This is a genomic window from Streptomyces sp. NPDC052064, assembly GCF_055585925.1.
This window is the reverse complement of the sequence record NZ_JBVJJE010000002.1, coordinates 1-112,395: the sequence shown is the minus strand read 5'-3', so window position 1 is coordinate 112,395 and position 112,395 is coordinate 1. Positions and strand designations below refer to the sequence as shown.

At 71.3% G+C, this 112,395-nt stretch carries 106 protein-coding genes, 1 tRNA gene and 2 pseudogenes (1 of these 109 only partly in view); 69 read left to right on the top strand and 40 right to left on the bottom strand.

What is annotated here, in order from left to right:
- The 4 genes from ACZ6TU_RS05115 to ACZ6TU_RS05100 all read left to right on the top strand — a co-directional run.
- Nucleotides 1-1,598, top strand: partial view of an alpha/beta hydrolase gene (locus ACZ6TU_RS05115; protein WP_467674998.1) — the 3' portion only. It extends 37 nt beyond the left edge of the window; the window shows 1,598 of its 1,635 coding nt (coding positions 38-1,635); its start codon lies beyond the left edge, outside the window; it ends in the stop codon at nt 1,596-1,598.
- A 108-nt stretch (nt 1,599-1,706) separates the two neighbouring features.
- Nucleotides 1,707-1,780, top strand: a tRNA-Thr gene (locus tag ACZ6TU_RS05110).
- A gap of 116 nt (nt 1,781-1,896) precedes the next feature.
- Nucleotides 1,897-3,546, top strand: coding sequence for a PucR family transcriptional regulator (locus ACZ6TU_RS05105; protein WP_467675000.1), 1,650 nt, complete (start codon nt 1,897-1,899; stop codon nt 3,544-3,546).
- A gap of 293 nt (nt 3,547-3,839) precedes the next feature.
- Nucleotides 3,840-5,303 (top strand): amino acid permease, encoded by a 1,464-nt coding sequence (locus ACZ6TU_RS05100; RefSeq protein ID WP_467675002.1) that lies wholly within the window; start codon nt 3,840-3,842, stop codon nt 5,301-5,303.
- Nucleotides 5,304-5,386: 83 nt separating this feature from the next.
- On the opposite strand, the gene ACZ6TU_RS05095 is transcribed toward ACZ6TU_RS05100, so the two are convergent.
- A complete protein-coding gene (locus tag ACZ6TU_RS05095) occupies nt 5,387-6,280 on the bottom strand; it encodes an AraC family transcriptional regulator (RefSeq protein WP_467675004.1) in 894 nt (297 codons plus the stop codon).
- A gap of 208 nt (nt 6,281-6,488) precedes the next feature.
- On the opposite strand from ACZ6TU_RS05095, the gene ACZ6TU_RS05090 reads away from it, so the two are divergent.
- Nucleotides 6,489-7,382 (top strand): glycosyltransferase family 2 protein, encoded by an 894-nt coding sequence (locus tag ACZ6TU_RS05090; RefSeq protein WP_467675006.1) that lies wholly within the window; start codon nt 6,489-6,491, stop codon nt 7,380-7,382.
- A 415-nt stretch (nt 7,383-7,797) separates the two neighbouring features.
- Complete coding sequence (locus ACZ6TU_RS05085; protein ID WP_467675007.1) at nt 7,798-11,073, top strand: AfsR/SARP family transcriptional regulator; 3,276 nt, start codon at nt 7,798-7,800, stop codon at nt 11,071-11,073.
- Nucleotides 11,074-11,079: 6 nt separating this feature from the next.
- On the opposite strand, the gene ACZ6TU_RS05080 is transcribed toward ACZ6TU_RS05085, so the two are convergent.
- From ACZ6TU_RS05080 to ACZ6TU_RS05070, 3 genes are all read right to left on the bottom strand, one after another.
- Nucleotides 11,080-12,780: a bifunctional 3'-5' exonuclease/DNA polymerase gene (locus ACZ6TU_RS05080; RefSeq protein ID WP_467675009.1), complete on the bottom strand. Its 1,701-nt coding sequence runs from the start codon at nt 12,778-12,780 to the stop codon at nt 11,080-11,082.
- Between the two features lie 105 nt (nt 12,781-12,885).
- Nucleotides 12,886-13,629, bottom strand: coding sequence for a Clp protease N-terminal domain-containing protein (locus tag ACZ6TU_RS05075; protein ID WP_467675011.1), 744 nt, complete (start codon nt 13,627-13,629; stop codon nt 12,886-12,888).
- A gap of 63 nt (nt 13,630-13,692) precedes the next feature.
- Nucleotides 13,693-14,325 (bottom strand): LysE family translocator, encoded by a 633-nt coding sequence (locus ACZ6TU_RS05070; protein WP_467675013.1) that lies wholly within the window; start codon nt 14,323-14,325, stop codon nt 13,693-13,695.
- Between the two features lie 109 nt (nt 14,326-14,434).
- Between ACZ6TU_RS05070 and ACZ6TU_RS05065 the strand changes: the two genes are divergently transcribed.
- On the top strand, nt 14,435-15,535 hold the full coding sequence (locus ACZ6TU_RS05065; protein WP_467675015.1) for a DUF2786 domain-containing protein: 1,101 nt from the start codon (nt 14,435-14,437) through the stop codon (nt 15,533-15,535).
- Between the two features lie 123 nt (nt 15,536-15,658).
- Here ACZ6TU_RS05065 and ACZ6TU_RS05060 read toward each other — a convergent pair whose 3' ends face one another.
- The 4 genes from ACZ6TU_RS05060 to rpmB form a co-directional block, all read right to left on the bottom strand.
- On the bottom strand, nt 15,659-16,204 hold the full coding sequence (locus tag ACZ6TU_RS05060) for a DUF4232 domain-containing protein (protein ID WP_467675017.1): 546 nt from the start codon (nt 16,202-16,204) through the stop codon (nt 15,659-15,661).
- A 136-nt stretch (nt 16,205-16,340) separates the two neighbouring features.
- Entirely contained in the window at nt 16,341-16,832 is a 492-nt protein-coding gene (locus ACZ6TU_RS05055) for a hypothetical protein (RefSeq protein ID WP_467675019.1), read from the bottom strand.
- 217 nt (nt 16,833-17,049) lie between these two features.
- Entirely contained in the window at nt 17,050-17,355 is a 306-nt protein-coding gene (rpsN, locus tag ACZ6TU_RS05050; RefSeq protein WP_030235946.1) for a 30S ribosomal protein S14, read from the bottom strand.
- Nucleotides 17,355-17,591 (bottom strand): 50S ribosomal protein L28, encoded by a 237-nt coding sequence (gene rpmB, locus ACZ6TU_RS05045; RefSeq protein ID WP_467675022.1) that lies wholly within the window; start codon nt 17,589-17,591, stop codon nt 17,355-17,357. The genes rpsN and rpmB overlap by 1 nt, the downstream gene beginning before the upstream one ends.
- A gap of 63 nt (nt 17,592-17,654) precedes the next feature.
- On the opposite strand from rpmB, the gene rpmG reads away from it, so the two are divergent.
- The 5 genes from rpmG (at nt 17,655) to ACZ6TU_RS05020 (ending at nt 20,425) form a co-directional block, all read left to right on the top strand.
- Nucleotides 17,655-17,819, top strand: coding sequence for a 50S ribosomal protein L33 (gene rpmG / locus ACZ6TU_RS05040; RefSeq protein ID WP_010044249.1), 165 nt, complete (start codon nt 17,655-17,657; stop codon nt 17,817-17,819).
- Nucleotides 17,820-17,821: 2 nt separating this feature from the next.
- Entirely contained in the window at nt 17,822-18,070 is a 249-nt protein-coding gene (locus ACZ6TU_RS05035) for a type B 50S ribosomal protein L31 (RefSeq protein WP_467675024.1), read from the top strand.
- Between the two features lie 5 nt (nt 18,071-18,075).
- Nucleotides 18,076-19,305 carry a CobW family GTP-binding protein gene (locus ACZ6TU_RS05030; RefSeq protein ID WP_467675026.1) on the top strand — a complete coding sequence of 410 codons (1,230 nt, stop codon included), beginning with the start codon at nt 18,076-18,078 and terminating at the stop codon, nt 19,303-19,305.
- A 6-nt stretch (nt 19,306-19,311) separates the two neighbouring features.
- Entirely contained in the window at nt 19,312-19,545 is a 234-nt protein-coding gene (gene rpsR / locus ACZ6TU_RS05025) for a 30S ribosomal protein S18 (RefSeq protein WP_059419099.1), read from the top strand.
- A 661-nt stretch (nt 19,546-20,206) separates the two neighbouring features.
- Nucleotides 20,207-20,425, top strand: coding sequence for a DUF397 domain-containing protein (locus ACZ6TU_RS05020; RefSeq protein ID WP_045296613.1), 219 nt, complete (start codon nt 20,207-20,209; stop codon nt 20,423-20,425).
- Between the two features lie 93 nt (nt 20,426-20,518).
- On the opposite strand, the gene ACZ6TU_RS05015 is transcribed toward ACZ6TU_RS05020, so the two are convergent.
- A complete protein-coding gene (locus ACZ6TU_RS05015; RefSeq protein WP_467675028.1) occupies nt 20,519-21,034 on the bottom strand; it encodes an ATP-binding protein in 516 nt (171 codons plus the stop codon).
- 354 nt (nt 21,035-21,388) lie between these two features.
- On the opposite strand from ACZ6TU_RS05015, the gene ACZ6TU_RS05010 reads away from it, so the two are divergent.
- The 6 genes from ACZ6TU_RS05010 to ACZ6TU_RS04985 all read left to right on the top strand — a co-directional run bounded on the left by ACZ6TU_RS05010 (nt 21,389) and on the right by ACZ6TU_RS04985 (nt 26,837).
- Entirely contained in the window at nt 21,389-22,213 is an 825-nt protein-coding gene (locus tag ACZ6TU_RS05010; RefSeq protein WP_467675185.1) for a helix-turn-helix domain-containing protein, read from the top strand.
- Nucleotides 22,214-22,283: 70 nt separating this feature from the next.
- Nucleotides 22,284-23,747 (top strand): aldehyde dehydrogenase family protein, encoded by a 1,464-nt coding sequence (locus tag ACZ6TU_RS05005; protein WP_467675030.1) that lies wholly within the window; start codon nt 22,284-22,286, stop codon nt 23,745-23,747.
- A 105-nt stretch (nt 23,748-23,852) separates the two neighbouring features.
- Complete coding sequence (locus ACZ6TU_RS05000) at nt 23,853-24,404, top strand: DinB family protein (protein ID WP_469546740.1); 552 nt, start codon at nt 23,853-23,855, stop codon at nt 24,402-24,404.
- Between the two features lie 10 nt (nt 24,405-24,414).
- Nucleotides 24,415-25,056, top strand: coding sequence for a PadR family transcriptional regulator (locus ACZ6TU_RS04995; protein WP_469546738.1), 642 nt, complete (start codon nt 24,415-24,417; stop codon nt 25,054-25,056).
- 72 nt (nt 25,057-25,128) lie between these two features.
- On the top strand, nt 25,129-26,079 hold the full coding sequence (locus ACZ6TU_RS04990; RefSeq protein WP_467675036.1) for an ATP-binding cassette domain-containing protein: 951 nt from the start codon (nt 25,129-25,131) through the stop codon (nt 26,077-26,079).
- The gene (locus ACZ6TU_RS04985) at nt 26,076-26,837 is read left to right on the top strand and encodes an ABC transporter permease (protein WP_467675038.1); all 762 of its coding nucleotides are present in this window, start codon (nt 26,076-26,078) and stop codon (nt 26,835-26,837) included. The genes ACZ6TU_RS04990 and ACZ6TU_RS04985 overlap by 4 nt, the downstream gene beginning before the upstream one ends.
- On the opposite strand, the gene ACZ6TU_RS04980 is transcribed toward ACZ6TU_RS04985, so the two are convergent.
- Together ACZ6TU_RS04980 and ACZ6TU_RS04975 are read right to left on the bottom strand one after the other, a co-directional pair.
- Nucleotides 26,834-28,240: a glutamate decarboxylase gene (locus tag ACZ6TU_RS04980; RefSeq protein ID WP_467675039.1), complete on the bottom strand. Its 1,407-nt coding sequence runs from the start codon at nt 28,238-28,240 to the stop codon at nt 26,834-26,836. The two genes, ACZ6TU_RS04985 and ACZ6TU_RS04980, sit on opposite strands and share 4 nt — an antisense overlap.
- Before the next feature lie 36 nt (nt 28,241-28,276).
- Nucleotides 28,277-29,563, bottom strand: a complete 1,287-nt coding sequence (locus tag ACZ6TU_RS04975; RefSeq protein ID WP_467675041.1) for an ion channel protein — start codon at nt 29,561-29,563, stop codon at nt 28,277-28,279.
- 102 nt (nt 29,564-29,665) lie between these two features.
- Between ACZ6TU_RS04975 and ACZ6TU_RS04970 the strand changes: the two genes are divergently transcribed.
- The 9 genes from ACZ6TU_RS04970 (at nt 29,666) to ACZ6TU_RS04930 (ending at nt 38,593) form a co-directional block, all read left to right on the top strand.
- Nucleotides 29,666-30,427, top strand: a complete 762-nt coding sequence (locus ACZ6TU_RS04970) for a MerR family transcriptional regulator (protein ID WP_467675043.1) — start codon at nt 29,666-29,668, stop codon at nt 30,425-30,427.
- A 275-nt stretch (nt 30,428-30,702) separates the two neighbouring features.
- The gene (locus ACZ6TU_RS04965) at nt 30,703-32,637 is read left to right on the top strand and encodes an ABC transporter ATP-binding protein (protein WP_469547361.1); all 1,935 of its coding nucleotides are present in this window, start codon (nt 30,703-30,705) and stop codon (nt 32,635-32,637) included.
- The gene (locus ACZ6TU_RS04960; RefSeq protein ID WP_467675045.1) at nt 32,634-34,121 is read left to right on the top strand and encodes a phytoene desaturase family protein; all 1,488 of its coding nucleotides are present in this window, start codon (nt 32,634-32,636) and stop codon (nt 34,119-34,121) included. The genes ACZ6TU_RS04965 and ACZ6TU_RS04960 overlap by 4 nt, the downstream gene beginning before the upstream one ends.
- 295 nt (nt 34,122-34,416) lie before the next feature.
- Nucleotides 34,417-35,175, top strand: a complete 759-nt coding sequence (locus ACZ6TU_RS04955; RefSeq protein ID WP_467675047.1) for a class I SAM-dependent methyltransferase — start codon at nt 34,417-34,419, stop codon at nt 35,173-35,175.
- A 43-nt stretch (nt 35,176-35,218) separates the two neighbouring features.
- Nucleotides 35,219-35,566: a transposase gene (locus tag ACZ6TU_RS04950; protein ID WP_392033627.1), complete on the top strand. Its 348-nt coding sequence runs from the start codon at nt 35,219-35,221 to the stop codon at nt 35,564-35,566.
- Nucleotides 35,567-35,753: 187 nt separating this feature from the next.
- Nucleotides 35,754-36,659, top strand: coding sequence for an alpha/beta fold hydrolase (locus ACZ6TU_RS04945; RefSeq protein WP_469546724.1), 906 nt, complete (start codon nt 35,754-35,756; stop codon nt 36,657-36,659).
- Between the two features lie 2 nt (nt 36,660-36,661).
- Nucleotides 36,662-37,243, top strand: coding sequence for a hypothetical protein (locus tag ACZ6TU_RS04940; RefSeq protein WP_467675191.1), 582 nt, complete (start codon nt 36,662-36,664; stop codon nt 37,241-37,243).
- A 129-nt stretch (nt 37,244-37,372) separates the two neighbouring features.
- Entirely contained in the window at nt 37,373-37,555 is a 183-nt protein-coding gene (locus ACZ6TU_RS04935) for a linaridin family RiPP (protein ID WP_467675051.1), read from the top strand.
- Between the two features lie 144 nt (nt 37,556-37,699).
- Nucleotides 37,700-38,593 (top strand): hypothetical protein, encoded by an 894-nt coding sequence (locus ACZ6TU_RS04930; RefSeq protein ID WP_467675053.1) that lies wholly within the window; start codon nt 37,700-37,702, stop codon nt 38,591-38,593.
- 87 nt (nt 38,594-38,680) lie between these two features.
- On the opposite strand, the gene ACZ6TU_RS04925 is transcribed toward ACZ6TU_RS04930, so the two are convergent.
- Complete coding sequence (locus ACZ6TU_RS04925; protein ID WP_467675054.1) at nt 38,681-39,055, bottom strand: YbjQ family protein; 375 nt, start codon at nt 39,053-39,055, stop codon at nt 38,681-38,683.
- Nucleotides 39,056-39,189: 134 nt separating this feature from the next.
- On the opposite strand from ACZ6TU_RS04925, the gene ACZ6TU_RS04920 reads away from it, so the two are divergent.
- Nucleotides 39,190-40,074 (top strand): DedA family protein, encoded by an 885-nt coding sequence (locus ACZ6TU_RS04920; RefSeq protein ID WP_467675055.1) that lies wholly within the window; start codon nt 39,190-39,192, stop codon nt 40,072-40,074.
- An 8-nt stretch (nt 40,075-40,082) separates the two neighbouring features.
- Here ACZ6TU_RS04920 and ACZ6TU_RS04915 read toward each other — a convergent pair whose 3' ends face one another.
- Entirely contained in the window at nt 40,083-41,780 is a 1,698-nt protein-coding gene (locus ACZ6TU_RS04915) for a threonine/serine exporter family protein (protein WP_469547359.1), read from the bottom strand.
- A gap of 128 nt (nt 41,781-41,908) precedes the next feature.
- Entirely contained in the window at nt 41,909-42,400 is a 492-nt protein-coding gene (locus tag ACZ6TU_RS04910; protein WP_003991985.1) for an inorganic diphosphatase, read from the bottom strand.
- Between the two features lie 79 nt (nt 42,401-42,479).
- Between ACZ6TU_RS04910 and dacB the strand changes: the two genes are divergently transcribed.
- The 6 genes from dacB (at nt 42,480) to folE (ending at nt 50,133) form a co-directional block, all read left to right on the top strand.
- Nucleotides 42,480-44,060, top strand: a complete 1,581-nt coding sequence (gene dacB, locus ACZ6TU_RS04905; RefSeq protein ID WP_467675059.1) for a D-alanyl-D-alanine carboxypeptidase/D-alanyl-D-alanine endopeptidase — start codon at nt 42,480-42,482, stop codon at nt 44,058-44,060.
- Nucleotides 44,061-44,177: 117 nt separating this feature from the next.
- On the top strand, nt 44,178-45,320 hold the full coding sequence (locus ACZ6TU_RS04900) for a zinc-dependent metalloprotease (protein ID WP_467675061.1): 1,143 nt from the start codon (nt 44,178-44,180) through the stop codon (nt 45,318-45,320).
- 195 nt (nt 45,321-45,515) lie between these two features.
- The gene (gene tilS, locus ACZ6TU_RS04895; protein ID WP_467675063.1) at nt 45,516-46,553 is read left to right on the top strand and encodes a tRNA lysidine(34) synthetase TilS; all 1,038 of its coding nucleotides are present in this window, start codon (nt 45,516-45,518) and stop codon (nt 46,551-46,553) included.
- 59 nt (nt 46,554-46,612) lie between these two features.
- Nucleotides 46,613-47,173, top strand: coding sequence for a hypoxanthine phosphoribosyltransferase (gene hpt, locus ACZ6TU_RS04890; RefSeq protein WP_020270244.1), 561 nt, complete (start codon nt 46,613-46,615; stop codon nt 47,171-47,173).
- Between the two features lie 185 nt (nt 47,174-47,358).
- On the top strand, nt 47,359-49,401 hold the full coding sequence (gene ftsH, locus ACZ6TU_RS04885) for an ATP-dependent zinc metalloprotease FtsH (protein ID WP_467675065.1): 2,043 nt from the start codon (nt 47,359-47,361) through the stop codon (nt 49,399-49,401).
- Nucleotides 49,402-49,527: 126 nt separating this feature from the next.
- Nucleotides 49,528-50,133, top strand: a complete 606-nt coding sequence (gene folE / locus ACZ6TU_RS04880; protein ID WP_356033768.1) for a GTP cyclohydrolase I FolE — start codon at nt 49,528-49,530, stop codon at nt 50,131-50,133.
- A 51-nt stretch (nt 50,134-50,184) separates the two neighbouring features.
- Here folE and ACZ6TU_RS04875 read toward each other — a convergent pair whose 3' ends face one another.
- The 6 genes from ACZ6TU_RS04875 to ACZ6TU_RS04850 all read right to left on the bottom strand — a co-directional run bounded on the left by ACZ6TU_RS04875 (nt 50,185) and on the right by ACZ6TU_RS04850 (nt 55,228).
- Nucleotides 50,185-50,673, bottom strand: a complete 489-nt coding sequence (locus tag ACZ6TU_RS04875; RefSeq protein ID WP_467675067.1) for a DUF3180 domain-containing protein — start codon at nt 50,671-50,673, stop codon at nt 50,185-50,187.
- A 59-nt stretch (nt 50,674-50,732) separates the two neighbouring features.
- Complete coding sequence (gene folK, locus ACZ6TU_RS04870; protein ID WP_469546704.1) at nt 50,733-51,344, bottom strand: 2-amino-4-hydroxy-6-hydroxymethyldihydropteridine diphosphokinase; 612 nt, start codon at nt 51,342-51,344, stop codon at nt 50,733-50,735.
- On the bottom strand, nt 51,341-51,700 hold the full coding sequence (gene folB / locus ACZ6TU_RS04865; RefSeq protein ID WP_467675071.1) for a dihydroneopterin aldolase: 360 nt from the start codon (nt 51,698-51,700) through the stop codon (nt 51,341-51,343). Before folB ends, folK begins: the two co-directional genes overlap by 4 nt.
- A 238-nt stretch (nt 51,701-51,938) precedes the next feature.
- On the bottom strand, nt 51,939-52,442 hold the full coding sequence (locus tag ACZ6TU_RS04860) for a nuclear transport factor 2 family protein (protein ID WP_467675073.1): 504 nt from the start codon (nt 52,440-52,442) through the stop codon (nt 51,939-51,941).
- Entirely contained in the window at nt 52,439-53,320 is an 882-nt protein-coding gene (gene folP, locus ACZ6TU_RS04855) for a dihydropteroate synthase (protein WP_469546701.1), read from the bottom strand. The genes ACZ6TU_RS04860 and folP overlap by 4 nt, the downstream gene beginning before the upstream one ends.
- A gap of 63 nt (nt 53,321-53,383) precedes the next feature.
- Nucleotides 53,384-55,228 carry a phosphatidylglycerol lysyltransferase domain-containing protein gene (locus ACZ6TU_RS04850; protein ID WP_469546699.1) on the bottom strand — a complete coding sequence of 615 codons (1,845 nt, stop codon included), beginning with the start codon at nt 55,226-55,228 and terminating at the stop codon, nt 53,384-53,386.
- Between the two features lie 240 nt (nt 55,229-55,468).
- Between ACZ6TU_RS04850 and ACZ6TU_RS04845 the strand changes: the two genes are divergently transcribed.
- A complete protein-coding gene (locus ACZ6TU_RS04845; protein ID WP_469547357.1) occupies nt 55,469-56,587 on the top strand; it encodes an alpha/beta hydrolase in 1,119 nt (372 codons plus the stop codon).
- Between the two features lie 135 nt (nt 56,588-56,722).
- Nucleotides 56,723-57,913: a hypothetical protein gene (locus ACZ6TU_RS04840; protein WP_467675079.1), complete on the top strand. Its 1,191-nt coding sequence runs from the start codon at nt 56,723-56,725 to the stop codon at nt 57,911-57,913.
- Nucleotides 57,914-57,973: 60 nt separating this feature from the next.
- Here ACZ6TU_RS04840 and ACZ6TU_RS04835 read toward each other — a convergent pair whose 3' ends face one another.
- Both ACZ6TU_RS04835 and ACZ6TU_RS04830 read right to left on the bottom strand, forming a co-directional pair.
- Nucleotides 57,974-59,263 carry a PH domain-containing protein gene (locus ACZ6TU_RS04835; RefSeq protein ID WP_467675195.1) on the bottom strand — a complete coding sequence of 430 codons (1,290 nt, stop codon included), beginning with the start codon at nt 59,261-59,263 and terminating at the stop codon, nt 57,974-57,976.
- Between the two features lie 77 nt (nt 59,264-59,340).
- Nucleotides 59,341-59,889, bottom strand: coding sequence for a PH domain-containing protein (locus ACZ6TU_RS04830; RefSeq protein ID WP_467675081.1), 549 nt, complete (start codon nt 59,887-59,889; stop codon nt 59,341-59,343).
- Between the two features lie 31 nt (nt 59,890-59,920).
- Here ACZ6TU_RS04830 and ACZ6TU_RS04825 point away from each other — a divergent pair, with 31 nt between their 5' ends.
- The gene (locus ACZ6TU_RS04825; protein ID WP_467675083.1) at nt 59,921-61,072 is read left to right on the top strand and encodes an NADH-quinone oxidoreductase subunit D; all 1,152 of its coding nucleotides are present in this window, start codon (nt 59,921-59,923) and stop codon (nt 61,070-61,072) included.
- A 26-nt stretch (nt 61,073-61,098) separates the two neighbouring features.
- Here the strand turns inward: ACZ6TU_RS04825 and ACZ6TU_RS04820 are convergent, their stop codons facing one another.
- Nucleotides 61,099-62,103: an SAM-dependent methyltransferase gene (locus ACZ6TU_RS04820; RefSeq protein ID WP_469546693.1), complete on the bottom strand. Its 1,005-nt coding sequence runs from the start codon at nt 62,101-62,103 to the stop codon at nt 61,099-61,101.
- Between the two features lie 118 nt (nt 62,104-62,221).
- Here ACZ6TU_RS04820 and ACZ6TU_RS04815 point away from each other — a divergent pair, with 118 nt between their 5' ends.
- Nucleotides 62,222-63,412 (top strand): sensor histidine kinase, encoded by a 1,191-nt coding sequence (locus tag ACZ6TU_RS04815; protein ID WP_467675087.1) that lies wholly within the window; start codon nt 62,222-62,224, stop codon nt 63,410-63,412.
- Nucleotides 63,413-63,466: 54 nt separating this feature from the next.
- Nucleotides 63,467-64,135 (top strand): response regulator, encoded by a 669-nt coding sequence (locus ACZ6TU_RS04810; protein ID WP_467675089.1) that lies wholly within the window; start codon nt 63,467-63,469, stop codon nt 64,133-64,135.
- Nucleotides 64,136-64,153: 18 nt separating this feature from the next.
- On the opposite strand, the gene ACZ6TU_RS04805 is transcribed toward ACZ6TU_RS04810, so the two are convergent.
- The gene (locus ACZ6TU_RS04805) at nt 64,154-65,260 is read right to left on the bottom strand and encodes a DUF5937 family protein (RefSeq protein WP_469546689.1); all 1,107 of its coding nucleotides are present in this window, start codon (nt 65,258-65,260) and stop codon (nt 64,154-64,156) included.
- Nucleotides 65,261-65,419: 159 nt separating this feature from the next.
- Between ACZ6TU_RS04805 and ACZ6TU_RS04800 the strand changes: the two genes are divergently transcribed.
- The gene (locus tag ACZ6TU_RS04800) at nt 65,420-65,641 is read left to right on the top strand and encodes a hypothetical protein (protein WP_467675093.1); all 222 of its coding nucleotides are present in this window, start codon (nt 65,420-65,422) and stop codon (nt 65,639-65,641) included.
- On the opposite strand, the gene ACZ6TU_RS04795 is transcribed toward ACZ6TU_RS04800, so the two are convergent.
- Nucleotides 65,631-66,827 (bottom strand): threonine aldolase family protein, encoded by a 1,197-nt coding sequence (locus ACZ6TU_RS04795; RefSeq protein WP_469546686.1) that lies wholly within the window; start codon nt 66,825-66,827, stop codon nt 65,631-65,633. The two genes, ACZ6TU_RS04800 and ACZ6TU_RS04795, sit on opposite strands and share 11 nt — an antisense overlap.
- Nucleotides 66,828-67,025: 198 nt before the next feature.
- Here ACZ6TU_RS04795 and ACZ6TU_RS04790 point away from each other — a divergent pair, with 198 nt between their 5' ends.
- The 10 genes from ACZ6TU_RS04790 to ACZ6TU_RS04745 all read left to right on the top strand — a co-directional run bounded on the left by ACZ6TU_RS04790 (nt 67,026) and on the right by ACZ6TU_RS04745 (nt 75,418).
- On the top strand, nt 67,026-67,955 hold the full coding sequence (locus ACZ6TU_RS04790) for a Rossmann-like and DUF2520 domain-containing protein (protein ID WP_467675097.1): 930 nt from the start codon (nt 67,026-67,028) through the stop codon (nt 67,953-67,955).
- Entirely contained in the window at nt 67,952-68,944 is a 993-nt protein-coding gene (panC, locus tag ACZ6TU_RS04785) for a pantoate--beta-alanine ligase (RefSeq protein WP_469546683.1), read from the top strand. The genes ACZ6TU_RS04790 and panC overlap by 4 nt, the downstream gene beginning before the upstream one ends.
- A complete protein-coding gene (locus tag ACZ6TU_RS04780; RefSeq protein ID WP_469546680.1) occupies nt 68,941-70,662 on the top strand; it encodes an L-aspartate oxidase in 1,722 nt (573 codons plus the stop codon). Before panC ends, ACZ6TU_RS04780 begins: the two co-directional genes overlap by 4 nt.
- Before the next feature lie 5 nt (nt 70,663-70,667).
- On the top strand, nt 70,668-71,642 hold the full coding sequence (gene nadC, locus ACZ6TU_RS04775; protein ID WP_467675103.1) for a carboxylating nicotinate-nucleotide diphosphorylase: 975 nt from the start codon (nt 70,668-70,670) through the stop codon (nt 71,640-71,642).
- A gap of 16 nt (nt 71,643-71,658) precedes the next feature.
- Nucleotides 71,659-72,456, top strand: a complete 798-nt coding sequence (locus tag ACZ6TU_RS04770) for a type III pantothenate kinase (RefSeq protein ID WP_467675105.1) — start codon at nt 71,659-71,661, stop codon at nt 72,454-72,456.
- A gap of 280 nt (nt 72,457-72,736) precedes the next feature.
- A complete protein-coding gene (locus tag ACZ6TU_RS04765; protein ID WP_469547354.1) occupies nt 72,737-73,408 on the top strand; it encodes a hypothetical protein in 672 nt (223 codons plus the stop codon).
- Nucleotides 73,409-73,426: 18 nt separating this feature from the next.
- Nucleotides 73,427-73,615 (top strand): hypothetical protein, encoded by a 189-nt coding sequence (locus tag ACZ6TU_RS04760; protein ID WP_467675107.1) that lies wholly within the window; start codon nt 73,427-73,429, stop codon nt 73,613-73,615.
- A 206-nt stretch (nt 73,616-73,821) separates the two neighbouring features.
- On the top strand, nt 73,822-74,256 hold the full coding sequence (locus ACZ6TU_RS04755; protein ID WP_467675108.1) for a BlaI/MecI/CopY family transcriptional regulator: 435 nt from the start codon (nt 73,822-73,824) through the stop codon (nt 74,254-74,256).
- Nucleotides 74,257-74,266: 10 nt separating this feature from the next.
- The gene (locus ACZ6TU_RS04750; RefSeq protein ID WP_338782109.1) at nt 74,267-74,800 is read left to right on the top strand and encodes an amino-acid N-acetyltransferase; all 534 of its coding nucleotides are present in this window, start codon (nt 74,267-74,269) and stop codon (nt 74,798-74,800) included.
- Nucleotides 74,801-75,082: 282 nt separating this feature from the next.
- A complete protein-coding gene (locus ACZ6TU_RS04745; protein WP_010048839.1) occupies nt 75,083-75,418 on the top strand; it encodes a histone-like nucleoid-structuring protein Lsr2 in 336 nt (111 codons plus the stop codon).
- Between the two features lie 9 nt (nt 75,419-75,427).
- Here the strand turns inward: ACZ6TU_RS04745 and ACZ6TU_RS04740 are convergent.
- Both ACZ6TU_RS04740 and ACZ6TU_RS04735 read right to left on the bottom strand, forming a co-directional pair.
- Nucleotides 75,428-75,658: pseudogene (locus ACZ6TU_RS04740) on the bottom strand (SCO3374 family protein); the annotation flags it as partial.
- A gap of 429 nt (nt 75,659-76,087) precedes the next feature.
- Nucleotides 76,088-76,447 (bottom strand): annotated as a pseudogene (locus ACZ6TU_RS04735) (SCO3374 family protein); the annotation flags it as partial.
- Between the two features lie 430 nt (nt 76,448-76,877).
- Here ACZ6TU_RS04735 and ACZ6TU_RS04730 point away from each other — a divergent pair.
- A complete protein-coding gene (locus ACZ6TU_RS04730; RefSeq protein WP_467675110.1) occupies nt 76,878-79,403 on the top strand; it encodes an ATP-dependent Clp protease ATP-binding subunit in 2,526 nt (841 codons plus the stop codon).
- A 93-nt stretch (nt 79,404-79,496) separates the two neighbouring features.
- On the opposite strand, the gene ACZ6TU_RS04725 is transcribed toward ACZ6TU_RS04730, so the two are convergent.
- Nucleotides 79,497-80,129, bottom strand: coding sequence for an HAD family acid phosphatase (locus tag ACZ6TU_RS04725; RefSeq protein ID WP_469546672.1), 633 nt, complete (start codon nt 80,127-80,129; stop codon nt 79,497-79,499).
- 442 nt (nt 80,130-80,571) lie between these two features.
- Here ACZ6TU_RS04725 and ACZ6TU_RS04720 point away from each other — a divergent pair, with 442 nt between their 5' ends.
- The gene (locus tag ACZ6TU_RS04720; protein ID WP_467675114.1) at nt 80,572-81,285 is read left to right on the top strand and encodes a M23 family metallopeptidase; all 714 of its coding nucleotides are present in this window, start codon (nt 80,572-80,574) and stop codon (nt 81,283-81,285) included.
- Between the two features lie 23 nt (nt 81,286-81,308).
- On the opposite strand, the gene ACZ6TU_RS04715 is transcribed toward ACZ6TU_RS04720, so the two are convergent.
- A complete protein-coding gene (locus ACZ6TU_RS04715) occupies nt 81,309-81,905 on the bottom strand; it encodes a TetR/AcrR family transcriptional regulator (RefSeq protein ID WP_467675116.1) in 597 nt (198 codons plus the stop codon).
- Nucleotides 81,906-82,029: 124 nt separating this feature from the next.
- Between ACZ6TU_RS04715 and ACZ6TU_RS04710 the strand changes: the two genes are divergently transcribed.
- From ACZ6TU_RS04710 to ACZ6TU_RS04700, 3 genes are all read left to right on the top strand, one after another.
- Nucleotides 82,030-83,619 carry an MDR family MFS transporter gene (locus ACZ6TU_RS04710; protein ID WP_467675118.1) on the top strand — a complete coding sequence of 530 codons (1,590 nt, stop codon included), beginning with the start codon at nt 82,030-82,032 and terminating at the stop codon, nt 83,617-83,619.
- Nucleotides 83,620-83,792: 173 nt separating this feature from the next.
- Nucleotides 83,793-84,227, top strand: a complete 435-nt coding sequence (locus tag ACZ6TU_RS04705; RefSeq protein ID WP_469546669.1) for a helix-turn-helix transcriptional regulator — start codon at nt 83,793-83,795, stop codon at nt 84,225-84,227.
- A gap of 63 nt (nt 84,228-84,290) precedes the next feature.
- Nucleotides 84,291-84,737 (top strand): VOC family protein, encoded by a 447-nt coding sequence (locus ACZ6TU_RS04700; protein WP_467675122.1) that lies wholly within the window; start codon nt 84,291-84,293, stop codon nt 84,735-84,737.
- A 13-nt stretch (nt 84,738-84,750) separates the two neighbouring features.
- On the opposite strand, the gene cseC is transcribed toward ACZ6TU_RS04700, so the two are convergent.
- From cseC to ACZ6TU_RS04675, 5 genes are all read right to left on the bottom strand, one after another.
- Nucleotides 84,751-86,094 carry a two-component system sensor histidine kinase CseC gene (cseC, locus tag ACZ6TU_RS04695; protein ID WP_467675124.1) on the bottom strand — a complete coding sequence of 448 codons (1,344 nt, stop codon included), beginning with the start codon at nt 86,092-86,094 and terminating at the stop codon, nt 84,751-84,753.
- A gap of 9 nt (nt 86,095-86,103) precedes the next feature.
- Complete coding sequence (gene cseB, locus ACZ6TU_RS04690; protein WP_467675126.1) at nt 86,104-86,805, bottom strand: two-component system response regulator CseB; 702 nt, start codon at nt 86,803-86,805, stop codon at nt 86,104-86,106.
- Nucleotides 86,806-86,942: 137 nt separating this feature from the next.
- The gene (locus ACZ6TU_RS04685) at nt 86,943-87,599 is read right to left on the bottom strand and encodes a hypothetical protein (protein WP_467675128.1); all 657 of its coding nucleotides are present in this window, start codon (nt 87,597-87,599) and stop codon (nt 86,943-86,945) included.
- Nucleotides 87,587-88,126 carry a SigE family RNA polymerase sigma factor gene (locus tag ACZ6TU_RS04680; RefSeq protein WP_059423502.1) on the bottom strand — a complete coding sequence of 180 codons (540 nt, stop codon included), beginning with the start codon at nt 88,124-88,126 and terminating at the stop codon, nt 87,587-87,589. The genes ACZ6TU_RS04685 and ACZ6TU_RS04680 overlap by 13 nt, the downstream gene beginning before the upstream one ends.
- A 288-nt stretch (nt 88,127-88,414) precedes the next feature.
- Entirely contained in the window at nt 88,415-89,350 is a 936-nt protein-coding gene (locus tag ACZ6TU_RS04675) for an HhH-GPD family protein (protein WP_469546662.1), read from the bottom strand.
- A 119-nt stretch (nt 89,351-89,469) separates the two neighbouring features.
- On the opposite strand from ACZ6TU_RS04675, the gene ACZ6TU_RS04670 reads away from it, so the two are divergent.
- Together ACZ6TU_RS04670 and ACZ6TU_RS04665 are read left to right on the top strand one after the other, a co-directional pair.
- Nucleotides 89,470-91,044 carry a sensor histidine kinase gene (locus tag ACZ6TU_RS04670; RefSeq protein WP_469546659.1) on the top strand — a complete coding sequence of 525 codons (1,575 nt, stop codon included), beginning with the start codon at nt 89,470-89,472 and terminating at the stop codon, nt 91,042-91,044.
- A 5-nt stretch (nt 91,045-91,049) separates the two neighbouring features.
- A complete protein-coding gene (locus ACZ6TU_RS04665) occupies nt 91,050-91,742 on the top strand; it encodes a response regulator (RefSeq protein ID WP_469547352.1) in 693 nt (230 codons plus the stop codon).
- Between the two features lie 61 nt (nt 91,743-91,803).
- On the opposite strand, the gene ACZ6TU_RS04660 is transcribed toward ACZ6TU_RS04665, so the two are convergent.
- Nucleotides 91,804-92,445: a phosphatase PAP2 family protein gene (locus ACZ6TU_RS04660; RefSeq protein WP_467675136.1), complete on the bottom strand. Its 642-nt coding sequence runs from the start codon at nt 92,443-92,445 to the stop codon at nt 91,804-91,806.
- 175 nt (nt 92,446-92,620) lie between these two features.
- On the opposite strand from ACZ6TU_RS04660, the gene ACZ6TU_RS04655 reads away from it, so the two are divergent.
- Complete coding sequence (locus ACZ6TU_RS04655; RefSeq protein ID WP_467675138.1) at nt 92,621-93,484, top strand: hypothetical protein; 864 nt, start codon at nt 92,621-92,623, stop codon at nt 93,482-93,484.
- Nucleotides 93,485-93,565: 81 nt separating this feature from the next.
- On the opposite strand, the gene disA is transcribed toward ACZ6TU_RS04655, so the two are convergent.
- A complete protein-coding gene (gene disA / locus ACZ6TU_RS04650) occupies nt 93,566-94,690 on the bottom strand; it encodes a DNA integrity scanning diadenylate cyclase DisA (RefSeq protein ID WP_086564615.1) in 1,125 nt (374 codons plus the stop codon).
- Nucleotides 94,691-94,770: 80 nt separating this feature from the next.
- Complete coding sequence (gene radA / locus ACZ6TU_RS04645; RefSeq protein ID WP_086564614.1) at nt 94,771-96,180, bottom strand: DNA repair protein RadA; 1,410 nt, start codon at nt 96,178-96,180, stop codon at nt 94,771-94,773.
- A gap of 196 nt (nt 96,181-96,376) precedes the next feature.
- Between radA and ACZ6TU_RS04640 the strand changes: the two genes are divergently transcribed.
- Nucleotides 96,377-98,098 carry a BACON domain-containing protein gene (locus tag ACZ6TU_RS04640; RefSeq protein ID WP_469546652.1) on the top strand — a complete coding sequence of 574 codons (1,722 nt, stop codon included), beginning with the start codon at nt 96,377-96,379 and terminating at the stop codon, nt 98,096-98,098.
- Nucleotides 98,099-98,164: 66 nt separating this feature from the next.
- On the opposite strand, the gene ACZ6TU_RS04635 is transcribed toward ACZ6TU_RS04640, so the two are convergent.
- On the bottom strand, nt 98,165-98,965 hold the full coding sequence (locus tag ACZ6TU_RS04635) for a DUF3109 family protein (protein WP_467675142.1): 801 nt from the start codon (nt 98,963-98,965) through the stop codon (nt 98,165-98,167).
- Between the two features lie 71 nt (nt 98,966-99,036).
- On the opposite strand from ACZ6TU_RS04635, the gene ACZ6TU_RS04630 reads away from it, so the two are divergent.
- From ACZ6TU_RS04630 to ilvD, 4 genes are all read left to right on the top strand, one after another.
- A complete protein-coding gene (locus tag ACZ6TU_RS04630) occupies nt 99,037-99,969 on the top strand; it encodes a Ppx/GppA family phosphatase (RefSeq protein WP_467675143.1) in 933 nt (310 codons plus the stop codon).
- Between the two features lie 124 nt (nt 99,970-100,093).
- The gene (locus tag ACZ6TU_RS04625) at nt 100,094-100,918 is read left to right on the top strand and encodes a sugar phosphate isomerase/epimerase family protein (protein ID WP_467675145.1); all 825 of its coding nucleotides are present in this window, start codon (nt 100,094-100,096) and stop codon (nt 100,916-100,918) included.
- A 37-nt stretch (nt 100,919-100,955) separates the two neighbouring features.
- Nucleotides 100,956-101,666: a TetR/AcrR family transcriptional regulator gene (locus ACZ6TU_RS04620; RefSeq protein WP_469546647.1), complete on the top strand. Its 711-nt coding sequence runs from the start codon at nt 100,956-100,958 to the stop codon at nt 101,664-101,666.
- Nucleotides 101,667-101,804: 138 nt separating this feature from the next.
- The gene (ilvD, locus tag ACZ6TU_RS04615) at nt 101,805-103,658 is read left to right on the top strand and encodes a dihydroxy-acid dehydratase (RefSeq protein ID WP_469546644.1); all 1,854 of its coding nucleotides are present in this window, start codon (nt 101,805-101,807) and stop codon (nt 103,656-103,658) included.
- Between the two features lie 69 nt (nt 103,659-103,727).
- Here the strand turns inward: ilvD and ACZ6TU_RS04610 are convergent, their stop codons facing one another.
- Entirely contained in the window at nt 103,728-105,878 is a 2,151-nt protein-coding gene (locus ACZ6TU_RS04610) for a serine/threonine-protein kinase (RefSeq protein ID WP_469546641.1), read from the bottom strand.
- A 181-nt stretch (nt 105,879-106,059) separates the two neighbouring features.
- Between ACZ6TU_RS04610 and ACZ6TU_RS04605 the strand changes: the two genes are divergently transcribed.
- From ACZ6TU_RS04605 to proC, 6 genes are all read left to right on the top strand, one after another.
- On the top strand, nt 106,060-106,389 hold the full coding sequence (locus tag ACZ6TU_RS04605) for an SH3 domain-containing protein (RefSeq protein WP_467675153.1): 330 nt from the start codon (nt 106,060-106,062) through the stop codon (nt 106,387-106,389).
- A 407-nt stretch (nt 106,390-106,796) separates the two neighbouring features.
- Nucleotides 106,797-107,303 (top strand): EamA/RhaT family transporter, encoded by a 507-nt coding sequence (locus ACZ6TU_RS04600; RefSeq protein ID WP_467675155.1) that lies wholly within the window; start codon nt 106,797-106,799, stop codon nt 107,301-107,303.
- A 62-nt stretch (nt 107,304-107,365) separates the two neighbouring features.
- Nucleotides 107,366-108,199, top strand: coding sequence for a class I SAM-dependent methyltransferase (locus tag ACZ6TU_RS04595; protein WP_467675157.1), 834 nt, complete (start codon nt 107,366-107,368; stop codon nt 108,197-108,199).
- A gap of 32 nt (nt 108,200-108,231) precedes the next feature.
- The gene (locus ACZ6TU_RS04590; protein WP_469546635.1) at nt 108,232-109,068 is read left to right on the top strand and encodes an ABC transporter ATP-binding protein; all 837 of its coding nucleotides are present in this window, start codon (nt 108,232-108,234) and stop codon (nt 109,066-109,068) included.
- Nucleotides 109,065-109,838 (top strand): ABC transporter permease, encoded by a 774-nt coding sequence (locus ACZ6TU_RS04585; RefSeq protein WP_467675161.1) that lies wholly within the window; start codon nt 109,065-109,067, stop codon nt 109,836-109,838. Before ACZ6TU_RS04590 ends, ACZ6TU_RS04585 begins: the two co-directional genes overlap by 4 nt.
- A 120-nt stretch (nt 109,839-109,958) precedes the next feature.
- A complete protein-coding gene (proC, locus tag ACZ6TU_RS04580) occupies nt 109,959-110,771 on the top strand; it encodes a pyrroline-5-carboxylate reductase (RefSeq protein WP_467675163.1) in 813 nt (270 codons plus the stop codon).
- A gap of 49 nt (nt 110,772-110,820) precedes the next feature.
- Here proC and trpS read toward each other — a convergent pair whose 3' ends face one another.
- The gene (trpS, locus tag ACZ6TU_RS04575) at nt 110,821-111,864 is read right to left on the bottom strand and encodes a tryptophan--tRNA ligase (RefSeq protein ID WP_467675165.1); all 1,044 of its coding nucleotides are present in this window, start codon (nt 111,862-111,864) and stop codon (nt 110,821-110,823) included.
- Nucleotides 111,865-112,395: the final 531 nt, after the last annotated feature.

Here is a 112,395-nt window from a genome sequence, read left to right as displayed (position 1 = left end):
CTGTCTCCCGCTCCGGCGGCCTGTACCGCCTGACCCGCGGCGGAGCCAGGACCGCGACCGGCCTCCTCGCCACGGCCGCGCTGCTGGTCTCCGCGTGCTCCTCCGGGAGCTCGACGACGTCCGCCACGGCTGCGGCAAAGGCGGCGGCGCTGGTCGCGCTGCCGCGGTCCACCCCCGCGGCACTCACGCCGTACTACGACCAGAGGCCGGCCTGGCGCGGTTGCGGCGTCCCGGGCTTCGAGTGCGCCACGATCAAGGCGCCACTCGACTACGGCGAGCCGACCACCGGAGACGTCCGGCTCGCCGTCGCCCGCAAGAAGGCCATGGGCCCGGGAAAGCGGCTGGGCTCACTGCTCGTGAACCCCGGCGGGCCGGGCGGCTCGGCGATCGGTTACGTCCAGACATATGCCGGCATCGGTTACCCGGCCGAGGTCCGTGCCCGCTACGACATGGTGGCGGTCGACCCGCGTGGCGTGGCCCGCAGTGAGCCCGTGGAGTGTCTGGACGGGCCGGAGATGGACACGTACACGCAGACGGACACCACGCCCGACGACGCCAAGGAGGCCGACGGGCTGGTCGAGGCGTACCGGACGTTCGCCGAGGGCTGTGGCGCGGACTCGCCCCGGCTGCTGCGCCATGTGTCCACCGTGGAGGCGGCCCGGGACATGGACATCGTGCGGGCGGCGCTCGGCGACGAGAAGCTGAACTACGTCGGCGCCTCCTACGGCACCTTCCTCGGTGCGACGTACGCCGGGCTCTTCCCGGACCGGACGGGCCGACTGGTGCTGGACGGCGCGATGGACCCGTCGCTGCCCGCGCGGCGGCTGAACCTCGAACAGACGGCGGGCTTCGAGACGGCGTTCCGGTCGTTCGCGCGGGACTGCGTACGGCACGCCGACTGCCCGCTCGGCGGGGCGGGCACCTCGCCCGAGCAGGTCGGCAAGAACCTGAAGGCGTTCTTCGAGAAGCTGGACGCGCGACCGGCCGCCGCCGGCGACCCCGACGGCCGTCGCCTCACCGAGTCGCTCGCCACCACCGGCGTGATCGCGGCCATGTACGACGAGGGCGCCTGGCAGCAGCTGCGCGAGGCGCTGACGTCCGCGATGAAGGAGAACGACGGCTCGGGGCTCCTGGTCCTCTCCGACAGCTACTACGAGCGGGACGCCGACGGCGGCTACAGCAACCTGATGTTCGCCAACGCGGCCGTGAACTGCCTCGACCTGCCGCCCGCCTTCGACACCCCCGACGAGGCGCGCAGGGCGCTCCCCGAGTTCGAGAAGGCGTCCCCGGTCTTCGGCGAGGGCCTCGCGTGGGCCGCCCTGAACTGCGCGTACTGGCCGGTCCACGCCACGGGCGAGCCGCACCGTATCGAGGCGAAGGGTGCCGCCCCCATCGTCGTGGTCGGCACCACCCGCGACCCCGCGACCCCGTACCGCTGGGCGCAGGCCCTGGCCGGCCAGCTCTCCTCGGCCCGCCTCCTCACCTACGAGGGCGACGGCCACACGGCGTACGGCCGCGGCAGCTCCTGCATCGACCGCACGATCAACGCCTACCTCCTCCGCGGCACCCCTCCCACGGACGGGAAGCGCTGCTCATAACCACCGCTCCCAGCCCCGGAGTGCCCGCCTCCGGGGCTGGTACGGAGCACCCTCGGAAACTGTGTAGACTTACCGTCGTTGTTGATCGCACCATGGTGCGGACAGCGCGCCGCCTTAGCTCAGATGGCCAGAGCAACGCACTCGTAATGCGTAGGTCTCGGGTTCGAATCCCGAAGGCGGCTCTCTTCAAGGCCAGGTCAGATTCTATCTGACCTGGCCTTTTGTGCTCCTGAAGGTCCCCGTCGCCCCAACGGATAGCATCAGGGCTCCGGCATGGCTCCCAGCAGAGGCGACGATCATGGATCCGGCCGCAGCGTCTCCCACCGCAGCGCGCATCAGCCTGCGTCAGTTGCTGATGGTGCTGGGTGACTCGTTGGTGGAGGTGCAGGCGGCTCCCGCCGGGCTGGACGTCGAGATCAGTGAGGTTTCGCTGCTCGATCCCGAGGATCCGCCGACCGCACGGCCGGGCGAGCTGGTACTCGTGATCGGTGCCCGTGGCCGGGCCGCTTTTCCCGCGCTGCGGGCCGCCGGGCGGGACGGGGCCGCCGCCGTCGTGGTCAAGCTGGACGGGCCCGGCCAGGCCGCGGCGCTCAGCGAGGCCGCTGCCGAGGCCGGGGTCGCCCTGCTCTCGCTGCGCAGCGAAGCACGCTGGGAGCAGGTGCACGCGCTGGCCCGCGCCGCCCTCGACGACGCACCGCCGGGCGGGCCAGGCATGGGGGCCGAGGAGGGCGACCTGTTCTCGCTCGCCCAGACCACTGCCATCCTCACCAGCGGCATCGTCAGCATCGAGGACGCCGCCAACCGGGTGCTGGCCTACTCCCGCACCACCGACTCCGACGAGGCGGACGACCTGCGCCGGCGCTCCATCCTCGGCTGGCAGGGACCGGAAGGGTATCTGGCGAAGCTGCGGGAGTGGGGTGTGTTCCAGCATCTCCACTCCAGCGACGAGGTGATCGGTATCGACAGTCACCCCGAGCTGGGCATCCGCCGACGGCTCGCGGTGGCCATCCGGTCCGGGGACCGGCAGCTGGGCACCATCTGGGTGCAGGAGGGCTCGATCCCGCTGTCCGAACGCTCGCGCCAGGCACTGCTGGGCGCCGCCCGGGTCGCGGCGCTCCATCTCGTACGCCGTCGCCGGGAGCTCTCGGACGATGTGACGCTCACCCGGACCCTGCTGGCCGGACTCCTGGACGGCAGCACCGGACCGCAGCCGCTCGCCACTCACCTGGGGTTCGACGCCACCCGCCCGGCCGCCGTGCTGGGGTTCTCGTACGGGACCACGGAGGCGTACGAGACCGCGGAGGGCGCCGCCGCACCGGAACTGACCCACTCCGAGGTCACCAACCTGGTCTCCGTGCACATCGCCGCCCGGCACCGCAGCGCCCTGGTCACCCAGGTCGATCCCCGTATCTACGTGCTTCTGCCCCAGCTGCCCCGCGGCATCGACACGGACACGCTGCGCGGCTGGACCCAGGAGATCACCGACGCCGCACGCCGCCACCTGGGCCTGCCGCTGAGCGGCTCGGTCGGTTGCCTGGTGCCGGAGCTCGGGGACGTCCCCGAGTCGCGCCGGGAGGCCGACCGCATACTCGACGCCATGGCGGGCGCCGGAGTGACCGTCGCGGTCGCCGCGCTGCCGGACATCCAGGCGGAGGTGCTGGTCAGCGAGATTCTGACGTTGCTCTCCGCCCGCCCCGAGATACGCGATCCCCGCCTGACCGCCCTGCTGTCGCACGACAGCCGGCACCAGGGCCGGCTCGCCGAGACCCTCCTGACGTACCTGAACTCCTTCGGTGACATCCGCGCGGCGGCCGCACAGCTCCATGTGCACCCCAACACGCTGCGGTACCGCCTTCGCCGGGCCGAGCAGCTGACCGGCCTCGATCTCAGCCGTCCCGACCAGCGTCTGCTGGCCATGCTCCAGCTGCGGCTGCCGACCACCGGCTGAACCGGTTCCGCATTGGCCGGTCGTACAGCCATCGAGGTCGAGTTTGTTCAGCCTTCACAAACATTTGGCCCCATGACCCCCCATACGCTTGCGCAAATCCATTTCCGCAAGTGATGCGGCCCACCTCCCACGAGGAGACGGAGCGAAGCGCGGACGTGCGGTGACGACCCCATCACCAGCACGGCATCCGGAATCCGCGAACCGCACCGTGAACGCTTCCGGGAATCGTCAGTGCCCCGACCGTCCCTCCTGACGCACATCACGGCACTCCCAACGACCCCATGGATGTCGACATGACTACACGTCCCCCCGATTCACTGGCCCCTGATGCCGCTCAACCCACCAGTGGTCAGCCTCCGGAGCAGCAGGCAGGTCTGCAGGCCGGTCTCAAGAATCGCCATCTGTCCATGATCGCCATCGGCGGTGTGATCGGTGCCGGTCTCTTCGTGGGTTCCGCCTCCGGTATCGCCGCCGCCGGGCCCGGCATCCTGGTGTCCTACGCACTGGTCGGCGCCCTCGTCGTCTTCGTGATGCGGATGCTCGGCGAGATGGCCGCGGCCAACCCGACCTCCGGGTCCTTCTCGGCCTACGCGGACCGGGCGCTCGGCCGCTGGGCCGGGTTCTCGATCGGCTGGCTGTACTGGTTCTTCTGGGTCGTCGTGCTCGCCGTGGAGGCGACCGCGGGCGCCGTCATCCTGGAAGGGTGGGTGCCGGCCGTACCGCAGTGGGCCTGGGCCCTGATCGTGATGACGGTCCTCACCGCCACGAACCTGGCCTCGGTCGGCTCCTTCGGCGAGTTCGAGTTCTGGTTCGCCGGCATCAAGGTCGTCGCCATCACGGGCTTCATCGTTCTCGGCGGACTGGCCATCTTCGGCGTGCTGCCCGGCTCCGACCACGCCGCGACCGGATTCGGAAACCTCACCGAGCACGGCGGCTTCCTGCCGAACGGGCCGGGCGCGATCCTCACCGGCATCCTGCTGGTCGTCTTCTCCTTCATGGGCAGCGAGATCGTCACCCTCGCCGCCGGTGAGTCCTCGGACGCGCAACGGGCGGTGGCCAAGGCCACCAGGAGCGTGATCTGGCGGGTCGGTGTCTTCTACGTCGGCTCGATCCTCGTCGTGGTCGCCCTGCTGCCGTGGAACGACCCCGCGATCGAGAAGAAGGGCTCGTACGTAGCGGCCCTCGACTCGATCGGCATCCCGCACGCCGGCGAGATCATGAACTTCATCGTGCTGACCGCCGTGCTGTCCTGTCTCAACTCCGGCCTCTACACCGCCTCCCGGATGGCCTTCTCCCTCGGGCAGCGCGGCGACGCCCCGCGGTCCTTCGTACGGACGAACACGCGAGGTGTCCCGCAGGCCGCGATCCTGGCCTCCGTGGTCTTCGGCTTCGTGGCGGTCGCCTTCAACTACCTGTGGCCGGACACGGTCTTCCAGTTCCTGCTGAACTCCTCGGGCGCCGTCGCGCTCTTCGTGTGGCTGGTCATCTGCTTCTCGCAGCTGCGGATGCGGGGCATCATCCTGCGCGAGAGCCCGGAGAAGCTCGTCGTCCGGATGTGGCTGTTCCCCTATCTGACGTGGGCGACGATCGCGATGATCGGGTTCGTGCTCGTCTACATGCTCACCGACGAGAAGGAGGGCGGCGGCCGCAGCCAGGTGCTGCTCTCGGTGCTCGTCGCCGCGGTGGTGATCGCGATCTCGCTGGTCCGGGAGCGGTCCCGCCGGAAGGACACCGGGGAGCCGGTCGCGCCGCGGTAGCCGCCGCGGACTGCCGTGGGCGGCCCGCCCGCGATCTGCTGGAACCCCAGGCCGGAATCGATCCGGCCTGGGGTTCTCGGCGTTCAGCGGGTGGACTCCCGCTCCACCGGCAGCCACAGCTCGGCGTCCGCCTTCGTGCCGTCCGCCGAGAGGTCGGTCCGCAGGATCTCCGGGCCGGGGCGGCTGCGGTACGGGTTGGACGGGAACCACTCGGTGAACACGTCGCGCCACAGTTCCTGGATGGCCTGCGGTGCCGGGCCGGTCGTGGTGAAGACCGCCCAGGTGCCGGACGGGACGGGCAGGGTGGTGACGCCCGCGGGGACGTCCGATGGGCCGTCCGACGGGGTGGACGCCGCGGTGATCACCGCCTGGTAGTAGTCGAGCTCGGTGCCCTCGGCACGGCTCGGGTCCAGGTCGTCGCAGACCGCGACGATGCCGTGCGGCTCCTGGTCCGAGAGCTTTCCGAGCTGCTCCAGGGCCTGTTTGTCGAGACCCCGGACGAAGTCGATGATCGCCTGGTTCGGGCCCGAGTGCACGAGCGGTACCCGGGTCTTGAAGCCGGCGACGGTGAAGGCCGGGCGGTCCACTACTCGGTAGTGCATGCTGCTGCTCCCTTCGATGGTGAGGCGGAAGGTCAGCCGGGGCTGGGAGACGAGCGCGGCACCGGTGCGCCGGGCCTCGCCCGGGCCCACGCCGTGCATCGCTCGGAACGCCCGTGCGAACGCTTCGCCCGAGCCGTAGCCGTAGCGCACCGCGATCTCCAGCAGCGTCTCGCCGCCCGCGAGCACCTCCGCGCCCGCGACCGTCAGCCGCCGGCGGCGGATGTACTCCGACAGGGGCATGTCTGCCAGCGCGGAGAACATCCGGCGCAGGTGGTACTCCGACGTGGTCGCGATCCGCGCCAGTTCGGCGCCGTCCACGGACCCGTCGAGGTGCCGCTCGATGTGCTCCATCGCCTGGTTGAGCCGCTCCAGCACGCCCGGTTCCTTCCTCTTTCGTGATCACCACGCTAGGCAGCGCGCACCCTGCCGCACCCGACATCCTGTGCCCGATCCGGTCGGGTGCCGCCTCCGCCGAACGGCGTAGGCGCATCGCCGTCCGGCAGGCGTACTTAAGGGGGCTTTACCGTGAACGGCTAGCATCGCCCGGCAACCCGTCAGCTGCCGACCGGGACGAGGTGAGGACATGGGGGCGCCCAGGATCGCCGTCGCCGTGGTGACCATGGGCAACCGGCCCGAGGAGGTCGACGCGCTGCTGAGGTCCGTGGCCAAGCAGGACGTGCCGCCCGAGCGGATCGTGATCGTCGGCAACGGCTGCCCACTGCCCGAGTTCGCCCGGCGGCTGTCGCTGCCCGGCGAGGTCACCCCGATCGAGCTCGACGAGAACCTCGGCTGCCCCGGCGGACGGAACGCGGCCCTCGCGCGGCTGCGGGAGTTCGGCGACATCGACGTCGTCGTGGAGCTGGACGACGACGGGCTGCTCGTCGACGCCGACGTGCTGCGCCGCGTGCAGGAGCTGTACGCCGCCGACGAACGGCTCGGCATCGTCGGCTTCCGCATCGCCGACGAGCTGGGGGAGACGCAGCAGCGGCACGTGCCCCGGATCGGCAACTCGGACCCCATGCGGGGCGGGTACGTCACCGGGTTCCTCGGGGGCGGGCACGCGCTGCGGATGGCCATGCTCGACGAGGTCGGCGACTGGCCCGCCGAGTTCTTCTTCGCGCACGAGGAGACCGACCTGGCCTGGCGCGCGGCCGACGCGGGCTGGCGCATCCTGTACGCGCCCGAACTGCTGCTCCAGCACCCGAAGACCTCGCCCGCCCGGCACGCCATCTACTACCGCGTGAACGCCCGCAACCGGGTCTGGCTGGCCCGCCGCCGGCTGCCGTTCGCGCTCGTGCCCGTCCATCTGGGCGTCTGGGTGCTGCTCACCCTCGTACGGAACCGGTCGCGTGCGGGGCTGCGGGCATGGTTCGGCGGGTTCGTGGAAGGCGTACGGGAACCGGCGGGTGAGCGGCGGCCCATGCGCTGGCGGACGGTGTGGCGGCTTACGCGGCTGGGGCGGCCACCGGTCATCTGACGACGAGGGGTGTCCGCCGGGGTGGCCACGAGCTCGGTGGCCGGAAGCTTGGTGGGGCCCCGGCCGTTCACCTCCGCCGACCGGGACCCGGACCCGGCCGCGGCGGCGACACTCCCCCGAGTTGCGCGTCCAGACGCGCGCGCCGCCGGGCCAGATCCGACGTAGAGATCACATCAGGTTTTGCCAACGGATGGCTAACATGTGGCCAACGGTTCTCCATTGCGTCGTCTGCCGATTGGCGTGAAGTCGCTGAACCATGACGGGTGGCGGCCTGTGTGAGGGCTGTTCCGGCGGAGAACGTGAGGACGAAGGTGGCGGAAAACCGCTGCCCCGGGGGCGGGAACTCAGCAAGGGTGGAATCTCGGCAAGGGCAAGGGCAAGGGCAAGAGCGGTGGCGCGGGGAGACGGGGGCGCGATGGGGGGATCTGCCTGCTCGGGCAGCGTGGACGGTTCCGATGAGCGGAGCAGGCTGCGGTTCGGATTGCTCGGGCCGCCGGTGCTGTACCACGACGTCAGCGGGGGCGGCCGAGTCGAAGCCCGGGGTGTCGCAAGCCCCAAGTCCCGTGTGCTGCTCGCTGCGTTGCTGCTCGACGCCGGACGGGTCGTCTCCGTCGAGTCGCTCAAGGACACGCTGTGGGGCGGGGCGCCGCCCGTTTCCGCCCAGGCCTCGCTGCACAACCACGTAGCCCGGTTGCGGCGGTTGCTCGACGATCCCGAGCGGCTGCGGACCGTGCCGTCCGGGTATGTGCTGCGGGTCGACGAGGGCGAGCTGGATGTCCATGTGCTCGACGCCCGTGTCGCCGCGGCGCGTGTCGCGCACGCCGGGCAGGAGTGGGAGCGTGTCGTGCGGGAGTGCGACGCCGCGCTCGCACTGTGGCGGGGCGCACCGCTCGCCGGACTGCCGTCCGAGGTGGGCGGGTACGCCTTCGCGCGGCGGTTGCGCGAGGCACGGCTGCTGCTTCTGGAGTGGCGCTACGACGCCGAGTTGGCGCTGCGCGGCCCGCGTCTCGACGAGCTCGTACCGGAGCTGGCGGCGTTGACCGCCGAGTATCCGCTGCGAGAGGTGTACCACCGCCAGCTCATGCTCGCCCTGCACCGCACCGGTCGCCAGGCCGAGGCCCTGGCCGTACACCGTGATCTGCGCACCCGACTGGTCGACAAGCTCGGCATCGAGCCGGGGCCCGGGGTGCGGGCGGCGCATGTGGAGGTGTTGCGGGGGGCGGCCGTGGGGAGCGGTGGTTCGGGAGGTGATTTCGGCTTCGGTGACGAGGGTGCCGCTTCTTCCGCTTCTTCCGCACACGTCGTCACGCCGTCCGTCGCCGCGGCGCTCTCGTCCGCTCAACCGCCGCCTGCTCAACTTCCCCCGCCGCCCGCACATTTCACGGGTCGCGCCGCCGTACGCGACTCCCTGAGCCGCACCCTCACGACACCCGGAGCGCCCTCAGCCGCCCCAGCCACCCCCACCATCCCCGCCACCGCCGTCATCAGCGGCATGCCCGGCGTCGGCAAGAGCGCACTCGCGCTGCATGTCGCACACGAGTTGGCGGAACGTTTCCCCGATGGGCAGCTCTACCTCGACCTGCATGGTGCGACCCCGGGCATGGCCCCTCTCACCCCTGGTCAAGCGCTCACCACCCTGCTGCGTGACGTCGGTGTCGAGCCAAACCGCATCCCCGAACTCCCCGGCGCGGCATCCGCCCTGCTGCGCTCGCTGCTCGCGCCGACCCGCACGCTCCTGGTGCTGGACGATGCCGCGAGCGCCGCGCAGGTACGGTCGCTGCTGCCGGGCGGTTCGGGCTGCGCGGTGATCGTCACCAGCCGTTCGCCGCTTACCGCCCTCGACGGCGTCGCCCGCTTTCCGCTCGGCCCGTTGTCGGACGAGGAGAGCGCGGCCCTCCTGGTCGCGGCCTCGGGCCGTGCCGGGCTGGACGGTTCGGACGCCGCCCGTCGCCTCGTCGAACTCACCGGCCGCCTGCCCCTGGCCTTGCGTGTCGTCGGCGCGCGGCTCGCCGCCCGGCAGGCCCTCACACCGGACGTCCTCGCCGGGCAACTGGCCGAGACGGAGGGTCGGTTGCGGCACCTCGAGTACGACGACCTGAGCGTGCGCCGCTCCCTGGCCGTCGCGCACGACGCACTCGCCGGCTCCGAGCGCGAGGCCGACCGGGACGCGGCCCTCACCCTCCGCCGTATCGGGGCGCTCGATCTGCCAACGTACGGCGCATCCCTGCTGGCCCGCCTCACCGGCACGAGCGAACGCCGCACCGAGGCCGCCCTGGACCGCCTCGTCGACGTGGCCCTGCTCCAGGAGCCGGCATATGGCCGCTACGCGCCCCACGACCTCGTCCGCGACTTCGCCCGCGAACTGGCCGGGGAGCGGGGCATAGGCGACACCCCCGCCTCCGAAACCGCCCGCGACCTGGCCGGATTACGGGACTCCGACGGCTCCCGCGCCTCCGGCACCGCCCGCGAACCGGCCGGATTACGGGACGCCAACAACACCGGTTCCTCCGAAATCTCCTGCGACCTGGCCGGATTACGGGACCCCCACGGCACCCGCGCCTGCGACACCGCCCTCCGCTGGTACGCCGCCGTCGCCGAGCGGGTCTTCATCGCGATCGTCGAGCCCGGCCCCGACCAGGACGACCGTCGCCGCCCCACCGCGGCCCCGCCACCCGGTCATGCGGCGCACGTCGACACCGTCGCCCCCTTCGGCAGTCCGGAGGAGGCCTTCGCCTGGGGCGACAGGGAGCTGGCGAACGTCGTCACCCTGGTCGAGCGGCACGCGGACGACCCGTGCCGGCAGCGCGCGGGCCTCGTCTCCACCCTCGTGCGGCTGATCCTCCCCTATGCACACCGCAGGGGCCGCGTCGCCGAGATGGAGGTGCTCGGCGGGGCCGGCCTCCGGGTGGCGCGGCGGCTCGGGGACGAGGCAGCCGAGGCGTACGCGCTCGTCGACCTCGCCGGACTGCACTTCCTGACCGGCCGCCAGAACGACGCCCTCGACCTCAACGACCGCGCGCTGGCCATCTGGCGTCGGCTCGACGACCCGTCCTGCATCCGCCGCTGCCTCAACAACCGCGGCCTGCTGCTCGACGGGCTCGGCCGGTACGCCGAGGCAGGGGAGGCTCTGACCCGGAGCCTGGAGTACGCACGGCAACTGAACGACCCGTACGGCGAGGCCGTCACCCACAGCCACCTCGGCAACCTCTACGAGCGCACCGATCCGCGGGCCGCCATCGAGCAGCACCGGCGTTCGCTCGCCCTCGGGGACGAGATCGGCGCCGTGATCGTGCGGCACTCCGCGCACTGCAACATCGGATACGCCCACCTGCGGCTCGGCGAACCGGCCGCCGCCCTCCGGCACTTCGAGGAGAGCCTGCGCATCCTGGGCGGACACGGCGACTGGCACGGCGAGTCCCAGACCCGGCTCGGCCTGGTCCGCGCGCTGCGTCTGCTGGGCCGCACCGGGCGGGCCGCCCGCGAGTGTGCCGAGCTGCTGGACCGGGCCGACGCCCGTGCCGACCGCTACACCGGCGGGCTCGCCCGCCACCAGCACGGGCTGCTGCTGAGCGAGCGGGGGCGCGTCGGCGAGGCACACGAGGTGTGGCGCTCGGCTCTCGCGGCGCTGGAGGGGACGGACGAGCACGCGGTGGTCACGGAACTCCGCGAGCTGCTCGCTCCCGCCGACTGACACTGGCTATTTGGCATCCGCATAACACCCCACCACCGCCGTCGTGAACGGAAACCGCACCGGCGTCTCTCCGAAGGTCAGCCGTCCGGCCAGGGCCGCCGCCTCGCGGATCGCCGTCACGACCGCGGCCGCCTCCTCCTCGGGGCAGTGCACGATCACCTCGTCGTGCTGGAAGAAGACCAGCTCGGCCGCCATGCCCGCGCAAGCCTTCCGCAGCGCGGCGAGCAGGAGCAGGGCCCAGTCGGCGGCGCTGCCCTGGACGACGAAGTTGCGGGCGAAGCGGCCGCGGGCGCGGGCGTTGCTGGAGGCGTAGCCGGGGCCCCACTGTCCGCTGTCGGACCTGTCGTCCTCCGGAACGACCGACGCGGCCGGGATGCCGGCCTCCTCGGTCGCGTCGTCCGTCCCCCGGGCCGCCGGCGGGCAGGTCCGGCCGAGCCACGTCCGTACGAGGCGGCCTTCCTCGCCGGCTCGGGCCGCATCGTCGACGTACGCCACCGCACGCGGGAAGCGGCGTCTGAGCGCGGCGAGGTTCTTCAGGCCGTCGCCGGAGGTCTGGCCGTAGACCGCGCCGAGCACGGCGAGTTTGGCCTGGGCGCGGTCGCCGGAGAAGGCGCGGTCGGAGACGGACTGATACAGGTCGGTCTCCCGGCCGGCCACCTCCATCAGGCCGGGGTCGCGGGAGATCGCGGCGAGGACGCGCGGCTCCATCTGGTCGGCGTCGGCGACGACGAGCCGCCAGCCGGGGTCGGCGACCACGGCCCGCCGGATCACCTTGGGGATCTGAAGCCCGCCCCCGCCGTTGGTGACCCAGCGCCCGGTCACCGTGCCGCCCGCGAGGAACTCGGGCCGGAACCGCCCGTCGCGCACCCAGTCCTGGAGCCAGGACCAGCCGTGGGCCACCCAGATGCGATACAGCTTCTTGTACTCGATCAGGGGCTTCACGGCCGGGTGGTCGACGGACTCGATCTCCCAGCGGCGGGTCGAGGAGACCTTGATGCCGGCCTGGGCGAAGGCCTTGACCACGTCGGCCGGCAGGTCGGGGCGGACGCGGCGGCCGAACGCCGTGGACACCTCGTCGGCCAGCTCGGCCAGGCGGCGCGGTTCGCCGCCGCCCGCGTACCGCTCGCCCAGCAGGTCGTGCAGCACCGCGCGATGGACCTCGGCGCGCCAGGGCAGGCCGGCGCGGTTCATCTCGGCGGCCACCAGCATGCCCGCGGACTCGGCGGCCGTCAGCAGACGCATCCGGTCGGGGTGCTCGGCCCGCTCGTGCCGCCGCTGCTGCTCGGCGTAGACCGCGAGGAGGTCGGGCAGGGGCAGGTGGACGCCCTGCGGTTCGAACAGTGAGGACTGGGAGCCCGGTTCGGCGGAGCGCTGCGGCGGATCGGGCGGCACGGGGCCGCCGCGCAGCCGGGCCAGGGCGGCCGCGGCCGAGCGTGGTTCCCCGTACCGCCCCTCGTGGCCGAGGAGGAGCGTCTCGGTGGCCTCGATGTCGTAGCACCGCTCGACTCGCACCCCCGTGGCGAGCAGGCGCGGGTAGACCTCGGCGGTGGACCGCCACACCCACCGCGTGACACCGGGACGGCTCCGCACGGCCTCGGCGGGATCCGCCTCCCGCCGCACCGGCCCGGCGGGCAGCCCGTCCGGACCGAGGGGGGCGACGTCCACGCCACCGTCCTCGGCCGGAGCGAGTGCCCACCGGTCGGCCATGCTGCGAGTGTGACAGGGGGGTCTGACAACGCCCCCCGGATCGCCGTCCCGGTCACTGTCGCCGTCCCGTTCCCGGTCGCCGTCCCGGTCACCGCCCGGGCGGTGTCAGGCCTCGGCCGGCGTGTCCTTCTGCGCCCGCACGATCTTCTCCAGCACCTCGGCCACGTACCGCTCGGTCCGCTCCTTGCCGATGCCGAGGCCGCTGAGGACACCCTCGCCGTTCTCGTGCTCCAGCAGGGCGAGCAGGATGTGCTCGGTGCCGATGTAGTTGTGGCCGAGGCGCAGGGCCTCGCGGAAGGTGAGCTCCAGGACCTTCTTGGCGGCCTGGCCGTATGGCACGAGCTCCGGGGCCTCCTCGACGGCCGGCGGCAGTGCGGCGGTCGCCGCCTCGCGGACCGCGTCGAGGGAGACGCCCTGCTCGACGAGCGCCTTCGCGGCGAGACCGTCGGGCTCGGCCAGCAGACCGAGGACGAGGTGCTCGGGCACGCCCTCGGCGTTGCGCGCGGACTTGGCCTCGTTGTGCGCTGCCATCACCGTGTTGCGGGCGCGGGGCGTGTAGCGGTTGAAGCCCTGGCTCGGATCGAGGTCGGCCGACTCCTTCGGTACGAAGCGCTTCTGCGCGGCCTGCCGGGTGACCCCCATGCTCCTGCCGATGTCCGTCCAGGAGGCGCCCGAACGCCGGGCCTGGTCCACGAAGTGGCCGATCAGGTGGTCGGCCACCTCGCCGAGGTGATCGGCGGCGAGCACCGCGTCCTGGAGCTGTTCGAGGGGTTCCTGGTGCACCGTCTTGATGGCCGCGATGAGGTCGTCGAGGCGCACGGATGACGTGATGTCGGGGTTCGTCGTCATGGTGTCAACCGTAGGTTGCGCCCCCATGGCTGTCAACCGTGAGTTGACACCCGGATGGGTGCCTTACTTCGGAGAGGTCACCACCAACCGCACCGCCAGCCCCGTGAACACCGTCCCGGAGACGATGTTCAGCCAGCGGTTCACCCGCGCACTGCGCCTGAGGAAGGACGACAGCCGCCCCGCGAGCAGGCCGACGCTGCCGTCCCACAGGAAGCCCATCACGACGAGCGTGACCCCGAGCAGCAGCAACTGGCCCTGGACGTGGCCGAGCGACGGGTCCACGAACTGCGGCAGGAACGCCACGTTGAAGAGGATCACCTTGGGGTTGAGCAGGTTGGTGATCGCGCCCTGCCAGAACGCCCGCCTCATCCCCGACCTCACGGCGCCCGATCCCTCCTCGCCCGGCACCGAACGGTCGCGGAACGCCTTCACCGCCAGATAGAGCAGATAGGCCGCGCCCGCCCAGCGCAGCACGTGGTACAGCGTCGGCAACGCCGTGAACAGGGCCGACAGGCCGAGCGCCGCCGCGACCGCGTGCACGAGCATCGCGCACGCCACCCCGAACGCCGCCATCACCCCGGCGGTGGGCCCGCCCCGTCCGCCCATCGCCACGATGAACATCATGTCCGGGCCGGGGGTGATGCAGAGCGCGAAGGCGGCGACGAGGAACGCCGCGTACAGAGACATGTCCACCATGCGGGCCATGTTCGAGGCCCTGCCGCGCGCGGACGAGTCAATTCCGGGGAGTGAGACGTACGAGGCCGCGCATGCGGAGCCGTCCGCGACGGCGTGGCACCATCGGCCCGTGAGTACGCCCACCACCGTCGACCGCGCGTTCGAGGCCGCCCTGTACGACAGCAGCGAGACGGCCCTCGACACCGGCGCGTCCCTGCTCGCCTCCGACCCTGCGGCGGACGCCGAACTCGCCCGGCGCGGTGAGGAGTTCGTGGCGGCGGCCTGGCGTCGCGGCTGGCAGCCGGCCGACGCCGTACGGACCGTCCGGCGCGAGCTGGACGACATCCACGTACGCCTGGTGGCGACGCTGATCCGGGCGCAGGCGCCGCACGACCGCCCGCGCGGCCGCCGCTGGAGCGCGCAGCTCGCGGAGCTCCCCGCCGACGGCCCGCCCCGCACCGACCGCTTCTCGTACGCCACCGCCGTGCTGGAGCTGTACCGCCTGCTGCTGCGGCTGCCCGCGCTCGAGTCCCTCGACGAGTCGCCCGGGCCGCCGAAGACCGAGTCCCGGATGCTCGGCCGCATCCGCGCCCTGCTCGCCAAGGCGGAGGCCACCGGGTTCCCGGAGGAGGCGGAGGCGCTCAGTGCCAAGGCGCAGGAGCTGATGGCACGGCACAGTGTCGACGAGGCGCTGCTCGCGGTCCGGGCGTCCTCGCCCGAGACGCCCGGGGCCTGCCGGATCGGTGTCGAACCGCCGTACGAGCAGGCCAAGGCTGTGCTGCTGGACGCCGTCGCCACCGCCAACCACTGCCGGGCGGTGTGGAACGAGCCCCTCGGCTTCTCCACCGTCGTCGGTTTCGAAACCGACCTGGAAGCGGTCGAACTCCTCTACACCTCACTCCTCGTGCAGGCCACGACGGCGATGACGAAGGCGGAGGCCGCCCAGCGTGCGGGTGGCCGCAAGCGCACCAAGGCGTTTCGGCAGTCCTTCCTCGCGGCCTACGCCCACCGCATCGGCACCCGCCTGGCAGCAGCCGCCGAGACTCAGGTGACGGAGGACCTGCTCCCCGTCCTCGCCTCCCGCGACGTGGCGGTCACCGGCCGGATGGACCGGATGTTCCCGGAGACGACCACGACCCGCCTGCGCGGTGTGCGCGACGCGGCGGGCTGGACGGAAGGCGCGCAGGCGGCGGACCGCGCCCAGGTCGACCGCCGGCCGCCGTTGCGCTGAGCTCCTGCCGGTCGCCGGTCGCCGGTCGCCGGTCGCCGGTCGCCGGTCGCCGGTCGCCGATCGCCGATCGACGGCCGTTGGGCTGAGCGCCTGCCGGTCGCCCGCCGTTGGGCTGAGCGCTCGTCAGTCGCCCGCCGTCCGGAAGGCGCTCACCGTGGCCTCCGGCTCGCCCGCCTCGCCCTTCAGGGCGACCTCGCCGTACGACCACGTGAGGTCGTGCGTGGCGGTGGCGCCGGGCAGGCCGAAGGACGCCTTCCGCACGGGGAGGCTCTGCGTGCCGCCCGCCTCGCCGCGGACGTAGGTGATCGTGAAGGAGGCGGTGGCGTCCTTGGCGAGCGGGAGCGACCGGGCCTCGTCCGGCTGGGCCGCCTGGTCCGCGGGCACGGAGGCCGTGCTGTCGTCGGCCACGAGGTCGACGGCGGGGAAGCCCTTCAGGGTGCACGGGGCGCCGTTGTTGGTGAGGGTGACGCTGACGTTGCCGGTGTCTCCGGCCGCCGGGGCGGCACCGGCCCCGACCTCCACGCCCAAGTCGCCGATCGCACAGGCTGAACCCCCCGGCCGGTCCGCGTTCTTGGCATCGCCGCCACCGGTCTTGGCATCGTCGCAGGCGGTCAGCAGGAGTGTCGCTGCGAGGGCGGCGGCAAGGGCGAGGGGAGGAAGGGTGCGCATGGGGTCCTCTGGTGCGTGATGGCGATGAGCGGTTCGGACGCCTGGATCATCTCGGACGCAGGGACCGTCACGCACCCGGGCAGGCCGCCCGCCGGGTCGGCCTCCAGAACCTCCGCCCCGTAGAACCCCCGCGCTCCTACCCGAGACCCCCCGTCGGCAGCCCGGTCGGCAGCTTCCCGCCCTCGGCCCTGGTGTACGTCTCCGCGCCGAGGCCGCCCTCCCAGGTGACCTTGAGGCTCTTGCCGTTCACGGAGTCGACCGTGCCGGTCGCCCGGTCCTTGCTGCCGTCCTTGCACTTCAGGCGGATCATCCGCGTCCCGGACTCCTCGCCCGCGGTGCCGGTGCACATGCTGCCGCCGGTGGCGAAGATCGCGGCCTGCTTGCCGGTGATCACCAGGGCCACGGCCTTGCCGCCGGTCGTCGCGAGCCAACTGCCGTCGAGCCCGCCGGCGTCCGACCCGTCGGAACCGGACCCGGAGGCCGAACCGGAGTCGCCGCCCGTCCCGGCGGACGCCGCGGCGGACGGGGCCGGGCTGGACGCCGAGTCGTCCCCGGAGCCGCCGTCACCGCTGCACGCGGACAGCACGAGCACGCCCGCCAGGCCCGCGGCAGCCGCCGCGAACCGCACACACCGACGCGTTCCCGGGTGACGCGCTCCCGGTCGACGCGAGAAGATCACCGAAGACACTGCAAGCCCCCAAGCTGTAGTCGGCCGACCGGCCCCGGCGGAGCCCGCCGACTCGTGCCGGAACGACCGCTGCAAGCTATCAGGGCCGGTCAAGAGCCCCCGGGGCGAACCCCCGGGGGCTTCTCGCCGGCCCGCCGGCGCCGGGAAGAGGCCCGGCTCACCAGGACGACTTGCGCACCCCCGGCAGATACCCCGCGTGCGCCTGCCCCCGCAGACTCACCCGGGACAGCCCGAACGCCCGGAAGTAACCGCGCGGACGTCCGTCCACCTGGTCCCGGTTGCGCACCCGCGTGGCGCTGGCGTCGCGCGGCTGCCTGCGCAGTTCCGCCTGCGCGGCGAGCCGTTCGGCGTCCGTCGACGACGGCCGCCGGATGATCTCCTTCAGCTCGGCCCGCCGGGCGGCGTACCGCGCGACGATCTCCTGCCGCCTGTCGTTCTTCGCGATCTTGCTCTTCTTCGCCATCAGACCTTCACTCCCCGGGCGCGGATCCGGGCGACGGCCGCCTCGACTCCGATCGTGTCGACTGTCTTGATCGCCCTGGCGCTCAGCCTCAGGCGTACGTGCCGGCCCTCGCTCGGCAGCCAGTAGCGCTTGGTCTGGATGTTGGGGTCGAACCGGCGTGACGTGCGCCGGTGGGAGTGCGAGATGCGGTTGCCGAAGCCGGGCTGGGTGCCGGTCAGCATGCAGTGCGCGGACATGTGGTGACGTACCTCTCTGACTCAGGAGATGTAAATGGAATTCATTTTCAGTAGCATAGCGGCATGGCACGCAACGAACTCCGGCCGGTCATCAAGCTCCGGTCCACGGCCGGGACCGGCTACACCTACGTGACCCGCAAGAACCGTCGCAACGACCCGGACCGACTGACCCTGCGCAAGTTCGATCCGGTCGTCGGCCGCCACGTCGACTTCCGAGAGGAGCGCTGACCATGCGCAAGGGAATGCACCCGGACTACGGTCCCGTCGTCTTCCGCGACCGTGCCGCGAACTACGCCTTCCTCACCCGCTCGACGATGACGAGCGAGAAGACGGTCGAGTGGGAGGACGGCAACACCTACCCGGTCGTGGACGTCGAGATCTCCGACGTCAGCCACCCCTTCTACACCGGCACCGCCCGCGTCCTGGACACCGCGGGGCGCGTGGAGCGCTTCGAGCGCCGGTACGGGAAGAAGGGCTGACCACCGTGGCTGTCCCTTCTGGGCTCCCCATCGTGATCGTCGGCGGACTGCACGCCGACGCCCGCAAGGCGGCCGTGGCCCGGCTGCTCGCCGACGTGCCCGGCGGCGTCGCGCTCCACCACGACCTGGCGACGGCCGCGGCCGGCACGGTCGTACGGACCGTCCGGGACGCCACCGGCGTCCTGGACGCGGGGGAGGCGCCGCTCGTCAACGACTGTGCCTGCTGCGCCCTGCGCGAGGACCTGGTCCCGGAGCTGGAGCGGCTCGCGGAGGCCGGGCGGACGCCCCTGGCCGTCGTCGAGCTGTGGGACTCCGTCGAGCCCAAGGCCATGGCCGAGGTCGTCACGGCCGGCGGGCTCACGGTCACCGGCGTGATCACCGCCGTCGACCCGGCCCTGGTCCTGCCGTACCTCGGCAACGGCGACGACCTGGCCGACGGCGGTCTCGCCGCCGCCGCCACCGACCAGCGCACGGTCGCCGACACCTTCGCCCGCCAGCTGGAGTACGCCCCCGTCCTCGCGATCGCCGAGTCCCCCGAGGCCGACGACGAGGACCGCGAGCTGCTCGCGCAGCTGCACCCGACGGCCCGCCGGGTCCCGATCGGCCACGGTGACCTGGAGGGCGCCCCCGCGCCCGGCGCCTTCGCGGCGGACACGCCTGACGGCCTGACCGTGCCGCCCCCGCGGCGCCGCCCGCTCTCGCCGCTGGCCGAGGCCGCCCTGGCCGGCTTCGACGTGGAGTCGGCGGCCGCCGCCCAGCACCCGGCCTGCGCCCTGCTTCCCGCCGAGGCCGACGCGCACGGTGTCTCCACCCTGGTCTGGCAGCAGCGCCGCCCCTTCCACCCGGAGCGGCTCTACGCCGCCCTGGAGGACCTGACCTGCGCGGCCGCCCGCAGCCGGGGCCGGTTCTGGCTCGCCGACAAGCCCGACACGCTGTTCCACTGGGACGCGGCGGGCGGGGCCCTGTGCGTGGAGAGCGCGGGGCCGTGGCTCGCCTCCCTGCCGGACGCGGCCTGGGAGATGGTCCCGCCGGTGCGCCGCGCCGCCGCCGCGCTCGACTGGCACCCCGAGCACGGCGACCGCGGCCAGCACCTGGTCTTCACCTCGCCCGGCCTCGACCGGGACGGCCTGGAGCGGCTGCTGGAGTTCTGCCTGCTGACCGACGCCGAGTACGCGGCCGGGCGCGATGCCTGGCAGCGGCTGCCGCACGCCTTCGACACCCTCCTGGAGGTCTGACCCGAGATGCCCCGCAAGATCGACCGCAAGCCCGTCAAGAACCGCCCCAACCCGCTGGACCAGGCCGGGATCGAGTACATCGACTACAAGGACACGGACCTGCTGCGGAAGTTCATCTCCGACCGCGGCAAGATCCGCAGCCGCCGGGTCACCCGGGTGTCGGCCCAGCAGCAGCGGCAGCTGGCCCGGGCGATCAAGAACGCGCGCGAGATGGCGCTGCTGCCGTACTCCAGCCGCTGAGGCGGTACGCCGGCTGCTGCCGCCGGATTCCCGCCGCTGCTGCCGTACGACGGCCGGGGCTGATCGCCTCCGGCCCGGGTGAGGTTCCCCACGCTTGACCGGTGGGGGACCTCATGCTTTGGTCGCGAGGCCGCACGGGACGCACGCCGGGCGGTCCGTCAGGGCCGGGTGGCCGACCGGGTGTCCGGCGATGGTGCGACCCCCGCACCGGCCACGCGGACGACCTCACGGTCATCCGCGTGGCCCATTTCTCCCCGCCCTCCGCATGCCGTGGTCGTCTTCCGTATGGAGGCCGGGCGGTCCCGCCCGAGGCTCCGGACCCCGCGCCCCAGCTCCCGCTTCTCCGGCCTCGCCACTGCCACGGCGCCGTACCCGCCGCCGAGCGGATGCTCCGCCTCCACGACACCTCCGCCGAACCCGCCGACTTCGTCGCAGGCGCCAGGGAACGCCCGGCGGTGGAGGGCCGTCAAACAGGCAAGAGCTTTCGGTAAAGCGGTCGTCAAAGCTGTAACCGGAGGACCACCCCGCGTGCACGTGCATCTGCCCATGCATCTGCACGTGAACAGGGCTATGATCCGGGTCAGTTGACCAACGCATCAATGGCCACACAAGCCAGTGCACCACCGGGGAGCGACCTGTGGACCACGACGTGTACAACGGTATGGCTGCCGCCGGGCTGCACGGTGTGGCCTGGCAGAAGAGCCGGCACAGCAACTCGCAGGGATCGTGCGTGGAGTTCGCCCGGCTGCCGGGCGGCGACGTGGCCGTCCGCAACTCGCGCTTCCCCGACGGTCCCGCGCTGGTCTACACCCGTGCGGAGATCGAGGCCATGCTGCTGGGTGTGAAGGACGGCGAGTTTGACCACTTGGTGGGCGGCTGACACCCCGACAGGCCCCCGCCTAAAAGGGGGCAATCGGTACTCAACGCGCCGTGACGCGCGTAGAACCGCGGCGTCAGGAAGCGCCGCGGTTTCTCATTTCGCGTTCGGCTCCGAACCGGGCCGCGGCAGCCGGAACAGCGCCCAGACCACCTTGCCGCTGAGCGCGCCCGCGAGCGGATGCCAGCCCCAGCTGTCGCTGAAGGAGTCGACGAGGAACAGCCCCCGGCCCGACTCGGCCGAGAAGTCGTCGGTCTCCCGGGCGACGGGACTGTCGTGACTGGGATCGCGCACCGCGCAGACCAGCCGCTCGGTCCACCGCATCAGGTGCAGCCGTACGGGAGGTTCCTGACCGGCGACGCACCGGGTGCTCGCCGGCAGGCCGTGCCGCAGGGCATTGGTGACGAGTTCCGAGGCCACCAGGCAGACGTCGTCGAAACGGTCGCCCATGTCCCACTGGTCGAGCGTTCCGCGGGTGAACTTCCGTGCCTCGCGCACCGCTTCGTAGCGGGCGGGCAGAGCGCAGGAGGCGGCGTCGGACACGGCCGCGGGATCCAGCGGCGGAAGGCCCTGCCGTAACGGCTCGAGCATGGTCGATCCATTCGTCCCCATGCGAGGCACTCCCGGGAATTCGCGGTCGGTGCGATGCGGCGGTGGTGCGAGACCATGGTTTCGGATGCGTAGAGCAGATGCAAGGGCAGATGCACGTGCAGGTGACCGGAATGAGTCGTCCCGTACCGCTTGTTGGTCAATTTTTCCGTCATCTTCGCGGCCCTGTCTGCCCGGTGTCTGCCCGTTCGCTTGTCCCTTCCTTGCTTCCACGCGCGTGCGTCCCCCGTCTCGATTCCGTTTCCGTAACCGGACGAGTACTGCTCGGAGTGTTTTAGTGGCAGACTTCGGCCCCTGAAGACGTTGGGGAGGCTGGCGAACGTGAGCGCGGGAGAGCCGGGATCGGTGGTGCGGCGCATGCTGCTCGGATCACAACTCAGGCGACTGCGTGAGGCGCGGGGCATCACGCGCGAGGCGGCGGGCTACTCGATCCGCGCCTCCGAGTCGAAGATCAGCCGGATGGAGTTGGGCCGGGTGAGCTTCAAGACCAGAGACGTCGAGGACCTGCTGACGCTGTACGGCATCACGGACGAACAGGAGCGCGCGTCCCTGCTCTCCCTGGCCAAGGAGGCCAACGTCGCGGGCTGGTGGCACAGTTACTCGGACGTGCTGCCCAGCTGGTTCCCCACCTACGTCGGCCTGGAGGGCGCCGCCTCGCTGATCCGGGCGTACGAGGTGCAGTTCGTGCACGGTCTGCTCCAGACCGAGGCGTACGCCCACGCGGTGGTCCGGAGGGGCATGCAGGGGGCGAGCGAGGCCGATGTCGAACGCCGTGTGGCGCTGCGCCTGGAGCGGCAGAAGTACCTCGTCGACGAGCGCGCTCCCGACTTCCACATCGTCCTGGACGAGGCCGCCCTGCGCCGCCCGTACGGCGACCGCGAGGTGATGCGCGGCCAGCTCCAGCACCTCATCGAGATCTCCGAGCGGCCCAACGTGCGGCTCCAGGTCATGCCGTTCAGCCTCGGCGGCCACTCCGGCGAAAGCGGTGCGTTCACGATCCTCAGCTTCCCGGAGTCCGACCTGTCGGACGTCGTCTACCTGGAGCAGCTCACCAGCGCCCTGTACCTGGACAAGCCCGAGGACGTCGGCCAGTACGAGAAGGCGCTCAAGGAGCTCCAGAGCGACAGCCCGGGCCCTTCGGAGAGCCGGGATCTTCTCCGGGGGCTCCTCCAACTCTCCTGAAACACAACTACGATGACGTGTGATCAGATCGTGAAGGCGCGATCGAGGGTCTTAGGGATCGAGGGATCACATGTCGTCGTCCTACTTCACCGACCTTGCACAGCAGTACATCGACGGTGAGTGGCGCCCGGGTACCGGTTCCTGGGACATCATCGACTTCAACCCGTACGACGACGAGAAGCTGGCGTCGATCACGATAGCCACGGTCGACGAGGTCGACCAGGCGTACCGGGCAGCCGCCCGTGCCCAGAAGCAGTGGGCCGCGACCAACCCCTACGCCCGCCGTGCCGTCTTCGAGAAGGCCCTGAGGCTCATCGAGGAGCGCGAGGCCGAGATATCCGAGGCGATCATCGCCGAGCTCGGCGGGACGCGTCTGAAGGCCGCCTTCGAACTGCACCTGGCCAAGGAGTTCCTGCGCGAGGCGGTCCAGCTGGCGCTGCGCCCGGAGGGCCGGATCCTTCCCTCGCCGGTGGACGGCAAGGAGAACCGCGTCTACCGCGTGCCGGTCGGTGTCGTGGGCGTGATCAGCCCCTTCAACTTCCCGTTCCTGCTCTCGATCAAGTCCGTCGCCCCGGCGCTCGCGCTCGGCAACGCCGTGGTGCTCAAGCCGCACCAGAACACGCCGGTCGTCGGCGGCTCCCTGGTCGCGAAGATCTTCGAGGACGCGGGGCTGCCCGGCGGTCTGCTGAACGTCGTCATCACCGACATCGCGGAGATCGGCGACGCCTTCCTCGAGCACCCGGTGCCCAAGGTCATCTCCTTCACCGGCTCCGACCAGGTCGGCCGGCACGTCGCGACCGTCTGCGCCCGGCAGTTCAAGCGTTCGGTGCTCGAACTGGGCGGCAACAGCGCGCTGGTGGTCCTCGACGACGCCGACATCGACTACGCGGTCGACGCGGCCGTCTTCAGCCGGTACGTCCATCAGGGCCAGGTCTGCATGGCCGCCAACCGCGTCCTGGTCGACCGGTCCGTCGCCGACGAGTTCACCGCGAAGTTCGTCGCCAAGGTGAAGACCCTCAAGGCGGGCGACCCACGCGACCCGGAGACCGTCATCGGCCCGGTCATCAACTCCTCGCAGGCGGACGCCGTCTCCGGCGCGGTCGAGCAGGCCCTCGCCGAGGGCGCCACGGCCCTGGTGCGCGGCGGGCGCACCGACAACCTCGTCGAGCCGTCCGTCCTGACCGGCCTCCCCGCCGACTCGGCCCTGCTGCGGCAGGAGGTCTTCGGCCCGGTCGCCTTCCTCGTCCCGTTCGACGGCGAGGAGGAGGCCGTACGCCTCGTCAACGACACCCCGTACGGCCTGAGCGGCGCCGTCCACACCGGTGACATCGAGCGCGGCGTGAACTTCGCCAAGCAGATCGACACCGGCATGTTCCACGTGAACGACGGCACCGTCCACGACGAGCCGATCGTCCCCTTCGGCGGCGAGAAGCACTCCGGCCTCGGCCGGCTCAACGGCGAGACCATGCTGGACTCGTTCACCACGACCAAGTGGATCTCGGTGCAGCACGGCCGGAGCGGGTTCCCGTTCTGATCCCTTCGGCACGCCGGGCCCTTGCGGACAGAATCTGACCGCAAGGGCCCGTAGCTTCGTCGGTGTCGGGGGAGAGGCCCCCGGATCCGGCGAAAGGCGGCGGTCATGGTCACTCACGTTCCCGCGGAGGCGCACGGCGACGAGCGCGGAGCGCTGCTCTCCTTCATCGAGGAGCAGCGCGGCGGCATCCGGCGGGCGGTGCTGGGGCTGACCGACGAGCAGGCCGTGAGCACGCCCAGCGCCAGTGAGCTGTCCCTCGCCGGGCTGGTCAAGCACGTCGCCGAGGTCGAGCAGATGTGGGTCTCCCTGGCCAAGGGCGAGCCGCCGGCCGTCGAGCGGGACCAGAGCAACTGGCACGAGTGCTTCCGGCTGGTCGAGGGCGAGACCGTCGAGTCGCAGCTGGCGTACTGGGAGAAGGTCGCCGCCGAGACGGAGGACTTCGTCCGCTCGGTGCCGAGCCTCGACGACACGTTCGCGCTGCCGCCCCAGCCCTGGTTCCCGCCGGACGGCCGGGTCTCCATGCGCTGGCTGTGCCTGCACCTGATCCGCGAGACGGCGCGGCACGCCGGCCACGCCGACATCATCCGTGAGTCGCTGGACGGCAGGACGGCCTTCGAGCTGGTGGCCGCGGAACAGCAGGCGGTGGCCGGGTCCTAATCTGGACCGCATGTCAGCGATCCGTCTCCTCGTGCTCGGCGCGGTCCGCATGCACGGGCGGGCCCACGGCTACCAGGTGCGCAACGACCTGGAGTACTGGGGCGCGCACGAGTGGTCCAACGCCAAGCCCGGCTCGATCTACCACGCCCTGAAGCAGATGGCGAAGCAGGGACTGCTGCACGCGCACGAGATCGCCCCGTCCACGGCCGGCGGCCCGCCGCGCACGGAGTACGAGATCACCGGGCCGGGGGCCGAAGAGTACTTCCGGCTGCTGCGCGAGGCGCTGGTCACGTACGACCAGCGGGGGGACGTGAAGACGGCCGCCGTCGGCTTCGTCGTCGACCTGCCGCGGGCGGAGGCGATCGCGCTGCTGAAGGAGCGCACCCTGCGGATCGAGCAGTGGCGGGCCTCCGTCCTGGAGCACTACGTCCCCGAGGAGGGGCCCGAACAACTGGGCCACATCGGCGAGATCATGAACATGTGGGTCCACACGGCCGACTCCGAGGCCGAGTGGACCCGCGGTCTCATCGAGCGCATCGAGGGCGGCGCGTACACCTTCGCCGACGAGGGCGACCCGTTCGTCGGCGTGCTGGCCAAGGGCGAGGAGAACCCGTACGCGACGGGGGAGCGGCATCCCGGGGACGACCACTAATCAAATTTGACGAATGGGCGAGGCGGGGTTACCTTCGCTCCTGTAGTCAAGTTTGACTAGCGAGGAGGCTCAGTGGCCGACGCGGCGATCACCGTCGAAGGCGCGGAGAAGAGATACGGCGGCAAGAAGGCGCTGGACGGGCTCGGCCTGAGGGTCGCGCGCGGCACGGTGCACGGGGTGCTCGGCCCGAACGGCGCGGGCAAGACCACCCTGGTGAGGGTCCTGTCCACGCTGCTGCGACCCGACGCGGGCCGGATCGAGGTGGCCGGCCACGACGTGGTGCGCGAGGCGTACGCCGTACGGCTGCGCATCGGCCTGCTCGGCCAGCACGCCGCGCTCGACGAGGAGCTCGGCGGACGGCAGAACCTGGAGTTGTTCGGCCGGCTGCACCACCTGGGCGCGAGGCGGGCACGCGCGCGTGCCGACGAGCTCCTGGAGCGCTTCGACCTGGCCGACACCGGCCGCAAGGCGGTCCGGCAGTACAGCGGCGGCATGCGGCGCCGCCTGGACCTCGCGGCCTCCCTGATCACCGAACCGGAGGTGCTGTTCCTGGACGAGCCGACCACCGGCCTCGACCCGCGCGGCCGCGCCGAGGTCTGGGACTCCGTCCGCTCCCTGGTCGGCGGCGGTACGACGGTCCTGCTCACCACGCAGTACCTGGAGGAGGCCGACCAGCTCGCCGACCGCATCTCGGTCGTCGACGCCGGCCGGGTCATCGCCGAGGGCACGGCGGACGAGCTGAAGGCGGAGACCGGCGGCGACCGCATCGACGTGGTCCTGCGAGACGCGGCCCAACTGGGCGCGGCCGTCGCCCTGCTGCCCCTCACGGGGGTCACGGTCGACACCGACCGGCGCCTCCTGAGCGCCCCGGTGACCGACCGCATGGAGGCGCTCTCCGGGGTCGTACGGGCCCTTCAGGAGGCCGGCATCGAGGCGGAGGACGTCGCCCTGCGCCGCCCGACGCTGGACGAGGTGTTCCTGCACCTCACCGGAGACGAACGCCGAGTGAAGGAGGCCGCGTGACCGCCCACGCCCTGACCGACTCCTGGACCATGACCCGCCGGGAACTCGCCCGCTGGGCGCGGCAGCCGGTCCAGCTGATCGTCAACCTCGTCTTCCCGGTGATGCTGCTGCTCATGTTCGGCTACCTGATCGGCGGCGGCCGGGGAGTGAGCGGTGAGTACCGCGACTACCTGATCCCCGGCATGCTCGCGCTCACCATGGCCTTCGGCCTGGAAGGCACGATGATCGCCGTCACCCGGGACCTCGACAAGGGTGTCATCGACCGCTTCCGCTCGATGCCCATGGCCAACGGAGCGGTACTGGTGGGCCGTTCGGCCGCCGACATGCTCCAGTCGGCGATGGCCCTGGTGGTGCTCATCGGCGTGGGCGCCGCGCTCGGCTGGCGGGTCCACGGCGGTCCGGTGGCCTTCCTGGGCGCCGTGGGTCTGCTGCTCCTGTTCCGGTTCGCCATGCTGTGGGTCGGCATCCACCTGGCGCTGGTGGCCGGGAAGCCGGAGATGGTCCAGGCCGTGCAGATCCTGGTCTGGCCGATCGGCTTCCTGTCCAACGCCCTGGCCCTCCCCGACACCATGCCCGGCTGGCTGGGCACGGTCGTCGAGTGGAACCCGATGTCCCACACGGCCACGGCCGTACGGGACCTGTTCGGCACCCCCGGCGCGGAATCCGGGCACGTGTGGGCGGCGATCGTCTGGCCCCTGGCCCTGCTGGCGGTGTTCTTCCCGCTGGCGGTACGGAGGTTCGGGCGGCTGAGCCGCTAGTGATGGAACCCGGTGGCCGCGCCCTTGTCCTGGGTGAAGGGGCGCGGCTGCCGGCGCAGCTCCGGCAGCAGGCGTTCCAGGTCCTGCGTGAGGAGTTCGGCGAGGTCGGCCGAGAAGCCGTTGCGGCACACCACCCGCAGCACGGACAGGTCCTCCCGGTGCGGCGGGAAGGTGTACGCGGGCACCAGCCAGCCGCTCTCGCGCAGCCGTCGCGAGACGTCGAAGACGTCGTACGACGTCACGTCCGGCGCGGTCGTGAAGGCGAACACCGGCAACTGGTCGCCCCGGGTCAGCAGCCGGAAGTCGCCCAGCGCCTCGATCCGCGCGGCCATGCCCGTGGCCACGTCCCGCGCGGCCTGCTGCACGGCCCGGTAGCCGTCCCGGCCCAGCCGCAGGAACGTGTAGTACTGCGCCACGACCTGGGCGCCGGGCCGGGAGAAGTTCAGCGCGAACGTCGGCATGTCGCCGCCCAGGTAGTTCACCCGGAACACCAGCTCCTCCGGCAGCGCGTCCGCGTCCCGCCACAGCGCCCAGCCGACACCCGGGTACACAAGGCCGTACTTGTGCCCCGAGGTGTTGATCGACGCCACCCTCGGCAGCCGGAAGTCCCACACCAGGTCCTCGTCGAGGAACGGCGCGACCATGGCACCGGACGCCCCGTCGACATGCACGGCGATGTCGAGCCCGGTCCGCTCCTGCACCGCGTCCAGTGCCGCGCACAGCTCGGCGATCGGCTCGTAGGACCCGTCGAAGGTCGAGCCCAGGATCCCGACGACCCCGATGGTGTTCTCGTCGCACAGCCCGGCCGCGGCCTGCGGGTCCAGATGGAACCGCTCGCCCTCCATGGGTACCAGCCGGGCCTCCACCTCCCAGAAGTTGCAGAACTTCTCCCAGCAGACCTGCACGTTCACGCCCATCACCAGATTGGGCCGGGCCCCCGGGTACCGGTCGGCGTTGCGCCGCGCCCACCGCCGCTTCAGCGCCATCCCGGCGAGCATGCACGCCTCGCTCGACCCGGTCGTCGAACAGCCCACGGCCGCCGCCGGATCGGGCGCGTGCCACAGGTCGGCGAGCATCGCCACGCACCGCCGCTCCAGTTCGGCCGTGCGCGGGTACTCGTCCTTGTCGATCATGTTCTTGTCCCGGCACTCCGCCATCAGCACCCCGGCCTCCGGCTCCATCCAGGTGGTGACGAAGGTGGCGAGGTTCAGCCGCGCGTTGCCGTCGAGCATCAGCTCGTCGCGGACCAGCTGGTGGGCGGTCACCGGTGCCATCGGCTGGTCCGGGAGCCGGTGCGTGGGCGGGGCCTCGGCCATGTCGCCGACCGGGTTGGCGGGGCCGTAGAAGGGATTGACGGACAGGCGGCGTTCGCCGGGCTGACGGGGGCCTTCGTTCAGTGGCATGAGGGACTCCAGACGGGTTGGCGGAGGGGTGTGGCGTCATCGGACGGGCGTCCCGTCCGGCCGTAGTTGCATCTGCGGCCGCCCCGTCACCAGCAGCCAGGCCGGCAGCGAGGCGACGCAGAGCAGGGCGAGGATCCCCGGCGAGGCGACCAGCACCGCAGCGACGAACAGGCTGATCCAGCCCTGCCGGGTGATGGCCAGCAGCATCCCGAGCACCCCGGCGGACACACCCACCGACGGGTGCACCCCGGACACCAGGGCGTGCGCGCACAGCCCGAGGGCGGTGCCGGCGAACACGGCCGGGAAGATGCGCCCGCCGCGGAACCCGCAGGACGCGGCGACGAGCAGCGCGGCCAGCTTCACCACCGTCATGACGGCGAACTGCCCGGCCGACCAGCCGTCCGGGGAGCGTGCCAGCTCGGCGATCTCGTCGAGCCCCTTGAACAGCGTCAGATGGCCGCCCAGGGCCGCGAGACAGCCCAGCACGGCCCCGCCCGCCGGGAGCATCAGCATCGGGTGCCGCAGCCGGCGGAAGACCCCGTGGACGTACGGGAAGGCGCGCACGGCGCACATGCCGAGCAGCGCGCCCGCCGCGGCGACCACGACAGCCGCCAGCAGGTCCGCCCAGCCCGGCCGGCCGATGGACGGCAGGTCCAGGTCGAAGCTCGGGTGGTCGATGAGCGTGGCGGTCAGGGCACCGGCCGCGGCGGCGGTCAGCGGCGCGAACAGGTTGTCCCACAGCAGGCCGCGCGTCTCCTGCCGGGCCAGCACCTCGGAGATCACCAGGGCTGCGGCCACGGGGGTGCCGAACAGGGCGCCGAGCGTCGCCGCCTCCGCCAGTGCCGGCCAGATCCGGCCCGGCGCCCGGGGGAGGGCCCGGCCGCCCAGCCAGACCGCCAGGCCGACGTTCACGGTGATGATCGGGTTCTCGGGGCCCAGGCTCGGCCCGCCGGCCAGCATCAGCGCGGTCGCCAGCAGCAGGCCCGGCAGCACGACGGGCGGCAGGACCGGGGCGTCCAGACCGACGGTGGCCGGATCGGGGCCCGCGTGACCCGGCACCTTCCACACCACCAGCCCGACCGCGACGCCGGTCGCGACGAGCATCACGAACATCCACGCCACCGAGTACCGGCCGATCCCCAGCGCGTCCGGCACGGTACGCCACAGCACGCCCTGGAGCTCCTCGGCGGCGACTTCCACCCCCACCAGAAGCAGGCTGGACACCACCCCCACGGCCAGGGCGGGCAGGATCGACGGCAGCAGGGCGCGGGCGGGAGTCGCGGGGGTGACGGAGGGCGCCTGCCGCGCGGAGTCCTGGACCACGGGCACACGATAAACGGATCAAACAGAACAAACCGGAAACACGCTTGCACCTCACGTGGCGTGAGGACCCACTGTGAAGCACGGAAGAAGAAGGGAGCGGACGTGAGCTACTCCGTGGGACAGGTCGCGGGCTTCGCCGGCGTCACGGTGCGCACGCTGCACCACTACGACGACATCGGGCTGCTCGTCCCCGGCGAACGCAGCCACGCGGGTCACCGGCGCTACGGCGACACCGACCTCGACCGGCTGCAGCAGATCCTGTTCTATCGGGAGCTCGGTTTCCCGCTCGACGAGGTCGCCGTCCTGCTCGACGACCCGGACGCGGACCCGCGCGCACACCTGCGCCGGCAGCACGAACTGCTGACCGCCCGGATCGAGAAGCTGCGGAAGATGGCGGCGGCCGTGGAGCACGCCATGGAGGCACGCAAAATGGGCATCAACCTCACTCCCGAGGAGAAGTTCGAGGTCTTCGGGGACAAGGACCCGGAGCAGTACGCCGACGAGGCGGAAGCGCGCTGGGGCGGCACGGCGCAGTACGCCGAGTCGCAGCGCCGCGTCGCCCGCTACACCAAGGAGGACTGGCAGCGGATCCAGGCCGAGATGGCCGACTGGGGCGCGCGTTACGACGCCCTGATGACCGCAGGCGAACCGCCCGCCGGCGAGGCCGCCATGGCCCTCGCGGAGGAGCACCGGCAGCACATCTGCACGTGGTACTACGAGTGCTCCCACGAACTGCACCGCTCCCTCGGCGAGATGTACGTCTCCGACGAGCGCTTCAAGGCGTTCTACGACTCGATGCGCCCGGGTCTCGCCGAGCACCTGCGCGACGCGATCCGGGCGAACACGGACCGCCACCTGGCGTGACGCACGCCCGGTCGGCGTTCAGGGGGCTGTCAGGAGCCACCGGCAAACGCGACAAGTAATTAAGGAGAGCGCTTAACTTTCGCCGGTCCGCCGCATTACCCCTGTAATGCGATGGCCCCCTGCTTGCCGGTCAATTAACTCATAACTTTAGACCGCATGGCGTGTTACCTTCGAGCGCCTTGACGACGGAACTCGTGTGGCAGCGCCGACTTTCCGGCGCGTGCACATTCGCCATGGCCGTCGGCAAAGCGGGGGGAGCGCTCGTGGCGAGTCACATGAAGAACGCGAGCCCGGGAGTCGGGGCCGCGAACGGCGCGGGGTCGGTGGCGAGTGTCGCCAAACAGCACACCGGGCTGCTGCTCACAGGCGTGCTGCTCGGCCTGCTGGGGGTGGGCGCCGCGCTCGCCCAGCCCTGGGCCATCGGCAAACTGATCGAGGCGGCTGGCAGGGACGCCCCGCTGACCGGCCCGATCGCACAGCTCGTCGGCCTCTTCTGCGCGGGTGCCCTCTTCTCCTCGCTCCAGGCCTACGCCATCGGGCGGGCCGGGGAGAATATCGTTTTCGACGTCCGTCAGATCCTGGTCGGGCGGCTTCTGCGCGCCGATCTCACCGCGTTCGGGAAAGAATCCCAGGGCGATATCTTCACCCGCACGGTCACCGATACCTCACTGGTGAAGATCGCCCTCTCGCAGAGCCTCGCCCAGCTGATCATCAGCGGCGCCACGGTCATAGGCGGCGTCGTGCTGATGTTCCTCATCGATGTGTGGCTGATGGCCATCACCATGAGCTGCCTGGCAGCCGCCAGCATCGTCTCCATCGCGCTCGCCCGGAAGCTGCGCAAGGTCGCTCTGCAGAACCGGGACGACACGGGCGCGTTCGCCGGCGACATCCAGCGGGTGCTCTCCGCGCTGCCCACGGTGAAGGCGTCCCGCGCCGAGTCCCGTGAGGCCGCCCGCATCGGCGGGCTGGCCGAGAGGACGCGGCGTTCGGGCATCCGGGTCAACGCCTACAACGCACTGCTGATGCCGTCCATGAACGTCGGCACGCAGGGCGCCCTGGCCGTCGTCGTGGGCGTCGGGATGGCCCGGGTGGCCCGCGACGAGATGGACATGGCCAGTTTGACCACGTTCATCATGTATCTGTTCCAACTGGTGTCGCCCCTGGTCATGTTCTTCATGGGGGTGGGTCAGTTCGTCCAGGGCCGGGCCGCCATCCACCGGGTGGACGAACTCGCCCGCCTGGACCAGGAGGGCCACGACCCGGCGGGCGTGGCGGGCCCCGCGCCCCTCAGGCAGCTCGCCCGGCACCGGCCGGCGGTCGAATTCCACGACGTACGCTTCGCCTACCGGCGAGGCAAGCGGGCGGAGAAGACGCAGGTACTCAACGGTGTCTCGTTCAGCGTGCCGGCGCGTGGGCTGACGGCGGTGGTCGGGCCCTCAGGCGCGGGCAAGACCACCATGTTCCAGCTGATCGAACGCTTCTACTCGGTGGACGGCGGCCGCGTGCGGCTCAGCGGGCACGACATCGAGGAGCTGCCCCTCGACACGCTCCGCGGGCTGGTGGGCTATGTCCAGCAGGACAGCGCGGCCATGCGCGGCACCATCCGGGAGAACCTGACCTACGCCAATCCCCATGCCGGCGACGGCGCCATCCGGGAGGCGGTGGAGATGGCCGGCCTCACCTCGGTGATCGCCCGTCTCCCGCACGGACTCGAAACCGAACTCGGCGACCAGGGCAGCGGATTGTCCGGCGGTCAGCGCCAGCGCCTGTGCATCGCCCGCACGCTGTTGCAGCAGCCCGCGGTCATGCTGCTGGACGAAGCCACCTCCAACCTGGACTCCGACTCGGAGCGGGATTTTCGCGACGTGGTGCGCCGGGTCTCCCGGCGGTGCGCGGTCATCGCCATCGCCCACCGGATCTCCACGGTGATCGACGCCGACAAGATCGTGGTGATGGAAGGGGGCAGAGTCCGGGCCACCGGCGTGCACCACGACCTGATGGAGCGCGACGAACTCTACCGGCGCCTCGCCTCCTCGCAACTGCACGCCGAGCCCGGCTTCGCCGCCCACGCGACCGTCCCGGCGCCCGTCCCGGAACGGGTGGAACCGTGGACGCCTCCGCCCTCCTTCGCGGTCGGCTGGCCGCCGCATGTCGGACTCGCCGAGCAGACGTTGCAGCTCCGGCCCGTCAAGAGTGAGGAGCAGAGGTGAGCACCACCGATGTCGCCATCGTGGGCACCGGACCCAACGGTCTCGCGGCCGGTGTGGTCCTGGCCCGTGCCGGTCTGCGCGTGGAGCTCCACGAGGCGGCCGAGACCATCGGGGGAGGGCTGCGCACCGCTTCGCTCTTCGACTCCGGCGTCGTGCACGACATCTGCTCCGCCGTCCACCCCATGGCCGCCGCCTCTCCGTTCTTCCGCGCGTTCGACCTGGCGGCCCGCGGGGTCGAGCTCCTGCAGCCCGAGATCAGTTACGCCCATCCGCTGGACGGGGGCCGTGCCGCCCTGGCCTACCGCTCACTGGCCAAGACCTGCGAGCACCTGGGCGTCGACGGCCCCGGCTGGCGTCGGCTGATGGGCCCGCTGCTCGAGCGCAGCGAAGCGGTCGTCGACCTCGTCCTCTCCGGGCAGCGCGCTCTGCCGCGGGACCCCGCCGCTGCCCTGCTGCTGGCGAGCCGGGTAGCGGTCCACGGCAGCCGGCTCGGCGCGGCGCGCTTCCGGGGCGAGGAGGCGCCCGCCCTGCTCACCGGCGTCGCCGCGCACGCGGTCGGCAAACTGCCGAGCGTGGCGTCCGCGGCGGTGGCCATGCTGCTGGGCCACCTGGCGCACGGGACGGGGTGGCCGCTGCCGCGCGGTGGCAGCGGCCGTATCGCACAGGCGCTGGCCGAGGACATCACGGCGCACGGCGGCGTCTTCCACACCGGACACCACGTGACGGACCTGTCCGAACTGCACGGCGCACGCGCGGTGTTGCTCGACACCAGCCCCAAGGGCCTGCTGGCCCTCGCGGGCGGCCGGCTGCCCCGCGCCTACGCCCACGCTCTGGAGCGGTTCCGCTACGGTCCGGGCGCCGCCAAGGTCGACTTCCTGGTCTCCGAGCCGATCCCCTGGAGCGACCCGGCGGTGGGCCGCGCCGGAACGGTGCATCTGGGCGGCACGCACGCCGAGATGGTGCGGCAGGAGACGGCGAACGCCCACGGCGTGCGGACCGGGGAGCCGTTCGTCCTCGTGGTGGACCCGGCGGTGGCCGATCCAGGGCGGGCCCTGCCCGGAAAGCGCCCCGTGTGGGCGTACGCGCATGTGCCGAACGGTGATCCGACCGACCCCTACGACCTGGTCCGGGCACGGATCGAGCGCTATGCCCCCGGGTTCGGGGACACCGTCGTCGCCCACCGTTCCGTCGCCGCCGCCGCGTACGAGGCCTACAACCCCAACTACGTCGGCGGGGACATCGGTTCCGGGGCGATGACGCTCTATCAGAGCGTCGCGCGGCCCGTACCGCGCTTCGACCCCTATCGCACGCCGCTGCCCGGAGTCTTCCTGTGCTCCTCGGCCACCCCGCCGGGTCCCAGCGTGCACGGAATGTCTGGATACCTGGCCGCGCTCTCCGCACTCCGGCATTGTTTCGGGATATGTGAGGTACCCAACTTGGCGTCCGATCCGGCACCACTCGAATTCGGGCGTCCCGGCTGGTAGGGGGCGCGCTCGTTCGCGGACTCGTCAACTCCCGCTATCTCCACATGGTGTGGTAAATCGACGTCCGAAATCCATGGAACAGGCCATGGCGCGTTTGGTACGGTGGAGTCAACGAAGCTCCCCACAAGCTCCGTTGAGGCGTTACCGTGCTGCTGTCTGACTAACCACGCGGGTGGTTGCGGAGCTTTCCGTGACCGCTGTAGCCGGCATCCCACCTCTCGCCCGGCTCCAACTCCTCGGCTTCATGACGCTCCCATCGGTATGGCAGTGGGGACATCATGAACGGGGAATATCTGTGGTGACCGGAGTTGAAGACATAGGCTACGGCAGACAGTTCGAAGGTTGGTACGACCGGCTGATCCCGGACGACAGGATTACCGCCGAGGCCGTAAAGGGGCTCCAGGCCCGCCACCCTGCTCCCGAGGCGGGGACTCTTGAATTCGGCGTCGGCACCGGGCGGATCGCCCTCCCGCTGTCCCGGAGCGTCGGCCATGTGACCGGCGTGGACTCCTCTCCGGAGATGCTGGACGCGCTGCGCGTCAAGCTGAAGGACGGCGGGGACGTCACCCCGGTGCACGGGGACATACGCACCTACACCTCGGAATCCCGCTACGGAATGGTGTATTCCGTATGCGCGACCCTGTCGTGCCTGACCACTCCAGAGGACCAGCAGCGGGCCGTTCAGCGTGCTGCCGACCTCCTGGTCCCCGGTGGCCGGCTGGTCATCGAGACGCACAACAAGCCGGCGATCCTGGAACTTCACGAGGGCCGGACCCGCACCACTTACTTCGTCCCCTACCCGGAGCCGGGGACAGGTGTGCAGACCCATTCCACCCTGCTCGACGGCGGCCTGTGGCACTGCTCGCACATCCTGTACCAGGCCGACGGCACCACCAGGGTGGGCAGCGAACTGACCCGGCTGACCACCCCGGAAGACGTCGACGGCTACGCCCGCGCGGCCGGGCTGGAGCCCGAGGCCCATATGTCGCGATGGGACGGCACCCCTTACACCCAGGGGGCGCCCATGTTCATGTGCTCCTACGTCAAACCCTGAGCGCAGTACACACAGCACGCGTTTGGCAATAAGGGGGTTGCACGTGGGGCGTCCGCCAGTACTTCCGGTAGACAAGAAACTCGGCCTGGTGGTCAGAGTGATGAGCGGCGAACTGACAGCGGCCGAAGCCGCCCGGGAAGCAGGAGTGTCCGAGCAGTCGGTATCAAACTGGCGTCGGCAGTTTATTGAGGGCGGCCGTAACGGCCTGGCCGGCGAGGGCGGAAGACACACCGAGGAAGCGTCCCGGATGGCCGAGCTGGCAAAAGAAAACGCCATGCTGAAGACGACGATCGGCGAACTCTACATGGAACTGCGGAAGTACGGACGGAGCACGGCCGTACGCCCGCCGCAGCGTCGTGAAGGAACCCGCCCGGGACGGCTCGTCAATTAACTCATTAATTGAGTCCGGAATCACATGTTAGCCTTCCGGGCAGACAGTCACTTCACATCACGGGGGAGGGAATGTGGCGTCTTTGGAGCGCCAGTTTGCTGTCGGCATTTCTGGATTGGCCGGCGCAAGCCTTCTGACCGGTGCAGTAACTCGATTCACCGGTAAACGCGAGCGTGCGCGTCGCTATATGCTGCACGAGCGGCCGGACGGGAGTCTCGTCGAGGTCGACGTCCATATCCCTCCGCAGGCACAGCGCGCCGTTCTGCTCGACAACGGTATGGGTGCGCCTCAGGAATACTGGGACTGGGTCTGCGGCGCACTTCCCCCGGACATGGGGTATGTGCGGTTCAACCGCCCCGGCTACGGGCTCAGCACGCCGGACACCCGATACGGCGTGGAGTCGCACTTCGAGCTGTTGCAGGAGCTGCGCGACACCTACATCGCCGGCCTTCCGGTCGTCCTGGCGGGCCACTCCCTGGGCGGGTACTTCGTCGCGGCCTATGCGGCGCGGCATCCGGACGCGGCGAAGGGCGTGACCCACGTGGTCATGATCGACGCCACCGAAGTGATCAGCCTGCGTCACGCCCGCCGAACCGACGTCGACCGCTGGTCCCACCAGCGGATGGTGATGGAGCAGGTGTTCGCCGCCACAGGTCTCTCGGTCTTCCGCCCCGCCATGAACGTGAACCAGCAGTACCGCCCGGACATCAACCGGAGCTACAGGGCGTTCCTGGCCACCCCCCGTACATGGGCCACGGCCCATCGGGAGTACCGGGACGCGATGACCTATCCGGAACTTACCGAGCTGGACTGCCCGTTGACCGTCATCACGGCCGAGAACAACATCGGCGACAACACCCTGCACGCCGGGATCCAGGCCAGGCTGGCCGTCATCTCCAAGCGGGCCCGGCACCACTTCGTCGTCGGCTCCGATCACGAGTCCCTGCTCTCCGCGCGGAAGCACGCCGAAGAGGTCTCGGAGCTGATCGCCGGCGAACCGCCTTCCGAACCGCTCGGGCCGTCGTGGCGGCCGTCCGTCACGGTGCCCCGGGCCGCTGAGAACCCCGCGGAGCGGGAGGAGGAGCTGGCGTGATCATGAAGGTGGACACCGAACGCGTCAAGGTCGCCGCCGTCACGACCTCGCTCGCCGTATGGCTGGTCGCGACGGCCGTGGCACAGATCCCCGAGCAGCGCTTCGACGGTCTCCTGCGCCGTGGGAAGTTGCGCATCCCAACCCCGAACTGGCGCTTCTTCGGGCCGAACCCGGGTGTCAAGGACAACCATCTTCTCTACCGCGACATCACGGACGGCAAGCCCGGTGAGTGGATGGAGGTTCCGATCGTCCAGGACAGGCCGTGGTACGCACTGGCCTGGAACGCCCGCAACCGGAGCCCGAAGGCCCTGTTCGACGCGACGCAGCACGCCCTCACCTATGCGGTCGCCTTCGGATCGGAGGTACTTCCCGTGACGACGGCGACCGGGTACCGGCTGCTGGCCCGCTACATCCAGCTCCACCTGCCCCATGCCGAAGGCGCCTCACGCAGCCAGTTCATGCTGCTGCATTCGTACCCCACCAGCCCGGAAGACCGGCAGATCGAACCCGTCTTCGTCTCCATGGAATTCCCTCTGGAGGGAGACGTCACTCCTGCCGGCGCACCTTCTCGTCTGGCCGCATAGCGAGTCGATCAACCCTCTCGACTGGAAGCTGCGAACTCACTCGGCACCCTCGTGCCGCGTGAGTCCGCGCCCTCCCGCCGAACGGCTGGAGAACTCGCTCTGAGCTTTTCCGAGAGAAAGAGAACATCAATGTCTGTTGTGGCTGACTTCGCCAACACCGAGCTGGCCGACGTGACCCCGGGCCGTATCGGCAACGAGGCGACCCCGACCATGCTCACCCCGACGGCCACCCTCGCCACCCCCGAGGGTGTCGCGGTGACCGCCGCGACCGCGTACGCGTTCAACGAGGTCACGAACGACCTCGCGGGCTGAACAATCGGCCGGCAGGCGACGCTGACCGGCATCGCCGGCTCCGTCTGATGAAAGACGCGGCGGCACGGTACGCCCGATACGCATACCGTGCCGCCGCTTTCCGTATCCACCGTACTCGCATCACACCATCGGGAGCACCCATCCATGTTCCTCAGCGCTCCGCCCGAGGTCACGGCACGCCGAGTGGCTTCGCTGGGTACGCTGGTCTCCGCACTGGAAATGCTGAGCCAGACGCGTAAGTTCGAAGACGGCGAAATGCTGAGCGGCCAATTGGCGAACATGCGCCCCAAGTTCGCCAAGCGCTTTCCCCGGCTGACGCGCGCCCTTGAGTCCAAGCAGGCAGCGGTCGCCCTCTACGGGGTACAGGCGGGTGCCTCCGCGGCCACGCTGATCTGGGGTCACAAGCGCGGAGTGCGCACGGCGGGCAGTGCCGTTCTGGCGGTGACGGGCGCGGCCGGACGGCTGCGCTCCCCCTTCGGCGGGGACGGCGCCGACCAGCTCCAGCAAGTGATCAACATCGCCCTCGCCTCGACCGGCACCTTCAAGGACGACGAGAAGGCCCGCGACGTGGCCATGCGCGCGCTGGCCCTGGAGACGACCATCTCCTACATCGCGTCCGGCGTGGTCAAGCTCGTGTCCCCGGTGTGGCTCAGCGGAGAGGCGTTCAGCGGAGTCATCCGTACGCGCAACTACGGGGACCAGCGCGTCTACCGCCTCGTGCACAAGTACCCGATGGTGGGAAAGCTCGTGACCTGGGGAACGATCGTCGCAGAGGTCTCCTTCCCGCTGGTCTTCGTACTGCCCAAGCCCGCGGCGAAGGCATTCCTCGGCTCGATGACGCTGTTCCATCTGGGAATCGGGCAGTTCATGGGCCTCAACCGCTTTGTGCTGGCCTTCGGCGCCACTCACCCGGCGCTTCTCTACGTCTTCGCCCAGAACGAAAAGCGCGCGGAGCTGACCGGAAAGACCGCCGCGGCCATCGCCCCCGTGGCGGCATCCGCCGCACACCACGCGAACGCTGCCCTGCACAAGGTGTGACCCCGAAGGCGTACGAGCGCGTGAAGCGAGCCGGACTCCCACCGGACCCACACGGTGGGCCTCCGGCTACCGCGGGGGAGGCCGCGGTCACCCCGTGTACTCGGGCTCGACCACCACGGCCGTCCCGTACGCGCACACCTCCGTGCCGACGTCCGCCGCCTCCGTCACGTCGAAGCGGAACGCGAGCACACCATTGGCACCACGCGCGCGTGCCTGCTCGACGAGCCGCTCCATGGCCTGGTTGCGGGTCTGCACGAGCGTCTTGGTGAGACCGCGCAGCTCGCCGCCGACCATCGACTTCAGCCCGGCGCCGATCTGGCTCCCCAGGTGCCGGGAGCGCACGGTCAGGCCGAAGACCTCGCCGAGCACCTTCTGCACGCGGTAGCCGGGTACGTCGTTCGTGGTGACGACGAGGACGTCTGGGCTGGGGCCCTGTCCGCCGCCGTATTCATCGATGCCCATGGTTCACAGCTTTGTCCGGGACGGCCCACAGTGCATCCTGAGTACGCCCATGGAACCTGGGCCATGACGGCTGCGTTGATACTTTGAAGCAGCCAGCCCAGCCCGTACCCCCCAGCAGCAGGAGCCACATCCCCGTGACCACGCTTGCGCTCGGCCCCGAGTGGCTCGACCCGAACTACCTGATCGAGACCTTCAGCCTGCCCGGCATCCTGCTGATCGTCTTCGCGGAGTCCGGACTCTTCGCGTTCCTGCCGGGTGACTCCCTGCTGTTCACGGCGGGTCTCTTCGTGGCCGAGGGCAGCTACATCACGCAGCCCCTGTGGCTGGTCTGCACGCTGATCGTGATCGCCGCCGTCGTCGGCGACCAAGTGGGCTACATGATCGGAAAATTCCTGGGCCCGAAGCTCTTCAACCGTCCCAACTCCAAGCTCTTCAAGCAGGAGAACCTGGACAAGGCCCACGAGTTCATGGAGAAGTACGGCCCCAAGGCGATCGTCCTGGCCCGCTTCGTCCCGATCGTGCGCACCTTCGCCCCCATCGTGGCCGGCGCCGGCCGTATGAAGTACCGCACGTTCCTCACGTACAACGTCGTCGGCGGTATCGCCTGGGGCACCGGCGTCACCCTCGCGGGCTACTGGCTCGGCCAGATCTCCGTCATCAAGGAGAACGTCGAGTCGATCCTCGTCCTGATCGTCCTGCTCTCCGTCGTCCCGATCATCATCGAGTACCTCCGCGACCGCTCCAAGAAGAAGCGCGCCGCGTCCGAGGCCCCGGCGGCCCAGCCCTATCCCCCCGTCATGGACGACGCGACGACCCAGCTCCGCCGCATCACCCCGGACGACCAGCCCCAGCACTACCAGCAGCCCCCGCACGGCAACCAGAACGGCTACAACGACCAGCAGTACTACGGCCAGTACCCCCAGGCCCCGGGCTACGGCCAGCAGCAGCCGTACGGCACCCAGCAGCCGTACGGCACCCAGCAGGGCGGGAACCAGCCCCCTTACAACGGCGGCTACTGAACTCGGCGCTAGAAACCCCGCGTCCGCTTGGCGGCCCGCCGCTTCTCCGCGGACCCGATCCGCAGGAACATCCGCGAGATCTCGGACCCCAGATTCACCCCGATGGCGATCGCCATGGCCAGAGCCACCGCCTTGGACAGCGACACCAGCCCCTCGTCGACCTCGTTCTGCGCGATCGCCAGCAGCCCGAAGTACGTCGCGGAACCCGGCAGCAAAGGCCCGATCGCCGCAGTCGTGTACGGCAGGGCCGAAGCGAACTGGTACCGGGACAGCAACTGCCCGAACAACCCCACCAGCCCGGCAGCCGCCGCCGTTGACGCCACCGGCGAGATGCCCCCTGCATAGTGCATCGCGCCGTACACGATCCACGCGACACCCCCGTTCAGCGTCACCCACACCACGGTGGATCGTTCCTGCTGAAGCAGCACCGCGAACGCCAGCGACAACAGCATCGACGCACCGATCAGCAGCGTCGGATCGTCCGAGACCCCGAGCGCCGCGTCCGGGTTCAGCCGGGCCCCCAGCTGTACGCCGAAGTACAGCACCAGCAGCACGCCCGCGACGATGCCCACGAAGAAGTACAGGACCTCCAGCAGACGCGCGGACGCGGTGATGTAGAAGCCGGTCAGCCCGTCCTGCACCCCCGCCACCAGCGCCCGCCCGGGCAGCAGCGCGAACAGCCCACCGGTGATCACCGCGGAGGCCCTCACGTCCACATGGCTGAGCGTCAGCGCGACACCGATCGCGGCCGGCGGCGTCGCGGCCACCGTGAACTGGTAGAACTCCGGCAGCCCGCGCCCCGCGCACAGCCACGCCAGCCGGTCGCCGAGCATCGCGCCCAGCGCGGCCGCGACGAACACGATCAGATCACCGCCGACGAGCACGGAGGCCGCACCCGCCAGCAGCCCGCTCGCGCCGGTCAGAGCCCAGCCGGGGTAGGGGTGCCGGTTACGGCGGATCTCGGCGAGCCGCCGGTAGGCCTCCTCGAGGGAGACCGCCGTCTCGTCGTCGCTGAGGTCGTCCACGAGCTGGTACACGGCCGCCAGCCGCGTGTAGTCGGTGCCTCTGCGGCGTACGGTCCGCGACGCCGTGACCGGGTCGTCGACGAGCGACGGCTGGTACGAGATCGCCAGCAGCGTGAAGGTGACGTTGGGCTCGCAGCGGTCCAGGCCGTACGACCTGCAGACGGCGAACATGGCCGCCTCCACGTCCTCGGCGCCCTCACCGCCCGCGAGGAGCAACTCGCCGATACGCAGCGTCAGGTCGAGCACGCGCGGTACGGCCGGTCCCGAGTCGTCACTGCCGCGCTGACTAGGCTCCGGCGCCGGCCGCTCCGCCACCGGCATGCGCAGCATGGTGCGCATCCGGTCCTGCCAGGGCACGTCCTTGGTCAGGCTGACCACGGGGATACCGCTCGGCGGGGTGAACGCCGACGGGGCGTGCTTCGCGCTGTACGTGCTCGGCGGCGTGAACGCCGACCCCTCCGGCTCCGCCGAGGGCACCTGCGAGACGTCCAGCCCATCCGGCAGAGCGAACTCGGACGTCGCCTCGGACTCCGTACCGGTCGACCTGGGTACGGCGAGGCCCTCGGGGATCGCGAACTCCGACGTCGTCGACATGTCCCCGTCGATGGCGGCCCCCGCCGGAGGCAGGAACATGCTCCTCGCCTCGTCCGACTTCGGCTTGCGGTCCTCCGCGTCCGTCACTGCCTGGCGCTCCCATGTACGACCCTGCACGTCAGCCTGAGTACCCGTCTGCCTCAGTATGCGCACATACGGACGAACGGGCCGCACGCTAAGGCGTGCGGCCCGTGGGCATCACGGGATGGGTGGGGTCAGTGCCCGCCCTGCTCCTTGAAGCGCTTGTAGGACCGCTCGATCTCGGCCTCGGCGTCCGTACGGCCCACCCAGTTGGCGCCCTCGACGGACTTGCCGGGCTCCAGGTCCTTGTAGACCTCGAAGAAGTGCTGGATCTCCAGGCGGTCGAACTCCGACACGTGGTGGATGTCCCGCAGGTGCTCCACACGCGGGTCGTGCGCCGGCACGCACAGCAGCTTGTCGTCGCCGCCGGCCTCGTCCGTCATCCGGAACATGCCGATCGCACGGCACTGGATGAGGCAGCCGGGGAAGGTCGGCTCGTCCAGGATGACCAGCGCGTCCAGCGGGTCGCCGTCCTCGCCGAGGGTGTTCTCGACGAAGCCGTAGTCGGCCGGGTAGCTGGTCGAGGTGAAGAGGCGACGGTCCAGGCGGATCCGACCGGTCTCGTGGTCCACCTCGTACTTGTTGCGCGAACCCTTCGGAATCTCGATCGTGACGTCGAACTCCACCGGTGGCTCCTCCATGATCAACACATAGTTCTGGTGGTTAAGTGTCCCTCACGCAGGTGTGTGATCGCGAAAGGGGCTGGTGGTCGTGCCGGAGCTGCGTCCTTGGCGGGCCGCGAGGCCGCACGTGGTGCGGATCGCGGACGCCGTACGACCGCGCCTGGCCAGGGCCGCCGCAGCCGCCAAACCACGGGTCGCGCGGCTCGCCCGAGCCGGGAAACCGCAGGTCGCGCGGGTCACGCGGCCGAAGACCTGGCAGTACACCGCGGGCGCCACCACCGCCGGACTCGCACTGGCCGCCGGTGTGGTGACCGCCGCCGGCCCCTGGGACTCCTCGGGTCAGCGTACGGCCGAGCGGGACCGGGCCGCTGCCCTGGGCCGCGCGGGTGGCACAGATCACGGACGCGCCCCCGGCGCGCCCGCGCAGCCCCGGCCGGCCCCCAGCGCCGGACCCGTGCTGACCGGCCTCGGCGGCGTCAGCACCGTGAAGTCCGCCCCGGACGGCAAGGCCCTCGCGAAGACCCTCACGCCCCTGCTGAAGGACCCGGCGCTCGGCCCTCGGCCCGCGGCGGCGGTCGTGGACGTCACGACCGGCAGGCGCCTGTACGGCATGGGCTCGGACGCCGCGCTCACCCCGGCCTCGACGACGAAGATCGCCACGGCCGTCGCCGCCCTGTCCGCGATGGGCGCCGACCACCGCCTCACCACCCGCGCCGCGCTGGAACCCGACACGAAGGAAGTCGTTCTGGTCGGCGGCGGCGACCCCACCCTCACGGCCCGCGAGACCTCCGACGGGTGGGCCAGCCTGCGCGCCCTGGCCGACCGGACGGCCGCGACCCTGACCCGGCGCGGCGTCCGCGACGTGACGCTCTCCTACGACACGACCCTCTACGCGGGCAGCCAAAAGCACCCGATCGGGGTCAACCCCAATCTCGCCCTCGTCAGCCCCCTGATGGTCGACGAGGGCCGCACGGACGACTCGACGAGCGGCCCGGTCACCCGTGTGACCGACCCGGCCGCGGACGCGGCCCGCCGCTTCGGGGACCTCCTGACGGCCCGCGGCATCAAGGTCACCGCCCCCGGCCCGTCGAAGGCCACCACCCGCGCGAAGACCCTGGCCACGGTCGCCTCGGCCCCGCTCACGGCCCTCGTCGAACGGATGCTGACCGACAGCGACAACGACATCGCCGAGGCCCTCGCCCGCCAGACGGCGATCGCCACCGGCCACCGGGCCGACTTCGCCGGCGCCGACCGGGCGATCAACGCCCGGCTCCGCAAGCTCGGCCTGCCCCTCGAAGGAGCCGCCTTCAAGGACGGCAGCGGCCTGAACCGCGCCGACAGACTGACGGCCGACCTCCTCGCCGCCCTCCTGGCCAAGGCGGCCGACCCCGCCCACCCCGAACTCCGCTCGGCCCTCACCGGCCTCCCCGTCGCCGGCTTCACCGGCACCCTGACCACCCGCTACACGGACGGCGCAGCCGGCGTCGTCCGCGCCAAGACAGGCACCCTGACCGGTGTGAACACCCTCGCAGGCACGGTCGTCGACCAGGACGGCCGCCTGCTGGCTTTCGCCTTCATGGCCAACAACACGACAGACCCGGCCACGGCCCAGACGGCTCTGGACAGGGCGGCAACGACCTTGGCGGCGTGTGGCTGCCGGTAGCCACCCGGCATCGGCGAACGAACCCCAGCGGCAACGCCGCCAACCGAAACGGACGCCCAGCTCCACCGTCCCCTCGCCGCCCTGCCCCAGCGGCCAGTGCTCACGTACGGTTGACACATGACGAGCCTCGGTGGTGCTTCAACCGGCATGGTCGACTGGAATCTCGCGGTCGCGACCGCGACCCGGCTGGTACGGCCGGGCCCCGACGTCAGCCGCGACGAGGCCCGGGCCGTCGTCGCGGAGCTGCGTCGGCATGCCAAGGCCTCGGAGGGACACGTCCGGGGCTTCACTCGTCTGGGCACGGAGGAGGGCCACGACACCCCCGTCCTGGTCGTCGACCGCCCGGGCTGGATCCGGGCGAACGTCGCCGGCTTCCGGGAACTCCTGAAGCCCTTGCTCGACAAGATGCAGGACCGGCGCGGCAACACCCCCGGCGGCGCGGTCATGGGTGCCGTCGGCGGCAAGGTCACCGGCGTGGAGCTGGGCATGCTCCTGTCCTTCCTGGCCTCCCGCGTCCTCGGCCAGTACGAGACCTTCGCCCCGGCCACGCGCCAGCTCCCGGCCGGGGGTCCCCCCGATGCACCGAACGGCGGCGGCCGGCTCCTGCTCGTCGCCCCGAACATCGTGCATGTGGAGCGCGAACTCGACGTCGACCCGCACGACTTCAGGCTCTGGGTGTGCCTGCACGAGGAGACCCACCGCACGCAGTTCACGGCCGTGCCCTGGCTGCGCGACCACCTCGAGGGTGAGATCCAGTCCTTCCTGGGTGAGACCGACGTCGACCCCATGACCGTCCTGGAACGCGTACGCGAAGCCGCCCAGAGCCTCGCCGGGGGCCGCCCCGAGGGCGAGGAGGACGAGGGCGGCCGCTCCCTCGTCGAGATCGTGCAGACCCCCGCCCAACGCGAGATCCTCGGCCGCCTCACGGCCGTGATGTCCCTGTTGGAGGGCCACGCCGACTTCGTGATGGACGGCGTCGGACCGGACGTCGTACCGAGCGTCGGGGAGATCCGCGAGAAGTTCCAGCAGCGCCGTGCCAAGGGCGCCTCCCGCCTGGACCTGGCCCTGCGCAAGCTGCTCGGCCTGGACGCCAAGCTGCGCCAGTACCGGGACGGCGAGCGCTTCGTACGGGCGGTCGTCGACGAGGTCGGCATGGACGGCTTCAACCGCGTGTGGACCTCGCCCAACACGCTCCCGACCAAGACGGAGATCGCCAAACCGGCGGACTGGATCGCGCGGGTGCATCGCAGGACCGAGTAGTGAACATCGCGGGAAGGTCGTGAAAGGAGTCGGGCCGACGGCAGGCGAACGCCCCTCCAATCACCCGTCCGAGGGACCGTGAGCGAGGGGTGGGCGTGCAATGCTCGGGGAACGGCCCGGTTCTGTCACCATCTACACACTCTGCGTGACCGGCATCGGGCTCACCCCCCGAAAACTTCATGAAGGGAACGGGACATGGGTCCCCATCCTGCGGTCGCGGCGATACGCCTGGCGGTCCGCCGCGTCCTCCACGACCTCCTCACCGAGCACCACCGCACCACCGCCGCACCCCCGCACGCCCCCTCGCACGAGCTGCCGCCCCCGCCGCTCGTGCTCGTGGCGTGCTCCGGCGGCGCCGATTCCATGGCCCTCGCCTCCGCCCTCGCCTTCGAGTCACCCAAGCTCGGCATCAGAGCCGGGGGCGTGACCGTCGACCACGGTCTCCAGCCCGGCTCCGACGCGCGGGCCGCGGAAGTCGTCCTGCGTCTGCGCGAACTCGGCCTCGACCCGGTCGACTCCGTCGCCGTGACCGTAGGCCGCGCGGGCGGACCCGAAGCCGCCGCCCGCGACGCCCGCTACGCCGCACTCGACACCGCCGCCGAACGCCACGGCGCCGCCGCGGTCCTGCTCGGCCACACACGAGACGACCAGGCCGAAACCGTCTTGCTCGGCCTCGCCCGGGGCTCCGGCATCCGCTCCCTGTCCGGAATGGCCGCGGTCTCGGGGACCGGCGGCCGTTACCGGCGCCCCTTCCTGGAACTCGACCGGCAGACCGCCCGCAAGGCCTGCATGGTCCAGTCCCTGCCCGTCTGGGACGACCCCCACAACGCCGACCCCGCCTACACCCGTTCCCGGCTGCGCCACGAGGGCCTGCCCGCCCTGGAGAAGGCCCTCGGCAAGGGCGTCGTCGAGGCCCTCGCCCGTACGGCCCGGCTCTCCCGCGACGACGCCGACGCCCTCGACTCCTGGGCGACCCAGGCCGAGGCCACCGTCCGCGACGCCGCCGGGCTCCTGGAGTGCGCGAAGCTCTACGCCCTGCCGCCCGCCGTACGCCGCCGCATCCTGCGCCGGGCCGCCGTCGCAGCCGGTGCCCCGGCCGGTTCGCTGTTCGCCCGGCACATCGAGGAAGTCGACCGGTTGATCACCGGCTGGCGCGGTCAGGATGCCATCAACCTCCCCGGCAAGGTCGTGGCCCGGCGGCAGGGTGGCAGACTGGTGATTCGGCAAGGCTGAATCACGTCCCCTCCGGGAAGTCGGTGGAGGGGCCGCTCAGTCCGGGACGACCGAAAGTGATGCGGGTGGACGCGAAAGACATGGGTGCCGACCTTCAGCAGGTACTCATCACCAAGGAAGAGATCGACGCCAAGCTGGCCGAGCTGGCCGCGAAGATCGACGCGGAGTACGCGGGCAAGGACCTGCTGATCGTCGGCGTCCTCAAGGGCGCGGTGATGGTCATGGCCGATCTCGCCCGGGCGCTGTCCACCCCCCTCACCATGGACTGGATGGCCGTATCCTCGTACGGGGCGGGCACCCAGTCCTCCGGTGTGGTGCGGATCCTCAAGGACCTCGACACCGACATCAAGGGCAAGCACGTCCTCATCGTCGAGGACATCATCGACTCCGGCCTGACCCTGTCCTGGCTGATCTCCAACCTCGGCTCGCGCGAGCCCGCCTCCCTCAAGGTGTGCACGCTGCTGCGCAAGCCCGAGGCCGCGAAGGTCGCCATCGACGTGGAATGGGTCGGGTTCGACATCCCCAACGAGTTCGTCGTGGGCTACGGCCTCGACTACGCCGAGAAGTACCGCAACCTCCCGTTCGTCGGTACGCTCGCGCCCCACGTGTACGGCGGCTGAAACTCCGGCCGGGTGCCGTGACGGTGATCGGGAACCCCAGCGGACTTCCCGCCGTTGGAGCATGCGTAGACGGATCGCCAGTCGTCCCGCGCGGCTTCAGGTGACAATGCTGGGGTACCGTCCGAAGAACAGGCTTTATCAAACTCACTATGGCAGGAGGGACGGGGCGGCACCGCTCCGTATGGATGGACGTGAAGCGATACTTCCGTGGGCCGGTCATGTGGATCGTGCTGGCCGTCCTTGCCGTGGTCGTGTTGATGCAGGTCGTCGGCTCGTCCGGCGGCTACAAGACGGTGGACACCGGCCAGGTCGTCCAGGCGATCAACCAGAACAAGGTGGAGTCGGCCAAGCTCACCACCGGCGATGACGAGACCATCAAGGTCACGCTCAAGAACGGTGTAAAGGTCGAGGGCAGCTCCAAGATCCAGGCGAGCTACATCGGCAACCAGGGCGAGGACATCGCCAGCACGCTGCAGAACAAGTTCCAGAACAAGCAGATCCCGGACGGCTACACGGTTTCGCCGTCCAAGCAGAACCCGTTCATCGGGATGCTGATCTCTTTCCTGCTTCCCTTGATTCTCATCGTGGTCCTCTTCCTGTTCCTGATGAACCAGATGCAGGGCGGCGGCTCCCGCGTCATGAACTTCGGGAAGTCCAAGGCCAAGCTCATCACCAAGGACACTCCCAAGACGACGTTCTCGGACGTCGCCGGTTCGGACGAGGCCGTCGAGGAGCTCCACGAGATCAAGGAGTTCCTCCAGGAGCCGGCCAAGTTCCAGGCCGTCGGCGCCAAGATCCCCAAGGGCGTGCTGCTGTACGGCCCGCCCGGCACCGGCAAGACCCTGCTGGCGCGTGCCGTCGCGGGCGAGGCCGGCGTGCCGTTCTACTCGATCTCCGGTTCCGACTTCGTCGAGATGTTCGTCGGTGTCGGTGCCTCCCGGGTCCGTGACCTGTTCGAGCAGGCCAAGGCGAACGCCCCGGCGATCGTCTTCGTCGACGAGATCGACGCGGTCGGCCGCCACCGCGGCGCCGGCCTCGGCGGCGGTCACGACGAGCGCGAGCAGACGCTGAACCAGCTGCTCGTCGAGATGGACGGCTTCGATGTCAAGGGCGGCGTGATCCTCATCGCCGCGACCAACCGGCCCGACATCCTCGATCCGGCGCTGCTGCGCCCTGGCCGCTTCGACCGGCAGATCGCCGTCGACCGCCCGGACATGCAGGGCCGTCTGGAGATCCTCAAGGTTCACCAGAAGGGCAAGCCGGTCGCGCCCGACGTCGACCTGTCCGCCATGGCCCGCCGTACGCCCGGCATGACGGGTGCCGATCTGGCCAACGTGCTGAACGAGGCCGCCCTGCTGACGGCCCGCAGCGACAAGAAGCTGATCGACAACCACATGCTCGACGAGGCGATCGACCGTGTGGTCGCGGGCCCGCAGAAGCGGACCCGGATCATGTCGGACAAGGAGAAGAAGATCACCGCGTACCACGAGGGCGGTCACGCCCTGGTCGCGGCGGCCTCACCGAACTCCGATCCCGTCCACAAGATCACGATCCTGTCGAGAGGCCGCGCCCTCGGCTACACGATGGTGCTGCCGGACGAGGACAAGTACTCGACCACGCGCAACGAGATGCTGGACCAGCTGGCCTACATGCTGGGCGGCCGCGCGGCCGAGGAGCTCGTCTTCCACGACCCGACGACGGGTGCCGCCAACGACATCGAGAAGGCCACGGGTCTGGCCCGGGCGATGGTCACGCAGTACGGCATGACCGAGCGTCTCGGCGCGATCAAGTTCGGTGGTGACAACACCGAGCCGTTCCTCGGACGTGAGATGTCTCACCAGCGTGACTACTCGGAAGAGGTCGCGGCGCTGGTCGACGAAGAGGTCAAGAAGCTCATCGAGACCGCGCACAACGAGGCGTGGGAGATCCTGGTCGAGAACCGCGACGTGCTGGACAATCTGGTCCTGGCCCTCCTCGAGAAGGAGACGCTGGGCAAGGAGGAGATCGCCGAGATCTTCGCCCCGATCGTCAAGCGCCCGCCGCGGCCCGCCTGGACCGGCTCCTCCCGTCGTACGCCGTCCACCCGCCCGCCGGTCCTCTCCCCCAAGGAGCTGGCCCTGACTAACGGGGCGAACGGCGCGACGCCGGCGATCACCACCGCGAAGAGCACCGCGGCGGAGCCCGCCCCGGCGCCCGAGCGAGCCCCGGAGGAACGCCCCGAGAGCTGACCACCGCTCTCCCGGCGCCCGCTGCCCCGGAATGAAAGCCGCGCCCCCCAGGTTTTAGCCTGGGGGGCGCGGCTTTTCGCCATCTGCGCAGGCCGCCCCGTGATGGACACAGGAACGAGGCACCAGATGACCGACCCCGTGACGCTGGACGGCGAGGGCCAGATCGGCGAGTTCGACGAGAAGCGCGCCGAGAACGCCGTACGGGAGCTGCTGATCGCGGTCGGCGAGGACCCTGACCGCGAAGGGCTCCGGGAGACTCCGGCGCGGGTGGCGCGGGCGTACAGGGAGATATTCGCGGGGCTGTGGCAGAAGCCCGAGGACGTGCTGACGACGACGTTCGATCTCGGGCATGACGAGATGGTGCTGGTGAAGGACATCGAAGTCCTGAGCTCGTGTGAGCATCATCTCGTGCCGTTTGTCGGAGTTGCCCACGTCGGCTACATTCCGTCCGTCGAGGGCAAGATCACAGGCCTCTCCAAGCTGGCGCGGCTCGTGGACGTGTACGCACGGCGTCCGCAGGTGCAGGAACGACTGACCACGCAGATCGCCGACTCCCTGATGCAGATCCTGGAGCCGCGTGGCGTGATCGTCGTTGTCGAGTGTGAACACATGTGCATGTCGATGCGCGGGGTCCGAAAGCCGGGTGCGAAGACCATTACCTCGGCGGTCCGCGGCCAGCTTCGTGATCCGGCGACCCGCAATGAGGCTATGAGCCTGATCATGGCGCGCTGACCTGTCGCAACGGGCACCTCGCCACCCGGCCGTGGTGAGCCGTGGGTCGGGTCACGTCGTCGGGGCCGCCCCCGTGCCGTCGTGTTCGTCGTCCTCCGGGAGCTTGCAGACGCGCTCCAGGAAGATGGCGGCCGCTATGACGCCGATGCCCGCGAGGACCGAGAAGCCGGCGGAGATGGCCTGGTCGCGGCGGGCGGGGTTGTCGAGGGACTCCAGCAGGAAGACGCCGGTGCCGCCGTACATGCCGGAGACGAGGGCGGCGACCAGGGCGCTGGCCTGGCCGAATACGACCGCGCGGGCCGCCATCATGGGGTCGACGCCCTTGGCGTCGGGCTGCCGCTCGCGCTGGGCCTTCAGACGGGCGCGGATCGAGAGCGCCGTGGCCAGCAGGACCACGGCGATCAGAGCCAGGACGATGGGGGCGGCCAGGGGGACGCTCGGCAGGGTCCCGACCGAGTTCCACAGGCGGGCGCCCGCCCAGGACAGCACGCCTGCCACGACGAAGACGCCGGCCAGCACCCTGATGCGCAGCTCTTTCACAGTGTCCCTTCGGTTCCCCCGGCTCCGGCCTGGTTGTGCAGCCGTCTCGACCTTAACGGCTACTCGGGCAGCCGGAGTTCCAGGTCCGCGCGAGGCGCCACGCCGTCGCGGGTGACGACGTCCAGCAGACCGGCGACCGGGCCGCGGCCGGGCAGCTGCGCCTCGGGGTCCAGGTCGTGCCAGGGGGCCAGGACGAAGGCGCGCTCGTGGGCGCGCGGGTGGGGGAGGGTGAGCTGCGGGTCGTCGGAGACGACGTCGGCGTAGGAGACGATGTCGACGTCCAGGGTGCGGGGGCCCCAGTGCTCGTCCCGGACGCGGTGGAAGGCCTCCTCGACCGCGTGCGCCCGCTCCAGGAGCGAGGACGGCGGCAGGGTGGTCTTCAGGACGACGACCGCGTTGAAGTAGGCGGGCTGGCTGCCGGGCTCCACGCCCCAGGGTTCCGTCTCGTAGACCGGGGAGACGGCCTTGATGCGGACGCCGGGGGTGTCCTCCAGGGCGTCGATGGCTCCCTGGAGGGTCTCCAGACGGTTGCCGAGGTTGGAGCCGAGGGCGACCACGGCCCGTTTGGGATTGCTGAGCGTGGTGTCGGCGGCGTCGACCTTCTCGACGACGGAGGCGGGTACCGGCTGTACGGTCGGGTCGCTGGGGCCCTTGAGGAAGGGTGCAGTCATACTCGGCTCCGGGTGATGGTGACGGTCACGTCGTCGAAGGGGACCGTGATCGGGGCGTCCGGCTTGTGGACGCACACCTCGACCTGCCGGACCCCGTCGTGCTTCAGACATACCTGGGCGATGCGCTCGGCGAGCGTCTCGATGAGGTTGACGGGCTCGCCCTGGACGACGGCCACGACCTCCTCGGCCACGATGCCGTAGTGCACGGTCTTCGCCAGGTCGTCGTCGGCCGCGGCCGGTCGGGTGTCCAGGCCGAGGACGAGGTCCACGATGAAGGTCTGGCCCTCCTCGCGTTCGCTCGGGAACACACCGTGGTGCCCGCGGGCCTTCAGGCCGCGCAGCGCGACACGATCCACGCGAATCACTCCTGCAATCGTCGGTCACGGCCGGTCCGTGCCGTGTGCGGGCGGCACACCGGCCTCAGTCGAATCTACCTGCGGGCCCGGACGGGGCCGGGCCTCGGGGGGCGTGGGCCCGGGCCGGGACCGGCAGGATTCATCCGGCGTTTTCCCTGGGGGACCCGGCGGCTCACGGGCTGGTAGCCGCCCATACCCGCCGGTCCGTGATTCCAACCACTTCCTGGCACGTACCCACTCAGGCGGGGGTGTCGTCCTGCTCGTCCTCGTCGTTTTCGGCCAGAACGGGGGAAGCGTGGTGCGACCAGAGTTTCCACCCCGCGGGCGTGCGCCGGAACACGTTGGTGGCGACCACGAGCTGGCCGACGAGCGGGCCGAGTTCCTCGTCGCCCTCGGGGGCGGGGCCGCCGCTGAGGATGTTCTCCGTGCAGGTCACCAGGGCGGTGTCGCCGGTGACGGAGACGTGCACGTCGGTCAGGATGAACTGGATGTAGTCGGTGTTCGCCATGATCAGCGCGTACGACCTGAGGACTTCACCGCGGCCGGTGAGCACCGGCCAGCCGGGGTGCACGCAGGAGACCACGCCGGTGTCGGCGGGGTCGTGGTACGTCTCGTCGACGCCCAGGTCGGAAGGGGTCAGCCAGAGCGACGCCAGTTCCTCGAAGTCGCCCCGTTCCAGTGCCTCGTAGAAGGCGGTGTTGGCGGCCTCGACCTGTTCGACGTCGGTGTGCGGGGCGCTCACCGGGTTCCTTCTGCGCCGGTGCGGGCCTCTGCGATGGCGCGGGCGACGCGTACGGCGTCCGCCGTGGCGCGTACCTCGTGCACGCGTACCGCCCACGCGCCGGCGTGCGCCGCGAGCGCGGAGACGGCCGCGGTGGCGGCGTCGCGTTCGCGTGCGGGCGGGGGCGGGCCGTCGGGGCCGGCGAGGACCCGGCCGAGGAAGCGTTTGCGGGAGGCGGCGACGAGCAGCGGGTGGCCGAGGGCGAGGACCCGGTCGAGACCCGCGAGGAGCGCGAGGTCGTGCTCGGCGTCCTTGGAGAAACCGAGGCCGGGGTCGACGACGACCCGGTCGGGGGCGATGCCGCCCGCCAGAACGGCCTCCACGCGCGCGTGCAGCTCGTCGACGACCTCGGCGACGACGTCGGCGTACACGCCCCTGACGTTGCCGCCCTGGAGGAAGCCGCGCCAGTGCATGACGACGAAGGGGGCGCCGGCGTCGGCGACGGCCGGGATCATGCGGGGGTCGGCGAGGCCGCCGCTGACGTCGTTGACGAGGGCGGCGCCCGCCGCGAGGGCCCGTTCGGCGACGGAGGCGCGCATGGTGTCGACCGAGACGGTGACGCCCTCGGAGGCCAGGCCGCGGACGACGGGAACGACACGGCAGAGTTCCTCGGCCTCGTCCACCCGGGTGGCGCCTGGGCGGGTCGACTCGCCGCCGACGTCGACCAGGTCCGCGCCCTCGGTGACCAGGTCGAGGCCGTGCTTGACGGCGGCCGTGGTGTCGAAGAAGCGGCCGCCGTCGGAGAAGGAGTCGGGGGTGACGTTCACGACTCCCATGACCGCGCAGCGGCCCCATTCCGGTAGGCCCGCCACGCGCCCGCGTCCGCTCTGGTTGCTCATATGTTCAGCGTAGGCCCCGGCGGGGACCGTCAGGCGCTGCGCCCCGGGTCGGCCCCGGACAGGTCACGCCGCTCTGACGCTCCGTTCCGTCGTCGTGCCGTGTGCGCACGGGCGGCGGCCCGCCGGTCGGCGGCGGCGCAGGAAGCGCGGCACCGGCAGGGCGAGGTTGACGAAGCCCTCGGCCTGCATGGCGGCGAAGCCGATGCGGGGCAGGTCACCGGAGGCCCGGTAGACGACGAAGCGGGGCTCCCAGCGCGGCTGGAACTTGGCGTTGAACTTGTAGAGCGACTCGATCTGGAACCAGCGGGAGAGGAACACCAGCAGCCCGCGCCAGGCGCGCAGCACCGGGCCGGCGCCGATCTTCTCACCGCGGGCCAGCGCCGAGCGGAACATGGCGAAGTTGAGGGAGACGCGCGCGATACCGAGCTTCGGGGCGGCCTGGAGGGCGGCCACGATGAGCAGTTCGTTCATGCCGGGGTCGGCGGAGCGGTCGCGGCGCATGAGGTCCAGGGAGGCGCCGTCGGTGCCCCAGGGCACGAAGTGCAGGATCGCCTTCAGGTCGCCGTAGGGGCCGGGGTGGTCGTCCTGCTTGTGGGCGGTGGCGATGAGGCAGTCACCGTCGGCGGGGTCGCCGACGCGGCCCAGGGCCATGGAGAAGCCGCGCTCGGTGTCGGTGCCGCGCCAGTCGTCGGCGGCGCGCCGGATGCGCTCCAGCTCGGCCTCGCCGACGTCACGGACACGTCGTACCCGGGTTTCGTAACCGGCGCGCTCGATGCGTTTGACCATCTGGCGCACGTTGCGCATCGCGCGGCCGGCGAGCGAGAAATCCGCGACGTCCACCACCGCCTCATCACCCAGTTCGAGTGCGTCGAGGCCGGTCTCGCGGGTCCACACCTCGCCCCCGGTCTCGGAGCAGCCCATGACGGCCGGCGTCCAGGAGTGGGCCTTGGCCTCGTCCATGAACCGTTCGATGGCGCCGGGCCAGGCCTCCACGTCGCCGATCGGGTCGCCGCTGGCGAGCATGACGCCGGAGACCACGCGGTAGGTCACGGCCGCCTTGCCGCTCGGGGAGAAGACGACGGCCTTGTCGCGGCGCAGCGCGAAGTGACCGAGGGAGTCGCGGCCGCCGTGCCGCTCCAGCAGGGCGCGCAGCCGGGTCTCGTCCTCCTCGGTGAGCTGTGCGGCCGGGTGTTCGGGGCGGAAGGCCAGGTAGATGGTGGTGACGGCGGTGAGCAGGCCGAGGGCGCCGAGCGAGAAGGCGACCGTCCAGGAGGTGTTGCCCTGGTAGTCGACCGGGCCCTCGAAGCCGAACAGGCCGTAGATGACGTGGGTGATGCGGTCGGCCAGGCTCGGGTCGCCGACCATGCGCTCGCCGTGGACGCTGACGATGAGCAGGCCCAGCAGGAGCGAACCCGCACTCATCAGCACGAAGTTGGCGAGGGCCCGCCAGCGGCTGCGCGGGTCGGGCAGGGCCGAGAACTGGTCGCGGTGGCGCAGCAGGGGTGCCAGCAGGGCCAGTGAGATCAGCACGCCCACGATCGAGTGCCGGTACGTGAACTGCGCGACGGCTCCGGCCGGCAGCAGGGCCACGGCCGCCCGCCACGCCCGGCGCTTGCCGCGCTTGAGGCCGTGGGCGAGCAGAAGCAACAGCACTCCGGTGCTGAGGGACAGGGCGGCCGCGAACGGGCCGAGCGCGCCGGGCAGTACCTCGGCCATGGCGTGCATACGGCTGTGCCGGAAACGTGGGAAGACGCCCGCGGCGATGTCCAGGACGCCCACCAGGGCGCAGGCTCTGCCGACCAGGGCCGGGACGGCCTCGGGGCGTGGTCCGCGCAGCCGGGGGCGCAGACGGCTCATCTGGCCGGTACCAGCCGTGGCGCTTCCGTGACTCGGAACCTCGCCCGACATTTCCTCATCTGTCCTGACAGACATCGCATCCCGTAGTTCCGCGAGAGACCTTGGATCCGGTGCCGATTCGGGCATCCGGCGACATTGCGCCCTCTAGGACGGTGTCTCGGGGGGAGAGGTTCACTCCCTTCGTCAAAGCCGTTTCAAAGGTCAAGGAAAGTCTGGGACAAGCCCTCGCGAAGGTGTGAGCGCAGCGGGAGGCCCCGGACGGAAAGCGCGGACAGGTAACCACCGATGGGTCTGGGTCTCACGAGCAACAACGTGCTTGCGCTGGCGGCACTGTCCGCCGTGCTGCTGTTCACCGGCACGGTCTGGCTGTGGCCACGGCTGGCCCGGCGGAGTTGGCGGGCCGTGGGCGGGCGGGTCGGCCTGCTGTTCGCCACGCAGGTGGCGCTGTTCGCCGCGGTGGGTCTCGCCGCCAACCAGGCCTTCGGTTTCTACGCGAGCTGGGCGGACCTGTTCGGGCAGGAGAAGGACCAGGGGGTGGTCGTCGACCACACGCCGGGCGGCGGCCCCTTGGAGGTGCTCGGCTCGCGCCGGGTGCCGGGGGCGGGCGGGGTGAGTCCCCGGGCGGGCGGCCGGATCCAGCACATCGATGTCGTCGGCCGTACGACGCGCATCGCCACGCCCGCGTACGTCTACCTGCCGCCGGAGTACTTCCAGCCGCGGTACCGCACCCGTACGTTCCCCACGGCCGTCGTGCTGACCGGTTACCCCGGCACGGCGTCGGCGCTGGTGGAGAAGCTCCACTACCCGCGTACGGCACTGGAGCTGGCCCGGGAGAGCCGGATGCCGCCGATGATCCTGGTGATGCTGCGGCCCACCGTGGCGCCGCCCCGGGACACCGAGTGCGTGGACGTCCCGGGCGGTCCGCAGACCGAATCGTTCTTCGCCAGGGATCTGCCCGACGCGTTGCGCACGCACTACCGGGTGGCCGAAAAGCCGGGCGGACTGGGCATCATCGGCAACTCGACGGGCGGCTACTGCGCCTTGAAGATCGCCATGCACCATCCCGATGTGTATGGCGCCGGGGCGGGCTTGTCCGCGTACTACGAGGCTCCGATCGACGCCACGACCGGCGATCTCTTCCAGGGCGACAAGGGGCTCCGGAATCGCGCCGACCTGTGGTGGTACCTCAAGCACATGCCCGCTCCCGACACTTCACTGCTCGTCACCAGCAGCAGGTCCGGCGAGTCCAACTACCAGGACACGATGCGGTTCATAGAGCGGGTGGAGGCCACCGGGCGGACGCGGATCTCGTCGATCATCCTGGAAAGCGGCGGGCACAACTTCAACACCTGGCGGCGCGAGATTCCGGCGACGCTGGAGTGGATCGGCGGGCGGCTGAACGGCCGTTGAAAATGATCTTGGGAATTGGGCAGAGGGCCGATTCCGCTTCTTCCCGACTTCCGATGCCGTGTGAACGCTTCGTTGTGGCTTTGTTTTTGCGGGGTGGGTCACCATGATTCGCCTACGCGCGGTAAGTTTCTGGCCATGCCACGTGGACGTCACCGCCATTCCCCGCCCTTGCACAGGCTGCTGCCCCCGTCGGCGATCGCAGGCGTCTCCCTCGTCTGCGCCCTGAGCCCCTGGGTGTTCACGGAGCCGATGGTGCTCCGCGGTCTGGCCGCGGCCGCCGCGGCGACGGCGGTCATCGGCGCGGTCGTGCTCCGCCGCTGGGACACCCAGGCGGGCAAACGCGTCGCCGACCTCACGCGCGCGCGTGCGAGCGACGAGTGGCGCTTCGAGGAGCGGGTCGCCGAACTGGAGGCCGACCTCGAGGAGTCCCGCGAGCTGCGCGCGAAGCTGGAGCAGCGGCTGCGCGCCAAGCGCACGGAACTGGCCGGACTGCGCAACGAGCACGCCGCACTGCTGCGCCGGTACGCCACCGCCGAGACCGAGCGCGCGAGCGTCCTGGAGGAACGCCGGGTGCTCGAGATAGAGGCGACGGCTCCGGTACGGGCCGCGCTGCCCGCGGGGGCGGCGGCGTCGGCGGATGCTCCGGCGGACGCGGACGAGACGGCTGCCGCCGAGGCGGAGGCCCTTGCCGTCGAGGAGTCGACGGCGATTCCCGCGGTGTTCTCGCCGGAGGGCTCCCGGCTGTTCCTGCGTGCCGCGGCGGCGCTCGCCCGGCTCGACGCCGACTCGGCCCCGGCCCCGGACCCGGACGGAGGCGGCGACGGCGACGGCGTACCGAAGGGCGACGACGCGGAGCCCGCGCGGGAGGACCGGAAGGACGACCAGCGGGAGCAGTCGCGGGAGGACGAGGCGCAGGGGCAGTCAGAGGCGGTCGCCGGGCACGAGCGCGCGACCGCCGGAACCGCCACCGCTGCCGAGGCCGAGCGACTCCCGCAGCCGCAGCCTGCCTCCTCAGGTCACTACACCGTGCCGACCGCTGTGGCCGTGGCACCGCAGACGCCGGTGCGGCGCCATGTGTCCGAAGGCGGTTTCGACTTCTTCGGTACGAAGCAGGGGACGTCACCGGCCGCCCTGGAGGCCGTGCAGAACGAGGACCTGGCCGATGTCGTCGGCCAGGAGGCCCTCGCGCTGCACAAGGCCGAGACCGAGGACCGGTTCAAGCCGGTGGACGAGGAGTCGCGCGGGATCGGCCAGGTCATCGACCTGACGGCGCACGACGAGACGGAGCAGATCGACGTACAGGGGCTGCGGAGCGCGGTTTCCTGAGCCCACGCTGCTGAAAAGGCCCCCCGGCCGCCGCCGGGGGGCCTTCGGCTTTCCGGTGGGTCACGCCATCCAGCGGTCCGGTCTCGCGTCCCTGCGCCCGGTCCGCGACCGCTCCGCCTGGGCCTGAAGCAGTTCGCGCGCTTCGGCCGCGTCCCGCAGCCTGGCCCTCACCGTCTTGTTCGCGCCCGTGTCCACACACACGTCGGCCACGCCCCGGGCCCGCTCCCACGGCCCCTGCGTCATCCGTACGCTCTGCACCTTCGCGTGCGGCACCAGCGCGAGGCTCCGCCGCAGCAGCCCGGACCGCGCCGCGAACACCGCGTCCGTGACGGCGAGCCCGTACCCGCGCCACCACACCGGCACACACCACCGGGCGCGGCGCGGCGACGGCGACAGGGCCGCATGCTCCGGCACGGTCACCCCGGGCAGTACGCGCGCGACGACGGCCTCCGCGATCTCGCGCGGAGCGACCGGCACCAGCACGGAGTTGGAGGAGCCCGCCACGTCCAGTTCCACGCGCACCCAGCCGCGCCGCCGCCACAGCAGCGGCTCCACGATCCGCACGGTCTGCACGCGCCCCGGCGGCACCGTCTCGTGAGCCCGGTCCAGCAGGCCGTGGTCGAGGCGCAGCCCGTCGGGCGACTCGGCCACCGTCCAGTCGTACTCGCCGACGAACCGTCCCACGCTGCTCGCGCCCGCCGCGCCGAGCAGCGGCAGGGCGACGGCCAGGACCGTCCACACGCTCTCCGTGGCCAGCCACAGCAACGGCGGGACGACGAGCACCGCGGCCAGCGATCCCCAGGTCGCCCCGCTCAGCACCACCGACATGGCGAGCACCCCGGGCGGCACCCGCAGCATCTGCCGGGACGGCGCCTCCCCGACCTCGTGCGCGGTCTCGGGCGCGAATCCGGCCGCCCGGGCGAGCAGTTCGGCCCGCAGCGCCCGCGCTTCGTCCGCGCCCAGGAAGGCCAGCTCGTCCTTCTTGTCGGTGCCTATGACGTCGAGTTTGAGCTTGGCGACGCCGGCGACCCGCGCGAGCAGCGGCTGGGTGACGTCGATGGCCTGGATCCGCTCCAGCCGGATGTGCGCGGTGCGCCGGAACACCAGTCCGGTACGGATGCGCAGTTCGGTCTCGGTCACCGCGAAGTGCGTGAACCACCAGGTGCAGAAGCCGTACAGGGCCGCGGCCGGGACGATCACGGCGAGGCCGATCAGCAGCGTGGCCGTGCTCAGCCGGGTCAGATGGCGCTGCGCGCCGTCGGGATCGTGCACCGCCCAGCCGATCACCACGGCGACCGGCGCCCAGGCCCGTCGCAGCGGCGTGACGGGGTGCAGCCGCCGCTCGGCGATTCCCGTCTCGGCTTCGGTGGCTTCGGCGTCCCCGGTGGCTTCGGCGGCCTCGGCGGCTTCGGCGGACTCGGGCGTCGTCACAGCCCCGCCGATCGGGCCTCACCCAGCTCGGTGAGCCGGTCGCGCAGCCGCTCCGCCTCGGCCGGGTCCAGGCCGGGGATGGTCGCGTCGGTCCAGGCGGCGGCCGTGTGCAGCTGCACGCTGGCCAGCCCGAAGTGCCGCTCGACGGGCCCGGAGGTGACCTCGACCAGCTGCATCCGCCCGTACGGCACGACCGTCTCCTCCCGCCACAGCACACCGCGGCTGATCAGCAGGTCGTCGGCACGCTCGGCGTACCGCCAGGAACGCCAGTTGCGCTCCAGCATCACCCAGCCCCAGATCATCAGCGCCAGCGGCGGCAGCGCGAAGGCGGCCCAGGCCGGCCCGGCCAGCAGCCCCGGCACCAGCCCGGCGGCCAGACTGATCAGCCCCAGCCACACCACCAGCAGCAACCGCCGCATCTTCAGCAGCCCGGGCGGCAGCGCGATCCACACCGGCCCGTCCTGGACGGCCCCCGCCGTGCCCCGCGTGCCTGCCGCGCCCTGCGTCCCCGTCGGCCCCGTGTCCTGCGGACTCCCCGTCTCCATGAGGCCAGCGTACGTAGGAGAGACTGTGTCCATGACTCCTACGACGGAGACCATGGTCGGAATCGGCGGCGCCGCGGAGAGCACCGACATGGTGCTCAACATCGGGCCGCAGCACCCGTCCACGCACGGCGTGCTGCGGCTGAAGCTCGTGCTGGACGGCGAGCGCATCACGCATGCGGAGCCCGTGATCGGCTATATGCACCGCGGCGCGGAGAAGCTGTTCGAGGCGCGCGACTACCGCCAGATCATCATGCTCGCCAACCGCCACGACTGGCTGTCGGCCTTCTCCAACGAGCTGGGCGTGGTGCTCGCCGTGGAGCGGATGCTCGGCATGGAGGTCCCCGAGCGCGCGGTGTGGCTGCGCACGCTGCTCGCCGAGCTGAACCGGGTGCTCAACCACCTGATGTTCCTCGGCTCGTACCCGCTGGAGCTCGGCGGGATCACCCCGATCTTCTACGCCTTCCGGGAGCGGGAGGAACTCCAGCACGTCATGGAGGAGGTCTCAGGCGGGCGGATGCACTACATGTTCAACCGCGTGGGCGGCCTCAAGGAGGACCTGCCGGCCGGGTGGACCACGCGCGCGCGTGCCGCCGTCGCCGACGTGCGTTCCCGGATGGACCGGTTCGACGACCTGGTGCTCGGCAACGAGATCTTCCGGGGCCGCACCCGGGGCGTCGGCAGGCTCACCCCGGAGGCCGTGCACGCGTACGGGGTCAGCGGGCCGATCGGGCGCGCCTCGGGCGTCGACTTCGACCTGCGCCGGGACGAGCCGTACCTCGCCTACGGGGAGCTGGGCGACGTCCTGAAGGTGGTGACCCGGCAGGAGGGCGACTGCCTCGCCCGATTCGAGTGCCTCCTGGAGCAGACCCACAACGCGCTCGACCTGGCCGACGCCTGCCTCGACCGGCTCGCCGAGCTGCCGCCCGGGCCCGTCAACCAGCGGCTCCCGAAGGTCCTGAAGGCGCCCGAGGGCCACACCTACGCCTGGACCGAGAACCCGCTCGGCATCAACGGCTACTACCTGGTCAGCAAGGGCGAGAAGACGCCGTACCGGCTGAAGCTGCGCTCGGCCTCGTACAACAACATCCAGGTGCTGACGGAGCTGCTGCCGGGGACGCTGGTCGCGGACATGGTGGCGATCCTGGGGTCGATGTTCTTCGTCGTGGGCGACATCGACAAGTAGGGGCCGGGAGCGGTCCCCGATGCGGCCTAGAGCGGATCCCCGATCCCGACCGGCTGCACCAGCCACCCGAAGTCGCCCAGCCCGCCCGCCGCGGTGAGCTCGGCGGCCTCTCCGGCGCTCGCGAGGGCGCGTACGTAGGCGGCGGGGTCGGTGGACGCCAGTGTGAGCGGGGGGCGTGCGCCGGTCACGCCCAGCGCGCGCAGCGCCTGGCGCTGCGGGAGCAGGCGCCCGCCGGGCAGCGCGCACGCGTCCAGTGCGACATGCGCCGTGATGTCGCACGAGCCGTCCGGCACGGCCGCCGTCTCGCGGCCCTCCCGGAAGCCGGTGAGCGTTCCGAACGGCGGCCGCGTGTCCGCCGTGTGCGCGTAGTCCACGGCGACGGCGAGCCCCCGGCCGAGCGTGGCGACCGCCGAGGACCAGGCCTCGTCCCTGGGCAGGCCGATCTCGGCCCGCAGCCCCGCCTCGTCCGACAGCGGCCACCACCGCGCCAGCCACCGCGCCTGCGCCCCGTCGACCGGCTCCCCGAGCCGTTCGGTCCCGTCCTCCCGGACCAGCACCAGCCGCGCCACGCCCGAGGAGTCCACCTCGGCGACCTCCACCGGCACGTTGTCCAGCCACTCGTTGGCGAACAGCAGCCCGGTCACGCCCTGCGGCGGCTCGGCCAGCCACTCGATCCGGTGATCGAGCCCCTCGGGCCGCTCGGCGACTTCGACGGCGTACGCGCGCGTGCGGGCCGCCACGTCGTCCGGGAGCGCGGCGAGCACCCCGGCGGCCAGCTCGCCCCGCCCCGCCGCCATGTCCACGAAGTCCAGCGTCGCGGGCCGTCCCAGCGCGTCGTCGACCCGGCACAGCAGCCCTGCCACGGCCCCTGCGAACAGCGGCGACGCGTGCACGGACGTGCGGAAGTGCCCGGCCGGACCCTCGGCCCGGCGGTAGAAGCCGTCCGGCCCGTACAGGGCCTCCCGAGCCGCCGCACGCCACCCGCGCCACCCGCGCCCCTCGGGTCCCTCGCCCCTCGTCACTGCTGTCACGGGGCCAGGCTATGCGGACACAACGAACGCAACTCCACCTTGCGGAGTACGCGCGCCCGGTGCGGATCGGTCCTCCGGTTGACCCCTGCACCTATCCCGCTTCCCTACGCTGGGTTACGTGCAGCGCCTCTATGACTTCCTCCGCAGGCACCCGATGTGGGTCGACGGCTCGTGGGCCGTGGTCCTCCTCGGGATTTCCGTGGTCGGCGGAGCGTCGGGCGGATTCGGCCCTCCGGCCGTCGCCGTTCCGCTCGCACTGCTGCTGTGCCTGGTGGTCGCGCTGCGCCGCCGCATGCCGGAGAAGATGCTGCTGCTCGCGACGGCGGTCGGCCTGGCCCAGCTGATCACCGATGTCGAGATGGGTCCCCACGACTTCGCCATGCTGGTGATCGTCTACACGGTCGCGGCGGAGGGCGCGCGCTGGGCGTCCCGCTTCGCGCTGGTCGCCGGCCTGTGCGCGGCCCCCGTGGCGCACCTGCGCTGGCCGAGCGACCAGACGAACATCGCGGGCAACATCGCCCTGACGGTCTTCATGACCGTGCCCTTCGCCCTCGCCTGGGTGCTCGGCGACTCCATCCGCACCCGCCGCGCCTACTTCGCGCAGCTGGAGGAGCGGGCCGCCCGCCTGGAGAGGGAGCGCGAGGCACAGTCCAAGGTCGCCGTCGCCGCGGAACGCGCCCGGATCGCCCGCGAGTTGCACGACGTCGTCGCGCACAACGTCTCGGTGATGGTGGTGCAGGCCGACGGCGCGGCCTACGTCCTCGACGCCGCGCCCGACCAGGCGAAGAAGGCCCTGGAGACCATCTCCTCCACCGGCCGCCAGGCGCTCGCCGAGATGCGCCGCCTGCTCGGCGTGCTGCGCACCGGGGAGCACGAGGAGGCCGGCGAGTACGTGCCGCAGCCCGACGTCCAGCAGATCGAGGACCTCGTCGAGCAGTGCCGCGGGCACGGACTGCCCGTCGACTTCAAGGTCGAGGGCACCCCACGACCGCTGCCCAGCGGCGTCGAGCTCACCGCCTACCGCATCGTGCAGGAGGCGCTCACCAACACCCGTAAGCACGGCGGGCCCAACGCGGGCGCGAGCGTGCGCCTGGTGTACTTCGACGACGGTCTCGGCCTGCTCGTCGAGGACGACGGCAAGGGCGCCCCGCACGAGCTGTACGAGGAAGGCGGGTTCGACGGCCAGGGCCACGGCCTGATCGGCATGCGGGAACGGGTCGGCATGGTCGGCGGCACCCTGGACGCCGGCCCGCGCCCGGGCGGAGGATTCCGCATCAGTGCCCTGCTGCCGCTCAAACCCTCCGGCTGACCTCGGCAGACGCCCCTCGCTGACACTTGTGACAGAGACATGGAAGAGGCCCCGATGACGATCCGCGTGATGCTCGTCGACGACCAGGTGCTGCTGCGCACCGGGTTCCGGATGGTGCTCGCAGCCCAGCCGGACATGGAGGTCGTGGCGGAGGCGGGTGACGGTGTCGAGGCCCTCCAGGCGCTGCGCTCGACCGAGGTCGACGTGGTGCTGATGGACGTCCGCATGCCGAAGCTCGACGGTGTGGAGACGACCCGCCGGATCTGCGCGGACACCGACCCGCCGAAGGTGCTCATCCTGACCACCTTCGACCTCGACGAGTACGCCTTCTCCGGGCTGAAGGCGGGCGCCTCCGGCTTCATGCTCAAGGATGTGCCGCCCGGGGAGCTCCTCGCCGCGATCCGCGCCGTGCACAGCGGTGACGCGGTCGTCGCGCCCTCCACCACCCGGCGGCTCCTGGACCGCTTCGCGCCGATGCTGCCGGGCAGCAAGCAGCCCCAGCACAAGGCGCTGGAACGGCTCACCGAGCGCGAGCGCGAGGTCATGGTGCTGGTCGCGCAGGGCCTGTCCAACGGCGAGATCGCGGCCCGGCTCGTGCTGTCCGAGGCGACCGTGAAGACGCACGTGGGCCGCATCCTGACCAAGCTGGGGCTCAGGGACCGGGTGCAGGTGGTGGTGCTGGCCTACGAGACGGGGCTGGTGCGGGCCGGCGGGCACGGCTGAGCGGCGTACGACGGCCGGTTATCTGAGGATCCCTTCCAGGAACTCGCTGCCGAGGCGGGCCACCACCGTCACGTCCAGCTGGTGCAGGACGTAGCGTCCGCGGCGGCGGGTGGTGATCAGGCCCGCCTTCTTCAGCACGGCCAGATGCCGGGATATCTCCGGGGCCGTCATGCCGTGCACTTGCGCCAGCTCGCCGGTGGTGTACTCGCTGCGGGCCAGATGGCGGCACATGCGCATGCGCACGGGGTGGGACAGCGCGGTCATGCGCAGGGCCAGCTGCTCCAGCGTGGGCGGGGCGGCGAGCTCGGGGGAGCCGACGGGGTAGTGAAGCACCGGCTGCCAGCCGTACCGGTGCAGGACCGCCAGATGAGGCCAGCCCAGGCTCGTCGGGACGAGCAGCAGGCCGCCGTCGCCCGTCGCCGTACGGCCCTCGCCCAGCTTGTCGACCGTGACGGCGGCGGCGGCCTCGTCGAGCGTCACCGCAGGGGACACCGCGGCGAGCGCCTCGGCCAGGCCCCGGTGTCTGAGCAGGTCCGTCTTGTGGCGGGCGTCCGCCGCGAGCTGGTGACGCAGCCGGGACCACGCCTCCGCGAAGAACGCCTCGTCGCAGTCCTGGAGGAACTGCCGCAGCCAGGCCCGGATCCTGGGCGGGTCGGCCAGCAGCCGCTCGCTGAACCGCAGCTGCTGCGGCCCGCGCGCGGCGGCCAGTTCCAGGGAGCGGCGGCGGACCTCCGCGTCGGACAGCGCGTCCGGACCGTGCGAGCAGTACGGCTGCGCGCACGTGAACTCCAGCGCCGCGTCCACGAACTGTTCGTCCGTCAGCTTGTCCAGCAGGTCCAGTTCCTCGGCGAGCGTGGCGCTCGGCAGTGTGCTCCGGCCCGGGATGCCGGCGAAGGGCAAGAACAGGTCCGAGAACGTCGTCCGCCACAGGAAGTCGGCCTCGCACATCCGGTCGGCCAGATGCGGGTCGAGCCGGGCGGTCACGCCCGTCACCCAGCCCTGGAGGCCCGGATGATGCCCCGGCTCGGACAGCGCGTGCAACGCCATGCCCAGCTCGGCCAGGGGCGAGGGCACGACGGCGACCTGCTCCGGCCTCAACCCCGCGATGTCGATGTGCACGCTCATGACCTCATGGTGCACCCCGCCACCGACAACGCCCCCGTCGATTGACGGGCCTCGTCAATCGACGCGACGCCGCCCCCGGCACGGGCGCACGGTGGGGCCACCGGGGCAGCCGCGGAGCCTTCGGACCTCCATCACCCCGTCCCGCAGAGGCGATCCACCATGAGCATCACGCAGCAGTACCTCCTCGACACCTACCGCGCCCAGTCCCTCGGGGAGCCCGCCCCGCCCGCGCCGGGCACGCACGACTGGCAGGTCGTACGGGAGTGGCGCGACGAACGGCAGTTCCGGGCGGTCCTCGCCGGGCGCCCGGCCCGTGGACGGAAGCGGATCAGGCACGCCCTGGGCCGGTGGCTGCCGGTGAGGCGCCGCACTACCCACTGATCTGCCCGGGCAACCGGGCGACGAAGTCGGCGACCGCCGTCTTCACGTCCTCGGCGGTCCACTCCAGCCCGGCGGACCGCACGTGCACCTCCGTGCAGGCCAGGCCCGGGCCGCTCCGGTCCCAGGCGTCGCCGAACAGGAGGGTGCCCGTCTCCTCGGCCGTCCGCACCGCCGCCTCCGCAAGGACGTCCGCGTCGTACGGCAGCCACACCTGGAAGTCGTGAGTGTGCGGCACCTCCGGGTGCACCCGCGCCCACGGCACCCCGGCCGCCGCGAATCCCTCACGCAGGGCGGCGGCCACCACGCGCGCGTGGGCGACGTACTCCGGCAGCCGGGGCAGTTCCCGCTCCAGCCCGACCAGCGCCGACAGGGCCGTCGGGAACTGCTGGAAGACCTGGCCGCCGTACCGGTGCCGCCAGGTCTTCGCCTCGTCCACCAGCTCCCTGGGCCCGGCGAGAGCCGCACCGCCGAATGCCTCAAGGGACTTGTAGAACGACACGTAGACGCTGTCGGCCAGGCCCGCGATCTCCTCCAGGGACCGCCCGAAATGAACCGTGGACTCCCACAGGCGGGCCCCGTCGAAGTGCACCACCGCGTCCCGCTCCCGCGCGGCCGCCACCACCTCGGTGAGCTCTGCCCAGGAGGGCAGCACGAAACCGGCGTCCCTCAGGGGCAGTTCCAGCATCAGCGCCCCGAAGGGCTCCTCGAAGTCACGCACCTCGGCGGCGGCGGGCAGCCGGGGCTCGCCCGTCACACGCACCGGCCGCAGGCCGCCGACCTCGCTGAACGCGTTCCGCTCGTGCACCTCGGGATGGCTGAGCGCGTGCAGGGCGACGGTCGGGTTGCCGGTCCGGCCCGCCCAGCAGCGCAGCGCCACCTGCTGGGCCATCGTGCCCGTCGGGAAGAACGCGGCGGCCTCGGTGCCGAGCAGTCCGGCGACCTTCGTCTCCAGCGCCTCGACGACGCCGTCGCCGTAGACGTCGGACAGCTCGTCCAGGTCGTACAGGTCCTCCGCCCCGTCCAGCTCCGCCAGCCGCTCCCGGAGCGTCTTGTGGAAGCCGAAGCGGGCGAACACCCGCCGTGCGCCCCGGTGTGCGGCCAGCCGCCGCTCCCGGAGCCGTGTCCTCCGGTCCTCGTCCGGCAGTTGTCCGGTCGCCTGCTCGTCCTGTTCCGCCGTGTCACTCATGGCCCGGATCATCCCGCGCGCGTCTGCGGGCGGGCACCCTGATTTCCGTACGACCGTGCACGCGCGCGGTGTCCACGCGCGACGTCCGCCGGAATGCACACCCTGTGGACAACCGAACGCCCCTCGAACCGATCGCGTTAACATGACGAGAAATCGTCCGGTACCCGGAGCGGACTGGAACGGGAAGGCCGCCGTCGAGTGAACACAACCCCACAGCCAGACCCCAAGGACCGCCCCGCGCGGCTCACCGTCGGCGTCGTCGGCGCCGGCCGCGTGGGACCCGCGCTGGCCGCGTCCCTCCAGCTCGCCGGGCACCGCCCGGTCGCCGTCTCCGCGGTCTCCGACGTCTCCCGGCGCCGCGCCGCGCAACTGCTGCCCGACGTGCCGGTGATGCCGCCCGCCGAGGTCCTCCAGCGGTCCGAGCTGGTCCTGCTGACGGTTCCGGACGACGCCCTGCCCGAGCTGGTCACTGGCCTCGCCGACACCGGGTCCGTACGGCCGGGACAGCTGCTCGTGCACACCTCCGGGCGGTACGGCGCGCGGGTGCTCGACCCCGCCCTGCGCGCGGGCGCCCTGCCGCTGGCCCTGCACCCCGCGATGACCTTCACCGGCACGCCCGTGGACGTCCAGCGGCTGGCCGGCTGCTCCTTCGGCGTCACCGCGCCCGAGGAGCTGCGGATGGCCGCCGAGGCCCTGGTCATCGAGATGGGCGGCGAGCCGGAGTGGATCGCCGAGGAGAACCGGCCGCTCTACCACGCGGCCCTCGCGCTCGGCGCCAACCACCTGGTCACCCTGGTCGCCCAGTCCATGGAGCTGCTGCGCACGGCCGGGGTCGCGGCCCCCGACCGGATGCTCGGCCCGCTGCTCGGCGCGGCCCTGGACAACGCCCTGCGCTCCGGCGACGCGGCCCTCACCGGCCCGGTCGCGCGCGGGGACGCGGGCACGGTCGCCGCGCACGTCAGCGAGCTGCGCCGGCACGCCCCGCAGACCGTCGCCGGCTACCTGGCGATGGCCCGCGCCACCGCCGACCGGGCCCTGGCACACGGCCTGCTGAAGCCGGAGCTCGCCGAGGACCTCCTCGGGGTACTCGCCCACGGGACCGACGGCACCGAAGGGGACGCCCGATGACCACCACCCTGCTCAGCACCGCCGGTGAACTGCACGCACGCGCGCGTACGGGCCGCCGAGCCGTGGTGATGACCATGGGCGCGCTGCACGAGGGCCACGCCGCGCTGATCCGCACCGCGCGCGCCATCGCCGGGCCGGACGGCGAGGTCGTCGTCACCGTCTTCGTCAATCCGCTCCAGTTCGGCGCGGGCGAGGACCTCGACCGCTACCCGCGCACCCTGGACGCCGACGTGAAGCTGGCCGGGGAGTCGGGCGCGGACGTCGTGTTCGCCCCGGCCGTCGACGAGGTCTACCCCGGCGGCGAGCCCCAGGTCCGCATCACCGCGGGCCCCATGGGCGAGCGGCTGGAGGGCGCCTCCCGCCCGGGCCACTTCGACGGCATGCTCACGGTCGTCGCCAAGCTGCTGCACCTCACCCGCCCCGATGTCGCCCTGTACGGCCAGAAGGACGCCCAGCAGCTCGCCCTGATCCGCCGCATGGTGCGGGACCTGAACTTCGGCGTGGAGATCGTCGGAGTCCCCACCGTCCGTGAGGAGGACGGCCTGGCCCTGTCCAGCCGCAACCGCTACCTCTCGCCCGCCGAGCGGCGCACCGCCCTCGCGCTGTCCAGTGCCCTGTTCGCGGGCCAGGACCGGCATGCCGCCCAGGAGGCGCTGCGCGCCCGGGCCCGCGAAGTGCCCGCCACGCGCGCGCGTGCCGAGGCACTCAGCGCCATAGGGGAGTCCCGCGCGGCAGCGGACGCGCACGCCGTCGCGACGGCGGTCCCGGGCGGCCCGGCCGCCGTCCGCGCGGCCGCCCGCCAGGTCCTCGACGAGGCAGCCCGCCTCGATCCGCCGCTCGCGCTGGACTACCTCGCCCTGGTCGACCCGTCCGACTTCACCGAGATCGGGAACGACTTCACCGGCGAGGCGGTCCTCGCCGTCGCCGCCCGGGTCGGGACGACCCGGCTGATCGACAACATTCCCCTCACCTTCGGAGCCGCCTCGTGACCAGCACAGGCATACGACTGCACGCGCCCGCACCCGGGTGGTCCCTCTCCGCGGACGTGGTCGTCGTCGGCTCCGGCGTCGCCGGCCTCACCGCCGCCCTGCGCTGCGAGGCGGCCGGCCTCACCACCGTCGTCGTCACCAAGGCCCGGCTGGACGACGGCTCCACCCGCTGGGCCCAGGGCGGCATCGCCGCGGCCCTCGGCGAGGGCGACACCCCCGAACAGCACCTGGACGACACCCTGGTCGCCGGCGCGGGCCTGTGCGACGAGGAAGCGGTCCGCATCCTCGTCACCGAGGGCCCCGACGCCGTACGGCGCCTCATCGAGACCGGCGCCCAGTTCGACGAGTCCTCCGAGGGCGGCCTGGAACTCACCCGCGAGGGCGGCCACCACCGCCGCCGCATCGCCCACGCCGGCGGCGACGCCACCGGGGCCGAGATCTCCAGGGCCCTGGTCGAGGCGGTACGCGCGCGTGGCGTGCGCACGGTCGAGAACGCGCTCGTCCTGGACCTCCTCACGGACGCCGAGGGCCGCACGGCAGGCGTCACCCTGCACGTCATGGGGGAGGGCCAGCACGACGGCGTAGGGGCCGTTCACGCCCCCGCCGTGGTCCTCGCGACCGGTGGCATGGGCCAGGTCTTCTCGGCCACGACCAACCCGTCCGTCTCGACGGGCGACGGCGTGGCCCTCGCCCTCCGCGCGGGCGCCGAGGTGAGCGACCTGGAGTTCGTCCAGTTCCACCCGACGGTCCTCTTCCTGGGCTCCGACGCGGAGGGCCAGCAGCCCCTGGTCTCCGAGGCGGTACGCGGCGAGGGCGCCCACCTGGTCGACGCCGACGGCGTGCGCTTCATGCAGGGGCAGCACGAACTGGCCGAACTCGCCCCCCGGGACATCGTCGCCAAGGGCATCATGCGCCGCATGCAGGAGCAGGACGCCGAGCACATGTTCCTCGACGCCCGGCACTTCGGCGCCGACATGTGGGAACACCGCTTCCCGACGATCCTCGCCGCCTGCCGTGCCCACGGCATCGACCCGGTCACCGAGCCCATCCCGATCGCCCCGGCCGCCCACTACGCCTCCGGCGGCGTCCGCACCGACTCCCAGGGCCGTACGACGGTCCCCGGCCTGTACGCGTGCGGCGAGGTCGCCTGCACCGGTGTGCACGGCGCCAACCGCCTCGCCTCCAACTCCCTCCTCGAAGGCCTGGTCTACGCCGAGCGCATCGCGGCAGACATCGCCGCGAGCCACGCGGAAACCGGCCTCCACACGCGCGTGCCCCAGCCCCTGCCCTACCCGGAGACCCCCGAGCACCCCCTGCTCACCCCGGAGGCCCGCTTCACGATCCAGCGGATCATGGCGAACGGGGCCGGCGTCCTGCGCTCGGCGGAGTCCCTCGCCAAGGCCGCCGACCAGCTCCAGCAGCTGCACACCGACGCCCGCGACGCCCTCGCCGAGAACGGCAAGACCGCCGAGGCCGGCGTCGACACCTGGGAGGCCACCAACCTGCTGTGCGTGGCCCGCGTCCTGGTCACCGCGGCCCGGCTGCGCGAGGAGACCCGGGGCTGCCACTGGCGCGAGGACCGGCCCGAGCGCGACGACACCACCTGGCGGCGCCACATCGTCGTACGCCTGAACCCCGACCGCACGCTGGCCGTGCACACCACCGACACCACACACTTCCCCACGACTTTCCCGCCCCAGGCCCCCCAGGAGCAGTGACCGACGTGAGCACCCCCGACCTTCCCCTCGCCTCGTCCGGAGGCTGCGGAGACGGCTGCGCCTGCGGCGCGGACGACGAGGCGTACCTGGAGTGCGGCCTGGACCCCGCACTCGCCCAGCTCCTGGCCGACGCCGGCCTCGACCCCGTCGAGGTCGAGGACATCGCCAACGTGGCCCTCCAGGAGGACCTGGCCCACGGCGTGGACGTGACGACGGTGGCGACGATCCCCGAGGACGCGGTGTCCACCGCCGACTTCACCGCACGCGAGGCGGGCGTCGTGGCCGGCCTCCGGATCGCCGAAGCCGTCATCTCGGTCGTCTGCGCGGAGGAACTCGAGATCGAGCGCCACGCCGAGGACGGCGACCGCGTCGAGGCGGGCCAGAAGCTCCTCTCGGTCACCACCCGCACCCGCGACCTCCTCACGGCCGAACGCAGCGCGCTGAACATCCTGTGCCGCCTGTCGGGCATCGCGACGGCCACGCGTGCGTGGACGGACGTCCTGGACGGCACGAAGGCCAAGGTCCGCGACACCCGCAAGACGACACCCGGCCTGCGCTCCCTCGAGAAGTACGCGGTCCGCTGCGGCGGCGGCGTCAACCACCGCATGTCCCTCTCGGACGCGGCCCTCGTCAAGGACAACCACGTGGTCGCCGCGGGCGGCGTCGCCCAGGCCTTCAGGGCCGTACGCGAACGCTTCCCCGACGTCCCCATCGAGGTCGAGGTCGACACCCTGCACCAGCTCCGCGAGGTCCTGGACGCCGGCGCCGACCTGATCCTCCTGGACAACTTCACGCCGGGCGAGTGCGAGGAGGCGGTCGCCGTCGTCCAGGGCCGCGCCGCCCTGGAGGCCTCGGGCCGCCTGACCCTCGACAACGCCAAGGCGTACGCGGACACCGGCGTCGACTACCTGGCCGTCGGAGCCCTCACCCATTCCTCGCCGATCCTGGACATCGGCCTGGACCTGCGGCCGGCGGAGTAGGGAGCGGGTACGGGCCATGCTGCTGACGATCGACGTAGGCAACACCCACACCGTCCTGGGCCTGTTCGACGGCGAGGACATCGTCGAACACTGGCGCATCTCCACGGACGCGCGCCGCACCGCCGACGAGCTGGCGGTCCTCCTCCAGGGTCTGATGGGCATGCACCCGCTCCTCGGCGACGAACTGGGCGACGGCATCGACGGCATCGCCATCTGCGCGACCGTGCCCTCGGTCCTGCACGAGCTCCGCGAGGTGACGCGCCGCTATTACGGCGACGTCCCGGCGGTCCTGGTCGAACCGGGCGTCAAGACGGGCGTCCCGATCCTCATGGACAACCCCAAGGAGGTCGGCGCGGACCGCATCATCAACGCGGTCGCGGCGGTCGAGCTCTACGGCGGCCCCGCGATCGTCGTCGACTTCGGCACGGCGACGACGTTCGACGCGGTCAGCGCGCGCGGCGAGTACGTCGGCGGGGTCATCGCCCCCGGAATCGAGATCTCCGTCGAGGCCCTCGGCGTCCGCGGTGCCCAGCTCCGCAAGATCGAGGTGGCCCGGCCCCGCAGCGTCATCGGCAAGAACACGGTCGAGGCGATGCAGTCGGGCATCATCTACGGTTTCGCCGGCCAGGTCGACGGGGTCGTCAACCGTGTGGCCCGCGAGCTGTCCGAGGACCCGGACGATGTCACGGTCATCGCGACGGGCGGCCTGGCACCGATGGTCCTGGGCGAGTCGTCGGTCATCGACGAACACGAGCCGTGGCTGACGCTGGTCGGGTTGCGGCTGGTGTACGAGCGGAACGTGTCGCGTATGTGACCGACGTTGTCGCTGGGGCCGGGTGGGTGCGCAACTCGGCGCGACGAGGTGCCCCCCCTCAAGCTCTTCGAGCAGGGGGTACCCCCAGCGCCCCAGCGGTACGACTGCCCGCAGCTACGCGGACCCGCACCCGCCGCCCCACCACCGGGAGCAGGCACCCGCGGTGCGCACCCCCGCCCACCCGGGTGGTCCCCCGCGCCACACCCGTCCGTTATGCAGGATTTGTCTGATTAGCGCGTATCGTCGCCGCATGCCCACGCCATACGGATCCCGCGGCGGCATGGCGTTCGGCGTGGAGGAGCTGCGTGTGCTCCGCCGCGCTCTCGCCCTCGCCCTCCACCCCACCTCCGCCTCGGCCGACGACGTCCAGGACTGCCTCCGCCTCGCAGAGTCGCTCGACGAGGCGATGCGGGAGGGGGCCAGGCTGCGTGCCTTCCTCGTGGCCGACCTGGGCCGGTACCGCGCCGCCCTCCCCGGCACCGCCGCCGGCTACCTCACGCTCCTGGACGAGGCGCTGGGCGCCGGATATCGCCCCCACCCCGACGACTTCGCCGCCCTCCGCGCCCTGCGTGGCAACCCCACCGCCGCCGCCCTCCTGGACCGCTGCGCCCTGCTCGCCGGGCATCAGTCCGCAGGCACCGGCTCGCACTCCCTCTCACCCGCCGCTCACCCGGTCACGCCCGGCGCCCCGGCCGTCCCCGCCTCCCGCACCCGCCTCCTGGCCCTCCCCGGAGGCCTCTCCGGCGCCGCCGAGGACAGCCCCGAGAAGCAGCCCGAGAAGAAGCCCGCACGAAAGCCGGCGGCCCCGAAGCCCGCCCCCAAGCCCACCCCGGCCCCCGCCCCGGGCGCCCCGAAACCCAGCCGCCCGATCCCCACCCCGGGCGAGGTGTTCCCGCGCCGCAAGCCCACTCCGCCGCCCCCGGCGAACCCCCAGCAGCTCGCCGCGGGCTGACGTGGCTACTCTGGATCCATGGACTATGTCTCCGCGCTCCTGCCCCCGGTCGTCATGGCCATCTTCTTCATCGGCGTGATCCGGGTGATCGTGAAGACACAGGGCGGCCCCAACAAGGCCAAGGAGGACGCGGCCGTCGACGCCGCCCTCGCGCGCGTGGACGGCGCCCGCCAGTCCTCCGTGACACCCCCGAAGGCCGAAGCCTGACCCGACCGCTGCAGCCCCCGGCACAGCGCTCCGACGGCGTACGACTCCGTGCGGCCGCCCTCCCCGGCGGAGTTCGCACTTTCGAGTCGTACGCCCTTTTTGCTCCCGTTCGCCGGTGAAGCGCACGTCCGCCACGCCAATACCGAGATCTCCCACTATTGTTCTGAGCTGTGCCTCGCCCATTGGGAGAACTCGAAGACGCGGTCATGTCGCGGGTGTGGAAGTGGAACCGCCCGGTGACCGTTCGAGAAGTCCTGGAAGATCTTCAGAAGGAGCGGTCCATCGCGTACACCACCGTGATGACCGTTTTGGACAATCTCCATCAGAAGGGCTGGGTGCGCCGCGAGGCGGAAGGCCGTGCCTATCGATATGAGGCGGTGTCCACGCGCGCCGCCTACGCCGCCGCCCTGATGAACGACGCCTGGTCGCAGAGCGACAACCCCGCCGCGGCTCTCGTCGCCTTCTTCGGGATGATGAGCGAGGAACAGCGAGAGGCTCTCCGCGATGCCGTACGCATCGTCCAGGTCCCGGAAACCCAGAAACCGACCGGACCGTCGGAACCGGCCGAACCGGCGGAACGAACCGAACCGGCGGAACCGCTGGAGAACCCCGCCTCTGCTCAGGACCCCGACGGGCGATAGCGTCCCCGTCATGTCCGCGAAGAGCCCCGAAGCCCCCGCAAAAGCCATCACCGTCCGGCGGGCCCGTACCAGCGATGTCCCGGCCGTGCGCCGCCTCCTTGACGCCTACGTCCGCGGCGGCATCCTGCTCGACAAAGCAACGGTGACGCTTTACGAGGACATCCAGGAGTTCTGGGTCGCGGAACGGGACGACAACGCCGAGGTCGTCGGCTGCGGCGCCCTGCACGTGATGTGGGAAGACCTCGCGGAAGTGCGCACTCTCGCCGTGAAGCCCGGCCTGAAGGGCGCGGGCGTCGGACACCAGTTGCTGGAGAAGTTGCTGCACACCGCCCGCTGGCTCGGCGTTCGCCGAGTTTTCTGTCTGACCTTCGAAGTGGACTTCTTCAGCAAGCACGGCTTCGTGGAGATCGGCGAGACGCCTGTCGACACGGATGTCTACGCGGAGCTGCTGCGTTCCTATGACGAGGGTGTCGCGGAGTTCCTCGGTCTCGAACGAGTGAAACCGAACACCTTGGGCAACAGCCGGATGCTTCTGCATCTGTGATCGCCGGGGCGGACACACAAGCCAGTCGCAAGTCGGTCGCAAGACCGCCCGCTCGGTTCGTCAAGACATATTCCGCACCACCGCCCTGTCCGGGTGCCCTATGTCCGAAACGCGCACGTTTCCGGACGGGGGCGGGGCTGCCGGTCTCTGCCGAGGGTTTGTGTTTTTCCGGCAAAAGCGGTTTGCTTTCCGAGGTACTGCAGTACTGCATATAACAGGGGACGGCGATACGGCGGACGCCGGCACACCCCGGCCCTGAAGATATCGATGAAAGGAAATCCGGTGGCACAGAAGGTTCAGGTCCTTCTTGTCGACGACCTCGACGGTGGCGAGGCGGACGAGACCGTGACGTTCGCGCTGGACGGCAAGACGTACGAGATCGATCTCACCACTGCCAATGCGGACAAGCTCCGCGGCCTTCTCGAGCCTTACGTGAAGGGCGGTCGTCGTACCGGAGGCCGTGCTTCGGGCGGGCGTGGAAAGGCACGCGCGGCTTCGAGCGGCAGCCAGGACACCGCGGCCATCCGCGCCTGGGCGAAGGAGAACGGTTACGAGGTCAACGACCGCGGCCGTGTTCCCGCGACCATCCGCGAGGCCTACGAGAAGGCCAACGGCTGAACAGCGGCACTACCGACCCTGCGCACGCAAGGCCGGCGGCTGCGCGCACGCGCGCCGCAGCCGGACCCGGTGGCACTGCGTGGCCACCGTGTTCACCAGCCGCACGAGATCGGGGGCGTCTCCACCGCCCCCCAAGGCCGACAGCGTCGGCAGCGAGGCCTCGACCTCGCATCCCGGCTCGGGGGGCCGCAGCCACACAGCGGCCCCCTGGGAACCGAACCGGCCCAGGGGAAGCGGCCGGCCACGGGAGGAGCCGGGCTCGGGAGACAGCGTGCCGTCCGTCTCAGGGACCGACGGCACAAGCGCCTGACGGGACAGCGGCCCGCCCCTCTCGGCGGCGGCCGACGCGACCCCCTCACAGGGCGGCGGCCTGCCCCTCTCGCGCGACACCGAGCTGTCCGTCTCGCGCAAGAACGACGCGCACGTCTCGTGGGGCGGCGGCCCGCCCCTCTCGCACGGAATCAAGCCGTCTGTCTCTCGGCACAACGGCGCGTCCGTCCCGCAGGGCGGCGGCCCGCCTCTCTCGCGCGACCCCGAGCCGTCTGTCTCGCGCGCGAACGGTGTGTCTCTCTCGTAGGGCGGCGGCCCGCCCCTGTCACACGACACCGAGCGGTCCGTCTCGCAGCGCAGCGGCCCGCCCCTTCCGCGCGCCAACGGCACTTCCATCCCCGGCGGCCGAGGCGCCTCCATGGCACCCCCCGCCCCGATCGCCGTCAGACCGAGCGGCAGCGTCCCCCACTCCAGCCACTCCAGCAGTCCGGGCAGTTCCTCCGCACTGCCCGGGGCCACCAGGAGCCGCATCCGGTCGCCGAGTACGGCCACCGGGGAGGCCGGCCCCAAGCGCCGCAGGGCCGCGTGTCCCGCCTCGGCCGGCACGTCCAGGACGTCGTAGCGCACCCCCACCACCAGCCGCAGAGGATCGCCGGGCACCGTCGGCCAGCCCAGTTCGTTCTCGTACCACCGCCGGACCTGACAGCTCGCGTCGAGCGGCCGACGGCGGAGCGGGATGGGGCCGGGGGCTCCGAACATGCCAAGTGCAACAGCCGGAAGGGCATGCAGGTTACGCTGGGTGTGATGACGAGCGCACACAGTGGCGAGATGGGGGCGTGCAGGGGGTGCGGGGAGGCGCAAGGTTGTTCGCCCGTAGCGGAGGGAAGAGGGGCGCTCGGCATGGACTTCCAGTCCGTACGGGTAAGACATCCCTAGTGGGAGGGGGCGACACGCAGGAAAGGCCGTCTCACGTTCGCCATGGGCGTACTGGCGAAGGGGGTAACTGCCTGGCCTGCGGGAACATCGTCTCGCACCATCGGGTTGGAGCAGATGTCGGCGTTCGGGGTCAGGAGGCCAAGGACGGTGTCGGCAGTTGGAATGAGCGGTCCCCGCTTGCGGGACTAAGCTGCGGAAGGACAGGGAGGGGAAGTTCCCCCCACTGCCTGACCGCTCTGAGGAGCGATTAACGATGTTCGAGAGGTTCACCGACCGCGCGCGGCGGGTTGTCGTCCTGGCTCAGGAAGAAGCCCGGATGCTCAACCACAACTACATCGGCACTGAACACATCCTCCTGGGTCTGATCCACGAGGGTGAAGGTGTCGCCGCCAAGGCCCTTGAGAGCCTCGGGATTTCGCTCGAGGCGGTCCGCCAGCAGGTGGAGGAGATCATCGGCCAGGGCCAGCAGGCCCCGTCGGGTCACATCCCCTTCACCCCGCGTGCCAAGAAGGTCCTGGAGCTGTCGCTCCGCGAGGCCCTTCAGCTGGGCCACAACTACATCGGCACGGAGCACATCCTGCTCGGCCTGATCCGCGAGGGCGAGGGCGTCGCCGCCCAGGTCCTGGTCAAGCTGGGCGCAGATCTGAACCGCGTGCGGCAGCAGGTGATCCAGCTGCTCTCCGGTTACCAGGGCAAGGAGACCGCCACCGCCGGCGGTCCTGCCGAGGGCACGCCCTCCACGTCCCTGGTCCTCGACCAGTTCGGCCGGAACCTCACCCAGGCCGCTCGTGAGTCCAAGCTCGACCCGGTCATCGGGCGCGAGAAGGAGATCGAGCGGGTCATGCAGGTGCTGTCCCGCCGTACGAAGAACAACCCGGTCCTGATCGGTGAGCCCGGCGTCGGTAAGACCGCCGTCGTCGAGGGTCTCGCCCAGGCCATCGTCAAGGGCGAGGTGCCCGAGACCCTCAAGGACAAGCACCTCTACACCCTGGACCTCGGCGCGCTGGTCGCCGGCTCCCGCTACCGCGGTGACTTCGAGGAGCGCCTGAAGAAGGTCCTCAAGGAGATCCGCACCCGCGGCGACATCATCCTGTTCATCGACGAGCTGCACACGCTGGTCGGTGCGGGTGCCGCCGAGGGCGCCATCGACGCGGCCTCGATCCTGAAGCCGATGCTGGCCCGCGGTGAGCTGCAGACCATCGGTGCGACCACGCTGGACGAGTACCGCAAGCACCTGGAGAAGGACGCGGCCCTCGAGCGCCGCTTCCAGCCCATCCAGGTCGCCGAGCCGTCCCTGCCGCACACGATCGAGATCCTCAAGGGTCTCCGTGACCGGTACGAGGCGCACCACCGCGTGTCCATCACGGACGAGGCGCTGGTCCAGGCCGCCACCCTGGCCGACCGGTACATCTCGGACCGCTTCCTGCCGGACAAGGCGATCGACCTGATCGACGAGGCCGGTTCCCGGATGCGCATCCGCCGGATGACCGCGCCGCCGGACCTGCGCGAGTTCGACGAGAAGATCGCCGGTGTCCGCCGCGACAAGGAGTCCGCGATCGACTCGCAGGACTTCGAGAAGGCCGCCTCCCTGCGCGACAAGGAGAAGCAGCTCCTCGCTGCCAAGGCCAAGCGGGAGAAGGAGTGGAAGGCCGGCGACATGGACGTCGTCGCCGAGGTCGACGGCGAGCTGATCGCCGAGGTCCTCGCCACGGCCACGGGCATCCCGGTCTTCAAGCTGACCGAGGAGGAGTCCAGCCGCCTGCTCCGCATGGAGGACGAGCTCCACAAGCGGGTCATCGGTCAGAAGGACGCCGTCAAGGCGCTGTCGAAGGCGATCCGTCGTACGCGTGCCGGTCTGAAGGACCCGAAGCGTCCCGGTGGTTCGTTCATCTTCGCCGGCCCGTCCGGTGTCGGTAAGACCGAGCTGTCCAAGGCCCTCGCCGAGTTCCTCTTCGGTGACGAGGACGCGCTGATCTCCCTCGACATGTCGGAGTTCAGCGAGAAGCACACGGTGTCGCGTCTCTTCGGTTCGCCCCCCGGTTACGTGGGCTACGAGGAGGGCGGCCAGCTGACGGAGAAGGTCCGCCGCAAGCCGTTCTCGGTCGTCCTCTTCGACGAGGTCGAGAAGGCCCACCCGGACATCTTCAACTCGCTGCTGCAGATCCTGGAGGACGGTCGCCTGACCGACTCCCAGGGCCGGGTCGTGGACTTCAAGAACACGGTCATCATCATGACGACCAACCTCGGCACCCGGGACATCTCCAAGGGCTTCAACCTGGGCTTCGCGGCTCAGGGCGACACCAAGTCCAACTACGAGCGCATGAAGAACAAGGTCTCGGACGAGCTCAAGCAGCACTTCCGGCCCGAGTTCCTCAACCGCGTCGACGACGTGGTCGTCTTCCCGCAGCTGACCCAGGACGACATCCTCGCGATCGTCGACCTGATGATCGGCAAGGTGGACGAGCGGCTGAAGGACCGGGACATGGGCATCGAGCTCTCCCAGTCCGCCAAGGAGCTGCTGTCCAAGAAGGGCTACGACCCCGTGCTGGGCGCCCGGCCGCTGCGCCGGACCATCCAGCGCGAGATCGAGGACAGCCTCTCCGAGAAGATCCTCTTCGGCGAGCTGCGTCCCGGTCACATCGTGGTCGTGGACACCGAGGGCGAGGGCGAGACCAAGACCTTCACCTTCCGCGGCGAGGAGAAGTCGGCCCTGCCGGACGTCCCGCCGATCGAGCAGGCGGCCGGTGGCACGGGACCGAACCTGAGCAAGGACGTGTAAGCGTCACGGTCGAGTGAGAGGGGCCGGTGCTGAGAAGCACCGGCCCCTTTCGCATGCCCTGGGCGCGCATGCCAGGGCGCATGCCCTGCGGTGTTACGACAGCTGCCCGTTGTAGTCCGGCAGCTTGTACGTCTTCTCGGCGTGGCCGCCCGAGAGGTCGGTGGCGCTGTTACCGATGTTCGCGATGATCGTGTAGCCCTTCTTCTCGACGTCGACGCGCTGAGCCGTCTTGTACTCGGCGACGTTCTTGAAGAGGTCGATGAAGTTCCGCACGTAGAGGCCGGAGACCTGGTAGCCGGCCTGCTTGAGGTTGTACTCGGTGACCGAGTGGATGATGTCCGGGCGGGCGGTCACGAAGAACAGGGCGACGCCGCGCTCCTGGGCGTATCTGGCGGCCGCCAGGACCGGCTTGTTGGCCGGCTGCGGGTAGCTGAAGCCGAAGTCGGTCTCCAGCGTGGTGTTGTCGATGTCGAAGACGATCGCCTGCTTCTCGCCCGGCTTGGCGGCCGCGATCCGCTGCTTCAGGTAGGGCATCGCCTGGTCCATCACCGCCTGGCAGTCCTTCTGCCAGGTCGCGTAGTCGACGTCTGCGGCGGCGGCCGTGGTGACCGTGGTGGCGGCACCGGCGGGGGCCGCGGCGTCGGCCGGTGCGGCCATCGCAACGAGGGCGGCCGCCGAGACGGCGGTCACTGAGGCGCGGCGCAACCAGGGGCGTCGGGTCTGCATGTCGTGGGGGTCCTCTCACATCCGTGACGCTCTGCCAACATGTCGTGTGCATGTTCGTGGGCGGGGATGGCGCGAGGGGAACCGTAGGGTTACCGAACGGTAGGTGCATAGAGGCGTGCGCCACATTTCCGGAATGGCCGAAGAGGGCCCCCGGTGACATGCCGCACAGGCGATATGTCCGTTACTAGGCGGAATAGTGCTGAACGGGTCGGAAGGAAAGGGAGCCTTGCCCCGCAGGGCAGGCTGAAGTGCGGTGCAGTGCCCTGATTTGCCCCGAATGGGTGCTGTGTCAAGAGACGTAGAACACTGAACTAAATTACTAACTTAGGCCGTAGATCACGCTTTTTGAGGTTTGTCGGACTTCGGGTTACCAAGGGATGGCCATTCGGCGAGCGACTGTGCGCCGGGTGGTTTTCTCCGTCCCCTTCCCCACGAGGTTTCGATGTCCCAGCGCGTCACGTCCCGTTCTTCCCGTACGTCCCAGCTCCGCACCCGTGCGACCGTGCTGGCCGCCGGCCTCGGTGTCTCGGTCGCACTGGGAGCCGGGGTCGCGTCCGCCGCCGACACCACGGCCGCGTCCGGTGCCGCCAGTGCCGTCCAGGCGCAGGCTGCCGCCCAGGCCAAGTCCGCCAAGGCCGAGGCCGCGAAGGCTGAGAAGGCCGCCAAGGCCGCCGCCGCGAAGAAGGCGGCTGCCGCCAAGAAGGCCGCCGTGAAGAAGGCCGCCAAGAAGGCCAAGCCGTCCTGGGTCGACCCGGTGAAGAAGTACAAGCTCTCCGCGAGCTTCGCCCAGAACGGCGGTATGTGGCAGTCCACCCACAGCGGTCAGGACTTCGCCGTGCCGAGTGGCACCCAGGTCGTCGCCGCCCACGGCGGCACCGTCGTCAAGGCCGGCGGCAACGGCGCCGGTGACGGCCCCGCGTACGGCAATGCCGTCGTGATCAAGCACGGCAACGGCACGTACTCGCAGTACGCCCACCTGTCGAAGGTCAAGGTGAACGTCGGCCAGGTCGTCAAGACCGGCCAGGAGATCGCCCGGTCCGGCAACACCGGTAACTCGAGCGGTCCGCACCTGCACTTCGAGATCCGTACGACCCCGAACTACGGCTCGGCGGTCGACCCGGTGAAGTTCCTGCGCGCCAAGGGCGTCAAGGTCTGACGGTTCCGGACGGCCCGAGCCTGCTAGGAGCGCTGAGTTCCCTGGTGGGCCTGGGTCACCAGGTCCGTGGCGACCTCGAGGACGGCTTTGTTCTTGTCCTCGGGGTCGCCTTCCAGGTCCTGGAGCAGGAACATCCCGGCGTGCAGCGTGAAGATCGCGCTGACGCAGCGGACCTGGTCGACCATGTCGGCGTCCGGGTCGATGATGATGTCGCGCAGACCGCGGATGCGCTCCTTGAAGGAGTCGCCGATCTGCAGTTCCCGCACCGTCGCCTGGTTGTCGTGCATGAAGCGGAACAGCGGCGTGGCGCCGGACAGGGTCTCCGCGTAACGGCGGACGATCTCCTGCTTGGTGTCGAGCGTGTGCGGCTGCTGCCGCCCCCACTCGATCAGCTCCTCGATCGGCTTCGTGAGGTCCTCGAAGATGCTGACGAGGATTTCTTCCTTCGTCTTGAAGTGGTAGTAGAGAGCCGCCTTGGTGACCTCCAGGCGTTCCGCGATCTCGCGCAGGGAGGTCTTCTCGTAGCCCTGCTCCGCGAAGAGTTCGAGGGCCACGTCCTGGATGCGCTGGCGGGTGTCCCCGCGGCGCCGCTGCCTGGTGCCGTCCATGGTGCCGCCCATCCTCCTACGCCGCTCCCTTTCCATAAAACTTACTTGACGCCCGGCTAGTTCCGCGGCTAGCTTCCGAGTGTAGTCACTAGCCGGTCGGCAAGTAAGTAGCGGTAGCTGGGGGAGTGGGAAAGCAATGGCGGACACGACGGACACACCGGCGGTCGGCGCCGACATCGGCGGGAAACAGCCGAAGAGCGTGCGGGTCGTGCTGCTCGCGCTCATGATCGCGATGATGCTCGCGATGCTCGACAACATGATCATCGGTACGGCGATGCCGACGATCGTCGGTGAGCTGGGCGGGCTGGAACACCTCGCCTGGGTGGTCACCGCGTACACGCTCGCGACCGCGGCCTCCACCCCGCTGTGGGGCAAGCTCGGCGACATGTACGGCCGCAAGGGCACGTTCATGTCGTCCATCGTCATCTTCCTGATCGGCTCCGCGCTCAGCGGCATGGCCCAGAACATGGGCGAGCTGATCGGCTTCCGCGCCGTCCAGGGCCTCGGCGCCGGCGGTCTGATGGTCGGCGTCATGGCGATCATCGGTGACCTCATCCCACCCCGGGAGCGCGGCAAGTACCAGGGCATGATGGCCGGCGTCATGGCGCTGGCGATGATCGGCGGTCCGCTGGTCGGCGGCACGATCACCGACAACTGGGGCTGGCGCTGGGCGTTCTACATCAACCTGCCGCTCGGCGTGGTCGCGCTGATCGCCGTCAGTGCGGTGCTGCACCTGCCGAAGAAGCGGTCCGAGGCGCGGATCGACTACCTGGGCGCCGCCCTGCTGACCGTCGGCATCACCGCGATCGTGCTCGTCACCACCTGGGGTGGCACGGAGTACGCCTGGACCTCCGCTCGGATCATGGAGCTGATCGGCATCGGGGTCGCCGCGCTCGTCGGGTTCGTGTTCTGGCAGACCAAGGCAGCGGAGCCGGTGCTTCCGCTGCACATCTTCCGCAGCCGGAACTTCACGCTGATGTCGGTCATCGGCTTCGTCACCGGCTTCGTGATGTTCGGCGCCACGCTGTTCCTGCCGTTCTACCAGCAGGCAGTGCAGGGCGCCTCCGCGACCAACTCCGGGCTGCTGCTCCTGCCGATGCTCGGCGCGATGCTGGTCACCTCGATGGTCGCCGGGCGCGTGACCACGAACACCGGCAAGTACAAGGTCTTCCCGGTCCTCGGCAGCGTGCTGATGATCGTCGGGCTGTACCTCCTGTCCACCATGGACACGGGGACCTCGCGATTCACCTCAGGTGTCTTCATGGCCGTGGTCGGGTTCGGCATGGGCTGTCTGATGCAGATCACCATGCTGGTCGCGCAGAACAGCGTGGAGATGAAGGACATGGGCGTCGCGTCCTCGTCCACCACGCTCTTCCGCACCCTCGGCTCCTCCTTCGGCGTCGCGATCATGGGTGCGCTGTTCAACAGCCGCGTCCAGGACGTCATGGCCGAGCGGGCCGGGGCGCTGGGCTCCAAGGTGACCGAGCAGTCCGCGCAGCTCGATCAGGCGAGCCTCGCGAAGCTCCCGGCAGCGGCCCGTGAGGCCTACCAGCACGCGGTCTCCGCCGGCACGCACTCGGCGTTCCTGCTGGGAGCCGTGGTGGCGGTACTCGCCCTGGCAGCGGCCGTGTTCGTCAAGGAGGTCCCGCTCAAGGGGGCGGGGCCGAAGGCGAAGGACGAGCCGGACGCCCCGGCGGCGCAGTCGCCCGTGGCGGAGGCCGTCTGACGGGACCGCACGAGGCCCCCGGGGTGTCAGCCCCGGGGGCCTTCGTCATGCGGCCGCACAGGCCCTCACGGTCTCACGTGTCTCAGGGGTCTCATGCGTCTCACGCGTCCGTACACGTCCCCAGATGTCCGTGTCCCTCCTCGCTGTCAGACCCCCGTGCCACCATCGGATCCATGGACAAGATGCGGCAGGTGCGCCTCGCCAAGGACGCCATGGACCGGGACTGGGCCGACCCGGAGCTGGACCTGGGCGCCGTGGCCGCGCACGCCGGGTACTCGCGGTATCACTTCATCCGCGCCTTCAAGGAGGCGTACGGCGAGACCCCCGGGCAGTACCTCACGCACCGCCGCATAGAACGCGCCGAGGACCTGCTGCGCACCGCCAACCTGTCGGTGACGGAGATCTGCCACCTGGTCGGCTTCAGCAGCGTCGGCACGTTCTCGGCCCGGTTCAAGGCGTGGACCGGCCTGACGCCCAGCGAGTACCGGACGAAGCACGTGGGCCGCGGAGCGGCACTCATACCGGGCTGCTACGCCATGCTGTGGGCCGGAGGTTTCCGGTCGGCACCCAGCCCAGGGCATCAGCGCAATTCCGGAGAAGCGGGCTGACACCCCCGCTGCCTACGGTGGCAGGGCACGCACGAACCGGCCCCCGACCAGCAGGAGCACGCCATGATCAAGGGTCTCGCCATCGCGACCGTCTGGGTCCTCGACCAGGACCGGGCCAAGGAGTTCTACACGGAGAAACTGGGCCTCGAGGTCCGTACGGACATGACCATGGGCGAGGGCGGCATGCGCTGGCTCACCGTCGGCTCGCCGAACCAGCCCGACGTCGAGTTCACGCTGATGGTGCCCGGCGGGCCCGCGATGGACCCCGAGTCCGCCGAGATGCTCCGGAAGCTGGTGACGAAGGGCGCGCTCGGCGCCGGAGTGCTGACCACCGACGACATCCACGGCGACTACAAGAAGCTCAAGGACCGGGGTGTGGAGTTCCTGCAGGAGCCGCAGGAGCGCCCGTACGGCACGGAGGCGCTGTTCCGCGACGACTCCGGCAACTGGTTCTCCTTCACGCAGCCCCGGGAGGGCGGACTCGACCTGGACCAGGACTGGACCTGCTGACCACCCCGAAGGACTAGGGCAGCATCGGATAACTCCCCGTATTCGTCGGCGCGTGCTCCGGCAGCCACAGCACCGCCACCGCTCCCTCGGCGGGTACGTCCTCCGGCGCGCCCGGCGTGCGCACGTTCCGGAAGGTCAGCCGGGCGCCCAGTACCCGCGCCTGACCGGCCGCGATGGTCAGGCCGAGGCCGTGTCCGTGCCCGGCCCGGTCCTTGCTGCCGGTGCGGAAGCGGCTCGGCCCCTCGGCGAGCAGGTCCTCGGGGAAGCCCGGGCCGTGGTCGCGGACCCGGATGACCCGGCCCTCGACGGTGACCTCGATGGGCGGCTTGCCGTGCCGGGCCGCGTTGGCGAGCAGGTTGAACAGCACCCGCTCCAGGCGCCGCGGGTCGGTGGTGACCGCCGACTCGTGCACGATCCGCACCTCGGCGTCCGGGTCCTTGGCCGCCACCCGCCGGGCGACGAACTCGCCCAGCACGATGTCCTGGAGCTCCGCCCGCTCCGAGGCCCCGTCCAGCCGGGCCACCTCCAGCACGTCCTCCACGAGCGTGCGCATCGCCTTCGCCCGGTCCAGCACCAGCTCGGTCGGACGCCCCGGCGGCAGCAGTTCGGCTGCGGTCAGCAGCCCCGTCACCGGCGTGCGCAGCTCGTGCGCGATGTCGGCGGTGACCCGCCGCTCCGCCTCGATCCGCTGCCGCAGCGTGTCCGCCATGGCGTCCACCGCGCTCGCCAGGTCGTCGGTCTCGTCCCGGACGACCCCGCCCATGGCGTCGCGCACGCGCACGTCCGTCTCGCCGCCCGCGAGCTGGCTGGCTGCGACGGCCGCCTTGCGCAGCCGCCGCGAGAGGTGCCCGCCGATGAGCACGCCGAGCGCGCTGCCGCCGAGGACGACCGCGATGGAGCCGATGATCAGGGCCTGGTCGAGGTCCTGGAGGATGTCCGAGCTGCGGTCGGTGAAGCCCGAGTGCAGGGACATCACATGCCCGTTCTTCAGTGGCACGGCGGCCCATATGTCGGGCACGTCACCCGGCCGGTCCGCCACGTACGTCGCCCGCTGCCCCGCCTCCACCCGCTCCCGCAGCGCCACCGGCAGGTTCGGGTCGTCGATCTTGGTGTTGGGGAAGTTCATCCGCCCGGACAGCTCGAAGTTGCGTTGGGCGATCATGATGCGCTCGTCGGCGAGGTCGCGCGCGTTGTCCAGCATCGACACCCGGGCGGCGTTGTGCACGACCAGGCTCAGCGCGACCGCCACCAGCGCCCCGACCAGCGCGATGGCCGCGCTCAGCTTCCACCTGAGGCCCGTGCGGATGCCCGCGCGCTCCAAGCCCGTGGCGACCAGGCGCCGGAAATGCCCCCTCATAACCCCTGCTCAGGCTTTCAGCTTGTAGCCGAAGCCGCGGACCGTCTCGATACGGTCCTGGCCGATCTTCTGCCGCAGCCGCTGCACGTGCACGTCGACGACGCGGGTGTCCCCGCCCCAGCCGTAGTCCCACACCCGCTCCAGCAGCTTGTCGCGGGAGAGCACCGTGCCCGGCGTCGTGGAGAACTCCAGCAGCAGCCGCATCTCGGTCGGCGTCAGCGCCACCGGCTGCCCGGCCCGGCGGACCTCCATGCCCTCGGTGTCGACCTCCAGGTCCCCGAAGGTCAGCACCCCGCCGTTCGGCGGCGAGGCCGGCTCCTCGGCCCGGCCGCCACCCGCGTGCCCGAACCGGCGCAGCACCGCGCGGATCCGGGCGACCAGGACGGCACCGTCGAACGGCTTGGTCACATAGTCGTCGGCACCCGCCTCGAGGCCCAGCACGACGTCGATGGAGTCGGCCCGCGCCGACAGCATGATGACGGGCACGGTCGACTCGTCCCGGATGCGGCGGCACAGGCTGACCCCGTCGAGCCCGGGAACCATGACGTCCAGCAGCGCGATGTCGGGGCGGTCCGTCCGGAACGCCTCCAGGCCCGACAACCCGTCGGGCATGGCGGTGACCACGAAGCCGTCCCGTTCCAGGGCGAGCTGCGTGGCCTCACGGATGACGTCGTCGTCCTCGACGAACAGGACGTGGGTCTGGTCTGCCATCCCGTTGCTCTCAGTCCTCGTGTGGTTCGTGGGGTGCGTTCTGTCGCGTTCTCTCTGGGGGACGCACGGTCCGTGTGATGCGTTCACCGGTGGATCGGTCCGAGCGGCCCGATCGGTTCACGCGCCTTCCGCCCACGTCAGCTCGTGGGTTCCGGCGTGGGGGTGTCGCCGACGACCTTCCCGTAGTCGTTGTGCGTGCGGTACTCCTCGTCGAACCGGCCGGAGGCCCATCGGTACGTGATCACGTTCTCCCCGGAGGGACTCGACACCGGGTCGCCCTTCTCGTACACCTGCTTGGTGACGACCAGGTCGCCGCGGTCGATCTCCGCGTAGACCGGGGGTTCCTCGGCCCTGAACACATTCTTGTACGAGCCGTCCTGCTCGCGGTACACGTAACTGCCGACACCCACAGCGTCACCGCAGGTCAGCACGTTGACGACGACGTCGTCGGCCGACCCGCCGGTCAGGTTGCCGTAGGACACGTCGACGGGGTACTCGTCGGCGACGCACGGCTTCAGCTCGCGCTTCACCTCGGGGGAGACCTTTGGGTCGTCCTTGACGAGCCGGACCGCGTTGACCGCGTCGGGCGTCTTCGACGGCGCGCCGGACGGTGTGGCGGCGGCGGCGCCCGCGACCGAGTCGGAGTGCGCCGGGCCCTCGTCACGGGCGCCGGTGCCGCCCGAGCCGCACGCGGACACGAAAAGGGCGAGGGCGGCGAGCACGGCCAGCGCCGTACTCACCGCCTGGATGCTGCCCCGGGTCCGGGCGGACCCTTCGCCGGTCAGGCCGCGCACCGCTCCCGCTCCTCACGCTCCAGCGCGCGTGCGTCCAGATCGCGGGACTCCAGCTCCTCGCGGAGCCGGGCGAGCGCCCGGTGCAGCGTGCTCTTGACCGTTCCCGCCGACATGCCGAGGGCGGCGGCCGTCTCCTCTGTGGACATCTGCTCCCAGTGTCGCAGCACGACGACACTGCGCTGCTTCGGGGCGAGCACCTTCATGATGTCCATCAGCAGGGCGCGGTCCGCGTGCTGCTCGGTGGAGTCGTCGACCGAGGCGTCCGGGAGCTGCTCGGTCGGCACCTCCTCCAGCTTGCGGGCCCGCCACCACTCCGTTCGCGTGTTGATCATCACCCGGCGCAGGTAGGCGTCCGCCAGCCGCTTGTCCTCTATGGTCTCCCAGCGGCCGTACGTCCGTACGAGCGCGGTCTGGAGCAGGTCCTGCGCGTCCGTCGGGTCCGGGACCAGTCGGCGGGCACTGCGCAGCAGCGCGTCCTGCCGAGTGCGGACGTACTCCTCGAACTCGAGCACCTCGCCCTGCGCCATGGTGAACCGCCTTCCGCTTCCCCGTTACGGCCGGCTCCCCGCCGCCCGTGCACTGCCTGTGTTCCTTGGTCGTCCCGTGTCTTCCGGGAACGGAATTGAAGGTACGGAGGCGTTGTCACGGCACTGTCCGAAGCAGCCTTCGGCTAGCACTCGGCTGTCCGTCGGTTGTGTAACGGACGTGGGAACGGGGTAATGCGGTGGGCGTGTTGGGGTGGATTCAGGGCGATTTATCCACCCCCATCACTGTGACGGACGACGACTCGCGTCTGTGACCCGCCTGTCTGTACGTCAGGTCAGCGGCAGCCGGTACAGCCCGCCCGCCAGCGGCTCCACCAGACCGTCGGCGACGAGGCCGTCCAAGGCGCGGGCCCGCTGCACCGGCTCGTGCCACACCCGGTCCAGGACCGACTGCGGAACCGGACCGTGCGCCTCCCGCAGCACGGCGAGCAGCCGTCCGCGCACCTGCCGGTCGGTGCCCGCGTATGTCTGGCCGCGGCGCGGCGGCCCGTCGTGCTCCGGCTTGCCCGCCAGCCGCCACGCGCACAGCGCGGCGATCGGGCAGCGGTGGCACGACTCGCTCTTCGCCGTGCACACCAGCGCGCCCAGTTCCATGGAGGCGGCGGCCCAGCGGGCGGCGGTCGGCTCGTCCTCGGGCAGCAGCGCGCGGGCGAGTTTGCGCTCGGCGGCGGTGGTGGCGTTCGGCGGATACTGCACGCCGGTGACCGCGCGGGCGAAGACCCGGCGCACATTGGTGTCCAGCACCGGATGCCGCTGCCCGTAGGCGAAGGAGGCGACGGCGGCGGCCGTGTACTCGCCGATGCCGGGCAGCGCCAGCAGCTGGGCGTGGTCGGCCGGTACATCGCCGCCGTGCCGTTCCGTTATCGCGACGGCGGCGCCGTGCAGCCTGAGGGCGCGGCGCGGGTAGCCGAGCCGGCCCCAGGCCCGAACCGCCTCGCCCGGCGCCTCCTTGGCCAGGTCGGCGGGGCGCGGCCAGCGGGCCAGCCACTGCTCGTAGACGGGCAGGACGCGGTTCACCGGCGTCTGCTGGAGCATGAACTCACTGACCATCACACCCCACGCCCCGGCCTCGGGGCGTCGCCACGGCAGGTCACGGGCGTTCTCGTCGAACCAGTCGATGACGGGGGAGTGCAGGCTCTCGCCGGAGGGCGGGCCGGACGCGGGGTCGGTGGGGCCGGTGTGCGGGGGCTTCGTGGGAGCAGTCATGGCCATTCGATCCTGCCACGCGGGGACCGCGATCCGGGCACACCACCACCCAAGAGGGACAGACGTACCTGACGATCGGCAGCAGTGCCACCCCGCTGTCCGCCTATAGCGTCGGGCGAATGGAACGTCCTCGTCCCGCCCGGCTCGGCGGCTGCGCGCTGCTCTGGGCGGCCCTCGCCCTGCCCGCGCTCACGGCGGACCGGCTCGGGCTGAACGAGCCGCGTCCTCTCTGGCAGCAACTGGCCGGTGTGGCGGTGCTGGCGGTCGCGGCAGCCCTGTCCCGGCCGCTGCCGCTCGTGGCGTTCGGGCTGGCTGCCGCCCTGGGCCTCGCCGCCGCCCGGGCCCTGTTCACCGTCTCCTACGGCCCGGCCCTCGGCGTGTTCGCGCTGCTGCTCGGGCTGCGGGCGGGCCGGGCACGCCCCGCGGTGCTCTGCTTCGCCGCCGTCGGCTGCGCCGGCAGCGCCCGGATCGTGCTCGTCGGCGTCGACCCGGCCCCCGAGTGGCTCGTCATGACGGGCACGCTGCTCTTCGGCTGCGTCTTCCCCTGGCTCGGCGGCCGGTACTGGAGGCAGAGCCGCGAGCTGGCCGAGGCGGGCTGGCTGCGCGCCGCCCGGCTGGAGGACGAGGCCCGCTTCGCCGAGGAACGCGCCCGGCTGCGCGAGCGGGCACGGATCGCCCAGGACATGCACGACTCCCTCGGCCACGAGCTGAGCCTCATCGCCCTGCGCGCGGGCGCCCTCCAGGTCGCGCCCGGCCTCGGCGACGAGCACCGGACCGCGGCGGCCGACCTGCGCGCTGCCGCCGCCGACGCCACGGACCGGCTGCACCGCATCATCGGCGTCCTGCGCGAGGACGACGAGCCCGTGCCGCTGGCCCCGCCGGGCGAGACCCTGGAGCAGCTCGTCGCCCGCGCCGCGGAATCGGGCCTGCCGGTGCGCTGGGAGCCCACCGGGCAGGACCCGGCCGCGGAGCCCGGCGGGGTCGCCGAACGGCTGCTGCACCGCGTGGTCCGGGAGGCACTGACCAACGCGGCACGGCACGCACCGGGCGCTCCCGTGACCGTGGCGGTGACGGGGCGGGCCGCGGGGACGTCCGTCACCGTCACCAACGGCCGGGCCACCCAGGACGGTTCCCCGCCCTCCGGAGGCGGTACGGGCCTGCTCGGGCTGCGGGCCGCGGTGACCTCGGTGGGCGGCGAGTTCGAGGCGGGTCCGCACGGGGAGGGATTCCGGGTCCGGGCTCACGTCCCCGCGCAGCAGACCGCGGTCGGACCGGTGCGCCCCGCCCGGGCGCCGTTCACGCACGCCCGCCGCCGGGTCGCCGTCGGCCTCGGCACCGCGGCCGGCGTGGGCGTGGTGCTCGTCGGCGCGGCCTTCGGCTGGTACGCGTACGCCGAGACGCACTCGGTGCTCGAACCCGCCGCCTACGCGAAGCTGCGCCTGGGCGCCCCCACCGCCGAGGTCGAGCGCGTGCTGCCCGAGCGGGACGTGAACGACCCGCCCGCCGAGCGAGCGCCGACACCCGCGCCGGAGGGCGCCGACTGCCGCTACTACCGGGCGAGCGGCGAACTGTTCGTCTCCGTCGACCACTTCAGACTGTGTTTCGACGCCGGGCGGCTGGTCGCCAAGGACGTGGTGCCGGGCATCGGCGTGTCCGGCGAGGGCCGCGAGGAGTACGAGGAGTTCGCACGGTGAGCGGGATGAGCGGGGTGAGCACGGTGAACGGGGCGAGCACGGCGATCCGCGTGCTGCTGGCCGACGACGAGACCATGGTCCGGGCCGGAGTACGCGCCATCCTGGCCAGCAGCGGCGCGACGGAGGTCGTCGCCGAGGCGGGCGACGGCCGCGAGGCGGTCGAGCTGGCCCGCGCCCACCGCCCGGACGTGGCCCTGCTCGACATCCGCATGCCGCGCCTGGACGGCCTCACGGCGGCGGAGGAGATCGTACGGACCGTGCCCGGCACGGCCGTCGCGATGCTCACCACCTTCTCCGAGGGCACCTACGTGACCCGCGCCCTCGGCGGCGGCGCCACCGGCTTCCTGCTGAAGTCCGGGGACCCGTACGAACTGATCGCCGGTGTACGGGCGGTGGCCGCCGGTGCCGCGTTCCTGTCGCCCAAGGTGGCCCGGTACGTCATCGACGAGGGCCTCGGTGGCGCCCGGCTCACCCGTGAGGCACAGGCACGTGCGCGCGTGGCCGTGCTGAGCCCCCGCGAACGCGAGGTGCTCGGCCTGGTCGGCGCCGGTCTGTCCAACCCGGAGATCGCCGCCCGGCTGCACCTCGTCGAGGGCACGGTGAAGGCGTACGTGAGCGCGGTCCTGGACCGGCTGGGCGTGCGCAACCGGGTGCAGGCGGCGATCGTGGCGTACGAGGCGGGGCTGGTGGAGTCGTGACGACCGGGGCGGCGCGGCGGTGGGGGCGCGTCCCTGCTCGGTGATGCGCATACCGGTCGGCTCAGCGCCGCGCGTGCGAGCCGTACGACGTGACGGGCGCCGTGCCCGGCCCGGTGAACCACCGCACGGCCGGTGCCGGCGAGGTGCGCATCGCCTCGGCGAGCCGGGTCGCCGGGCCCGTGCCCAGCCGTACGGCGACGAGTGCGACGAGCGTGCCCAGCACCAGCCCCGCGAGGACGTCGTGCGGATAGTGCACGCCGACGAAGACCCGGGAGAAGGCCATGAGCAGGGCGAGCGGGGCCGTCAGCCACAGGAGCGCGCGCCGGACCAGCGTCAGGGCGACCGCCGCGGCGCCCGCGATCGTGGCGTGGTTGGACGGGAAGGACCAGTCGCCGTGCGGTGGGCACTCGGCGAGGGACACGGCCGCACCGGCGACCGCCCGGCACGGACGCTCCTCCGTGACCGCGGACTTGAGCACCTCACTGCACACGTACGCCACTGCCGTGGCCAGAGGTGCAAGGGCCGCGATCGCGAACGCGTGGGTCGTGTCGCGGCGGGCACGCCACCAGGCGGTGGCGAACAGCGCGACGAAGACGAGCAGTCCGGCCTCCGTCCATGTGCCGGCCCCGTGCTGTACCCACACCGGGGTGTCGCGGGCGAAGTCGGTGATGTAGCGGTAGAGCGCGCTGTCCTCGAAGTTCATGGTCACGGACGGTAGGCGGCAGGCCGATACCGTCACACCCAGCGATCGTCGCGTGCCGTACCTGTCGAAAGACAGGGGTGGGGCGGTTGTTTCCGGGATGATGATCCGGAAAAGTTGTGGTCCCGAGCGGCGGGTGGGACAGGCGAACGCGCCGATCTCTCGTAAGGTTTGCGCCGTGGGATCTCTGCGCAATCCGGTCGGGCCGCTTCCCTCCTCCATCTACTGGCGTCGGAGGGTGGTACTGGTGTCTGTGGTCGCCCTGTTGGCGCTGCTGACCACCTGGATCGTGACCATGGGTGGCGGGGGCGGCAAGGACCGCGACAACGACGCCAACGGCAAGAATCCCGCGCCCTCCATCACGCCCGGCCCGTCGAGTTCGGGTCCGGCCATCAGCCAAGCGCCCGGCGGACGCGACGACTCGGGCGGCGGGGGCTCCGGCGGCTCGTCGTCCGGGTCCGGGGACGGTTCCGGGGACGGTTCCGGCGACGGCTCGGGTGACGGCTCCGGGGACGGTTCCGGCACGGGCTCCGGCGGCGGTTCCGGCTCGGGCGGGTCCGGCGGCGCCGGTGGTTCCGGGGGCGGTACCACGGTGGGCGGCGTCGGCGTCGGGGACACGCTGCCGGCCGGTTCCACACTGCCCAACTGCACCGCCAGCGTGGTCAAGTTCAGCCTGCGCAGCCGGCACAACACCTACGACCCCGAGCAGACGCCCACGTTCCTGCTGACCGCGCGGAACATCTCCGGCAGCGACTGCAAGATCGACCTCGGGCCGAAGAACGCGGTGTTCACGATCACCCCGGCGAGTTCCGACGACGACTACTGGTCCTCCAAGGACTGCCCGAAGGCCGCCGCGCACCAGTTGTACCGGGTGCCCGCGGGCAGCGGCATCACCTACACCGTGAACTGGGACCGCAAGCCGGGCGCCCCCGAGTGCGCCACGCCTCCGGCGGGCTCGGCCGGGACGGGCACGTACCTGGTGGAGGCGAAGGCTCCGGGCTTTGCGAAGGTGCAGACGTCGTTCGTGCTGTCGGCCGACTAGGGCCCGGCGAATCGGACACCCGAGGGCGGTACCCCTTGCCGGGTACCGCCCTCAGCCGTTCCAGCCGGTGCAGCTCAAGCGCTAGACGTACCGCTCCAGGATCGAGGACTCCGCCAGCCGCGACAGCCCCTCCCGGACGCTGCGCGCCCGGGCCTCGCCGACACCGTCCACCGTCTGGAGGTCGTCGACGCTCGCGGCGAGCAGCTTCTGGAGGCCACCGAAGTGCTCGACCAGACGGTCGATGATCGCGCCGGGGAGCCGGGGCACCTTGGCGAGCAGGCGGAAGCCGCGCGGGGACACCGCCGAGTCCAGCGTCTCGGGCGAACCGGTGTAGCCCAACGCCCGGGCCACCGTGGGCAGTTCGAGAAGCTCGGCGTGGGTGAGGGCGTCCAGCTCGGCCAGCGCCTCGTCGACCGTGCGGGAGCGTTTGGCCGTGGGCTCGGGGACGTAGTCCCGGACGACCAGCTCGCGCTCGGGCTCCACACCGGCGATCAGCTCGTCGAGCTGGAGGGCCAGCAGCCGACCGTCCGTGCCCAGCTCCACCACGTACTCGGCGATCTCCGTGGCGATCCGGCGCACCATCTCCAGGCGCTGGGCGACCGCCGAGACGTCCCGGACGGTCACCAGGTCCTCGATCTCCAGTGCCGACAGCGTGCCCGCGACCTCGTCGAGGCGGAGCTTGTAGCGCTCCAGGGTCGCGAGGGCCTGGTTGGCGCGGGACAGGATCGCCGCCGAGTCCTCCAGGACGCGGCGCTGGCCGTCCACGTACAGGGCGATCAGCCGCATCGACTGGGAGACCGAGACGACCGGGAAGCCGACCTGCTTGCTGACGCGGTCGGCGGTGCGGTGCCGGGTGCCCGTCTCCTCCGTGGGGATCGTCGGGTCCGGGACCAGCTGCACGCCCGCGCGCAGGATCTTCGACAGGTCCGAGGACAGCACGATGCCGCCGTCCAGCTTGCACAGCTCGCGCAGACGGGTCGCGGTGAACTCGACGTCCAGCACGAAACCGCCGCTGCACAGCGCCTCGACCGTCTTGTCGGAGCCCAGCACGATGAGACCGCCGGTGTTGCCGCGGAGCACGCGCTCCAGGCCGTCACGCAGGGCGGTCCCGGGTGCCACGGCGCTCAGTGAGGCGCGCATCAGGCCATCGGTACCGGCACTCCCGCCGGACTTTCCGGGAGCTGATGCCCGGTCGTTGGCTGCCACTGCACTCCTCCGGTCGCAGGTTCTGGGCGCCCCCGTGTCGCGCGCTCGGTTCGCACGGACGGGCGAGACCAGGGCAAAGTCTACCGGCGACCCTCCTCGTCCCGTGGGGCCTCTCTGCGACGGGACCGGGGGAGGACCCGCAGGGCGTCCCCTATGTCCGCGACTTCCAGGACCTTCATACCCGAGGGGATCTTGCCCGGGTCGCCCGGTACGAGGGCGTGTGTGAAGCCCAGGCGGTGGGCTTCTGCCAGCCTGCGCTGCACGCCCGTGACCCGTCTCACCTCGCCCGCGAGGCCTACCTCCCCGATCGCGACGAGGTTCTTGGGGAGAGGTGTGTCACTCGCCGCGCTGGCCAGGGCGAGGGCGACGGCCAGGTCCGCGGCCGGCTCCGAGAGCTTCACTCCGCCGACCGTCGCCGAGTAGATGTCCCTCTTGCCCAAGGCGCTGATCCGCCCGCGCTGTTCCAGCACCGCGAGCATCATCGAGACCCGGGAGGTCTCCAGGCCCGAGGTGGTGCGGCGCGGGGAGGGGATCTGCGAGTCGACCGTGAGTGCCTGGACCTCGGCGACCAGCGGGCGGCGGCCCTCCAGGGTGACGGTCAGGCAGGTGCCCGGGACCGGTTCGGCCCGACGGGTCAGGAAGAGCCCGCTCGGGTCGGCCAGGCCCGTGATGCCCTCGTCGTGCAGCTCGAAGCAGCCGACCTCGTCGGTGGTGCCGTAGCGGTTCTTGACGCCCCGGACGAGTCGGAGCCGGGCGTGCCGGTCGCCCTCGAAGCTCAGGACGACGTCCACGAGGTGCTCCAGCAGGCGCGGGCCCGCGATGGCGCCGTCCTTGGTGACATGGCCCACGAGCAGCGTGGACATGCCGCGCTCCTTGGAGGCCCGGATCAGGGCCCCGGCGACCTCCCGCACCTGGGCCATGCCGCCGGGCGCGCCGTCGATCTCCGGTGAGGCCACCGTCTGCACCGAGTCCAGGATCAGCAGCGACGGCTTCACCGCGTCCAAGTGGCCCAGCACGGCCGCCAGATCCGTCTCGGCGGCCAGGTAGAGATGGTCGTCGATGGCGTGGATGCGGTCGGCGCGCAGCCTGACCTGGCTCGCCGACTCCTCGCCCGTGACGTACAGCGTGCGGTGCTCGTCACTCGCCGACTTGGCCGCCACGTCGAGCAGCAGGGTCGACTTGCCGACCCCGGGCTCGCCCGCGACCAGCACCACCGCGCCGGGGACGAGTCCGCCGCCGAGCACGCGGTCCAGCTCGGGCACGCCGGTGGAGCGGGCGGTGGCCTGGCGGCCGTCCACCTGGCCGATGGGCAGGGCGGAGGTGGTGACCCGCCCCGGCGTCGTCGTACGGACCGCGGGCGCGCCGTATTCCTCGACCGTCCCCCAGGCCTGGCACTCGGGGCAGCGGCCGAGCCACTTCGCCGTCTGCCAGCCGCACTCCGTGCAGCGGTAGGACGGACGGTCCTTGGTGGTCTTCGTACGGGCAGCCATGGACGAAACCGTAGCCGCCGGCACTGACACCGCGGGGACCGACCGGGGCGGCCACCTGCGCGCCAGGGCCCCGCCACCCCGCGCCAGCGGCGGAACCACTGGTTCATGTCCCCGTTTGAGGGATCGTTTCACCCGTACGGATTAAATGTGCTCAAGCCGCCAGAAGGCGTCACTCCCGGCCCCCTACGGTCGCCGAATGATGAGCAGTACTCCGGAGATCTCGACCCGCTCGACCCGCACGGCCGGCCCGCACCGGGCGCACCGGGAAGCGCGTGACCGCGGGGCGGCGCGCACGCTGGCGCAGCGGCCGCCCGCGCGCTACGAGCCCTACCTGGACGGCCTGTTCACCTACTGCCTGTCCGTGCTGTGCGACCACGACGCCGCGACCGCCGCCCTGGGCGACGCCCTCGCGCTCGCCGAACGCCGCGGCAAGCACGTCCCCGACGCACCCGCCGACCGCAGGGCGTGGCTGTACGCGCTGGCCCGATGGGCGTGCCTGCGCAAGCTGGCCGAGGCCAAGCAGAAACGTCAGAGCAGCCATGCCGCGGGCCGCCCGCGGCCTGCCGACCGGCCGGCCGGCCCGGCCGTCTCCGAGGAGGCCCAGGAGCGGCGGCGGCGCGAACTGGCCCTGCTGGCCTGGCCGGAGGCCGCCGGAACCACCCCGGAGCAGCGCGAGGCGCTCGAACTGGCCGTGCGCCACCACCTCGCCGCCCAGGAGGTCGCCGCCGTCCTGGGCATGGACCTGGCCGCCGCCCGCGACCTGCTCGCCTCCGCCGCCTGCGAGGTGGAACGCACGCGTGCGGCCCTCGCCGTGGTCGAGACGGGGGCGTGCCCGAGCGTCGCGCACCTCGTCGGCGACGACCGGCCCGTGCTCGGCACGACCCTGCGCCGCGAACTCGTCCGGCACGTCGACGACTGCCCGCGCTGCCGCCGCACCGCCGAGCGCGCCATCCCCGGCCACTGGCCCGGCACCAGCGTCACACCCGCCGAACTGCCCGTCCTGCAGGCCCCTCGCGCGGCCCTGCACATCGCCATGGCCCACCACTCACGCGCGCGTGGCGCCGGACCCCGCTTCGACCGGCGCGGCTTCCCGATGGACCCCAAGGACCGTGCCGCCCGAAGGGCTCGGCTCCGCGCGCGTGCCGTCACCACGACCGTCGTCGCCACCGTCGTGGCCGCCCCCGTGCTCGCCCTGTGGGCCGCCTACCGGGGCACCCCCGTCGGCGAGGGCCAGGACGGCCGCTCCACCTCCGCACGCGAGGCGGACGCCCCGTTCGGCCTGGACGGCGAGATGGCCGGCGGCGGCTACGAGAACACCGGCAACGCGAGCACCGAACCCGGCCCCCGCTTCGGCAAGAACGGCAAGGCCGACGTCTCCGTGGAGGTCCTCGGCGTCGCCGGCCGCAAGAGAGCCTTGGACGTCACAGCGGACAACAGCGGCGACACCACCCTCGTCACCCTGACCGCCACGGGCCCGTCCCCGGTCCGCTGGTCCGCGTCCACGGGAGCGGACTGGCTCTACCTGAGCCAGTCGTCGGGAACGCTCCGGCCCGGCGAGTCGTTGACGATCAAGGTGTACGTCGACCATCTGCGGGAGCCCTCCGGCCCCTGGCGCGCGCAGGTGGCGATCGCACCGGTGGGCGCCGTCGTCCACATCGAGGGCTTCGGCACCGCGCCCACCCCCTCCGACCCCGGCCCGCGTCCGGACCCCCACCCCGGCGGCCCGAGCGACCCGCCGCCGCCCCAGCCCGACCCGACGCCCACGACCTCGGCCCCACCGGACCCGACGCCGACCACCCCGCCCCCGTCACCCGACCCGGACCCCACACCCACGCCCACGGACCCGGGCCCGACGGGCCCGGCGGACCCGACGCCCCGGCCCCCGGTGGGCGGTGACCCGAGCCCGTCCACGTCCTAGACGGTCGCAGCGGCTGGACGGTCTTGGCAGTCCTGGGAGCCGTAGAGGTCGCGGACGCCGCGGACGTCAGTCGACCGGATCAGCGGGATGCGGCGCCAGCAACGGCAGCTGCGAGGCCAGCCGCTCCTCGCACAGCTCCACCAGCCGGTCGTAGCCGGCCTTGCCCATCAGCTCGATCAGCTCCGGCCGGTAGGAGACGTACACCGGGTCGCCCGCGCCGTGCGCCGAGGTCGCCGAGGTGCACCACCAGTGCAGGTCGTGGCCGCCCGGCCCCCAGCCGCGGCGGTCGTACTCACCGATCGACACCTGGAGCACACGTGTGTCGTCGGGCCGGTCGATCCACTCGTAGGTCCGCCGCACCGGCAGCTGCCAGCACACGTCCGGCTTGGTCTCCAGCGGCTCGCGGCCCTCCTTCAGGGCGAGGATGTGCAGCGAGCAGCCCGCGCCGCCCTGGAATCCGGGCCGGTTCTGGAAGATGCACGAGCCCTGGAAGGGGCGCGTCTGCCGGTCGCCGTCCTCGTCCTCCGAGATCCAGCCGTTCCTCGTGCCCTCGGCGTGGTGCTGCCAGATGTCCGGCGTGAGCCTGGCCACATGCTCGGCGACCCGCTTCTCGTCGTCCTCGTCGGAGAAGTGGGCACCCAACGTGCAGCACCCGTCGTCCGCGCGGCCGGCCTGGATGCCCTGGCAGCCGCTGCCGAAGATGCAGTTCCAGCGAGAGGTCAGCCATGTCAGGTCGCAGCGGAACACCTGCTCGTCGTCCGCCGGATCAGGGAATTCCACCCAGGCGCGGGCGAAGTCCAGGCCCTTCTCGTCGGGGCGCACAACACCCGATGATTTGTCGCGCTTCGCCTTTTTCGTCTTTGGCACGAGTCCAGGGTACGGGCCTTGTGCCCACACCGAGGACGGCGGACGGCGCGGCTGGCAGTAGCGTTCCGTACATGAGACTCGGTGTCCTCGACGTGGGATCGAACACGGTGCATCTGCTCGTGGTGGACGCGCATCCCGGCGCGTGCCCGTTGCCCGCGCACTCACACAAGGCGGAACTGCGCCTCGCCCAGCTCCTCGACGACGACGGCGCGATCGGCCCCCCGGGCGTGGACCGGCTGGTGTCGGTCGTCCAGGAAGCGCTCCAGGCCGCCGAGGACAAGGGCGTCGAGGACCTCCTGCCGTTCGCCACCTCCGCCGTACGCGAGGCCAGCAACGCCGATGACGTCCTGGCGCGCGTGCGCACCGAGACCGGCGTCGAGCTCCAGGTCCTCACCGGCGAGGAGGAGGCCCGTCTCACCTTCCTCGCCGCCCGCCGCTGGTTCGGCTGGTCGGCCGGGAAACTGCTGGTCCTGGACATCGGTGGCGGCTCGTTGGAGATCGCCTACGGCATCGACGAGGAGCCCGACACGGCCGCGTCCCTGCCGCTGGGCGCCGGCCGCCTCACCGCCGGCTGGCTGCCCGGCGACCCGCCCGCCCCGGACGACGTCCGGGCCCTGCGCCGCCACGTCCGGACCGAGATCGCCCGCACGGTCGGCGAGTTCAGCCGCTTCGGCCCGCCCGACCACGTCGTCGCCACGTCCAAGACCTTCAAACAGCTCGCCCGCATCGCCGGAGCCGCCCGCTCCGCCGAGGGCCTCTACGTCCAGCGCGAACTCAAGCGGGAGTCCCTGGAGGGCTGGGTCCCGAGGCTGGCCGGCATGACGGAGGCGGAACGAGCCGAGCTCCCGGGCGTCTCGGAGGGCAGGGCGGGCCAGCTGCTGGCGGGGGCCCTGGTGGCCGAGGCCGCGATGGACCTCTTCGGCGTGGAGCGCCTGGAAATCTGCCCGTGGGCTCTGAGGGAGGGCGTGATCCTGCGTCGCCTGGATCACATGGAGTCGGTTTAGCGACCCGAGGGGCGCGGGGCTGGAGCGACCAACCGCGACGAATGCCGCACCCGTCCGTGGCAAACACCACAACGGCGAACAGGCACCCCGCTCCACCCCAACCACACCCCGTAATCTGTCCTGCATGGCAGAGCCAGCCGTAAGGATCCCGGACGCGAAGGTCGCCCTCTCGACGGCCTCGGTCTACCCGGAGTCGACGGCCACGGCCTTCGAGATCGCCGCGCGCCTCGGCTACGACGGAGTCGAGGTCATGGTCTGGACCGACCCGGTCAGCCAGGACATCGAGGCCCTGCGCAGACTCAGCGACTACCACCAGATCCCGATCCTGGCCGTGCACGCCCCCTGCCTGCTCATCACGCAGCGCGTCTGGTCCACGGACCCCTGGACCAAGCTCCAGCGGGCCCGCGCGGCGGCCGAGAAGCTCGACGCGAGCACCGTCGTCGTCCACCCGCCCTTCCGCTGGCAGCGCCAGTACGCCAGGGACTTCGTCGCGGGCATCTGGCGCATGGCGAACGAGACGGATGTGCGGTTCGCCGTCGAGAACATGTACCCCTGGCGCTACCGCGACCGGGAGATGCTCGCGTACGCCCCCGACTGGGACGTGACGAAGGACGACTACCGCCACTTCACGATCGACCTCAGCCACACCGCGACGGCCCGCGCCGACGCGCTGGACATGGTCGACCGCATGGGTGACCGCCTGGGCCACGTCCACCTCGCCGACGGCAGGGGCTCGGCCAAGGACGAGCACCTCGTGCCCGGCCGCGGCACCCAGCCCTGCGCCGAGGTGCTGGAGCGGCTCGCCCTGACCGGCTTCGACGGGCACGTCGTGATCGAGGTCAACACCCGCCGCGCCATGTCGAGCGCGGAGCGCGAGGCCGACCTGGCGGAGGCGCTGGCCTTCACACGCCTGCACCTGGCCTCGGCGGTGAGGGTGCCGAGGCGATGACCGAGGGCGCCGAGCCGATGACCGAAACGGCGAGACGATGAGCGACCGGCCCCCGACCGGCACCGACAACGGCACCGACAACGGCACCGGCACCGACAACGGCACCGACAACGGCACCGGCACCGACAACGGCACCGGCACCGGCACGGGCACCACCGCCCGACGCCGGGGCCGCCCACCGCGCACGGAGTCGGCCGACACCCGGGACCGCATCCTGACCGCCGCCCGCGACGAGTTCTCCGAGCGCGGCTACGAGAAGACGTCCGTGCGCGGCATCGCCAAGGCGGCCGGGGTCGACCCGGCGCTCGTGCACCACTACTTCGGGACGAAGGAGCAGGTCTTCGAGGCGGCGATCACCCAGTCCTTCGGACCCGCCCTGCAGGCACCGAAGGCCGTCGAGGAGGGCCCGCTCGACGGTGTGGGGGAGCGCCTGGCCCGCTTCTTCTTCGGCGTCTGGGAGAACCCGTCGACCCGCGCGCCCCTGCTCGCCGTCGTCCGCTCCGCCGTCACCAACGAGACCGCGGCGACCGTCTTCCGCCGCATCATCGCGACCCAGGTCCTGCGCCGGATCGCGGGTCGACTGGACCTGCCGGACGCCGAACTGCGGGCCGAGCTCGCCGCCGCCCAGCTGGTGGGCACCGCGATGCTGCGGTACGTCATCAAGGTCGAGCCGCTGGCCTCGGCGGATCCCGAGCAGATCATCGCGCGGCTGGCACCGGTCGTGCAGGGACACCTGACCGAACCGTAAGCCTCACGGAGCCGTCGGCCGAGATGGTCATCCCGTATTCCGGACACTCCGTCCCGCCCTCTGGATGACCGGCGTACGCTCGATAGCAGTCAGAAATCTCCGAATCCTCTGACGCAGTCTCTGAAGGAGCGAGCGACGATGCCCGAGCTGAGGTCCCGCACAGTCACCCACGGCCGCAACATGGCGGGCGCCCGCGCCCTTATGCGAGCCTCCGGTGTACCGGGTGCGGACATCGGCCGCAAGCCGATCATCGCGGTCGCCAACAGCTTCACGGAGTTCGTGCCGGGCCACACCCACCTCCAGCCGGTCGGCCGGATCGTCAGCGAGGCGATCGTCGAGGCCGGCGGCATCCCGCGCGAGTTCAACACGATCGCCGTCGACGACGGCATCGCGATGGGCCACGGCGGCATGCTCTACAGCCTCCCCTCCCGCGACCTGATCGCGGACAGCGTGGAGTACATGGTCGAGGCCCACTGCGCCGACGCCCTGATCTGCATCTCCAACTGCGACAAGATCACCCCGGGCATGCTCAACGCGGCCCTGCGCCTGAACGTCCCGACGGTCTTCGTCTCCGGCGGCCCGATGGAGTCCGGCCGGGCCACCCTGGTCGACGGCACGGTCCGCACGCTCGACCTGGTCGACGCGATCTCCGACGCCGTGAACGACAAGATCTCGGACGAGGACATCCTCCGTATCGAGGAGAACGCCTGTCCGACCTGCGGCTCGTGTTCCGGGATGTTCACCGCCAACTCGATGAACTGCCTCACCGAGGCCATCGGCCTCTCCCTCCCCGGCAACGGCTCGGTCCTGGCCACGCACACGGCGCGCAAGCAGCTCTACGTCGACGCGGCCAACACGGTCATGGACATCACCCGCCGCTACTACGAGCAGGACGACGAGACGGTCCTGCCGCGCAACATCGCCACCTTCGCGGCCTTCGAGAACGCGATGGCCCTCGACATCGCGATGGGCGGCTCGACCAACACGATCCTGCACCTGCTGGCCGCGGCCCAGGAGGCCGGCGTCCCCTTCGGTCTGACCGAGATCGACACGGTCTCCCGCCGGGTCCCCTGCCTGGCCAAGGTGGCTCCGAACGTCGCCAAGAACCGCACCTACTACATGGAGGACGTGCACCGCGCCGGCGGCATCCCCGCCCTCCTCGGCGAGCTGCACCGCGGAGGCCTGCTCAACGAGGACGTGCACGCGGTCCACAGCCCGTCCCTGTCCGACTGGCTGAAGACCTGGGACGTGCGCGGCGGCTCCCCGTCCCCCGAGGCGGTCGAGCTGTGGCACGCGGCCCCCGGCTGCGTCCGCTCCGCCGAGGCCTTCTCCCAGTCCGAGCGCTGGGAGGCCCTCGACGAGGACGCCGAGGGCGGCTGCATCCGCTCCGTCGAGCACGCGTACTCCAAGGACGGCGGCCTCGCGGTCCTCAAGGGCAACCTCGCGGTCGACGGCTGCGTGGTGAAGACGGCCGGCGTCGACGAGTCGATCTGGACCTTCGAGGGCCCGGCGGTCGTCTGCGAGTCGCAGGAGGAGGCCGTCGAGAAGATCCTGCTGAAGCAGATCAAGGAGGGCGACGTCGTCGTCATCCGCTACGAGGGCCCCAAGGGCGGCCCCGGCATGCAGGAGATGCTCTACCCGACCTCGTACCTGAAGGGCCGCGGCCTCGGCAAGGCCTGCGCCCTGATCACCGACGGCCGCTTCTCCGGCGGCACCTCCGGCCTCTCCATCGGGCACGCCTCGCCCGAGGCGGCCGGCGGCGGCACCATCGCCCTCGTCGAGGACGGTGACCGCATCCGCATCGACATCCCGAACCGCTCCATCGAGCTCCTCGTCGACGACGCCGAGCTGGCACGCCGCGAGCAGGCGCTGAACGGCGTGTACGCCCCGAAGAACCGCGACCGCAAGGTCTCGGCGGCGCTGCGGGCCTACGCGGCGATGGCGACCAGCGCGGACAAGGGCGCCGTGCGGGACGTGACCATGCTGGGCTGAGTGTTCTCCACGGGGAAGGGCCGCCCCCGGTCTCCCGGGGGCGGCCCTTCCGCGTACGCCGGGCACGCACTACCACCCGGACGGATCACGCCCGTTCACGGCGAAGACGGTCCCGTCCGGCGCACCGGCGTAGACGCGGTCGCCCACGAGCACGGGCTCGGGCAGCGAGGCCGGAACCCGGTCCGACCGGTCGCCCAGCCGCGGAGACGTCTGCCCGACGAGCTTCCCGCGCCGTGCGTCGACGGCGAGCAGCCGTCCGTCCGGCGCGGTCACGTACACGTACCGGTCGTCGGCGACCGGCGTCGACCCCCGGACGACACCCGTCTCCAGACTCCACCGCTGCTTCCGCGCCTCCAGATCGACGGCGACCAGCCCTCCACCCGTCGCCATCAGGTGAACGACCTCCCCGTGCACACTCCCCTCCACCTGCTGCAGCGGAATACGCAACGGCACCCGCAGACTCGTCCGGCTCTCCGGGGCGTAGCGGACCACGGCCCGCGCATCGCCGCGCACGGCGTCGACCGCCACGAACACGACCGCCCCGCCCACAGCCCCGAGCGGCTCCAACGCCCCCTCCAGCCGCGCGTCCCACCGCACGTCACCCGTGCCCGGGTCCACCGCCGTGACCTTCGTGCTGGTCCCATCGCCGGACACGCTCGCCGCGTACGCCAGCGGATCACCGGGGAACGAGACGAAGTACGGCACGTCCTGCCCCGGAATCCGATGACTCCACTTCACGTCGCCCGAGGCGCTCTCCACCGCGGTGACCGTGCCGTCGGCCGCGGTGAGCAGCAGCATGCCGCCGACGGCCCGCAACCCCCCGTACCCGGGCAGCTCCTGCCGCCGCTCCACGTCACCCGAGCCGGGGTCGAGCATCGTCACCCGCGGCCCCTGGCCCAGCCCGGCCGGCACCAGCCCACCCGACACGACCGGAGCCCCACTCGGCGGCCCGCTCGCGGCGACCCCGTCCAGAGGATGCCGCCACAGCAGCCGCCCGTCGACCGGATCGAGAGCGAAGACCAGCCCGGTCTGCGCACACAGCAACTTCCCCGCCGCGTACGAACACTGAGGCATGCTCTTCCCGGACAACGGCGGCGCCTCCCACGCCGCGAACGCGGCCGACGTGGTCCGCGGAGCGGCAACCTCGGGCGCCGGCCCGCCGCCCCCGAGCAACGGAACCGACACGAGCGCACCGACGACGGCCAGCCCGAGAGCCCCGGCACCGAGAGCCGCCCGCCTGCCGATCCGCAACCTGGACCGGCGCTTCCCGGATCCGGGCGCAGGGAGGCCGGAGCCCCCGCCGACCTGCTCCGCAGCCGCAGCCGCACCCTCTTCCTCCGCCGGAGCCTCGTCCACGCGCTGCGCGGGTATGAACGCCTGCGTGTCGTACGAGGCCGCCACCGACCGCAGTTCCCGCATCAACTCGTCGGGGGAGGGCCGGTCCTCGGGCTCCTTGGCGAGACACCGCAGCACGAGCGGCGCCAGCTCCTCCGGTACACCGGCCAGCTCGGGCTCGTCGTGCACGACCTGATAGGCGACGACGTAGGGGCTGTCGGAGTCGAACGGCCCCCGCCCGGTGGCCGCATGCACCATGACGGACCCGAGGGCGAACACATCGGCGGCGGGCCCCACTTCCCTGGGCCGCCGGAACTGCTCGGGCGCCATGAAGGGCGGCGTACCGATCAGCTTCCCGGTCTCGGTCCGCAGTTCGCTGTCCTTTGGCCGGGAAATGCCGAAGTCGATGACCTTCGGCCCGTCCTCGGCGAGCAGGACATTGCTCGGCTTCAGGTCCCGGTGCACAACTCCGACCCGGTGGATGTCGCGCAGGGCCTCCGCCAGCCCGGCCATCAGCCGCCGCAACCGCGCCGGGGCCAGGGGCCCGTTCCGCTTCACCTCCTGGGCCAGCGTCGGGCCCGGAATGAACAGCGTGGCCATCCAGGGCCGTCCGGCCTCGGGATCGGCATCCACGACGGGCGCGGTGAAAGCCCCGCTGACCCGGCGAGCCGCCCCGACCTCCTGCCGGAAACGGCCTCTGAACTCGGGGTCCTTGGCGAACTCCGCGTGCACGACCTTCACGGCGAGCTTCATCCCGGAGGTGCTCCGGGCCAGATGAACGACCCCCATGCCGCCCGAGCCCAGACAGGACTCCAGCCTGTAGTGACCGGCGTACTCAGGAAGTTCCGCTTCCGGGCCCGCTCCGACGTTCCGCTGTGGCGCCATGGGACCACCCCCGTGCTGTTCGTCCGCGCGCGCGACGCACGGAGCCTAGTCGATGACTCGTACGAGACAGAGGCGGCTTGCTAGCCTCCGCTGGCGAGTCACGCACAGGTGTTTGATGGCGTGATTCAGGGGAATCAACGGGACTCCATGGCAGCCATGGGGTTCAACGGGGGAGGTTTTCATGTCAGTCGAGCCTGTCGAAGAGGCCGAGCGCGGCACACACAAGACCGGCATGCCGCTGGTCACCACACTGGCCGCGGCGGCCACGTACTACTCGGTCGCACCGGGCGTCCGCCTCAACGTCCGCAGCGGTCCCGGCACCGGCTACCCGATCGTCAAGATCCTGCCCGAGGGCTCCCGAGTCCCGATCCACTGCCAGACACGCGGCACCACGGTCACGGGCCCGTACGGCACGACGAACATCTGGGACAACATCGCGAGCGGCCAGTACGTCTCGGACGCCTACGTGAACACGGGCAGCGACGGCTACATCCGCCCACGCTGCGGCTGACCTGCGGTAGCCGGGCCGGGGCCACTTCCCGGGGCTGCCCGGCGGGGGTACCGGGACCGGGTGGGTGCGCAACTCGGCGCGACGAGGCGCCGCTGCGCCCACCCTCCCAAGCGGCACGACTGCCCGCAACGGCGGCCGGCGGCAGTGGGTCAGCCACCGCGCCGCCGCACCCGCGCACGGCGAGAAGGGGACGTGTCCGGGGGTGTCCGCCCGCAGCGGTTGGCGCGTCAGCGGACAGTCAGTCGGCGTCCGACCCCATCGCGCCGTTCCGAGGACGGACACCCCCCGGTGCGGCCCCGACCCACAACCGCCCCGAAGGCGCCACGCGCACCCCACCCCACCGCACCCGCACAGGCCGCCGCAGGCATACGACCACACGACCACACGCCCCGAGCCATAATCGACCGGTGAGCGCAGAGAACGGCACCCCGGCGAAACCCGCAGCCCCCACGGACGGCCCCCGCCCCGAGCCAATCCGCTTCTTCGGCACGACCTGGCTGAACCACGACGACGGTTACACAGCTCGCCGCGTCGGCGTCGTCATCGGCTCACTCGCCACCGCAGTCGTCTCCTGCCTCGTCCTCCGCCTCGCCTACCAGGGCCTCCTGATCGCCGCGATCGGCAGCTTCGTGACCCCGCTCATGGTCGTGATGTTCGCGATCTGCAGCGCGTTGGCCTTCCGCCACACCTGGGACGGCTTCACCCGCCGCCCCGACCCCGACCGCCAGGTATCCCTCCGCGGCCTCCTGATCATCGGTTTCGTCGGCTCCCTCCTCGCGTACTTCTTCCGCTCCCTCACCGAGGCCCCCGGCGAAAAGCTCCACCGCGAGGAGTACGAGGCAGCCCGCAGGCACCACGAGAAGCGCACGACCCGCCGCTCGGGCAACCCGTCGAAAAAGCGCCGCCGCGCATAACCCCCCGGCCTCTCACCGAAATCTCACCACCCCCCGCCCCCACCCCCGGCCACCATGGCCGTATGACCCCACACCCCTCCACCCACCACCCCACCGGAGCCGAAACCACCCCCGAGCCCCTCACGCCGACGCACCCCACCCCCCAATCCGCCCGCGCCCACTCCTTCAACGCCGCCGCAGCCCAGTACGCGGCCAACCGCCCCTCCTACCCCCCGGCCCTCTTCGAGGCGATAGAAGCCCTGGCCGACCACCCCCTCCCCGGCTCCCGCGTCGCAGACATCGGCGCCGGCACCGGCATAGCGACCGCGCTCCTCCACGCCCGCGGCGCGAACGTCATCGCCGTAGAACCCGGCGACGGCATGGCGGCCCAGTTCCGCAGCACCCTCCCCGACATCCCGATCGTCCGCGGCACCGGCGACGACCTCCCCCTCGCCGACGCCTCCGTCGACCTCGTCACCTACGCCCAGGCCTGGCACTGGACCGACCCCGCCCGCTCCGTCCCGGAGGCCCTCCGCGTCCTGCGCCCCGGCGGTGCCCTCGCCCTCTGGTGGAACACCGACGCCCTCGACGTGCCGTGGATCGCCGAGGCAGCCTCCCGCACAGAGCGCCACTTCGGCATCGACATCTCGGCCGAGAAACGGAACGTCAACGCCCGCGCCGCCGACCCCACCGGCCGCCTCGAATTCACCCGACGCACGGTCCGCTGGAGCCGCCGCATCCCCGTCGACACCCACCTCGCCAACATCGGCAGCCACTCGGTCTTCCTGGTCAACGGCGAGGAACACACCGCGGCCTTCATGGCCGAGGAACGCGAGCACCTCCTCGAGGCCTTCCCGGACGGCATCGTCGAGGAGGTCTACGAGGTAGTCCTCCTCCTGGCGAAGACCCCTGCTTGACGCACCCCACCCCCAGGAGCATTATTCATCACATGATGAATAATGCTCCTGACCCGCCACGCCCCGACACCACCACCACGGAATCCACAGCCGTCCACACCAAGAACTCAACGGCCATCCGCGCCGAAACCCTCACCGTCGCCCGAGGCCCCCGCACGGTCCTGCACAACCTCGGCTTCACAGTCCCCCGCGGCCAGATCACCGGCCTCCTAGGCCCCTCCGGCTGCGGCAAGTCCACCCTCATGCGCGCCGTCGTCGGCACCCAGGCCAAGGTCACCGGCACCCTCGACGTCCTCGGCCACCCCGCCGGCCACCCCACCCTCCGCACCCGCATCGGCTACGTCACCCAGGCCCCGTCCGTCTACGGCGACCTGACGGTCCGCCAGAACCTCGACTACTTCGCCGCGATACTCGACCCCGGCCGACCCGCCGCCGAACGCCGCCACGACAACGTCACCCGCGCCATAGCCGACGTCGACCTCACCACCCACGCCGACGCCCTGGCCGGCAACCTCTCCGGCGGCCAGCGCAGCCGCGTCTCCCTGGCCGTCGCCCTCCTCGGCACACCCGAACTCCTGGTCCTCGACGAACCGACCGTCGGCCTCGACCCGGTCCTGCGCCGCGACCTCTGGACCCTCTTCCACGACATCGCGGCGAGCCGCGGCGCGACACTCCTCGTCTCCTCCCACGTCATGGACGAGGCCGAACGCTGCCACCGCCTCCTCCTCATGCGCGAGGGCGAGCTCCTCGCCGACGACACCCCGGAGGCCCTGCGCACCCGCACCGGCGCGGAGACGGTCGAGGAGGCCTTCCTGCACCTGGTGGACGAGGCAAAGGCGGCATCCCGCACAAAGGAGACGACGCGATGACCACCACGACCACCCCCACCCCACCGAGGGCCCTGAACGCCTCCCGAACCACCGCCACAGCAACCCGCGTCCTGCGCCAGCTCGCCCACGACCCGCGCACCATCGCGCTGCTGATCCTCATCCCATGCGTGATGCTGTTCCTGCTGCGCTACGTCTTCGACGGCAGCCCCCGCACCTTCGACAGCATCGGCGCCTCCCTGCTCGGGATCTTCCCGCTGATCACGATGTTCCTGGTGACCTCCATCGCCACCCTGCGCGAACGCACCTCGGGCACCCTCGAACGCCTCCTCGCCATGCCCCTCGGCAAAGGCGACCTCATCGCCGGCTACGCCCTCGCCTTCGGCACCCTCGCGATCATCCAGTCCGCCCTGGCCACCGGCCTCGCGGTCTGGTTCCTCGGCCTCGACGTCACCGGCAGCCCCTGGCTCCTCCTCCTGGTGGCCCTCCTCGACGCCCTCCTCGGCACGGCCCTCGGCCTCTTCGTCTCGGCCTTCGCGGCATCGGAATTCCAGGCCGTCCAGTTCATGCCGGCGGTGATCTTCCCCCAGCTCCTCCTCTGCGGCCTGTTCACACCCCGCGACAACATGCACCCGGCCCTGGAGGCCATCTCCGGCGTGCTCCCCATGTCCTACGCGGTGGACGGCATGAACGAGGTCCTCCGCCACACGGACATGACCGCCACGTTCGTACGCGACGTCCTGATCGTCGCGGGCTGCGCCCTTCTGGTACTGGGCCTGGGCGCGGCGACACTCAGGCGCCGGACGGCGTAGCCAACGCAGCCCGTCGGCGTTCGACCCACATCCCGCCCACCGGACACGCACCCCACCCCACCACCCCCGAGTGCGAGGATGAACCCGGACGACGCGCAACCCCCGGAGGGCACCCCAGCCATGACCCAGAAAGTCGCAGTCCTCGGCACCGGCAAGATCGGCGAAGCCCTGATCAGCGGAATGATCCGAGCCGGCTGGACCCCGGCCGACCTCCTGGTCACCACCCGCCGCCAGGAACGAGCCGAGGAACTCCACACCCGCTACGGCGTCACCCCGGTCACCAACCCCGAAGCCGCCAAGACCGCCGACACCCTGATCCTCACGGTCAAACCGCAGGACATGGGCACCCTCCTCGACGAACTCGCCCCCCACGTCCCCGCCGGCCGCCTGGTCATCAGCGGCGCCGCCGGCATCCCCACCGCCTACTTCGAGGAACGCCTCGCCCCCGGCACCCCGGTCGTCCGCGTCATGACGAACACCCCCGCCCTGGTCGACGAGGCCATGTCCGTCATCTCCGCCGGCACCCACGCCACCGCCGACCACCTCACCCACACCGAGGAGATCTTCGGCGCCGTCGGCAAGACGCTCCGCGTCCCCGAGTCCCAGCAGGACGCCTGCACGGCCCTCTCCGGCTCCGGCCCGGCCTACTTCTTCTACCTGGTCGAAGCCATGACCGACGCGGGCATCCTCCTCGGCCTGCCCCGCGACAAGGCCCACGACCTGATCGTCCAGTCCGCCATCGGCGCCGCGACGATGCTCCGCGACAGCGGCGAACACCCCGTCAAGCTCCGCGAGAACGTCACGTCCCCCGCCGGTACGACGATCAACGCCATCCGAGAACTCGAGAACCACGGCGTACGAGCCGCCCTCATCGCCGCCCTCGAAGCCGCCCGCGACCGCAGCCGCGCCCTGGCCTCGGGCAACAACAACTGAGGAGCGCCACGGGCGTCGGGGACGGTCCGCCCCCGACGCCCGCACCACCTCACACCCTCAGCACGCCGGCCCCACCCGCGTCCGCCGCCGCTTCCGGCACGGCGGGCAGCAACCCGATCGCGCGATAAGCGGCATCCACCGTCGGCCGAGCCATCCCCCGAGCCCGCTCCGCACCGTCCCGCAGCACGCGCTCCACATAACCGGGATCCGCGCACAACTCCTTGTGCCGCGCCTGCACGGGCCTGAGCACCTCGACCACAGCCTCAGCGGTGTCCTTCTTCAACTCCCCGTACGACGTATACGCACCGCTCAGCTCCTCAGGAGTCCCACCCGAGCACGCGGCGAGGATCTCCAGCAGATTGGCGAGCCCCGGCCGGGCCTCCCGGTCGTACACGACCTCCCGCCCACTGTCGGTCACGGCCCGCAGGACCTTCTTCCGCACCACGTCCGGCTCGTCCAGCAGATAGACGATCCCCGGCCCGACGTCATCGCTCTTGCCCATCTTCGACGTAGGAACCTGCAGGTTCATCACCCGCGCCGCCACGCCCGGCCGCGTGGCCCGAGGCACCACGAACGTATGCCCGTACCGCTGGTTGAACCGCACCGCCAGATCCCGCGTGAGCTCCACATGCTGCACCTGGTCGTCCCCGACCGGCACCTCGTCGGCCCCGTACGCCAGGATGTCCGCCGCCATCAGCACGGGATACGTCAGCAGCGACAGCCGCACACTCCCGCCCCGCCGCTGCTCCCGCGCGGCCTTCTCCTTGTACTGGATCATCCGCCGCATCTCACCGTCGGTGGCCACGCACTCCAGCACGTACGACAGCCGTGCGTGTTCGTCCACATGGCTCTGCACGAACAGCGTGCAGAGCTCCGGATCCAGCCCGGACGCCAGCAACAGGGTCGCCGCCTGCCGGCTCAGCCTGCGCACCCGCGCGGGATCGTGGTCCACGGTCAGCGCGTGCAGATCGACGACGCAGAACAAGGCGTCGGCCTCGTACTGGTCGACGGCAGCCCACCGCCGCATGGCTCCCAGGTAGTTCCCCAGCGTCAGATGCCCCGTCGGCTTGACCCCGCTGAAGACCCGTGTCATCGCTCCTCCACCTCCCGGTCGGGACCGCCGCCCCCGCGGCCGCCCCTCGGTGTCCGGAGGGAGAAACAAGAACGGCCGCCGAAGCGGCGGCCGTTGAGTGCATACGTGAAGACGGCCGCCGTCAGGCGGCCCACCACAGCTGGGTACACGTACGCGTCGTCACGCACCCCAGAGTACGCCCCGGGAGTGCCGTCCGCCCTTGAGTTGACACGCCCAGACCCCGTCCGTAGTGTTCTCCGAGTTGTCCGACGTGAGCGCCGACCCCGGTCGGTCCCCGGGCAGCCACTCCGCAGGTACCAACCACTACTCGACGCAGTAGCTCTGTCGTCGTTTCATTGGCATGCGTATTTACGGAATGAGGAATCCCCGTTCGAAAGGACGCGGCCCCCGATTGGCTCGGGAGCCGGGGAATCCGCTAAAGTCTCACTCGTCGGATCGGCCCAACAGCCGCGAAGACAAACCCTGCTGACAGGGAATCGGGCCCGAAAGGATCTGATAGAGTCAGAACCGCCGGAAAGGGAAACGCGGAAG

Bases quoted from the DNA above. Each gene is read 5' to 3' on its own strand.
- ACZ6TU_RS04850 (WP_469546699.1), bottom strand. From the start codon at position 55,228: ATGTCGGGCGAGGTTCCGAGTCACGGAAGCGCCACGGCTGGTACCGGC.
- ACZ6TU_RS04965 (WP_469547361.1), top strand. From the start codon at position 30,703: ATGAAGAACGCGAGCCCGGGAGTCGGGGCCGCGAACGGCGCGGGGTCG.
- ACZ6TU_RS04720 (WP_467675114.1), top strand. From the start codon at position 80,572: ATGTCCCAGCGCGTCACGTCCCGTTCTTCCCGTACGTCCCAGCTCCGC.
- rpsR (WP_059419099.1), top strand. From the start codon at position 19,312: ATGCCCCGCAAGATCGACCGCAAGCCCGTCAAGAACCGCCCCAACCCG.
- ACZ6TU_RS04935 (WP_467675051.1), top strand. From the start codon at position 37,373: ATGTCTGTTGTGGCTGACTTCGCCAACACCGAGCTGGCCGACGTGACC.
- ACZ6TU_RS04715 (WP_467675116.1), bottom strand. From the start codon at position 81,905: ATGGGCGGCACCATGGACGGCACCAGGCAGCGGCGCCGCGGGGACACC.
- ACZ6TU_RS05015 (WP_467675028.1), bottom strand. From the start codon at position 21,034: ATGGGGACGAATGGATCGACCATGCTCGAGCCGTTACGGCAGGGCCTT.
- ACZ6TU_RS05020 (WP_045296613.1), top strand. From the start codon at position 20,207: ATGGCTGCCGCCGGGCTGCACGGTGTGGCCTGGCAGAAGAGCCGGCAC.
- ACZ6TU_RS04755 (WP_467675108.1), top strand. From the start codon at position 73,822: ATGTCGCGGGTGTGGAAGTGGAACCGCCCGGTGACCGTTCGAGAAGTC.
- rpmG (WP_010044249.1), top strand. From the start codon at position 17,655: ATGGCACGCAACGAACTCCGGCCGGTCATCAAGCTCCGGTCCACGGCC.
- ACZ6TU_RS04930 (WP_467675053.1), top strand. From the start codon at position 37,700: ATGTTCCTCAGCGCTCCGCCCGAGGTCACGGCACGCCGAGTGGCTTCG.
- ACZ6TU_RS04770 (WP_467675105.1), top strand. From the start codon at position 71,659: ATGCTGCTGACGATCGACGTAGGCAACACCCACACCGTCCTGGGCCTG.
- hpt (WP_020270244.1), top strand. From the start codon at position 46,613: ATGCGGGTGGACGCGAAAGACATGGGTGCCGACCTTCAGCAGGTACTC.
- ACZ6TU_RS04710 (WP_467675118.1), top strand. From the start codon at position 82,030: ATGGCGGACACGACGGACACACCGGCGGTCGGCGCCGACATCGGCGGG.
- ACZ6TU_RS05010 (WP_467675185.1), top strand. From the start codon at position 21,389: ATGCTGCTCGGATCACAACTCAGGCGACTGCGTGAGGCGCGGGGCATC.
- ACZ6TU_RS04590 (WP_469546635.1), top strand. From the start codon at position 108,232: ATGATGAATAATGCTCCTGACCCGCCACGCCCCGACACCACCACCACG.
- ACZ6TU_RS04705 (WP_469546669.1), top strand. From the start codon at position 83,793: ATGGACAAGATGCGGCAGGTGCGCCTCGCCAAGGACGCCATGGACCGG.
- folE (WP_356033768.1), top strand. From the start codon at position 49,528: ATGACCGACCCCGTGACGCTGGACGGCGAGGGCCAGATCGGCGAGTTC.
- ACZ6TU_RS04620 (WP_469546647.1), top strand. From the start codon at position 100,956: ATGAGCGACCGGCCCCCGACCGGCACCGACAACGGCACCGACAACGGC.
- ACZ6TU_RS05080 (WP_467675009.1), bottom strand. From the start codon at position 12,780: ATGGCCGACCGGTGGGCACTCGCTCCGGCCGAGGACGGTGGCGTGGAC.
- ACZ6TU_RS04925 (WP_467675054.1), bottom strand. From the start codon at position 39,055: ATGGGCATCGATGAATACGGCGGCGGACAGGGCCCCAGCCCAGACGTC.
- ACZ6TU_RS04805 (WP_469546689.1), bottom strand. From the start codon at position 65,260: ATGAGCGTGCACATCGACATCGCGGGGTTGAGGCCGGAGCAGGTCGCC.
- rpsN (WP_030235946.1), bottom strand. From the start codon at position 17,355: ATGGCGAAGAAGAGCAAGATCGCGAAGAACGACAGGCGGCAGGAGATC.
- ACZ6TU_RS05035 (WP_467675024.1), top strand. From the start codon at position 17,822: ATGCGCAAGGGAATGCACCCGGACTACGGTCCCGTCGTCTTCCGCGAC.
- radA (WP_086564614.1), bottom strand. From the start codon at position 96,180: ATGGCTGCCCGTACGAAGACCACCAAGGACCGTCCGTCCTACCGCTGC.
- cseB (WP_467675126.1), bottom strand. From the start codon at position 86,805: ATGGCAGACCAGACCCACGTCCTGTTCGTCGAGGACGACGACGTCATC.
- proC (WP_467675163.1), top strand. From the start codon at position 109,959: ATGACCCAGAAAGTCGCAGTCCTCGGCACCGGCAAGATCGGCGAAGCC.
- ACZ6TU_RS04945 (WP_469546724.1), top strand. From the start codon at position 35,754: ATGCTGCACGAGCGGCCGGACGGGAGTCTCGTCGAGGTCGACGTCCAT.
- ACZ6TU_RS04765 (WP_469547354.1), top strand. From the start codon at position 72,737: ATGGCGTTCGGCGTGGAGGAGCTGCGTGTGCTCCGCCGCGCTCTCGCC.
- ACZ6TU_RS05100 (WP_467675002.1), top strand. From the start codon at position 3,840: ATGACTACACGTCCCCCCGATTCACTGGCCCCTGATGCCGCTCAACCC.
- ACZ6TU_RS04980 (WP_467675039.1), bottom strand. From the start codon at position 28,240: ATGCCACTGAACGAAGGCCCCCGTCAGCCCGGCGAACGCCGCCTGTCC.
- trpS (WP_467675165.1), bottom strand. From the start codon at position 111,864: ATGACACGGGTCTTCAGCGGGGTCAAGCCGACGGGGCATCTGACGCTG.
- ACZ6TU_RS04760 (WP_467675107.1), top strand. From the start codon at position 73,427: ATGGACTATGTCTCCGCGCTCCTGCCCCCGGTCGTCATGGCCATCTTC.
- ACZ6TU_RS05005 (WP_467675030.1), top strand. From the start codon at position 22,284: ATGTCGTCGTCCTACTTCACCGACCTTGCACAGCAGTACATCGACGGT.
- tilS (WP_467675063.1), top strand. From the start codon at position 45,516: ATGGGTCCCCATCCTGCGGTCGCGGCGATACGCCTGGCGGTCCGCCGC.
- ACZ6TU_RS05075 (WP_467675011.1), bottom strand. From the start codon at position 13,629: ATGACGACGAACCCCGACATCACGTCATCCGTGCGCCTCGACGACCTC.
- ACZ6TU_RS04625 (WP_467675145.1), top strand. From the start codon at position 100,094: ATGGCAGAGCCAGCCGTAAGGATCCCGGACGCGAAGGTCGCCCTCTCG.
- ACZ6TU_RS04730 (WP_467675110.1), top strand. From the start codon at position 76,878: ATGTTCGAGAGGTTCACCGACCGCGCGCGGCGGGTTGTCGTCCTGGCT.
- ACZ6TU_RS05085 (WP_467675007.1), top strand. From the start codon at position 7,798: ATGGGGGGATCTGCCTGCTCGGGCAGCGTGGACGGTTCCGATGAGCGG.
- ACZ6TU_RS04670 (WP_469546659.1), top strand. From the start codon at position 89,470: ATGGAACGTCCTCGTCCCGCCCGGCTCGGCGGCTGCGCGCTGCTCTGG.
- ACZ6TU_RS04840 (WP_467675079.1), top strand. From the start codon at position 56,723: ATGCCACGTGGACGTCACCGCCATTCCCCGCCCTTGCACAGGCTGCTG.
- ACZ6TU_RS04800 (WP_467675093.1), top strand. From the start codon at position 65,420: ATGAGCATCACGCAGCAGTACCTCCTCGACACCTACCGCGCCCAGTCC.
- ACZ6TU_RS04610 (WP_469546641.1), bottom strand. From the start codon at position 105,878: ATGGCGCCACAGCGGAACGTCGGAGCGGGCCCGGAAGCGGAACTTCCT.
- ACZ6TU_RS04640 (WP_469546652.1), top strand. From the start codon at position 96,377: ATGATGAGCAGTACTCCGGAGATCTCGACCCGCTCGACCCGCACGGCC.
- folP (WP_469546701.1), bottom strand. From the start codon at position 53,320: ATGAGCAACCAGAGCGGACGCGGGCGCGTGGCGGGCCTACCGGAATGG.
- ACZ6TU_RS04810 (WP_467675089.1), top strand. From the start codon at position 63,467: ATGACGATCCGCGTGATGCTCGTCGACGACCAGGTGCTGCTGCGCACC.
- ACZ6TU_RS04750 (WP_338782109.1), top strand. From the start codon at position 74,267: ATGTCCGCGAAGAGCCCCGAAGCCCCCGCAAAAGCCATCACCGTCCGG.
- ACZ6TU_RS04725 (WP_469546672.1), bottom strand. From the start codon at position 80,129: ATGCAGACCCGACGCCCCTGGTTGCGCCGCGCCTCAGTGACCGCCGTC.
- ilvD (WP_469546644.1), top strand. From the start codon at position 101,805: ATGCCCGAGCTGAGGTCCCGCACAGTCACCCACGGCCGCAACATGGCG.
- ACZ6TU_RS04900 (WP_467675061.1), top strand. From the start codon at position 44,178: ATGACGAGCCTCGGTGGTGCTTCAACCGGCATGGTCGACTGGAATCTC.
- ACZ6TU_RS05000 (WP_469546740.1), top strand. From the start codon at position 23,853: ATGGTCACTCACGTTCCCGCGGAGGCGCACGGCGACGAGCGCGGAGCG.
- ACZ6TU_RS05060 (WP_467675017.1), bottom strand. From the start codon at position 16,204: ATGCGCACCCTTCCTCCCCTCGCCCTTGCCGCCGCCCTCGCAGCGACA.
- ACZ6TU_RS04940 (WP_467675191.1), top strand. From the start codon at position 36,662: ATGAAGGTGGACACCGAACGCGTCAAGGTCGCCGCCGTCACGACCTCG.
- panC (WP_469546683.1), top strand. From the start codon at position 67,952: ATGACCACCACCCTGCTCAGCACCGCCGGTGAACTGCACGCACGCGCG.
- ACZ6TU_RS04605 (WP_467675153.1), top strand. From the start codon at position 106,060: ATGTCAGTCGAGCCTGTCGAAGAGGCCGAGCGCGGCACACACAAGACC.
- ACZ6TU_RS04680 (WP_059423502.1), bottom strand. From the start codon at position 88,126: ATGGCGCAGGGCGAGGTGCTCGAGTTCGAGGAGTACGTCCGCACTCGG.
- ACZ6TU_RS04995 (WP_469546738.1), top strand. From the start codon at position 24,415: ATGTCAGCGATCCGTCTCCTCGTGCTCGGCGCGGTCCGCATGCACGGG.
- ACZ6TU_RS05070 (WP_467675013.1), bottom strand. From the start codon at position 14,325: ATGGTGGACATGTCTCTGTACGCGGCGTTCCTCGTCGCCGCCTTCGCG.
- ACZ6TU_RS04830 (WP_467675081.1), bottom strand. From the start codon at position 59,889: ATGGAGACGGGGAGTCCGCAGGACACGGGGCCGACGGGGACGCAGGGC.
- folK (WP_469546704.1), bottom strand. From the start codon at position 51,344: ATGACTGCACCCTTCCTCAAGGGCCCCAGCGACCCGACCGTACAGCCG.
- ACZ6TU_RS04630 (WP_467675143.1), top strand. From the start codon at position 99,037: ATGAGACTCGGTGTCCTCGACGTGGGATCGAACACGGTGCATCTGCTC.
- ACZ6TU_RS05090 (WP_467675006.1), top strand. From the start codon at position 6,489: ATGGGGGCGCCCAGGATCGCCGTCGCCGTGGTGACCATGGGCAACCGG.
- ACZ6TU_RS05105 (WP_467675000.1), top strand. From the start codon at position 1,897: ATGGATCCGGCCGCAGCGTCTCCCACCGCAGCGCGCATCAGCCTGCGT.
- ACZ6TU_RS04675 (WP_469546662.1), bottom strand. From the start codon at position 89,350: ATGACTGCTCCCACGAAGCCCCCGCACACCGGCCCCACCGACCCCGCG.
- ACZ6TU_RS04795 (WP_469546686.1), bottom strand. From the start codon at position 66,827: ATGAGTGACACGGCGGAACAGGACGAGCAGGCGACCGGACAACTGCCG.
- ACZ6TU_RS04700 (WP_467675122.1), top strand. From the start codon at position 84,291: ATGATCAAGGGTCTCGCCATCGCGACCGTCTGGGTCCTCGACCAGGAC.
- ACZ6TU_RS04595 (WP_467675157.1), top strand. From the start codon at position 107,366: ATGACCCCACACCCCTCCACCCACCACCCCACCGGAGCCGAAACCACC.
- ftsH (WP_467675065.1), top strand. From the start codon at position 47,359: ATGGACGTGAAGCGATACTTCCGTGGGCCGGTCATGTGGATCGTGCTG.
- rpmB (WP_467675022.1), bottom strand. From the start codon at position 17,591: ATGTCCGCGCACTGCATGCTGACCGGCACCCAGCCCGGCTTCGGCAAC.
- ACZ6TU_RS04585 (WP_467675161.1), top strand. From the start codon at position 109,065: ATGACCACCACGACCACCCCCACCCCACCGAGGGCCCTGAACGCCTCC.
- ACZ6TU_RS04665 (WP_469547352.1), top strand. From the start codon at position 91,050: ATGAGCGGGGTGAGCACGGTGAACGGGGCGAGCACGGCGATCCGCGTG.
- ACZ6TU_RS04660 (WP_467675136.1), bottom strand. From the start codon at position 92,445: ATGAACTTCGAGGACAGCGCGCTCTACCGCTACATCACCGACTTCGCC.
- ACZ6TU_RS04825 (WP_467675083.1), top strand. From the start codon at position 59,921: ATGACTCCTACGACGGAGACCATGGTCGGAATCGGCGGCGCCGCGGAG.
- cseC (WP_467675124.1), bottom strand. From the start codon at position 86,094: ATGAGGGGGCATTTCCGGCGCCTGGTCGCCACGGGCTTGGAGCGCGCG.